We start from the raw sequence: 115343 nt of genomic DNA, 5'->3' as shown, positions 1-115343 counted from the left end.
TCACGGACCGCGGCCTCGTCGGGGACGAAGTGCTTGGGGAGGTACATGGGCAGCCTTTCGCGCTCAGGCGGTGGCCTCGGGGCCGGCCGGGCTGAGGTGGTGCACGGCGGTCCGGGCGGCATGCGGGGCGAGCAGGCCCTGCAACTCCTCCGCCGCGGCCTTGAGGAGACCGCCGTCGCGCGGGGCGTGGAGGGTTTCCAGGACGAAGGCGACGTGCGTGGAGTCCTCGGTGACGCGGGTGCGGTGGGCGTCGCGGTGGTTCCAGTGGCGCGTCAGGACGCCGGTGGCGTCCGCGTAGATGATCTCGCCGGACTTGGGGTGCTCGACGGTGTCGGGTTCGCCCAGCGGGGTGAAGGACTCGGTGCCGTCCGCGTAACGGATGGCGACGTCCCCGGCGACCCGGGACAGGTCGAAGGCGCCGGCGGGCAGGCCGTGCCGGACGGAGACGGCGTTGTAGGAGTCGACCGCCGGGTTGATGCGCGGCAGCGTTCCCTTCTTGGCGAGGCGGCGGCCGAGCGCGTCGACGCTGGGGCGGATACGGCGCGGGTTGGTGCCGAAGGAGCGGTAGGCGGTGTGCCAGGCCTCGATACGCGGGTCCGTCTCGTCGGCGGGCCGCCAGGTGTCGTCGGAGAGCCGCTGCTCCAGTTCCTCCAGGGCGGTGGCGGTGTGCGGCCAGGGTTCACGGCCGCGCAGGCCGGTGGCGGTGACCAGGGCGATGAGGGTGTCGGGGAAGGCCTCCGCCACGGCGGGGGTGAGGTGGAAGGCGGGCACGGCGGGTTTCCGTTTCTCGACTCGGGGCTCAGGGGCGGGGTTGCTCAGAGGCGGGGCTGCTCAGGTCAGGGCCAGGAGGCTGACCGCGACGGCGGCGGTGCCCAGGCCGACGAGCTGGCCGCGGTGGATGCGTTCGGCGAGCACGCCGCGGGCGAGCAGCACCGTACCGGCCGGGTAGAGGGCGGTGATCACGGCGACGACGGCGAGGTCCCCACTGCGGGCGGCCAGCAGGAACAACAGGTTCGCCACGGAGTCCAGCGCACCCGCGGCGGCCGACAGGGCGTACGCGGGCCGCTCGGTGCCCAGCCTGCGGTACATCAGCCCCGCCGCGGCCAGGGTGACGGCCGAGGAAACCGCCCGGCCGATGACCAGCGGGGCGACCCCGCTGTCGGACGGCGCCTGGTGCAGGCACACCAGCTGGAGGGCGATGGCGGCGCCCGCGCCGAAGGCCGGCAGCAGCGCAGTGCGGGACGGACGCGCCGAGCCCGCGCCGTGCCCGGCGCTGACCAGCACGACCGCCACCAGCGCGAGCGGCAGAGCCACCAGCCCCGCGGCGGCCAGGTGCTCGCCCTGCACCAGGCCCACACCGACGGGCAGTGCGGCGGACACCAGGGCCGTCACGGGCGACAGCACGTTCATCGGACCGATCGCCAGCGTGCGGTACAGCAGGGCGAACGCGGCGGCGGAGGCGACCCCGGAGGCGGCACCCCAGCCGAGGGCGCCGGCGCTGAAGGAGGCTCCGAGCACCGGCCACAGCACCAGCTCGACCGCGAGGCTCGCCGGGGCCGCGATCATGACGGTGCGCAGCACATGGGCCTTGCGGGCGCCGAGGCCGCCGAGGAAATCGGCGCATCCGTAGGCGAGCGAGCTGCCCAGGGCCAGCAGCAGAGCGATCACAGCACATCCCTTACCATTCAGTGGAACGACCAGACCGTACAACGGAACGACCGCCCGGTGTCAACCAAACGACCGTCCGGTGCAGTCGAATGTTCCAGCCGGCAAGGATGGTGATCAGGTGGCCGAGACAGCCGCAGCCCTGCGGACGGTCGCGCACAACGTCCGGGCGGCCCGCATCCGCGCGGGCCTCACCCTGGAGGAACTGAGCCGGCGCGCCCAGGTCAGCAAGGGCGCCCTGGTGGGTCTGGAGAAAGCGCAGGGCAACCCCAACCTGGCCACGCTGGTCCGGCTGGCCGACACCCTCGGCATCTCGGTCTCGGCCCTGATGCAGGGATCGCCCGAAGGCCGGGTCCGGGTCGTGTCCGCCGAGGCCGTGGCACCCCTGTGGACCGGAGAGCGGGGCAGCGAGGCCCGGCTGATGCTGACGACGTCGGGGCCGACGCCGGTCGAGATCTGGCGCTGGCGGCTCGAACCGGGCGAGGAGTACCCGAGCCACCCCCACCAGGGCGGCGTCGTGGAAACCGTCAGCGTCACCTCCGGCCGGATGACCCTGGTCGTCGACGGCACCGAGCACCCCGTCGAGGCGGGCCAGACCGCCACGTTCGACGGCGACACCCCGCACACCTACCGCGGCTCGGGCACCGAAGCCTGTCACCTGATCATGACGGTCCACCTGCCGCCCGGCCCGGCCCCGGCGAACTGACCCCCCGGCCGACGCCGGCACCGGCTTCTCTCTGCGGACTCGCGAACCTCATCGGTCACGCCGGTTTCGCGACGTGTGTGACGCGGAGAAGGTCCAGTTTCCCCGCGCCGCTGCTTCCGGCCGCAGCCGTGTAGGTGACCATGCGCAGGTCCGCGCCGGGGACGACGAGGACATCGCAGTCGAGCAGGATGTCGCCGATCTCCGGATGGAGGATGGTCTTGCGGTCGGTCGTGTGCTGGGCGGCGGCCGGCTGCGTGGTCCAGAGACGGGCGAAGGCGTCGGACGTCTCCCGCAGTTCCCGCACGAGACGATCGAGCCGGCCGTCCGCGGGATAGCGGGAGACGGCGTCCTTGAGGTCGACGACGATCGACGCCGCCAGGGCGTCCGGTCCACGCTCGGACCGGACGGGGAGCATCGAGGCGTGAGCGGCACCGTTGCCGAAGAGGGCACGGGCGAGGTTGCGTTCGACGGCCGGGAGGAGGGCGGGGTCACCGTGCAGGGCGCTCCACATCGTGTTCCACCACACCAAGGTCCAGTCGGCGCTGAACACGCCGATCGGGACGTCGCCGAGGCGCGCGGCCAGCCGCTGGATGCCCGCCGGCACATGGGTGCTGACCGTCCCGTCCCGCGGCGGCAGCAGCCCGGCGCTGCGGTACAGCTGGTCGCGCTCGGCACGGGAGAGCTGCAGGGCCCGGGCGAGAGCGCCGACGACCTGGGCCGAGGGGTTCTTCGCGCGTGACTGTTCCAGGCGCAGGACGTAGTCGACGGACAGCCCGGCCAGCTGCGCCAGTTCCTCGCGGCGCAGCCCGGGGGCACGGCGGCCGTCCGTCACGGTGAAGCCGGCGTCGGCCGGGGAGAGACGGTCGCGCCAGGCGCGCAGGAGTTCGGCGAAGCCGGAGCGGGAGGAAGCCATGGGGGTCATTCTCGCCGCGCGGCGCCGGCAACAGCCTGGGTACTGCCAGTCCTAGTGACGGGGACGGCACTGGTCGGCGGCGGCGCACCCGGCGAGCGTGGAGCGAGGTGCCCGAGCCGGGGCGCCCACGGCTGACCGGAGAAGGAGCCTCCCTGTGAAGCACACCATCGTGATGACGGGCGCGAGCCGCGGGATCGGCCGCGTCGCCGCCGGGCACATCCTGCGAAGGTCGCCGGATACGCACCTCTTGGTGGTCGCCCGTGGAACCTCCGGTACACAGCTCGCCGCGGAACTCGCCACGGGCGGGCACGCCGTCTCGCACGTCTCGGCGGACCTCGGCTCGCTGGGCAGTGTCCGCTCGGCCGCCACCGAGATCCGCGGCCGGCTCGACCACGGTGACCTTCCGCCGCTGCGCGGCTTCGTGGGCAACGCGGGCATCCAGTACACGAACGCGCTCACCGAAGGACCGGAGGGATTCGAGTCCACCTTCACGGTCAACGTGCTCGCCCACCACTTGTTCGTCCGCCTGCTCCAGGACCGCTTCGCCGCTCCCGCCCGGATCGTGATCACCGCCAGCGACACGCACTTCGGCGACTTCAGGCACAACCTGGGCATGGTGCCCGGCCCGGCCTGGAAGTCCCCGGACGTCCTCGCCCGCGCGGGCGCCTTCCCCAGGGCGGACACCACGACCGCCGGGCGCACCGCCTACTCGACGAGCAAACTGGCCGCCATCTACCTCGTGCACGAGTACGCACGCCGCCTGCCCGCCGGGATCGACGCCGTCGCCTACAACCCGGGCTTCGTCCCCGGCACCGGCCTCGCCCGCAACGCCGACCCCGTCTCCCGCTTCGCCATGCGGCGCATCCTGCCGCTGATGGCCCTCACCCCGTTCGCCACCGGCCGCAACGCCGCGGGCCGCTGCCTCGCCGACGTCGTCCTGGGCACGACCGGGGCGCCGACCGGCTCCTACGTCGACCGCAACCGTGTGGACCGCTCGTCCGAGGAGTCCTACGACCCACGGCGCGAAGGCGAACTCTGGGATGCCGTCGAACGGTTGACCGCAGTGTGAGGAGCCAGGACGGATGCGCGCGCAGAGTCGCAGCAAGTCTTCCGCCGCGGGTATGGCCCTCGACGGCCGACCGCCCAACACTGTGGGAACGCACGCGAGTCGGGGGAGGGCGCGGCATGGCGACGCGTACGGAGTCACCGCAGGCGGGGTTACCGGAGGGGCGGCGTCCGGAGCTGGACGTGATGCGGATGGTGGTGGTCATCGGGCTGGTCTTCTTCCACTCGGCGCTGGTGTTCGCGACCGAGGGCGACTTCTACGTCAGGAACGCCGAGACCACCGAAGTCATCACGATCATCGCCGGGTTCGGGGTCGTCTGGGCGATGCCCCTGCTGTTCCTGATCTCCGGCCTGAGTGCCCGGCACTCGCTGCAGCGCCGTGGCGCGGGCACCTTCGCCGCAGAGCGCTTGCTTCGGCTGGGAACCCCGCTGCTCCTCGCGACCCTCCTGTTGAACCCCCTCCCGCAGTGGCTGCGGCTGCGCTCGTCCGACCCCGACTACGACGAGTCGTACGTCGAATTCCTGCCCCGCTTCTTCGACGTGCACGTGGAGTTCGACGAACTGCCCTTCCTCGTCCAGGGGGAGCACTTCGAGACCGGTCATCTCTGGTTCGTCGTACTGCTGCTGACGTTCTCCCTGATGCTGGCACCCCTCCACCGCTTCCTGCCCCACGAGCCCCTCCGCCGGCTCGCCGACCGCGTGGCGGCCGTGACCCTGCGCCGGCGCGGCGTCGTACTGCTCCCGGCCCTCGCCTTCGCCGCGATCTGCGCCTTCGCCGGCATGGAGGAGGACTACGCGGGCTGGCACCGCTGGTCGTACCTCCTCTTCTTCGCCGCCGGATTCACCCTCGCCACCGACCCTCGCTTCCGCACCGTCATGCGTCGTGACGCACGCTCCGCGGCCTGTCTCGGCACCCTCCTGTTCATGGCCGCCGCCCCGGGCTTCACCACGGCCGACGACCCCTTCACGGCGACGACCCCCCTGGCCGTCGTCTCCCGGGCCCTGTTCGGGGCGGCCGGCTGGTGCCTGGTGGTCGCCATCCCGGGCCTCCTCGACCGCTCCCGCCGACAGCCACCACAGGGGCCCCTGCCTCCGACGACTCCGACTGCTCCGACGAGGCGTCAGCGCGTGTACGGGTACCTCGCCGCCGCCGTCCTTCCGCTGTATGTCCTCCACCAGCCGATCGTCGTCGCCGTCGCCTACTTCGTGGTGGGCTGGCGGGCGCTGATTCCGGTCGAGTACGTGGTGCTGGTGACGATCTCCCTCGCCCTGACGCTCGCGGCGTACGAGCTGTTGGTGCGCAGGACGCGGGTGACGCGTTTCCTGTTCGGGATGCGGGGCTGAGGAAACCGCCTCGTCAGCCCGTGGCCGCCTTGATCTTGTTGCCGCAGGGCCCGAGCGCACGGACGCACTGCGCGCCAAGTCGGCATCGAGCCCTTCGACATGGTCGTGGCCGAGTCCGCCATGGCCTGACGCCCGTCGGGTCGTCGCCGTGCGCGTCAGGCTGCCGTCCTGACCGGCGAGCCCGTCCGGGCCGGCTGCCGTACGACGTGACGGCGGCGGGCCGGCAGGCCGAGCATCGGGTGGGCGACGCCCCAGACCGCGCCCTTGCAGACCAGTTCCTTGTAGACGGCGGCGAGCCGGCCCGTCAGGGCCGCCCGGACGGAGCGGTCGTCGGCGGTGACGTACTGGATCAGGCCTTCCCCGCGGCCCAGCGAGATGCACTGGTTGAAGTAGCGCAGCGGCGCGTTCGGGAGCTTCCCGCCGGTCAGGCGGGCCGCGATGGCGTCGGCGGCCTGCCACGCCATGGGCGTGCCGGAGGCGCACGACATCCGCAGCGGCTTGTCGCCCGGGCCCATGGCCAGGGCCGCGTCGCCGACGGCGTACACGTCCGGGTGCGAGACCGAGCGCATGGTCCCGTCGACCACGATCCGGCCGGTGTCGGTGACGTCCAGGGTGGTGGCCTGCGCGATCGGGTGGACGGCGAAGCCGGTGGTCCACACGGTGACCGCGGCCGGGATCGTCTCGCCGCCGGCGGTGCTGACCCGGTCGGCCTCGACACCGGTCACCAGGGCGTGCTCGTGGACGGTGATGCCGAGCTTGTCGAAGACCTTCCGCAGGTGCCGGCGGCCCTTGGGGGAGAGCCAGTCGCCGAGCTCGCCGCGGGCGGCGAGGGCGACGTCGAGGTCCGGGCGGGCCTCGGCGATCTCGGTCGCGGCCTCCAGGCCCGTGAGTCCGCCGCCGACCACGACCACGGACTCTCCGGCGTCCAGGCGGGCCAGGCGCTCGCGCAGCCGCAGTGCGCCGGGCCGGCCGGCGATCTGGTGGGCGTGCTCGGCGGCGCCGGGGACGCCCTGGTCGTTCCAGCCGCTGCCGAGGGCGTACACGAGGGTGTCGTACTCCAGCTCCTCGGCCTCCGGCTCGCCGGGGCCGTTCGCGTCGACGACGGCGACGGCCTTGCGGTCGACGTCGACACCGGTGACCTTCGCGATCTTCAGTGCGACGCCGGTGCCCGCGAACATCTCGCCGAGGGGCCGGGGACGGAGGTCCTGGCCGGTCGCGAGCTGGTGCATCCGGACCCGTTCGACGAAGTCGGGCTCGGCGTTGACGAGGGTGATGGCGACGTCTTCACGGTGCAGCCGCCTGGCGAGGCGGCCGGCGGCGATGGCTCCGGCGTAGCCGGCTCCGAGGACGACGATGCGGTGCTGCATTTCCGGACTCCTGTCTTGAGCGGGACTCGCCCCCTGAACCGGGCAGCCCGCCGTTTCCTGACAGGAAGGCGGTGTGAAGCACGTCACATCATGGTCGGCGGGGTCAGAAGACCGTGAGCAGGGGATCGCCGTGGTCGGAGGCCGCCCACCGCCTGGTCGCGCGTTCGAGCTTGTCGGGGTTGACCTGGTTGCGAAACGCGGCGATGCCCTCGGGGGTGATCTCCAGGCACATGACGCCGATGACCCGGCCGTCGAGGACCACGACGAGGGCGGGGTCGCCGTTGGCGGTCGTGGCGTAGACGTCGGGCGAGCCGCCGACCAGGTCGCGCTTGGCCTTGCCGGGCTTGAACAGGCCCCGCATGAACTTCGCGACCGCGAGGGCACCCTCGAACGCCCTGGCGCGGGCCGGGACCTTCCCGCCGCCGTCGCCGACCGCGATGGCGTCCTGGGTGAGCAGCCGCACGAGCGGCTCGGTCCGGCCGCTGGTGGCGGCCGCGAGGAACTCGTCGACGATCCGCCGGGCGGCGGCCTCGTCGACCTCGGTGCGGGCCTTGCCCTCCGCGACGTGCTTCTTGGCGCGGTGGAGGATCTGCTGACTGGCGGCCTCGGTGATGTCGAGGATCTCGGCGATCTCCCGGTGCGGGTAGTCGAACGCCTCCCGCAGGACGTACACCGCCCGCTCGTTGGGGGAGAGGCGCTCCAGCAGGGCGAGGACCGCGTACGAGACCGATTCGCGCTGTTCGGCGGTGTCGGCCGGGCCCAGCATCGGATCCCCGGCGAGCACCGGCTCGGGCAGCCACTGGCCCACGTAGGTCTCGCGGCGCGCGCGGGCCGAGGTGAGCTGGTTGAGGCACAGGTTGGTGAGCACCTTCGTCAGCCAGGCCTCGGGGACCTCGATGCGGTCGACGTCGGTGGCCTGCCAGCGCAGGAAGGTCTCCTGCACGGCGTCTTCGGCCTCGCTCGCGGAACCCAGGAGACGGTAGGCGATGGCCTCCAGGCGGGGCCTGGCTGCCTCGAACCGGTCGACGTCGTTCATGGTCAGGGCCATGACCATGATCCTAGCGTCGCTAACCGTGCAGTTCGCGATAGGCGGCGACCGCCCCTGGATGCAGGGGGACGGCGCCGGTGGAGATCAGGCTGCGGGCGTCGAGGAACTGGGTGCCGAGGGCCGGGGCGGGGACGAGGCGGGTGGCCCGGCGGACCAGGACGCGGGTGAGGGCGGCGGCGACGGGGTCGGGGAGGCCGGGGCGGCACAGCAGCAGGTTGGCGACGCCGATGGTGCGGACCTCGGGGGTCCCCCGGTACGCCCCGGCCGGCACCGTCACCGCCTCCAGACCCGACCCTTCCGGGCCGAGGCCGGCGCGCAGCCGCGGCAGCAGGCCGGACAGGGGCAGCAGACGGATGCCCGGGCGGGTGTCGAGCCCGGACAGCACGGGGAGCGGCACACCCCCCGCGACCAGCAGGGCGTCGATCGCGCCGGCCCGCATCGCACGGGCCGCCTCGGGCATCAGCAGATGCCGGACCTGTACGTCCGTGCCGGGGGTCAGGCCCGCGGCCCGCAGCAGACGGTCGCCGAGCACGGCACCGCCGGACGCGGGCGCCCCCAGCGAGACGGTGCGGCCCGCCAGGTCGGACACGCTGTGGAGGGGCGCCTCGGCGCGCACGGCCAGCTGGACGTAGTTCTCGTAGACCCTGCCGATCGCGCGCAGCGGGACGCGGCGGCCGAACGGCGCGGTGCCGCCGTACGCCGCCCACGCGATGTCCGACAGGGCCAGGGCCACGTCGGCCCGGCGGGCCCGGAGCAGGCGTACGTTGGCCACGCTGCCCTCGCTGTTGACCACCTCGCAGGACAGCCGGGGGTAGGCGGCCGTGACCTGGGCCGCGAGCAGTCGGCCGAAGGCCGCGTAGAACCCGTCGGTCTCGCCGGTCGCGATCCTCAGCACCCCCTCCGGGCCGCTGTCCGCGCGCCGCGCGTCCGCCGCCGCGGAACCTGCGAGCAGGCCGGCGCCGGCCGCGCCGAGGCCGACGCGCAGGACGGTGCGCCGGGCCGGGGGGCGGGCGGGGCCGGTCATGCCGTGGGTCCCTTCGGGAGCACGACCCGGACGCGCAGACCGTGCGGTTCGGCCGCCGTGAACTCCACGTGTCCGGCGTGACCGGCCACCAGGCGCTCGGCGATCGCCAGGCCGAGGCCGCTGCCGCGTACCTCGCGGTGCCGTTCCGAGCGCCAGAAACGGGTGCCCGCGCGGGGGAGTTCGCCGGTGTCCAGGCCCGGTCCGTCGTCCCGCACCTCGCACACCGCGTCCGCGCCCTCGGTGAAGCAGCGTGCCTCCACGCGGGCGCCGCTGCCCGCGTACTTGATCGCGTTGTCGAAGAGGATGTCGGCCACCTGGGCCAGCTCGCCCTCCGGGCAGGCCATGAGGACGGCGGGGCCGGGGACGAACTCCAGGCGCACTCCGGCCTGTTCGGCCACCGGCTGCCACAGCCGGACCTGGGCCGCGGCGACCGCCGTCGCGTCGCAGCACGCTTCCCCTGCGTCCGTGACGGCCAGCTCACCGGCACGGTGCTCGGCGTTCGCCAGGGTGAGCAGGTCGTCGAGGAGGTGCTCCATGCGTTCGAGTTCGGACGTCACGCCGGTGTAGGTGCGGGTGGCGGAGGTGCGCAGATGGGGCTGGAGCGAGTCGATGCGCAGCCGCAGGGCGGCCAGGGGGTTGCGCAGCTGGTGCGAGGTGTCGGCGACCAGCCGGCGCTGCTGTTCCAGCGCGGTGGTGACCGCGTCGGCCATCCGGTTGAAGCCGGTGGCCAGCTGGCGCAGCTCCGGCGGACCGCCGGCCCGCGCGTGCTCGGGCGGCAGGCCGGCGGCCAGGGCGCCGACCGCGCGGTCGAGGCGGTGCAGCGGCCGTACGACCCACTGCGTGGCCCGGCGGGCGAGCAGCACACAGGCCACGGCGAACAGCCCGGCGCCCGCCAGCACGAGCGCCCACCGCAGGGCGATGTCGTCCGCCGCGGCCCGCACCGAGGCCCGCAGCACCACGGCGCCGGACACCCTGGTGCCGGTCCCCACGGGACGGGCGAGCAGCCGGTCGGCCCGTGACCAGGGCCGCAGCGTCCCGCCGGGCGAGACGGGCTGGTTGCGCAGCGCCGCGTCGACGAGCCGGGCGACGGCCGGGTCGGCGGCGCGCAGGCCGCCCGTCTGCACCAGCGGGGCACGGCGGGCGTCGACGACCACGACGGCCTCGCCGTACAGCTCGGTGTAGCGGCGCACGTCGGCCGTGAGCGCGCCGGTGTCGTCGCTCTCGGCGGCCTGCTCGGCCAGCCCGGCGAAACGGTCGAGGTCGGCGGTGCGCGCGGAGACGAGCTGCTGGGTGCGCTGCGCGGCGGTGACGGCCAGCAGCGGGACGGCGAAGCCGGCCACGGCGAGGACCACGAAGGCCAGGACCACGGTGAGGACGCGGGTGCGCATGAACAGGGCCTGCCGTCAGTGACCGGCTCAGTCGCCGAAGCGGTAGCCGAAGCCGCGGATGGTGGTCAGCACCTCGGGGCGGCCGAGCTTGGCCCGCACCTGGGTGAGGTGCACGTCGAGCGAGCGGGACACGGCGAGGAAGGCGTCGCCCCACACCTCGTCCATCAGCTGCTGGCGGCTGACCGCCGTGCCGGCCCGGGCCGCCAGCGCGGCGAGGACCTCGAACTCCTTGGCGGTCAGCCGCACCTCCGCGCCGCCGACCGTCACCCGGCGCGCGTCGAGGTCGACCTCGACGTCGGCGACGCGGACGGTGCGCGGCGCCGGGGCGGCGGGTGCCGTGGCGCGGCGGGTGACGGCCTCGATACGGGCCAGCAGCTCGGCCAGCCGGACCGGTTTGACCAGGTAGTCGTCGGCACCCAGCCGCAGACCTCGCACCACCGACCGCTCGTCCCCCCGCGCGGTGAGCACCACCACCGGCAGGGCGCTGACCGCGCGCAGCTTGCGCAGCACCTCCAGGCCGTCCAGGTCGGGCAGGCCGAGGTCGAGCAGCAGCAGGTCCGCCTGCCGGTGGCGGGCGAGCACGTCCTCACCGCGCCGCACATGGGTCGGCAGGTGACCGTTGTCGTAGAGCGCCTCGGTCAGCGCGCCCGCCACACCGTCGTCGTCCTCGGCCAGCAGTACCCGCACGGTCGCCTCCTTCCCGCCTCGTCAGTCGCGAGACCGGGAAGCGCCCTCGTCCAGCGGCGACGCGTCGGAGGTCTCGCGCATCCGAATGTAGACGAGCAGCGAGATCAGGACACAGGCGGTGACGTAGTAGAAGTACCAGTTCTCGTGTCCGGCGTTCTTGAACCAGAGGGCGACGTACTCGGCGGTCCCGCCGAACACGGCCACGGTCAGCGCGTAGGGCAGGCCGACGCCGAGCGCCCGGATCGAGGTGGGGAACAGCTCGGCCTTCACCACCGCGCTGATCGAGGTGTACAGGGAACTGACGGCCAGCGGCACGACCATCAGCAGGAACGCGTACACGGGGTCGCTGGTGTGCGACAGCAGGGTCAGCGAGGGCACCACCACCACGGTGCCCAGCACCCCGAACGCGATCAGCAGGGGACGCCGCCCCACCCGGTCGGAGAGCAGGCCCATGGCCGGCTGGAGCACGACGAACACGAGCAGCGCGAAGAAGTTGATCCAGGCCGCCGTGGGCTTGGCGATTCCGCTGGTGTTGACCATGAACTTCTGCAGGTAGGTCGTGTACGTGTAGAAGAACAGCGTGCCGCCCATGGTCAGCCCGACGACGACCAGGCACTGCCGCGGGTAGGACAGCAGCAGCCGCAGGCTGCCGCGGGCCGGGCCGCTCTTCTCCTGCTCGCCTTCCGACGCGGCACGCTCAAAGCTCTCGGACTCGTCCATGCCGCGCCGCAGCCACAGCACGATCACCGCCCCCGCGGCGCCGACGACGAACGCGATCCGCCAGCCCCAGGACTCCATCTGCGCGGCGCTGAGCACCTGTTGCAGGACGATCTGCAGGCCGAGCGCCGTCAGCTGGCCGGCGATGAGGGTGACGTACTGGAAGCTGGAGTAGTAGCCGCGGCGGCCGGGCGAGGCCACCTCGGACATATAGGTGGCGGAGGTCGAGTACTCGCCTCCCACCGAGAGACCTTGCAGCAGCCGCGCCATGACCAGGAGGACCGGCGCGGCGACCCCGATCGAGCCGTACGACGGCGTGAGCGCGACGATCAGTGAACCGGCCGCCATGAGCGTCACCGACAGCGTCAGCGCCGCGCGGCGGCCACGGCGGTCGGCGTAGCGGCCGAGGACCCAGCCGCCGATCGGCCGCATCAGGAAGCCGACGGCGAACACCGCGGCGGTGTTCAGGAGCTGGGCGGTCTGGTCGCCGGAGGGGAAGAAGACGGAGGCGAAGTAGACGCTGAAGGCGGTGTACGCGTACCAGTCGTACCACTCGATCAGGTTGCCGATCGATCCGCGCACGATGTTGCTGACGACCCTGCGTTCGTCGCGGCGCGGTGTCCGCGCACGCTCGGCGGTGGACTGTGTGGCCATCGGAACTCCCTTGTCTGCGGCCCGGGAGCACACAGAGTCGACGGCGCGAACAGGCTCACTCAATGCCGGGAACCAAGTCCTTACAGTCCCTTAGGGCTCGGGCACGTCGGGAGTTGAGATCTTGCTATCGTGAACCGCGCGGCCTCGAACGGGGAAGAACAGGACGACCATGACTGATCTGGACATCATCGACAATCCGTCCGATCCGGCGGTGCAGCGGATCATCGACGTCACCAAGCCTTCGCGCTCCCACATAAAGACGACGTTGATCGAGGACGTCGAGCCCCTCACGCACAGCATCGCGGCCGGGGTGGAGTTCATCGAGATCTACGGCAGCGACAGCAGTCCTTTTCCGCCCGAGTTGCTGGATCTGTGCAGGCGGCAGAACATACCGGTCCGCCTCATCGCTTCCTCGATCGTCAACCAGCTGTTCAAGGGGGAGCGGAAGGCCAAGACGTTCGGCATCGCCCGCGTCCCTCGCCCGGCCAGGTTCAGCGATATCGCGAGCCGCAGCGGGGACGTCGTCGTTCTCGACGGGGTGAAGATCGTCGGGAACATCGGCGCGATAGTACGGACGTCGCTCGCGCTCGGAGCGTCGGGGATCATCCTGGTCGACAGTGACATCACCAGCATCGCGGACCGGCGTCTGCAACGGGCCAGCCGGGGTTACGTCTTCTCGCTTCCCGTGGTCCTCTCCGGTCGCGAGGAGGCCATCGACTTCATCCGGGACAGTGGCATGAAGCTGATGACGCTGAAGGCGGACGGCGATATCTCCGTGAAGCAGCTCGGGGACAGCCCCGACCGGCTGGCTCTGTTGTTCGGCAGCGAAAAGGGCGGGCCCTCCGACCTCTTCGAGAAGGCGTCTTCCGCCTCGGTCTCGATCCCCATGATGAGCTCGACCGAGTCGCTCAACGTGTCCGTCTCTCTCGGAATCGCGCTGCACGAGAGGATCGACAGGAATCTCGCGGCCAACCGGTGAGCGTTCGTCAGTGGTGACCACCGCACACGGCGGCGATCACCACTGACGAATCGAGTCACGCCGATTCACCGGCCGGGTCCGCGGCGGACACCTCCTCGAAGGCGCGGCCGACGCCCGCGAAGGACTCGATGGCGCTGACGCCTTCCGCGATCGCCTCGACGGCGAACACGCTCGTGGACGTCGGCGGGTAGCCGATGAGTTCGATCGCCCGGCTCACCGACAGCGGATTCCCCACCTTCGCACCGTCCCAGAGGTACACGGCCCCCCAGTAGCCCCGCTCGGCGTCCGCGAACCAGGTCTTCATCCGCATCCCCTTGAGCGTGGAGAACGCGTCCACCGCGTAGTCGCGAAGGTACTCGCGGAGACTTTCGACCGTGGCGTCCGACTTCTCCAGGTTCCAGATGACGATCTGGATGTACACGCTGCTCATACCTCCCAGGCCGGCAACGCCCAGCGCTTCAGCCGGTACGGTGCCCACCACACACCGCCGCCGATCCGGACGACCAGGTGCTGCTTCTCGAACACCGACATCGCCTGGTCCGGCATGGAGTCCGCGCCGCGGTCGGCCAGCAACGAGTCGATCGCGGAGACAAGGGCGCTGTCCGAGACCGTGAGCCGGCGCAAGCCGGCGTGGCGCCGGTCCCGGATCTGCAGGAATCCGGGTCCCCGGCGGAAGAAGCACCGGCCGACGTGGTACCTCGCCCTCCAGACGGCCAGCACCTCGTCACCGCGCGGACCCTCCAGGACCGACGGGGGGAAGAGGTGGCTGAACACCCACCACACGGGGCCGTCCGACGCCAGGCGAGCCCGCCAGTCCACTTCCACGCCGTAGCTGGTGAGTTCGCGGATGAAGGAGAGCACGGGGATCATGTGCTCGGTCCCGGGCCGCCCACTGAGGTCGACAAGAGGTTCGACCGACACGAACCGCGCGCCGGACTCATGGATCCGGCGCGCCTCGTCCGCGACGTCCCCGCCGAGTACGCGGTCGCCGAGGTGCATGTTCGGCAAGGCCCGTACCCCTGGGGCACCGTGGCGCCACAGGCTGAACCGTACGTCGAACCCGCTACCGGGAATGGTCGTGACATCGTTCATCGTCGGCACGTGCACACTCACCTCTCACACCGCCACGGGCGTCGGAGACGGGCGGTCGGATGCCGACAGCCCCTGGCCCACCTGGATCTGCATGAACCTCTGGTTGCGGTCCTTCGTGACGACGTGGATCATGCGGCCGGCGTCCGTGAAGAGCAGGCCCAGTTCCATGAACCGGTCGATCACGGCGCCGACGTCCGTCTGCCCGAACCGCTTCGCGCACTCGCGCTCCAGGTACTCCATCGACCTCGGCTGGTCGAGGAGCTGGAAGAGCGCCTTCTCGACGTCGGTGGTGAGCTGGACGACGTCCCAGTCGAAGCCCGGCCGGGTGTTGGTGAGCGTGATGCCCTCGTCGGTCTCGAAGTAGGACAGCTGGCTGCGCCAGTGCTGGTTGCGCCACTCGTCCAGCCCGGCGCGCAGCTTGTACGCCATGTCGTTCCCGATGCCCTGGTGCGTCGCGTCGAAGATGTACGCGATGTCGAACAGTTCCTTCTCGGGAAGGTCGTAGGTGAGCGCGTACTGAGAGGCAGCCCACCGCTCCTGGAAGCCGAGTGAGGGGTTCTCGAAGTACGGGGCGAAGCGCTGGACGGCGAGCCGGTCGTCGCCGCCGGCCGGGCCCAGGTGGTGCAGCTTGGGGAACTGCTCGATGATCTTGGCGTAGTCCTCGTCGGTCTCGCCGGGGAATCCGTAGAGGTAGGCCCAGATGACGGTCAGCCCCAGCGACTCGGCGTCCCGCAGCATGCGCACGTTCAGGCAGCCGGAGACGCCCTTGTCCATGAGCTTCAGCACCTTGCTGCTGAGGCTCTCGACACCGGGCTGAATGCAGACCACGCCGCCCTTCGAGATGATCTCGAGCTGCTCGTAGCGCAGGTTGGCCTTGATCTCGTACATCAGGCGCATGTCGATCCCCGCCTCGGCGAGATGAGGCAGGAGCGAGTCCAGGTAGGCCATGTCCAGGATGTTGTCCACGATCATCACGTCGAGGATCCTGTGGCGCTTCGCCAGCGTCACGAGGTCGTCGATGAACTGGTCCGGCCGCTTGCTGCGGAACATCATGCTGGCGCCGTTCAGCCCGCAGAAGGTGCAGTGGTGCTTCTCGCCCCACCAGCAGCCGCGGGAACTCTCGATGACCAGCCTGGGCTCCAGCCAGAACCGGGCGTGCGACTTGGCGAACTGCTCGAAGTACTCGTCGTAGTGGGGCAGGACCATCGCGGCCGGCGGCAGCGGCTTGGTGCTCACCGCGTTGAAGACCGAGGTGCCGCTCTCGTCCCTCCAGCACAGGCCCGGGACGGCGTCGAAGGCCGGTTCCTCGCGCAGTGAGCGCAGCAGACCCGGCCAGGCCAACTCGCCTTCGCCGCGGACCACGTAGTCGATGAAGCCGAAATTGCGGTGCAGCGCCTCGCCCATCGGCCCTTCGCAGTTGGCGCCGCCGAACACCGTCACCGTCCGGGGGGACAGCTCCTTGAGCCGCCGGGCGACCGCCAGGGATGCGGTGAGCGTCTGGAACGTGGTGGTGAAGCCGACGACATCGGGTTCGCCCGCGGCGATGCGCTCGGCGAGTTCGTTGGTGAACTCCTCGACGTGTTCGTGCAGCCACAGCGTGGTCTGCGTCCGGCTTTCCACGGTCGTTCCGTGGGCGAGGTCCTGCCCGGGGTCGGTCGTCGTCTGGGGGCCGAACTTCTCGAGGAACTCCGGTACCTTCCACTTGGGGTCGTGGTAGAGGGCCGAAGAGAAGACCCAGTCGCCGGTGCCGATGTAGCAGCTTTCGAGGTCGTAGTACCTGTAGTCCTCGTAGTTGAAATCGGGGCGGCGCGCGGTGATCCAGTCCACGAAGTCGAGGTTTCCGTACACCACGTCGACCTGGGCGTCGGGAAACTCCTTGAGCGTGAGCCTCTTGAGCAGTCCGAGCGCCAGGGATGGAAACCCGATCGGACTCCACGGCACATTAGCGAGCACAATGTGCATGATTCTCCTCCGTTGAGGTCAATTTCGGCCGGACCATTGCGTAGCTGGAGGCGTGCGGAGCCAGATCCAGACGGATTCCGGTAGTAGAGCTATCGATGCGCGAGTTCCTTGGCGACGGCGTCGAGTCCCGCCGCCAGTTCCTCGGTTGACTTTCCTGCCAGCTCCTCGTTGGCGCGGGCGAGGAGGTAGCAGAGGAGGAACCGCTCAGCCAGGTTGAATCCCAGGGTGTAGAGACAGCTGTACAGCAGGCTCGTCTGAATCCGGTACGCCAGGAAATCCGGGTTCCGGTGCAGGAGGTCCGACATCTCGTGCGACAGTTCCTTCGAGTGGAAGCTGCTGCGCGACAACGCGGCATCGGGGGTTTTGTGCAAGTCGTCGAGCGTGGGCCCGTCGTGGACGATGAGTCCGGCGCGGCATTCGTCGCGCAGGGTGCCGAAGTGCTGCCGGACGACGTCCACCCAGGCGCGAGCCGGCTGGTCGTCGGCGGCGGGCAACGGGGCTGACGCACAGTCGCCGATGAATTCCCGGGCAGCGGAGCCGAATTTCTCGTAGTAGGCGGCACAACGACGCTCAAAGGCATCGGGGTCCTTGGCCTGCGCGGTCTTGGCGCCTTCGTAGTGTGAGCGGTAGCTGAGCATACGGAGGCTGAGCAGTTCGCCGAAGTCGCGGGACGACATCTGCCGCTGCTCGGACTCCAGCAGGGTGGCGCCCGAATTCGCGACCATCAGGCGCAGCGCGAGCAGGTAGGCCTTGGCCGTGTCGCCGCCGATCTCCGACACGCTGCGGGCGAGGACCGGCGCCACGGCGCGGTAGAGCCGCTTCGCCGCGGCGTCGAACCCGTCCCCGCCGATCCCGGAGTTCCACAGCGGGGAGGGGATCTCCTCGAACGGGACCTCCGCCATGGCCGGACGCAAGCCGTGGCGGTCCGCCGCGCGTTGGACCCGGTCGCGAGCCTCGCCCGCAGTGGCCGTATCGGACTCGAGGCTGATCTGCAGACAGTCGCGTCCGGTCGTCTGGTCCCACGTGCGCACGAAGTAGAAGTCACCCGGCCAGGAGGGCTGGGCCGGCCCGAACAGGTCGGTGAAGAAACCGCGGACCACCTGCGGCAGCGTTCTGTCGCCCCCGTCGAGGGGGATTGTCACAAAGACATGCACAATACGTACCTCCGGGTACGGCGCTGCCGCCGGGCGCGCATTCGGTGAATGGCGCCCGGCGACAGCAACTATCCTCGCCGCCTCATCAAGAAGACGACGATGATGTCGCGCAGGCGTTCTTGTCACTGCCGTCGGGCGCGCATTTCGTGAATGGCGCCCGACGACAGCGACTTGAGCCGTCGGGTCAGGACGACGAGGACGACGACGAGCTGGTCGTGCAGCCCGTGGTCGTGCACGAGGCCGCCATGACCTGCGACAGCGTTTCGTCGCTGTAGCTCGAGTCCTCAATCAGATCCGAGATCTCCAGCGCGTTCAGGTCGAGCTGCTCTGCAGCATCCACTTGAAACACCTCCTTTTCTGTTTGGGTACCATTCCATCTTACCGCCATATAGCGGTAGTTGTAGTGACAAGAGCCAAGAAATCCAAACAGTCACGATCGGATTCCTGCGCTCCGGTCAAACCCTGTGCGGCGCCCGCAGTTCGGTCAGAGAACTCCGGATGACATACGCCAGGAATGCCTCCGCAGCCGGAAGAATCCCCAGGCGGTTGTTGGTCGTGTGTATGTAGTTGGCCAGGCAGCCGGCGTACGGGGTTCCTTCGAGCGCGAGCTCCGCAAGGTCACTCCCCGTCGGTTTTTCCTGCACCGAGAGTGTGGAATTCAGCGCAGTGGCATAGATGTCGTGGAAGACGTCGGTGGCTCCGTCGCGCCAGACCGCGCTGCACAGGTTCGTCACCCTGCTCCGCGTCTTCTCGTACACGGCCGCCCATTTCTCCTCGTAACCGGGCGGAACCCACCTGAGCCAGTCCTCCTCATAGGCGCTGAGGAAATCCTGGCTCTGCTCCATGTCCAGCCCGGAGCCTTTGAGGGACATGGCCATGATGCGCATGGCCAGACCCGCCGGCGACGCCTTGAGTTCACGGTCCGACCGGTCGGCGAGGAGATCCAGCACCGCGGCCGAGGTGGAGCGGAAGAGCTCCTCGGCGATGCGGACTCCCGTGGTCCCGCCGTACTTCGCGTACTCGGGCGAGTAGGGGGTGGGCTCGATGGTGCCCGGCGCCCTGACCTCCTCGGGCTTCGCCCCTTCGAGATCTGCCAGGCCCGGCTGGAGGGAGGACTGCTCCTCGTACTCGGAGGCCTGCTCGGCGTTGAGCGTGGGCATCGCCGCGGCCAGCATGCCGCGTACCGACTCGACGGTCTCGTCCGACGCCCGGTGGAGCCTGAGCCGGATGTGCGGACCGCCCTGCCAGTACCTCAAGTACCAGAAGCGGTCCCGCATCCCGGCGTCCCGCACGACTGGATGGATCACGTCCCGCAGGAAGGTGGGCTGGAGGGACATCGGCAGATAGATATGGAGTGGCCGCCACTCGGCGTCAGGTTCAGTCCCTGTAGAGCTCAACGAAAAACTCCTCTGCCGCTGCCGGTCCTGAGCCGCCGTACTCGTCGGTCGCCGGCATGCACTCTCGAATGGACACGTAGACGTCGTCCCGCGTCAGCGCGGTCTTCGCGAAGCTGCGCACCAGATACGGATTGCGGAAGTCGACGTACATGGGCTTGTGGACACTGGCCCTGTGCAGGTGGTTGAAGTCGGTCCAGTCCCGTGGGATCTCCTCGACCAGCCCGGACAGCAGGTTGTACTCGTCCAGGCGCTGAGTCAGCACGAACGCGTGCTGGGGCAGGCCCTGTTCGATGCGCCACTGGTCGAAGCGCAGCAGCGCCGGGTACGAGTCCTTGCTCAGCTCGGACAGTTCGGGGATCTCGCGTGCGGGCACCGTCCAGGTCCTGCGGCTGGCGACGACGTCGCCGACCATCAGCCGGGGGGACGAGCCCGGGTACCCGCGGTGACCCATCGCCCGCCCGATGTCGTCCATCGGCGCGTAGTTGTACCGGATGGTCGGGCTCAGGGCCTCTATGAGGTTGTAGAGGACCGGCACCACGATGGGGAGCAGGAAGTTCATGGGGGTCAGATGGACGCGCTCGTCGAGCTCGGGGTCCCAGAGGAGCAGCCCGCGGTGGGCGTGGTCGATCCGGATCATCAGCTTGTCGAGGCTGTAGGCCTTCATCTCCGGCGAGGTGGGCCAGGTGCCGGGGTAGTTCAGCACCCGGTCGGTGAGCGGCGGGTGCAGGTTGAAGTTGAGCCCGGCGACCATGTTGAGGTCCGTCTGCCCGGGGAATGCCTTCCTGAGGTGTTCCCGGACGGCCGACCGGAGCGTCCAGCCCTCGGCGGCCGAGCCCTCGATGAACGAGCTGAAGCGCGAGAAGTAGACGCCGTATCCCGTCAGGACGCCGTTCACCACGACGTCGGGCGACGGGGCGCCGCCCGCGAGCTGGACCCGGAAGGTGATCGAGTCGGGGTCGACGCAGTCCTCCACGCCTGCGCACGCGTCCTTGAGGGCCTCGGGGGACATCCGGACGACGCCGTCCTCGGGTACGAGCTGCCCGCCGATGTCACGCAGGGCCTGGTCGCGCTGCGCGATGAAGGTCTCCGCCGCCGAGGAGTAACGCCCCCAGAACACCGCGTCCTGCTCGGCGTCCGAGAGCTGTACGAGCTTCTCGAAGAACGTCAGGAAGGGCACGGTCTCGCGGTCGCCGAACGTGTCCGCCGCGAAGGCGTACACCCCCAGCCGCTTCGTGTGGCCGTAGTCGAGCACCGACGACAGCCGCCACAGGCTCTCCAGCGCGGGGACGCTCTTGGCCACGGACTCCCGGTTCCAGGTGGCGGGACGGTCGGGCGTCCAGAGGTCCTCGTACACCGGCGCCCGGGAGATCTCAGTGGGGGGCGCTTCCAGCCCGCAGACCTCGGCGATGCCGGTGAGGGCCTTGTCCGCGGCGCTCAGCAGCGGCCTGCGCTTCTCCGTGGGCGCGTCGGAAAGCGCCGTTTCCAGTTCCACGAGGGTGTCGAGGTGACCGCTCATCGCGACTACGGGCGGGGTCGTCCCGGCGCGCAGGACCCCCGCCAGCTTCTCGGAGTATCCCGGGTCCTGTTCGTCGAAGCCGGGGCTGACGTACAGCAGCTCGAGCCGCAGCATCGCCCGCAGGGCCTTCCTGCTGACCTCCTCTTTGCCGGTCAGCTCGGTCAGTGCCCGGAGCACCTCGGGCACCGACGCCGTGCCCGAGGCCAGGACGGTCAGGATGCAGTTGACGACCCTGTCGCGCTTGAGCCTGACGACCGTCTCCGAGAGGCCTTCGCCGCCGGCGTCGGGGACGAGCCCGATGAACTCGATCGTCTTGTCGTCCGCGCGCAGCGACGAGTTCAGCAGCACCTGGCAGAGGTCGATACCGCCGTCGACCCGTCGCAGTCCGGCGACCAGCCAGTTCACCAGCACCCGGTTCAGTGTCGACGTCGAGTACGTCCGGGGCTCGGACACGGCGTGCCCGGCCTCGGGAAGATCCGTGGGGAAGGCGCCGACCTCGGTGAACCGGCCGAAGGGCGACGGCTTCAGCGCGGCGCGATAGGCGAAGTTCACCAGCGTGGACTCAAGGACGCGCAACCGGCTCGGCTTGACCGTACCCATCTCGCCCGAGGTGTACCGGCGCAGGCTCTCGTAGAGCTGGTCGCCCGAGAGCTGGATGCTCCTCGCCATCGAGTCGTGCTCGAAGAGCCGGGCGAAACCGGCGCGTGCCGACTGCATCCTCGCGTCGAACAGCGACTGCGCCTCGTCCTCGCAGCGCCGCGTCCGCTGAACGAGGTCGAACCACTCCCTCAGCCCGGCGACCGTGTCCTTTTCCAGGTGTGGTTCCACGACATCGATGCGCCGCGCCGCCGGTTCGGCACGCTGGTTGTAGACGTCACGGCGCAGCCGGACGAGATCGGCACGCACCGACTCGTCGACGTGCGGGACGAACCCGGCCAGAGAGTCGGACACCTCTTCCGCACGCCGCGCGCATTCCGCCCGGAGACGGCGGCTCTCCTCGATCCGCGCCCAGGTCTCGTCGAACCGGAGGTCCGCCAGTTCTGCCACCGGCAGCCGACTACGCCGGAAGAGGACGTAGGGGCTGACCCTCGCGGTGGCCTCAGCCGGCGGCTCCGCATGCTCATCCGATCGCACGAAAGGGCTCTCCTTCTCTTACCAGCGGGCTACGCAAAGGGGTGCGGCGGGACGTCCGCCGGGGTCTGGTCGTCGGGCAGCAGGGAGGCATGGGGGAGCCGTCCGCCGTGCAGGCGTGGCAGTCCCTCCATACGCCGTGTGCGGTGCCCGAATGTCATCGGCAGGCATCCGGGGACGAAGCTGCGCGTGCACACCAGCCCGCGCCAGCGCAGCTCCGGCGTGGTGAGATCGGCCGCGTAGACGTGACTGCCGACGGCCTCGATCTGCGTGCGCACGTAGTCGAGGTCCCCCTTGAGGGTGCCGAACACCGGGGCTGCCGCGGCCGCCGCGCTGAGACTGATCTCGGGCCGGTCCGGCGTCGTCAGGAACGCGAACCACTCCCGGGAGGCGGGCAGCGCACCGAGCAGGCTGTGGTCGTCCATGGTGACCAGCGAGTCGTGGTCCTCCGCGAGCCGCTGCCGGTGCTCCGGGTCGTCGTCGTACACGTACCTCATGGAGGCCACGCGCGCGGCCACCTCGAAGATGGCCGACTCGGCCGCCGCCCGCGGATACAGGCTGGCCGCGGTCGACACGAGCGTGCAGGGACCCGAGTCCGCGTCGCGCTGGGCGAGTGCCAGCACGACCGGGACCTCGATGTCCAAGGTCGCCCAGTACAGGCGGACCCGGAATCCGGTGACCACTTCGACGCGCTCCATCAAGTCCCTGATGTCGCTGTCGGCCGGTCCCAGGGTGAGTTCGGGGAGAAGCAGTTTGCGGTACCACGTGAGCAGGAAGGCGTCCCGTTCCACGATCTCGAAGAGCCCGTGCAGGGTCGCTTCCTCGTGACTCTGGCCCAGCGCGAAGCCGTTCGACGTGTCATAGAAGAACGGCTGCCGTGTCTCCGGGCGGCGCACCCACGACAGCGCGACCTCCGGAAGGTACCGGGCGGGTCCTTCGCCGAGCGGCGTGACCGGGACCCATTCCACCGTTTCGGCCGCGTCCAGCGGCGTCCAGGGAAAGTCCTCGCGCGCGTACTGGTCGGCGGAGTGGTAGCCGAGGGTGCGGGGATCGATGGCCCGTGTCCCCAGCTCCGAGAGCGAGGCCTCCACGGTGCCGTCGACCGGCTGGTAGCAGAAGCCTGCGAGACGCTCCAGGCCCTCCAGCACCGCGGTCGTCCGGCTCTTGGCGAAGCTCCGGGAGCGCCCGACCCCGGGCTCCAGCACGCCGTTGCCCAGCGGCAGGCCCACCTGCGCCGTGGGGAGGGGGCCGTCCAGATCGGCGAGCGGTTCCCTGAACAGCGAGTGCGGTCCCATGTAGTCGGACGTGAGTGTCGGCGGCAGCGGGCGGCCGGCCCGGAGCGCACCGTCGGACTTCTCGAGCAGCTCGGGCGCGGAGCCGAAGGCGACCGTGGTCGTGGTCGTCGCCGACTGGCATGCCGGGCATCCCGTCCTCGGCGGTACGAGTCCTTGCCGCACCGCGCCGCCGGCTCGGTCAACCATGGCGAGCGTGCCGGCAGGCGAGTTCTCCCGCAGGAAGAGTGCCGCGGTCCGAGTGACGACTGTGCGCACCGCGGGACCGGCCTGCTGCCAGAGCGCGTAGCTGCGCGCGCCTCCCGCGGAATCGCTGTCGGACGGCTCCTCGAACGGCATGTCGGCTGAGTCCACATGCCTGGTGAGGGACCACGCCAGGCACCGCGGGCATCCGCCGCCACCCTGGTCCGCCAGATCGTAGGCCAGGACGTAGATGCTGCCGCACCAGAACAACACGGCTATGCTCCGCCCCGTCCCGCCTCCGTCGGCGTGTACCCGTGTGGGGTCGGTCAGCGGGCCCAGGAGTACCTCCGCGGGCCCGGGTGCGCCGGCGTCGGCCAACAGAGCGGAGACCAGGTCCGCAGCAGGTGGAACTTGCGTTTCCGTACTCATGCCATCTCCACCAGTCGGACCTGTTGCCGCGCGAAGGGAACCGTTTGCGCGGTCACCTCCGTACACTGCGGCCGTGCGATGTGCCGCCATACCTCAGTCCAGTCACGGAAGTGGGGGTTGAGCGGAACCAGGGCGCTGTCGTCGTTGACGAGCCGGAGCAACGCCATCGACACCGCTTCCGCGTAACAGGCGCCCGCGCCCTGCGTGACCGCTTTTCCGGTGGCGCGCCCCAGGACCCGGTAGATGCCGTTCGGCAGGCGGGTGCCGGACCACTGCAGCGCCTCGCAGCCACCGGTGCGCTCGACACCCCGCTGGATGTACCGGCTGAATGCGGCACACTCGTCGTGCCCCAGGTCGTCGTCGGACAGCGGCACCCACTCGGCGTCGTCGGCCGGCGTCAGCATCGACTGCCTCAGCAGGGCACGGTAGACCGCCTCGTCCAGAGTCCAGCCGGCGCTGAGGTTCGGCCGCGGTCCGTCGTGCTGCGCAGCGAAGAGTTCGAGGCCGTTGAGCGCTGCCTGATACAGGGCCTCCCGGGACGACAACGTAGCGGCGGTGATCTCGTGCGCCTCGGCAGGTCGGACGAGGAGGGTGGCCCGTGCCTGTCCGAACGGGACTTGGGGCAGGTCGCCCCCGTCCAGGTACCGGAAGGGGCCGACGAATTCGTCCGTCCAGCCGGCCAGGACGTCGATGATGTGCCCGTGGTCGTCGTCCAGCCGGCTGTCGTCGTCGGGACTGACGATGTCCCTGCGGACCAGGGCCTCTTCTGCGTCGTCGCGCTGGTCACCGGTGGCGGGTGGTACCACCGCCCGGTGGCAACGGCAGCCCGCTGCCGACCACGCGGGATGCGGTTTCACCGTCGGCAGGCTCGCATCGAGGGGCATGGCCACCGCTGCTGCCGTGTGCTCACCGAGCCCGGCAGTGCGCTGGTAGATCGCGTGGATCACGGCTGCCGCAGTGAAGTCGTCCGGTGCCGGTGACACGGTGCCGGCCGGAGCACCGGGCTGCGCCGTGCGACCGTACTGGCACAGGCAGGCCCAGCAACCGGTCGACTTGTCGTCGGACCAGAGGATCCAGTGGCGCCGGCCCGCCTCGCCCACGATGCCGTGCGGTACGCCGCGGTCGAGCAGTGAGTCCTGCAGTCGCACGGTGCGTTCGTACGGGAGGCTGTCCGCGTCGATGACGACCAGGCCCGCGTCCTCCCACTGCGGTACCGGGTCCTCGTCCGAGACGGTGCGGTACTCGGTCCGCAGCCCGAACAGCGGTGAACTGACCAGCAGTTGGCGCAGGCGCGCGAGCCAGTCGGCGCCGCCGTACAGGTGGAGGGTGGTGGCGAGCACGCGGTCCAGCGCGCGCACCGGTTCATCCGTCAGCTGTGAGAAAAATGGAATCAGCCACTCCGCCGCGGGGCCCTTGACGGTGGCCTGATGGGCGATCGGCGCGTCGAGGACAGTCACGCACCGATGGGCCACCAACGCGTCGAGCACGCGCGACACCGCCGCGCGCGACCCGGCCGGGAACGCACCGACCAGGTCATGACCGGTGCGACTGCCGTCCGACCGGTCCAGCAGCGTCGAGACCACGCCGAAGGCGGCCGCACCCTTGATCGTGAAGGACGCGGAGCCGACACCGATCCATGCTCCGTGCTTCGTCCGCAGCGCGGACACGTCCGGGCGGGCGAGGACGACACCCGCCGCGTGCGACGCACCCTCGTAGGACATCAACTCACTCACTTTCGTCGCGCAGCATGTCGCGTCGCCGGATGACCGTCGACGGGGTGGGGAATCGGCGCGGTTTGACGCCGGTGATCACGGCGCCGGGTGGGCGTAGGTTGCGGCGAGCAGGGGGTGCCGGGTCACACCGTCGCTCTGGATCAGATTCCGGACGGCCGAGCCGATGAACCCGCCGAACATGGTGCCGACGAGATCGTGGGACTGGCATCTCAGGTGGAAGTCGTAGAGGGCCATGGAGGCACGCACCGTGCAGAGACGGTAGCCGTGCGATCCCGCCCACGAGTCCGCGCGGTCGATGTTGGCGTAGACGCTGACGATCCCGCCCGCGTCAGCGAACTCGCGCTGCACGCCGAGGAGTTCGGGATCGCCGAGGACCGAGGCCGGCGCAATGAACGACAACTCCTGCGCGGTGACCCGGTAGACCCCGGCCGGCTTCCCCTCGCTGCGCAGCGCGAAGACGAATGCCTCGAGTGGGCCGGCGTCGTCATCGAGCTTCCAGTCGTCGGCATCACGCCGCAACGCGTTCTGCAGCAGGCTCAGGACCAGGTCCGTGCGCACTGGTGCGTCCGCGTAGTGCAAGGACGACCGGCGTGTCAGGAGGGTGGCGCGCAGATCGCGGGGGTGCCCGGGGGCCGCCTCCTGCTCATCGATGGCGACGGGCGTGGCATCCGGGAACGGCTTCGGTGACCGGTGTGCCGCGAGACCGTCGCCCGTACGGGCACGAGCGGCGAAGCCGTCGAGCAGCGGTTGCATCATGGACGTGTCGGATCGCATCGATTCAGCCCACTTCCATGACTGCGGCGATGGGTTCTTCGGCCGGGGAGAGGCCCAGGTACTCACTCAGCAGGTGGTCGTCCCAATCCGTGACGAGTGAATAGTCCAGGTTCAGGTGGTCGGTGACCCTCCGGGCGGTGGACAGTCCGACGCCCGCGTCGCAGAGTGAGAGCCGGAGCCCGAACGTGCCGTATTTGGCGGCGATCTTCTTGAGGTTGGAGGTGACGACCAGCAGCAGCGGCCGGCCGCCCGGCAGCTCGTCGGTGGTGAGTTGTGCGAGGGAGTGGTCCTGGTCGCGGTACGCGTACCCGCCCACGGGCAGTACGGCCTCGTCACGGCTCACCACATAGGCAGTCGCCGAGCCGATGTTGCCGCCGGCCGCGGTCCATCGTTGTACCCACCCCTCGGTCCGCTCGCGGATGCCGAATGCCATCGCGAGCAGGAGGGAGACATCGGGCCGGCCAAGGTCGGCCCGGTCTCCGACCGGCGCTCCGGCCAACCTCGACACGTCCGCCTCGGGCAGAGCCACCCGCGGGCAGCTGGGCCAGCTCCGGAACTCCCACTGCAGCTTGATGTTGGAGGACTGGAAATGGGCCAGATGCCCTTTGGGATCCAGAAACCTGCGCGGTGGCAACGCCACGGCCGCCTCGTATGTCGCGCTGGATGGCGGCACGGACGCCGTCGTACCCTCGCTGAACGAGCAAGTGGGACACCCGGGGCGGGTCGCGCTGGGGCGGTGTCGCGTCGACAGGGTGTTCAAGTCGATGATGCCCGCGTCGAGCGGCAGGTAGGTCCGGATCGATCGCGAGACGAGCGCGAGCACGTGATGTGCGACGAGGCCGGCGATGAGGTCGTACGCGTGCTGCGGCGGATCATCCGACAGGTCGTCCTCGCCCGACACGCCGCACTCCAGGCACGGGGTGAACGCGGGGTCGACGTACGGTCCCATGACCATCGAGGTGCTGTCGGCCCGGACGCGCAACAGGGACCGCTTCTCCGACCAACATCGGCGCTGCAGTTCGATGAGCTCCGGCTGAGACTGCCGGGTCTCGAAGAAGACGACGAAGGCGTCGCCGGCGACCGGCAGCCGATCGATGTCGTCGACGACCTCGCACACCCCGCTCAGGCAGGTCGTCGTGGCCTCCACCAGGGGGCGGTGCCCGGCGACATGGACGGTGGCGCGATCGAGCCTCGCCGCGGCGTCGGTCCAGGACAGGTTCACTCCGGTGGAGTTGCCGAGCCGTGACAACAGGCAGGCGAGCTCGGGCGGCAACGCCGGGTGTTCGCCGACCCGGGTGCCCTCCTCCAAGGCCCCTGACGCCCACAACAGGGCCAAGGCCTTGTGGACGACCGCCTCGTCGAGTCCCACCGCGGCGGCGAGATCGGCATGCGTGGCGGTACCGTCACAAGCGGCAGCCAGCCGGCCAAGATGGCCGCGCGCGAACTTCCCCGTGAAGACCTGCCGTTTGTCCGCGCCATCGAGCATCACGGCGTCGCCGGACTGGCGCAGCCGAACGCCCTTGCGGAGGGCGGGGCGGACGGGGACAGCGATCTGCTTGTCCCGACGCGCGACCCGTCCGAGGGTATCTGCCCTCAGCTCAACACCCATCGGTTGCACTCCTCCCCCAAAGCGAAAACGTCACGTGAGACCAGCCACCGCGCCGATGCCGGTCCGCCGGTCGCCCCATCGGGCACCGCAACGCTGACAGCGATCCACCGCCACCGTCGACGCGGTCGACAGCGTCCCCGTGACCAGATCGAACTTCCGTACAGTGCCGCCGAGCCCCACTGGGCCCGTGCGCAGCTCGGCCATGGCCAGTGTCAGCAGACCGTGCGCGATCGCGAGGTGCATGCGGCCGAAGCCCTCCGGCAGGCCCCGGGTCGCCTCGCCCACGGGATCGGTCTGGGCGGGATCCCGGTGCTGCTCGGCGCGCCGTAGGTAGCAGTCGTAGCAGGCCGTGGCCCCGGGAATGACGGCCGGACCGCACACGATCCTGGTCGGGTACAGCTCGACCGCCACCGTCGGGACGCCCCGCTCGAAGCCGAACCGGTCGAGCGCGTCACGCAGCTTCTCGTCCTGCCCGGAGTACACCGCCGCGATCATCGCGGCGTGTGACAGCCGGGCGTCGTCGGGAAGTTCACTGCCGGTCACCCGGCTCGATGCCGTCGCCTGGTATGCGTCGGCGTACTGCTCCCCGAACGCGTCCCTCACCAGGTACAGGCATTCCTCTGATTGCTCAGACAGCACGTGCCTTGTCCCCTATCTACGCAGCTCTACGCAGCAGGCTGCGGTTCCGGATTCAGCGACTCCTCGCCGTGGCTCTCGTGTCCCATCGCCGTCGGCGCGGTGTAGAGCCGGTCCGTGCCGAGGTAGCGCTCGCTGTGAATGAACGACAGGGGCACGGCCTCGGGGACCAGCACCTTGACGGCGTGCATGCCGACCTGCCGTGCCTCGTCCGTGGTGACGTCCACCACGAGCACCTCGGCCCCCCGCGCGGCCACCCGGGACACCGCGGTCGCCAGCGGGTCCGGGTCGGCGGACAGGTCGGGCAGCTCGTCGAGGCGTCGTACGTCCCGCTCGCCTTCCAGCAGGTGCCGGAAGGCGTCCCGTCGGTCGGCCGAGGCGTTGAAGGCCGCCGAGCCGATCACGCTGACGGTCCCGTCGTCGGGCCGTCCCGCCGGCCGGCTGTCCACCGCGCCGCGCAACGCCACCCGTACGGCGGCGAGTTCACGGTAGATCTTGGCCACGGCCCGCCGCGGATCGACGTCGCACGTGGCGCCGACGATCTGGGCCAACCGGTCTTCGTGGGGCGAGAGTTGCACGGCATACACCACGGGGATGCCGAAGTCCGTCGTCGCGTCGAAGAGCCGGACGTCGAGGTGACGCGCGGTTCCCGTCGCGTGGTAGGCGCGTTCGAGCGGTTCCAGCAGCTCCGGATCGACCGACAGGTGCGGCAGTCGCAGGCGTTGCAGCCACGCCAGCGAGAGCGCGTCCCGCTCCACGACTTCGAGCAGCCCGCCGAGCACCGCGCTGCGGAGATCGGAGTGGACGGCCGCTCCCGTGGTGATGCCCCTGGTGAAGCGTTCCGACCGTGACTGCGGTGCCATGTGCAGGTACACCGTGATGGCCGGGACGAGGACGGAGCACCGCCGGGTGAGCGACCAGGCCCGGACCCATCTGATCGGAACGGCCGGGTCGTACGGGACCAGACCGCAGTCGTCGCGAGCGAACTCGCTTGCGGAGCACTGGGGCCAGCGCGTCGGCGAGACGAACTCCTCGGTGAGCTCGTCCTCGGCGGCGACGAGGATGTCCTCGTCGTGCCAGGCGCAGACCGAGTACCGCTCGAGAGCCTCAGCGATCGAGACCAGTCTGGCCCGCTCGCCCGCAAGCGCGCTGCCGACACCGTCGACGTTCCCCAGGTCACCGTCGTTGCTCCAGCCCCGCATGCTGTGCAGGACCTTCGACGGATCGCCGATGCCGGCGACGCGGATGGCGAAGTCCGGATCGCCGTCGGCCACCGGCAGAGCCGCGGTGCGGGATACGAGGCCGTACGGCGAGACCAAGGACGCTATTTGCTGTAACGCAGGCGTACTGACGTCCACAGTTCTCCCCCGTTGAGAAACCTAGACACACGGCGGTTGGTCGACCGCCGTGGGTTGATCGTTACCGACGGGACTCAGGCCTGTCAAGCAATCCCCTGTCGGCACATTGGTTGCGGGTTGAAATTCTTGCTGGTCAGAACGCCCTTTCTGTATGTAGGCAGCATGCGTGCCACTGGACGAAATTCGCGGGCTCAGGTGTGATGGTGGCAAGGCACTGGCCGTCCAGGGCGATGTACGGCACGATGTCTGGTCGGCGGAACGGGGAGAAGCGTCGGGACCTGCGGCGATAGGTACGGACCTGCGTGCATGAAGCAGGAGTCCGTGGGGTATGTCCAGGTGTTGGCGCGGCCGAAGGGGCTCAAAAACGCAGCCCAGAAACGGTTTTCGATAGGCCCCGGCCTGCCCGCAACAGAGGCGAGAAGGCGGTCGAAAGGGGAACTCGCGGCGGATTCGTCGCGGATCTGGATTTGCGAACCTAGCCGATGGTGACCCTTTTCTGGCACAGTCGCTGGAACCCCGAACCGAATCCGATGAGCGCGCTGCCCTAGTGCCGCGTGCGGTGTGGGGAGTTCCCCGCGGCGGACAGGTCCAGCCCGATCGGGCACGGGGCGGATTGACAACGGGAGAACGACGTGACCGACGTGACCAAAGAGAACGAGCGGCTCCTCGCACTGTGGCAGGAATACGCTCCCCGCTACGACCGTGACGCCGGGCGTCTCGAAAAGATGCTGCTCGATGACGGGCGTGCCTGGGTGGCCGGCCAGGCAAAGGGGGAAGTCCTCGAAGTCGCCATCGGCACCGGCCTGAATCTGGAGTTCTATCCGGCCGGGGTATCCCTGACCGGACTCGACCTGAGCCCGGCCATGCTGGACCAGGCCCGGGACCGTGCCGCCGCACTGGGCCGGGAGATCGAGCTGCGGGAAGGACAGGCCCACGCGATGCCGTTCGCGGACGACTCGTTCGACACGGTCGTCTGCACGCTCGGGCTGTGCAGCGTGCCCGACGAACGGCCCGTGATCGCCGAGATGTACCGGGTGTTGCGACCTGGGGGGCGGCTGCTGCTGCTCGACCACGTGGGCAGTCACCACCGGTTGGTCTTCTGGTGGCAGCGCATGCTCGAGAAGAACATGCTGCGGCAGTGCGGCGACTACCAGACCCGCCGGCCGCTCCCGCTGGTCCAGCAGGCCGGATTCGTCATCGAGCACCAGGAAAGGCGCAAGTTGGGCGTCGTCGAGCGGGTCACCGCGCGCAAGCCGGCCGCATAGCGGCCGGCTTCACTTCGGTCGACCACCGATTCGACGAGCAGCGGACAATCCGGTGGAAACCCTGGCTGCGGTGGCCGTGTTCGGGGACTTTCTTTTCTGGGCCCAGGGCGAAGCCCTCCGCCGACGCATCCATACCTACGTTCTAGCAAAGGATGACGAAACGTGACATCCATGGCCGACACCTGGGGAATCCACGAGGCGCAGTTCTGGCTACGTGGCCAGGCGCCGGAAGCCCCGGTGGGCTACGACGCTCAGGCCGGAATCTGGTGCGTCTACGGCTATAAGGAAGTCCAGCACGTCCTGGCCAACCCCGCGACGTTCTCCTCGAATACACAGCGCGTCATACCCAAGGACATGCTGGAGGGCCAGGAGGAGTTCAGCGAGGGCAACCTCATTCAGATGGACGCGCTGGAGCACAAGAAGCTCCGCGGGCTGATCAGCCATGCCTTCACGCCAAAGATGGTGGCCGATATGGAGCCCCGCATTGCCGAGCTGACCAATGAGTTGCTCGACGAAGTGGCCGACGGCAACCGGATGGAACTGGTCAACGACCTGGCCTATCCGCTTCCGGTCATCGTTATCGCCGAACTGCTCGGAGTGCCCAGCTCGGACCGGCACAGGTTCCGGGAATGGGGCGACGCCCTGATGGAGAGCACCCAGGAGTTCTCCTTCGCTGACCGGACCGAAGAACAGCGGCAGCGGCTTCAGGACGCGATGCAGAAGGTCCGGAAACTCTCCGACTACCTGCGCGAACACGTGGAGGACCGCAGGAGGAATCCCCGCAACGACCTGATCACCAAGCTGATTCAGGCCGAAGTCGACGGTGAACACCTCACCGACAACGAAGTGGTGAACTTCTCCAACGTCCTGCTGATCGCCGGGCACATCACCACCACGATGCTGCTGGGCAACTCGATCCTGTGCCTGGACACCCACCCGGAGTGGTTCGCCAGGGTGCGCGAGGACCGGAGCATGATCCCCGCGGCGATCGAGGAAGCGCTGCGATACTACAGCCCGTTCGCCGGGACGGCGCGGGCCACCACGACCGAGGTCGAACTCGGCGGCGAGCGCATCCCCGCCGACTCCTTGGTGGTGACGTTCCTCGGCGTGGCGAACCGGGATCCGAAGGTGTTCACCGATCCGCACACCTTCGATCCGATGCGGGACCCGAACCCGCACATGGCGTTCGGCCGTGGGGCACACTTCTGCATCGGCGCGCCGCTGGCGAGGCTGGAAGGCAGAGTGGCGCTGAACATCCTGCTGGACCGCTTCCCGAACCTGCGGAGCGATCCGGACAGCCCGCCGGTGTTCCTTCCCAGCCTGAGCATGACCGGGGTCAAGAAACTGCCGCTGGTGTTCTGAGCTCGACCCCCACAGCCCATCACCGGGGAAACGCCGAGTGGTTCGTACCCCATGGATTGATCACTCGGCGTCCACCGGCCGGCCGGGCTGTCGCCCCACTGTCGTCGGTGTGGGCATCGTGGACCCGGTCGGCCTCGGGGGTGTAGTTGAGGCAGGCGGCGCCGGTGCCTACGGTCGCGAACGCGCGCCGGCTGTGAGGGTGGAACAGGCTCCCGGCGACTTGATCAAGCGTGCCCACGACGCGGGCATCCTGTGGATCCAGCAGGTCATGGACGTCCGGCAGGCAGAGCAGGCCGTAGGTGCGGGCGCGGACGTCATCGTCGCCCTGCGCCGGACCGCCGGCACGTACACGCGCAGCACTCCGAGCTGACCCAGAACCGCGAGGCGCACGAGCCTGTTCGACCTGTCGGACATTGTTCGGAACCTATTGACGCTGCCCTGGGCGTCGGCTGAGACTCTCGCAACACACGTCACCTGTGTAACGGCAGGCTCACGGCAAGGACGTGCCGTCGCCTCGTCGTCTCCGCGTTTTCAGCTCCGCCTTGTCCGTCATCAGCCATGCCTCAGCAGGGACCTCCAAAGACATGACGCACGTCGCACGACTTCGCAGCCGCGCGAGACGTTGGGCGGGCCCTCTCGCCGGACTGACCGCCGCGTCGGTGCTGCTCACCCTCGCCGGACCCGCCGTTTCCGCGCAGGCGGCCCCGGCCGCAGCGGCGGCCGAAGCCGCGGACCTCACTGACGGCCTGGCCCTGTGGTACAAGCTCGACGCAGGCTCCGGCGGCACCGTGACCGACGCCTCCGGCAACGGCCGGAACGGCACGGTCAGCGGCACCGCCGACTGGTCGGCATCCGGTCAGGGGCTCGCCTTCAATGGGTCGGACACCTACATCAAGGTGCCGGACGACGTCATGAAGGGCATGGACTCGATCACCGTCTCCCTGGACGTACTGATCGACTCCGCCCAGAGCACGCCCTACTTCCTCTACGGCTTCGGCAACACGAGCGCCGGCAGCGGCAACGGCTACCTGTTCACCACCGGCAACTCCTTTCGCACCTCCGTCGCGACGGGCAACTGGTCGACCGAGCAGACCACCAAGCCGTCCGACTCCCACAACCTGACCCGCGGCGTGTGGAAGCACATCACCTACGCGCAGACCGGTTCCACGGGCGTGCTCTACGAGGACGGCGTCGAGGCAGGCCGCAACACCTCGGTCACCACCACGCCCGGCGCCATCGGCTCCGGCACCACCAAGGCCAACTACATCGGCAAGTCCGTCTACGACGGCGACAAGCTCTTCAAGGGCCGGATACGCGACTTCCGGGTCTACGACCGGGCACTGGACGGCTCGGAGGTCGAGCAGCTCTCCCTGCCCGTCGCCACGCAGGGCGTCGCCGACGACAAGGAGGCGCTGAGCCTGGGGGACACCAGCGGCGTCACCTCCGACCTGGACCTGCCCACGACCGGCCCGGCCGGCGGCTCCTCCATCAGCTGGGACAGCGACAACCCGTCGGTGGTGTCGGACACCGGCAAGGTGACCCGCCCCGAGGCCGGCTCACCGGACGGCCGCGCCACGCTCACGGCGACCCTGAAGAAGGGCACCGTGACCGGCACCAAGACCTTCGACGTCACCGTCCGGCCCGCTCTCGACGACGACGCCGCCACCCGGCAGGCCGCCGAGGCGCTCACGGTGCACAACCTCGACGACGCACGCGGCAACCTCACCCTGCCCAAGAGCGGCGCCTTCGGCACGACCGTGACCTGGTCCTCCGCGAACCCGGACGTCGTCTCCGCCGACGGCGAGGTCCACCGCCCCGCGCACGGCGACGGCGCCACCACCGTCGACCTGACCGCCACCGTCACCAAGGGCGAGGCCGAAGCGACCCGCGTCATGACGGCCAGGGTGCCCGAACTGCCCGCAGACGCGGCCCTCAAGGGCTACATGTTCAGCTACTTCACCGGCGAGGGCACCTCCGACGGCGAACAGCTCTACGCCGCCCTCAGCAAGGGCAACGACCCGCTGCACTGGCGCGAACTGAACGACGGCAAGCCGGTCCTCACCTCCACGCTCGGCGAGAAGGGCCTGCGCGACCCGTTCATCATCCGCTCCCCGGAGGGCGACAAGTTCTACCAGATCGCCACCGACCTGAGGATCTACGGCAACGGCGACTGGGACGCCTCCCAGCGCACCGGCAGCAAGTCCATCATGGTGTGGGAGTCCACCGACCTGGTGCACTGGACGAACCAGCGCCTGGTCAAGGTCTCACCCGACAGCGCGGGCAACACCTGGGCGCCGGAGGCGTTCTACGACGCCGAGCGCGGCGAGTACGTCGTCTTCTGGGCGTCGAAGCTGTACGACAACGCCGACCACTCCGGCGACACGTACAACCGCATGATGTACGCCACCACCCGCGACTTCTACACCTTCAGCGAGCCCAAGGTCTGGATCGACCGCGGCTACTCGGTCATCGACTCCACGATGATCCGGCACGACGGGACGTACTACCGCCTGTCCAAGGACGAGCGGAACAACTCCTCCTCCACCCCCCAACAGCAAGTTCATCTTCGAGGAGAAGAGCGACTCGATCCTGAACCCGTCCTGGACCGCGGTCGCCGAGGGCATCGGCAAGGGCGCGATGAACGCCGCCGAGGGACCGCTGGTGTTCAAGTCCAACACCGAGGAGAAGTGGTACGCGTTCCTGGACGAGTTCGGCGGCCGCGGCTACATCCCGTTCGAGACGACCGACCTCGACTCCGGCAGCTGGACCCCCTCCACCGGCTACGACCTGCCCGCGAAGCCCCGACACGGCACCGTGCTGCCGGTCACCCAGGCCGAGTACGACCGGCTGCTGCGCGCCTACCAGCCGGACCAGGTCGTGAAGAGCGTCGAGGACGTGTCGGTCACGACGCGGGTAGGCCGGGCCCCGGTCCTGCCGGCCACGGTGATCGCCGAGTACGCCGACGGCGTCAAGCGGCCCGTCGCCGTCACCTGGGAGGACGTACCGGCGTCGAAGTACGCCCAGGTCGGCACCTTCACCGTGGCCGGCAGCCTGCCGGACGGCGCCGCCATCCCGGTCCGGGCCGACGTCACCGTGTCCGACGAGGGGCCGGACGTCCCGGCCGGCCTGCTGCTGCACTACGACTTCGACGAGACCGGCGGCAGCATCGCCCGTGACTCCAGCGGGCACGGCAACCACGGCACCTATGTGCGTACGCCCGAATTCGGATCCGGTGTCGAGGGCGGCTCGTTCAAGATGTCCGGCGACTCCGGCTCGCCGTACGTGAAGATCCCGAACGGTGTGCTGAAGAACGCCGACAGCGTGACGGTGTCGACCTACGCCAAGTGGAAGGGCGGCAGCAGCTTCCAGTGGCTGTTCGGGTTCGGGCCCGACAGCGACAAGTATCTCTTCGCCACTCCGTCCAACGGCGGCTCCAGCCTCTACTCGGCCATCACGAAGGCGAGTTGGTCGGCGGAGTCGAAGCTGACGGCCGGCTCGCAGCTCACGCCCGGCCAGTGGCGGCACGTCACGGTGACGCTGGACGGCGCCACCGGCACGATGGTCCTCTACGCCGACGGCGTCGAAGCGGCCCGCACGACGACCACCATCAAGCCGTCCGAGCTGTACGACGCGGCCAAGGACTACAGCGGCTACATCGGCCGGTCCCTGTACGCGGCCGACCCCTACTTCGGCGGCGAGGTCGACGACTTCCGCATCTACGACCGTGCCCTCACGGGCGCCGAGGTCATGGAACTCAGCGGCAACACGGCGGGCATCGCCAAGGCGACGCACCCGGCGCTCAAGGTCGACGCGCTCATCGACAACGCGGGCGGCACGATCACCCTGCCGATGAAGGAGGGCACCGATCTCACCGCGCTGGCACCTCGGTTCACGCTCGCCGCGGACGCGACGATCAGCCCCGCCTCCGGCAGCGTGCGCGACTTCACCCAGCCGGTGACGTACGAGGTCACCGGGTCGGACGGCAAGAAGCGCACCTGGAAGGTCTCGGCACTGATCATGAAGACACCGGTCCTGCCGGGTCTGAACGCCGACCCGAACATCGTGCGCTTCGGCGACACCTTCTACATCTACCCCACGACCGACGGCTTCGAGGGCTGGAGCGGCACGCAGTTCAAGGCCTACTCCTCCACGGACCTGGTCCACTGGAAGGACCACGGTGTCATCCTCGACCTGGGGCCGGACGTCAGCTGGGCGGACAGCAGGGCCTGGGCGCCGGCGATGACGGAGAAGGACGGGAAGTACTACTTCTACTTCTGCGCCGACGCCAACATCGGCGTCGCGGTGTCCGACTCGCCCACCGGGCCGTTCAAGGACGCCCTGGGCAAGCCGCTGCTCAAGGCCGGTGACTTCCGCGGCCAGATGATCGACCCGGCGGTCTTCACCGACGACGACGGCAAGCGGTACCTCTACTGGGGCAACGGCCGCGCCTACGTCGTCCCGCTCGGCGACGACATGACCTCCATCGACACCTCGAAGGTCACGGACATCACCCCGAGCGGCTACAACGAGGGCACCTTCGTCATCAAGCGCAAGGGCACCTACTACTTCATGTGGTCGGAGAACGACACCCGGGACGAGAACTACCGCGTCGCCTACGCGACCGGCCCCTCGCCCACCGGCCCGTGGACCAAGCAGGGCGTGATCCTGGAGAAGGATCTCTCTCTGGGCATCAAGGGGCCGGGCCATCACTCCGTCGTCCACGTCCCGAACACCGACGACTGGTACATCGCCTACCACCGCTTCGCCCTCCCCGGCGGTGACGGCACCCACCGCGAAACCACCATCGACAAGCTGGAGTTCGGCTCCGACGGCCTGATCAGGAAGGTCGTCCCCACCCTCGGCGGCATCGACCCGGTCACCGTCGTCCACGCCGGCCCGGACGTCATCGGCGCCGAGGGCGAGGCGATCACGCTCGCCGGCACAATCTCCGGGGCCGGCACGCCCCAGTGGGCCGTCCAGGACGGCGCCCCGTGCGCCGTCCAGGACCCCGCGGCGGCCCGGACGACCCTCGTCTGTACCGACGACGGCACCTTCCAGGTCACCCTCACCGGCGGGCGCGGCACCGACACCGCGACCGTCAAGGTCTCCAACGCCGCCCCGACCATCACCTCCGCCAAGGGCCCCGGCTCGCCCCTCCCGGCGGGCAAGGCCGCCGTCGTCACCGTGTCCTTCGACGATCCTGGCTCGGCCGATCGCCATACCTGCACGGTCGACTGGAAGGACGGTGGGCGGCCGGCGACCGGCACGGTCACCGACTCCGCCTGCCGCGCCGCACACGTCTACGACGACGCGGGCATCCACCGCCCGGTCGTCACCGTCACCGACGACGACGAGGGCACGGACCGCACCACGCTCGGCGAGCTGGTCGTCTACGACCGTGCCGCCGGGCCCGCTGCCGGCGCCGGCACGATCATCTCGCCGGCCGGTGCCTACCCGGCCGGGCCGGGGCTGACCGGAAAGGCGGCGTTCACCCTGGGCGCCCAGTACCGGAAGGGAGCCACTGTCCCCACCGGCAAGGCCTCCTTCGTCTTCGGCTCCGCCCGGCTCACCTTCCGCTCGACCGACTCCGACTGGCTCGTGGTGAACGGCTCCCGGGCCGTCTACCAGGGCACCGGCACGGTGGGCGGCATGGGCGGCTACGCCTTCAGAGTCACCGCAACCGACGGCCCGGACACCTTCCGCATCAAGATCTGGAACAAGTCCACCGGCGATGTCCTCTACGACAACAAGGCGGGCGCCAGGACCAAGGGCATCGTCACCATCGGAAACCACCGGCGTTAGGTCCGTCTTCACATTCAACATTTGACGCTTCACTGGAAGTCATTGACTGAGGGATGAATTGCCTTGGTTCAAAAGCGGTAGCCCAATGTCAACTTGCCTCTTCGTGCCGCTCGACCATCCTGGATATGAGGGACACATCACCGTCGGGCGTCGCCGCCCCGGACCGCGACTGCGCGTGGCCCCGACGCGCCGGTGCCGGCCGGCACCGGCGCATCTCCGGTGCTGTCTCGCCCACGAAGGGATGCGTGCCAGCATGGCCACCAGAACCACGAACCCGAAGAAGACCACCTCGAAGAGCCGGCAACCGCAGGCCGCGTCCAAGTCCTCGTCCAGGGCCGCGTCGAAGTCCACTGCGAAGACGGCCTCGGCGAAGAAGGGCTCGCCCTCCGACGAGGAACTCATCTCGTCGCTGCGGCAGTACGTCCGCATCCGGGGCCCGCACCTGCTGGAGGATCCGAACATCACGTCGGTGGGCGTCGGCCGCAAGGTCACAGGCGATCAGCCGGGCGGCGAGGTGGCCCTGCAGTTCACCGTGGCGACCAAGGCCGAGCCGGAGGCGCTGGAGTCCCTGGGCACCTCGCTGATCCCGGCCACCATCACCGTCGACGGCTTCGAGGTGCCCACCGATGTCATCGAGCGCACCTACAAGCCGAGTTTCCACATGGTGGCCGAGGTCGAGAGCCCGACGCGCAAGAGCCGGCTGGATCCCATCCGGCCAGGGGCCAGCGTCGGCGCGGTGACGGTGTCGGCCGGCACCATCGGCTGCATCGTGTTCGACCGGGCCGACGGCACACCGTACGTGCTCAGCAACTGGCATGTGCTGCACGGGCCGTTCGGCGAGCTGGGGATCGAAGTCGTGCAGCCCGGCACACGGGACGACAATCGCATCGACCGCAACAGGATGGGCGTGCTCAAGCGCTCCCACCTGGGCGTGGCGGGGGACTGCGCGGTGGCGACCATCGAGGACCGCGACTTCCAACCGGAGTTCCTCGAACTGGACGTCGCCCCCCGGACCCTGGGGGAGCCCGAGCTCGACGACAAGGTGGTCAAGAGCGGCCGGTCCACCGGGGTCACCCATGGCATCGTCCGCCGCGTCGACACCGTAGCGAAGATCAACTACGGCGGGGTGACGGGCCAGCAGACCATCGGGTGCTTCGAGATCGGCCCTGACCCCGACCATCCGTCGGCGGACGGTGAGGTCAGCAGCGGCGGTGACTCCGGCGCGGTGTGGCTGTTCAAGGAGGGCGACGACCGGGTGAGCACGGTGCTGGCCGGGCTGCACTTCGCCGGAGAGGGCACCGGCGACCCGGACGAGCACGCCCTCGCCTGCCTGTCGACCTCGGTGTTCGAGAAGCTCGACATCACCCTCAGCCAGCCGGCGCCGGAGCAGCTGGAGATCATCGCCGGCTACGACGCCGACTTCCTCGGCGAACGGGTCGAGGCCCCGGAGCTGGACGCCGACCTCGCGCGCGACGCCGCACTCCTGGACGGCTCGCCGGTCATCCCGTACACGCATTTCTCCCTCACCCTGAGCAAGAAGCGGCGCTTCCCGTTCTGGGTGGCCTGGAACGTCGACGGCGGCTCGCTGAAGAAGCTCAGCCGCAGCGGCATCCCCTTCGTCAAGGACCAGCGGCTGCCCGGCACGGCGCAGGTCGGCAACGAGCTGTACCAGGCCAACCGGCTCGACCGGGGACATATCGCCCGCCGCGCCGACCTGCTCTGGGGCAGCCTGCCGGAGGCGCAGAAGGCCAACACCGACTCGTTCTTCTACACCAACATCACCCCGCAGATGGACGACTTCAACCAGAGCGCCAAGAACGGGGTGTGGGGTGCGCTGGAGGACGCCGTCTACGACGACGTCGACGTCGACGACCTGAGGATCAGCGTCTTCGGCGGGCCGGTCTTCCGGGACGACGACCGGGTCTACCGGGGCGTGCGGATATCCCGGGAGTTCTACAAGGTCATCGCCTTCACCGAGAACGGCGAACTGAAGGCCAGGGCGTTTCTGCTCACCCAGAACCTGGACCAGCTCGAAGCGCTGGAACTGGACGAGTTCCGGGTCTTCCAGGTCACCCTCGGCGAGGTCGAGGACCGCACTCGGGTGCGTTTCCCCGCCGCCCTCCACAAGGGCGACACCCTGCAGGTGCCCGAGGCGGCGGCGGACCGCGCGCCGCTGGAGACCACGGCCGACATCCAGTGGGGCTGACCAACCAGCCTCCTCGAAGCCCCGATCACACACCACGAAAGACTGGCGCATCACCATGACCCGACCGGTTCATGAGAACGCACCCGAGTTCCTGCAGAACGCGGCGGAACCGGTACGCGACCACCTGCTCGGTGCGGCTCCCCTGCCCGCCTTCCTGCACGGCGCCGGCCAGTTGTCGCTGGAGGACCGCCGGCTCCTCGTCGACCAGGCCCTGGTCCTGCTGGAGCAGAACTACGTCCATCTGCCGCTGAAGACCGCGATGCACGCCGTCAACCCCGTCCAGCGGCTGCGGCTGCTGCGCCGGCGCATGGAGCGGCAGACACCGCAGACCATGCCGAGGGAGTGGGTGTTCCACGCGGAGATGTCGGAGATCTTCCACTCGGTGCGGGACCTGCACACCAACTACCTGCTGCCCGACCCCTTCAAGGGGAAGATCGCCTTCCTGCCGTTCCTCGTCGAGTCCTGCACGGACCAGGACCGCACCCGGTTCCTGGTCACCCATGTGGCGAGCGGCTTCTCGGCGCCGGGGTTCGAGCCGGGGGTCGAGATCACCCACTGGAGCGGCATCCCCGTCCTGGACGCCGTCGACCTCAACGCGGCCCGGTTCGCCGGCAGCAACACGGCGGCCCGGCGCAGCCGGGGTGTGCAGTCGCTGACCGTCCGGCCGCTCACCATCCATCTCCCGCCGCTGGAGGAGTGGGTGACGGTCAGCTACGTCGACCTCGCCGGAACGGCCCGGGAACTCCGGCAGAGCTGGCAGATCGTGGAGAACCTGCCCTCGTTCGTCTCCGCCGACCGGGGCACGGCCGTGGCCCAGGGCCTGGACCTCGACGGGGACGAGACCCAGCGGGCCAAGGTGCTGCTGTTCGCGCCCCGGGTGGTCGCCCAGGAGCGGGCCGCCGAGGCGGACCAGCCCCTGCCGGACCTGGAGGCGGGCGAGATCGTCACCACCATGCCCAAGGTGTTCCGGGCCCGGCCTGTCACCACGCCGTCCGGAACGTTCGGCCACATCCGCATCTTCACGTTCAACGTCGACAGCCCCGGCAGGTTCGTCGCCGAGTTCGTCCGGCTCATCCGGCAACTGCCGCAGGGCGGTCTCATCGTGGACGTCCGGGACAACGGCGGAGGGCACATCCACGCCGCCGAGTTCACCCTGCAGACGCTGACACCGCGCCGGATCACCCCCGAACCGGTGCAGTTCGTCGACACCCCGCTCAATCTGCGGATCTGCCGGCGCTTCCAGGGTGGCCCGGGACTGGATCTGGGCCCGTGGGTGCCGTCCATGGAACAGGCCCTCGAGACCGGCTCGGTGTACTCCGGAGCCTTCCCGATCAGCCCCGAGAACGGCGCCAACGCCATCGGGCAGCAGTACTTCGGGCCCGTCGTGCTCATCACCAACGCCCGGTGCTACTCGGCCACGGACATCTTCGCGGCCGGCTTCCAGGACCACGGCATCGGCCCCGTGCTCGGCACCGACGAGAACACGGGCGCCGGCGGCGCCAACGTCTGGACGCATGAGCTGCTGTCCGAGTTCCTGGCGGACGACCCGGGCACGCCCTACACGCCCCTGCCGAAGGGCGCCGGGATGCGGGTGTCGATACGCCGCACCCTGCGGGTCGGCCCGAACTCCGGCACACCGGTGGAGGACCTGGGCGTCGTCCCCGACGAGCCGCATCGTATGACCCGCCGCGACCTGCTGGAGGGCAACACCGACCTCCTGGACCACGCGGGCCGGCTCCTGCAGGGTCTGGCTCCGCACGCCGTGACGATCACGGAGGCCGCCCCCGCCGACGGCGCGCTCCATCTGAAGCTCGCGGCGGAGAACGTCGACCGCGTCGACGTCTACCTCGACCAGCGCCCCCGCGCCTCCGTCGACCTCACCGGCGGCCGGGCCGACCTGCTGGTCCAGGGCGCCGCCTCCGCACACACCGCCCACCTGGAGGGGTTCGAGGTCGGCCGTCTGGTCGCGAGCATGACCAGGGACCTGTCGTAGGCGACTCAGAAGAAGCCGGCTACGGCGAGGTGGGCAGGTGCGGGGAGCGGAGCACGAGCAGGGTGATCTCGCTGGGGGCGAAGACGCGGAACGGCGGGCCCCAGAAGCCGGTGCCGCGGCTGGTGTAGAGGAGGGTGCGCGTGCCGTGGTGGCTGAGTCCGGCGAGGGCGGGCTGGTCGATGCGGACCAGGTGGTGGAAGGGCCAGATCTGGCCGCCGTGGGTGTGGCCGGAGAGTTGGAGGTCGATGCCGTCGGCTGCCGCCCGGTCGACGAACTTGGGCTGGTGTGCCAAGAGCAGGACGGGGAGGTCGGGGTCGGCGCCGTCCAAGGCTCCGGCGAGATGGGCGCGGTGGCCTGCCAGGCCGGAGGACTCGGCAGTGACGTCGTCCACACCGGCGACCACGAGGGTGTCGCCTCCGCGTTCGAGCAGCAGATGGCGGTTGCGCAGCGGCTCCCAGCCCAGCTCGCCCATCAGGTCGACCCAGCCCTGGGCCTCGCTGTAGTACTCATGGTTGCCGGTGACGTATACACGGGCCCGGGTGGCCCGCACGGTACCGAGGGGGACGGCCTGGGCGCGGCGGCGTTCGGCCGTGCCGTCCGCGATGTCGCCGGTGTGGCAGACCAGGTCGGCTTCCAGGGTGTTCACCGTCTCGCACACCCGCGCCGACCAGCGAGTGCGATCGAGCGGGCCGTAGTGGGTGTCGGTGATGAGGACGACGCGGGTGCCGTCCAGCCCGGCACCCAGCCGGGGGAGTAGCACGTCGAGCCGGCGCACGCGCGGCACGCGGCGGGCTTCGGCGTACCCCCAGGCGAGCAGTACGGCGGTTGTGCCGAGGATGGCCCACGTGACGATTCGGGCCCGGTCCTGACTCTCGCCGACGCCGGCCACGGTCAGGGCGAGACGCAGCAGGACGCCGAGCAGAACGGACCAGGTGAACAGAACCCAGCTGGCGCCCAGCAGGGTGTCACCGACGATCGCCGCCCGGTCCTGCTGGCGCCGGCCGTGGCCGCGCATCATCGCGAGCGGCATACCGACGAGGCCGAGGGCGAACACGGCGGTGCCGACCAGCGTGACGGGCACCGGCCAGTGCTGGCCGGTGTGCAGGAGCATCCAGCAGGGCACGGTCCACAGCAGGACAGGGGCGATCAGGGGGATGTAGCGCATCAGGCGGAGCAGCCGGCTCTGCCGCGGAGCTTGCGCTTCGCCGTCGGCGGGTCGGGTGTTGCTGGTGTCGGTCACGCTTACCCTCCCTGACCGGGCTGCCGTCTCGCGCACTGTATCCGGTCGCCCTAGGGCCGACCGGACCGTCGTTCACCGAAGCCTGGCTTTGTCGCGTGACCCAGGCGGGCTCGGCCTCCCGCCGAGCCCGCCGTGCCGGCTGCCTACCGGAGCCGGACTCGTGTCACGCCGTCAGCGCCGCAGTGTCAGCAGACCCGGACGGTAGGGCCACTGGCCGTAGTCGCCGCCGGAGTTGGGGTTGCGTCCCTGGTAGAGGAACTGCAGGTTGCAGGGATCGACGGTGAAGGTCTGATCGGCGCTGGTGCGGATCAGTTCGCCATGGCTGATGTCGTTGGTCCAGGTGGCGCCGCTGTTGGCCTTGCCGGCGAAGGGGTTGCTCTCGGTCGCGGCCTGGGGGGTCCATGAGCCGTTCAGACTGGTGGCCGTGAACGAGCGGAAGTAGCGGCCCTGCGAGCCCCTCGCCTCGACGATCATGAGGTAGCGGTTCTGGCCCTGGAGCTTGTAGACCTGCGGGGCTTCGAACAGGTTGTCCGCCGTGTCGCTCATGATCGTTGTGTAGGTCGAGCCGAAACTGCCCGGGAAGTTCCCGATCGGCATGCTGGCCCGGTAGATCTTGCCGTTGTCACCGGCGAAGAACAGGTACATGTTCGTGCCGTCGGCGATGAGCGTCTGGTCGATGGGTCCTGTTCCGGAGCCGGAGATGCTTCCGGAGAAGAGCACCTTCTGTTCTGACCAGCCATTGGGGTTGGTGGGGTCGCTCGACGTCCGGTAGGAGAAAGCGCTCCCACCGCCCCACTGGTAGGCGAGCACCCAGATGTTCTTCGGCGCGAAGTAGAAGAGCGTGGGCGCGACGGTGGAGGCCGACATCGTGTTCTGGCCGGCCGAGGCCATCTCCGGCCAGTTGGTGAACAGGCCGAAGTTCATCGAACCCCATCCCGTTCCCGTTCCCGCGGCGCCGTGCGTCGTCGCATAGACGAGGTGCTTGCCGTTGTAGGGGGCGACGGTGAAGTCCTTGAGCGAGGCCCACCCGGCCTTGGGCTGCGCCAGCGCGCCCGTCGATGTCCAGCGGTATGTCGACGGAAGATCGCACGAGCCGGGATTGTCGCCGCCGACCTTGACGAGCTGCCACTGCTGGTTGGCGCCGCCCCAGTCGTCGTACTGGACGATGTTCGCGTTGTCGGCGGTGGAGGCGCCTTGCACTTCGAGGGCCTTGTTGCTGTGGCGCGAGATGAGCCTCACGTAGCCGTCCGAGCTGTCGGCCAGCCGCCACTGCTGGTTGGCGGCGTTCAGGTCGGCCCACTGGACGATCGAGCCGCCGTTCGCGGTGGACCAGTTGTGGACGTCCAGCACCTTGCCCGAATGGCGGGACTTGATGCGGTAGTAGCCGCCCCCGGAATCGACGAACTGCCACTGCTGCTGGTTCTGATCGTTCCTGGTCCACTGGGTGATGCGGGCGCCGTCGCCGGTCGCCATGTTGTAGACGTCCAGGGCCTTGCCGCTGTTGCGGTTGACCAGCACGTACGAGGCGTTGGGGTCGATGGTCGCCGCCTCGGCGGGCTGGGCACCGAGGAAGGCGGCCACGAGCAGCAGGGGCGCGAGGACGGCGAGTAAGCGTCTCAGACGCATCAGAGGGCACTCCTTTGGGGGCGGGGTGAGGGGAACCCCGAGGGACCATCTCGAAATGTTTCGAAGAATTCCCGGAAGCTTTGACGCCACAAGCTAGGAATGGCGGGCCCTCTGGTCAAGGCCTGTCGCCGATCTGTCCACAAACAGCACTTCGCCCGGCCCCGAATGTTTCGGGCAAGGAATCGAAAGTTCTTCTGCGAGGAGTATTGACGATGCATCGTCAATCCCTCAATCATCCCTGTCTGAGAACCCGGCCTTAGTTCGAGATGTCGAACCGCCGTCGGCCCTGGGCAATCTGTGCACCGGTGAGGTTCGCACCAGCGGACGACGCGTTCCCCTGCGCTTCAGTCCTTCCTTGATTTCTACCTTGGAGGCACAGTCATGGGCTCGTATGCCCTTCCCAGACCCGTTGTCCGCCGGAAGATCCGCGGCCTGCTGTTAGCGCTGGTCGTCGGTGTCCTCGGTGTGGTCACCGCACTGGTCACGCCGCCGACCGCACACGCCGCCGAGAACACGCTCGGCGCCGCGGCGGCGCAGAGCGGCCGCTACTTCGGCACCGCCATCGCCTCGGGCAGGCTGGGCGACTCGGCGTACACGTCGATCGCGGGCCGTGAGTTCAACATGGTGACGGCCGAGAACGAGATGAAGATCGACGCCACCGAACCGCAGCGGGGCCAGTTCAACTTCGCCGCCGGTGACCGCGTCTACAACTGGGCGGTGCAGAACGGCAAGAAGGTGCGCGGCCACACCCTGGCCTGGCACTCCCAGCAGCCCGGCTGGATGCAGAGCCTCAGCGGCAGCACGCTGCGCCAGGCGATGATCAACCACATCAACGGCGTGATGGCCCACTACAAGGGCAAGATCGCCCAGTGGGACGTCGTGAACGAGGCCTTCGAGGACGGCGGTTCGGGAGCCCGCCGCGACTCCAACCTGCAGCGCACCGGCAACGACTGGATCGAGGTCGCCTTCCGCACCGCGCGCGCCGCCGACCCGGCCGCCAAGCTCTGCTACAACGACTACAACGTCGAGAACTGGACCTGGGCCAAAACCCAGGCCATGTACGCCATGGTCCGGGACTTCAAGCAGCGCGGCGTGCCGATCGACTGCGTCGGCTTCCAGTCGCACTTCAACAGCGGCAGCCCCTACAACAGCAACTTCCGCACCACCCTGCAGAACTTCGCCGCCCTCGGCGTCGACGTGGCCATCACCGAACTCGACATCCAGGGCGCCCCGGCCACGACCTACGCCAACGTGACCAACGACTGCCTGGCCGTCCCGCGCTGCCTCGGCATCACCGTCTGGGGTGTGCGCGACACCGACTCCTGGCGGGCGGAGCAGACGCCGCTGCTGTTCAACGGCAACGGCAGCAAGAAGCCCGCCTACACCGCCGTCCTCGACGCACTCAACGGCGGCACCTCCACGCCCCCTTCGGATTCCGGACAGATCAAGGGCGTCGGGTCGGGCCGCTGCCTGGACGTGCCCAGCAGCAGCACCACCGACGGCACCCAGCTCCAGCTGTGGGACTGCAACAACGGCACCAACCAGCAGTGGACGTACACCGCCGCCGGCGAGCTCAGGGTCTACGGCAACAAGTGCCTGGACGCCGCCGGCACCGGCAACGGCACCAAAGTCCAGATCTACAGCTGCTGGGGCGGCGACAACCAGAAATGGCGCCTCAACTCCGACGGATCCATCGTCGGCGTCCAGTCCGGCCTCTGCCTCGACGCCGTCGCAGCCGGCACCGCCAACGGCACCCTGATCCAGCTCTACTCCTGCTCGAACGGCAGCAACCAGCGCTGGACCCGCACCTGATGGGACCTGCCACAGACGAAAGGGTGAGTCGATGAAGACCCACGGTGCGGATTCCCCCGCCCCTCCCCGCAGACATCGCTGGTGGTCCCGGGTCGCCGCCGTGGTGGCGGCGACCCTCGCGATCGGCACGCTCGCCGCGGTGAAACCGGCGCCCGCCGAGGCGGCGACGGTGGACACCAATGCCTGGTACGTCCTGGTCAATCGCAACAGCGGCAAGGCGCTGGACGTCTCTGACACGTCCACCGCCGACGGCGCGCGGATCGGCCAGTGGACGCGCAACGACGGAGCCAACCAGCAGTGGCAGTTCGTGGACTCCGGCGGCGGCTTCTACCGCCTCAAGGCACGGCATTCGGGCAAGGTCCTCGACGTGGCCGGCGCCTCGACCGCGGACGGTGCCGCGATCCAGCAGTGGGCCGACCACAACGGGGCCAACCAGCAGTTCCGCCTGGCCGATTCCGACGCGGGCCACGTCCGGCTGATCAACCGCACCAGCGGCAAGGCGGTGGAGGTGCAGGGCGCTTCCACCGCCGACGGCGGCAACGTCGTCCAGTACTCCGACTGGGGCGGCGCCAACCAGCAATGGCAGATGGTCAAGCTGTCGTCCGGTGGCGGTGGCGGATGCGGCAGCGCCCCGACTCTGACGAGCGGTACGCACACGATTCAGAGCGGCGGCAAGAGCCGCAGCTTCATCCTCAGGGTTCCCGCCAACTACGACAACAGCCACCGCTACCGGCTGATCTTCGCGTTCCACTGGCGGGGCGGAACCGCCGGCGAGGTCGCCTCGGGCGGCACGAGCGGGAACGCCTGGTCCTACTACGGCCAACAGGAACAGTCGAACAACAGCGCGATCCTCGTCGCCCCCCAGGGCCTCGGCAACGGCTGGGCCAATTCCGGCGGTGAGGACATCACCTTCGTCGACGACATGATCCGGCGCATCGAGGGCGGCCTCTGTGTCAACCCGGCCCAGCGCTTCGCCACGGGATTCAGCTGGGGCGGCGGTATGAGCTACGCGCTCGCATGCAGCCGGGCGAACGTCTTCAGGGCCGTCGCGGTCATGTCCGGCGCCCAGATCAGCGGGTGCAGCGGCGGCAGCCAGCCCATCGCCTACTTCGGAATCCACGGCGTCAGCGACAACGTCCTCGGCATCGCGCAAGGACGGTCCCTGCGCGACAAGTTCGTCGCCAACAACGGCTGCACCGCCCAAAGCCCGCGCGAGCCCGCCCCGGGCAGCCGGACGCACATCACCACCACCTACTCGGGCTGCCGTGCCGGATACCCGGTCCAGTGGGCCGCGTTCGACGGAGGCCACATGCCCGGTCCGGTCGACGGCTCCTCCGGCGAAAGCGGCGTCACCACCTGGACCAAAGCAGAGATCTGGAGGTTCTTCGCACAGTTCCAGTGACACGACCGCACCACTGAGTGGAGCCAGGATGATCCTGGCTCCACTCTGGTCCTGGCTTCACGCTCTAGAAGAAGCCGAGCTTCTTCGGTGCGTAGCTCACCAGCAGGTTCTTCGTCTGCTGGTAGTGGTCGAGCATCATCTTGTGCGTCTCGCGGCCGATGCCGGACTTCTTGTAGCCGCCGAACGCGGCATGGGCCGGGTAGGCGTGGTAACAGTTGGTCCACACCCGGCCCGCCTTGATCTCGCGGCCCAGGCGGTAGGCCGTGTTGCCGTCGCGGGTCCAGACGCCCGCGCCGAGGCCGTACAGCGTGTCGTTGGCGATCTTCAGGGCGTCGTCGACGGAGTCGTACGTCGTCACCGAGACCACCGGGCCGAAGATCTCCTCCTGGAAGATCCGCATGTCGTTGGTGCCGCGGAAGATCGTCGGCTCGATGTAGTAGCCGCCCTCCAGGCCCGGGACCGCACGGGGGTTGCCGCCCGTGACCAGTTCGGCGCCCTCCTTCCTGCCGATGTCGAGGTAGGAGAGGATCTTCTCGTACTGGTCGTTGCTCGCCTGCGCGCCGATCATGGTGTCCGGGTCCAGCGGATCGCCGCCGCGAATGGCCCGGGTGCGCTCGACGCAGCGGGCCATGAACTCGTCGTAGATCGATGAGGGGATCAGGGCCCGGGACGGGCATGTGCACACCTCGCCCTGGTTGAGGGCGAACATCACGAAGCCCTCTATCGCCTTGTCCAGGAAGTCGTCGTCGGCGGCCATGACGTCGGGCAGGAAGATGTTCGGGCTCTTGCCGCCCAGTTCCAGCGTGACGGGGATGATGTTCTCGCTCGCGTACTGCATGATCAGGCGGCCGGTGGTGGTCTCGCCGGTGAACGCCACCTTCGCCACGCGCGGGCTGGAGGCCAGGGGCTTGCCCGCCTCCACGCCGAAGCCGTTGACCACGTTGACCACGCCCGGCGGGAGCAGGTCGGCGATCAGCTCCATGACGTAGAGGAGGCTGGCCGGGGTCTGCTCGGCCGGCTTGATGACCACGCAGTTGCCGGCGGCCAGCGCGGGGGCCAGTTTCCACGTGGCCATGAGGATCGGGAAGTTCCACGGAATGATCTGGCCGACCACGCCCAGCGGTTCGTGGAAGTGGTACGCGACGGTGTCGGCGTCGATCTCCGCGATGCTGCCCTCCTGCGCGCGGACGACGCCGGCGAAGTACCGGAAGTGGTCCACGGCCAGCGGGATGTCGGCGGCCAGCGTCTCGCGGACCGGCTTGCCGTTCTCCCAGGTCTCGGCGACCGCGATCTTCTCCAGGTTCTCCTCGATGCGGTCCGCGATCCTGTTGAGCACGCGCGCGCGTTCCGCGGTGGACGTGCGGCCCCACTGATCGGCCGCCCGGTGCGCGGCGTCCAGGGCCAGGTCGACGTCGGCCGCGGAGGAGCGGGCGACCTCGCAGAAGACCTTGCCCGTCACGGGGGTCGGGTTCTCGAAGTAGCGGCCCTCGACCGGGGCGACCCAGTCGCCGTCGATGAAGTTGTCGTAGCGGCGGGCGAGGGCGACGATGCTGCCGTCCGTTCCGGGCTGCGCGTACACCATGGCGGCTCTCCTCGGTGAGATGACGGGCGGGTCACGGCTCACGCCGTCGTGACGATCCCACTGTGCTCCCGGGAGGTTGGCGCGAGGTTGGCGCCGTGACCGTCGTGTTCACCGTGACATGCGGTCAGTCGCGCCGGGCCGTGGTCAGGCGGCCCCGCGCGATCGCGCGGCGGGTGTCGTCCGGGCCGAGCAGGTGCAGCGCGTGTTCGTGGATCTCCGCGTCGTACGGGGCCCGTTCGCCGTAGCGCAGGGCGTCTTCCGGGCGGGTGCTCGCCAGGACGGCCTCACGTACGGCCACTTCGAGGCGGGTGCGCCACTCCTCGATGCCGGGGGCCTCGGAGCGGGGCAGCAGCGGACCGCCGTAGAGGCGCAGCGCGGTGTCGGTGTCGCCCTGCTCCAGCGCGCGCAAGACGTCGGCGGCGTCGCAGGAGACCGGGATCGTCAGGGTGTAGCGGCGGGGCGGGATGCCGCCGCCGAGGGCGCGGCGCAGGTGGGAGATCTCCGCCTTGAAGGTGGACGCGGTGACCGGCCGGTCGCCGTACAGGGCGGCGCGCAGCCGCTCGGGGGAGAAGCCGTCGGGTTCGAGCGCGAGCAGGGTGAGGATCTCCACCTGGCGCGGGCGCAGGTGGAGGGGTCGCCCCTGCCGTACGGCCGGCACGGGTTGCTCCGTGCCGAGGCAGGTGAGCCGCAGTTGTCCCGGGCGGGGCTGTTCCGTGGTGAGGCGGGCCTCGATGGTGGACACCAGCGTGCGTACGGTGGACATGGCCAGGGGATGCGAACGGTCCCAGGTGGTCGACAGGTCCAGTACGCCGAGGACGCGCCCGTCCGGGCCGTGCACCGGGGCGCAGTAGCAGACCCAGCCGTGCAGGGCCGACACCAGGTGCTCGGCCGAGAAGACGGAACTGGGACGGCCGGTGCGCAGGGCGAGGGACAGGGCGTTGGTGCCCATGGCCTGCTCGTCCCATCGGCCGCCCGGCGCGAAGTTGACCCGCTCGGCCCGGCGGCGCATGGTCGGGCCGCCGCAGGTCCACAGGATGGTGCCGGACTCGTCGGTGACCGCCGTGACGAACCCGGCGTCCTCGGCGATGCTGTGCAGTTCCCCGGCGAGGCCCGAGACCGGCCGGTACAGCGGTGACGACGTCCAGCGCTGGTGCACCGGGCCGCCGTCGGTGACCGGGGCGCTGTCCCGCCCGGGATCCACGCTGCTCAGTGAACGCGCCCAGGACTCGGTCACCTCGTGGCGCAACGCCGCGCTGCCACCGGGCCGCGCGCCCGCGACGCTCAGCCGCGGCACCCAGCGGGACCACTCGTGCTCCAGCACGGCCCTGCGCTGCCGGAGGTCAGGGCGCTGTGACATGGCCTCTCCCTGCCGTCGTACGTCGTACCGGGAGGACCGGGCCCGGGCGCGGTGCCGGCCCGGTCCTCGGTCTGAGGTCAGTGTTACCGGATGCGTAGGGCCGGGGTCGAGGAGACCGCCGGAAAGGGAAGGGACCGCACCGGAGGCGTTCGTCGGGGACGACCCCGTCCTGAACGGGCGACCGCCTCACTGGATGTTTGTCCGGTGCCCGCGTGCCGCCGTACGGGTGACGGGTTCACTCGACCCGACGGACGGGGCCCGGCCCGCGTGCCACCCGTGCGTCGCGTCGCGTTGCCCGGGCATGGACAGTACTGAGACGGCGCGGCGGCTCACCGGGAACGGCGCCGCTCCCCGGTCGTTCGCCGAACTCACCAGCGGATACGGGGGTCATCCGCCCATCTACGCGGCGCTCGTCGCCGAATGGCAGGCCAGGGGCCACGCCGTCCCGGAGCACCGTGACGGTCAGTGGGTCTCGTTCGCGGCGCCGTCCGCGAGCGAGACCTGGGCCGCCGTCACCACATGGACCGCCGGCCGGCACCCGGGGACGGTCGTCCCCGACGGCACGCGCCTCACCAGCAGTCGGCCACCGCGTGCTCCGCGCTGACCGGGGCCAGTACGGCGAGGGTCTCGGTGGCCTCCCGCAGGGCCGACTCCAGCCTTCCGGGGGCGTGCAGACTGCCCGTGCCGTCCGGCGGGACGAGCCATTCCAGGCGCCCGGCGGGCCGGTACGGCGGCGGCACGGCGACCCAGGAGCCCCGGCCGACGTGCCGGACACCGGAACCGACCCACTCGCTGACGGGGTCGGGCGGCAGGAAGAAGCCCACTCTGCGTGCCGCGCTGTCCACCAGGGTGGGGCCGGGCACCTTCAAGGGGTCGCGCCACAGATAGTCCAGGGCGAGCAGGCCGAGCCGGTCGGGGACGCTGAGCACGTCCCAGTACCGCCCGGCCTCCACGAGCACCGTCCCCGTGCCGTAGTCCCATTCCCGCTTGCACTCCTGGGGGTCCCTGGCGGCCGCGGCGAGCCACTCGACGGCTTGCTTCCACATCACGCTCTGCATGGCCACCCCAGGCACAGTCGGCCGACGCCCCGACGGGCGCACGCTGGACACGGGCCGGTGACCCGCGGGGCCTCGGGCGCCGCGTGCCGGTCCGGCACTGGCCATGCTCGTAGATATTTCTACGCCCTGGAAGGGGTGGCGCGGCCTGGCGTTTGCGTCGGGCATGTCCCGGTCGAAAGGGGGCACTCGGAGGTGGATCCCGTAAGGCATCGATCAACTCCGTGCGCGTCCATGCCGCCCCGCTGAAACCGGCCATCGAGAGATGGGCGACTGGGGGAGGGGCCGGGGAGCGCGCCGGGCGGATGAGACGCCGGTGCCGGAAATGCGGGGTCTTGCAGGCATGCCGTCGGCCCGGCGATCACCACTGCTGTGCAGGAGGTGTGGACCAGTCCACGAGGGCGCGCGGGCGGGATGTGCGGATCGCGGAATTTTGCCTTCACAGAACCTCCCTGTGTGCTGGCCAGAACGCGTCTTGTTCGGTCAACTTCGCACGCAGCAAGGTGGATTGAGCACTTGAGCATCAGGAGTCACAAGCGCGCTGCTTGACCCGTGCGGCCGAACCGCGCGGGTACTGACGGGGGAACTGATGAGGTGCGCGCGTGTCCACCGCCGACGGGCGGGGACCGAGTCCTCGCGCACGGCCGCAACGTCCCTCCCCCACCTCTCTTGGTGCCTTCATCCGGTGCCCGAGACAGGGATAGGAGGGGGAATGCCGATGAGTGCAGTGAGCGCCGCCAAGCCGACGTATCCCGGCGTCTACGTCGAAGAGCTTCCCAGCAGCACCCGCACCATCTCGACCCTGACCACTTCGGTGACCGCCTTCGTGGGCCACACCCGTCGCGGTCCGCTGAACGAGCCGGTCCGCGTCACCAGCTTCACCGAGTTCGAGCGCCGCTTCGGGGGATTGAGCGCCCAGAGCGCCGTCGGCTACGCCGTTCACCAGTTCTTCGGCAACGGCGGCACCGTCGCCGTGATCGTCCGGGTCGCCCGCGCCGGCAGCGGCCAGGCCGCCGGCGTCACGCTGGAGTCCACCGAGGGCCACAGCGAGTGCGACGTCCTCAAGGTGCACGCCAAGGAACCCGGCGTGTGGGGCAACGGCCTGCGCGTCGCCGTCGACTACGACACACCCCGCCCCGACGAGACCTTCAACCTGCGCGTCCACGACGCCAAGGGCGAGGCCCGCGAGAGCTACACAGGCCTGTCCACCGACCCGTCCCACGGCCGGTATGTGCAGACCGTCGTCAACGCCGGCTCCCGGCTGATCCGCGTCGAGGTCGTCGGCGAGGGCCGCCCCGACCCGTCCGGCACCGTCTCCAAGCCCTTCGGGCACGAACTGCCCGACCTCGCCGTGGACCTCACCGTCAAGATCGGCGACGTCGAGCGGGAGTTCACGCTCCACGACCCCGACTGCGACGGCGAGGCCCCGACTTCCGTCGCCGAGCTGGCGCTGCTGCTGGAGCGCAAGCTGCGCGCCCTGCCCGACGCGCCCGGCAAGCACGCCTTCGCGGGCGCCGAGGTCACCGCCTTCGGCCGGCGGATCCAGGTCGTCGCGGGCTCCACCGACCCCGAGGACGTCGTCCGCTTCCTCGGCGAGTGCGCCAACGACCTGGGCCTGGAGGCCTCGGTCAACCCGCCCGTCTTCCCGCTGGAGGGCGGCGAGGACGGCGAGGCGCCCGGACCGCGCGACCTCATCGGCTCCGAGGCCGACAAGTCCGGCATCCAGGCACTGCGCGGCGTCGCCGACGTCAACCTCCTCGTACTGCCCGAACTCGCGGGCTACGAGAAGACGGAGGACGCCGTCACCGTCGTCTCGGCCGCCCAGCGGCTGTGCCAGGAGAGGCGGATCTTCCTCCTGGTCGACGCGCCGAGCACCTGGGTCAGCGTCGACACGGCCCGGGCCGGGCTCGCCGCCTTCGACGCCGTGCGCGGCAACCACGCCGGCCTGTACTTCCCGCACCTCCAGCTCACCGACCCCCTCACGGGCCGGCTGCGCTCCTTCCCGCCGTCCGGCGCGGTCGCGGGCGTCATCGCCCGTACGGACTCCGAGCGCGGCGTGTGGAAGGCCCCGGCCGGCACCGAGGCCCGGCTCGCCGGCGTGCACTCGCTCACGGTGAACCTGACCGACCGCGAGACCGGCCTGCTCAACCCGCTGGGCGTCAACTGCCTGCGCACCTTCCCCGTGACCGGCCCGGTGGTCTGGGGAGCGCGCACGCTGGAGGGCTCCGACGCGCTCGACAGCGAGTGGAAGTACGTGCCGGTGCGGCGGCTCGCCCTGCACGTCGAGGAGAGCCTCCAGCGCGGCCTCCAGTGGGTGGTGTTCGAGCCCAACGACGAGAACCTGTGGCAGCAGATCCGGCTCGCCGCCTCCTCGTACCTGCACACCCTCTTCCGCCAGGGCGCCTTCAAGGGCGGCACGCCCCGCGACGCCTACTTCGTCAAGTGCGACAGCGACACCACGACCGCCGAGGACATCGAGAACGGCATCGTCAACGTCCTGGTCGGCATCGCGCCGGTCCGCCCGGCCGAGTTCGTGGTCGTCAAGATCCAGCAGACGTCCGGGCAGTTCGCGCTCTGAGGAACGCTCCTAGGAATCCCTGAGGACATTTTCGATGGCAGAGTTCACGGTCAACGCCCATCGTTTCGACCCGTACAAGAACTTCAAGTTCCTGGTCCTGTGGGACGGTCGGACGGTCGCGGGTATCAGCAAGATCAGTCCGCTGAAGCGGACGACGGAGGTCGTCAAGCACCGCCACGGCGGCGACCCGTCCTCCCCGCGCAAGTCGCCGGGCCGCTCCGAGTTCGAGGGCATCACCCTGGAGCGCGGCGTCACGCACGACCCCGAGTTCGACCGCTGGGCCAACAAGGTCTGGCAGGTCGGCGCGGGCCTCGGCTCCGAGGTGTCCCTCGCGGACTTCCGCAAGGACATCGTGATCCAGGTCCTCAACGAGGCCGGCCAGGTCGCCGTCTCGCACAAGCTGTACCGGACCTGGCCGAGTGAGTACCAGGTCCTCGGCGAACTGGACGCCAACGCCAACGCGGTGGCCATCCAGTCGCTGAAGCTCGAGTGCGAGGGCTGGGAGCGGGACTACGAGGTGCCCGAGCCGGAGGAGCCCTCCTTCCTGAACCCGGCGTAAGCGCTCCGCAGGCACAGCCGCGACGGGCCGCCGGTCGTCTGCCGGCTCGTCGCGGCCGGTCGCGCCCACGCGGCGGTAGCCGCACGGTCAACGCAGCCCCGCGCCCCTTCGGGGCACAGTGCCGCACCGCACAGGACTTCATCGAACCCGCTCAGACACAGGCAAGGGGGGAGCCATGGCCATCACACAGGCGGCCGAGTTCCTGGCCACCTGGGAGACCGGGCTGGACCGGGCCCCGGCCGGGCGGGCCCTGCTGCTGCACGGGGCCGCCCGGCCGGACCTGGGCGGCGACCCGGAGGCCCTGCTGTCGCTGCCGGTGGGGGAGCGCGAGGCGGATCTGTTCGCCCTGCGCCGGGCCCTGTTCGGCGAGCGCATGCAGGTGCGCCTGGAGTGCGCGGCGTGCGGCGCGGACATGGAGTTCGAGCTGGACGCCGGGGAGTTCGCCCGCACCCTGGCCGACCGGGGCGATCCGCTGGTGCGGGTCGCCGAGGGCGGCTGGGAGGTCGAGTTCCGGGTGCCCGCCGTCGCCGACCTGACGGCGGCGGCCCGGGACGCCGACCCGCGCCGGGCCCTGCTCGCCCGGTGCGTGGTCACCGCCGTACGCGACGGGCGGCCCGTCTCCGCGGACACGCTGCCCGTCGCCGTACAGCGCCGGATCGCCGAGGCGGCCCGGGCCGCGGACCCGGGCGGCGACGTCACGCTCAACGTCGCCTGCCCCGAATGCGGCGAGGCCACCCGGGCCGAGCTGGACATCGCCTCCTACCTGTGGACCGAACTGGACGCCTGGGCCCGCGACCTCCTGCTCGACGTCCATCTGCTCGCCACCGCGTACGGCTGGAGCGAGCCGGAGATCCTGGCGCTCAGCCCGCTGCGGCGCCGCTACTACCTGGAGCTGTGTGCGGATGTCTGAGTCCACCGGGGACGATCGCCCGGAGCCCGACTTCCTCGACCGGCTGCTCGCCCGGCACGCGGCGCCCGCCGCGGGGCGCCCCGGCGTCGTGCGCGTACGGCCCCGGCTGGCCGGACCGTTCGAACGGATCGAGGCGGTACGGGGCGGCGCGCCGGACCCGGACGGCACCGAGCCGCTGTGGCCCGTCGCCGCGCCGGCCGCCGCCGCCCGGCCGGACCTGGCCCGCCCGGCGGCCCGCGAGGTCGTCCGCACCGAACGGGAGCGGACGGTCGTACGGAGTGAGCAGGCACCCGCACCGGCCGAGACCGGGATGCGCCCGGCCCGGCCGGCCGGGCCCGAAGGACCGCTGCTGCGCCCCGCCACACCGACGGGCCCCGCGCCGCGGCCGGTCCCCGACACCGCGCGTCGCGCGGCGGGCCGGGGCCGTACCGAGCGGACGGCCCCCACGAACGCGGCGTCCGTGCCAACCCCCCCTGGTGCGGACGCCGCTTCCCCCGCCGCCGTGTCCGCCGCACTGCTCCCCAGCGCGGCGGACACGGCGGCCGCACGGGACGCCGTCCGGCAGGCGGCGGCCCGGCGGCCCGGGCGCCAGGCCGAGCAGGTGGTGCAGGTGCAGATCGGGCGGCTGGAGGTCACCGCCGGCGGCGCGCCCCAGGGCGGTGGCGGCAGGCCCCGGCCACGGGACGCGGAGCGTCCGCGGGCCGCCGTCAGCCTCGCGGACTACCTGGCCAGGGGGCGCGAGTGAGGACGACGGGAGCGACCTGCGGGACGAGCAGGACCAGAGGGACCGGCAGGACGAGCAGGACTAGAGGGACCGAGGAACCGACGCCATGAGTAACGCACTTGCCATCGCCCACGTCACCCAGGCCCTCGCCCTGCTCATCGAGACCAACCTGCCCCCGGACATCGACATCGCGGTCAAGGTCGAGCCGCGCAAGCCCCCGGCCGACCCGCCGACCGAGCCCACCATCACCGTGTTCCTGTACCAGGTCACGCCCAACACCTCACAGCGCAACACCGACCTGCCCACCCGTGCCGCCGACGGCACGCTGGTCCGGCGTGCGGCCGCGCCGCTCGACCTGCACTACCTCATCAGCGCCTACGGCGAGGAGGCCGAGCTGGTCGGGCAGCGGCTCATCGGATCGGTCGTGCGCACGCTGCACGAGATCCCCGTCCTGCCGAAGGACATCATCGAACTGGCCGGCGAACGCGCCCACTTGTCGGGGAGCAACCTGGCCGAGGCGGCGCAGCGGGTGCGGTTCACACCCACCGTGATGGACATCGACGAGACGTCGAAGCTGTGGGGGATGCTCCACCAGACGCCGTACACGCTGTCGGTCGTCTACCAGGCCGCCCTGGTGTTCATCGACGGCCGCGAGGTCCCGGTGCCGGGCAAGCCGGTGGAGCGGCCCGAGGTACGGGTGCTGCCGTTCGGCGCGCCCGGCGCGCCGGTGCCGCCCCGTGTTCCCGAGGGGGGAGACCAGCCGAGCGCGCAGTCCGGGGCCGGGGAGCCCGAGCCCGCGCGGGAGGCGGGCACGCCCCCTGCGAAGGCCGCTCCTGCCAAGGCGCCCGCGAAGGCGCCGGTGAAGGCCGCCGCGAAGCCTCCGGCGCGTGCCCGCAGGACCGCGAAGAAGACCGCCAAGTCCCCTGCCGAGGAGACGAGGAACACCAAGTCCGGCGGCGAGAACGCGGAGAGCTGAGGCGGCACATGGCAGCGACGGGGGCAGGAGACGACATGGGAGCGCACGGTTCGCACGAGGTGCGGGAGCCGCGGGCGGCCGCCGCACACGCCGGCGGACCGACGCTGACCGCCGAGATCCGGCGCGTCCTGGCCCGCGTCGACGCCCACGCGGAGCGGGCCGGGGCCGGTGGGGACGGGGCGTCTCGAGCAGCTTCCGCGGCTGGGGCGACTTCCGTCTCGGGGTCGGCTCCGGCGTCTGGGGCCGCTGCGGCCGCGGGGTCGGCTCCGGGCCCTGGGGCGGCTTCGGCCTCCGGTCCGCCTTCGGCATCCCCAGCCGGGGACAGCGGTGGCGCGTCCGGGGACACCTCGGTCGCGGCAGTCGCTGACGGCACCGCCGGTCAAGGAGCCGCCCCGGTCGCCGCCGCCGGCCCCGGGACCGCCGCCCTCGACGCGCTCGTCACCTGCTTCGGGCTCACCCCCTTCGAGCGCGACCTCGTCGTACTCACCGCCGCTCAGGAACTCGAACCCACGACCGCCGCCCGCTGCGCCGCCGCGAGCGCCGACCCCGAGCGGGCCCACCCGACCTTCTCGCTCGCCCTGGCCGCCCTGGCCGAACCCCACTGGAGCGCCCTCACCCCGGTGTCGCCGCTGCGCCGCTGGCGGATCGTCGAACTGGAGGACGAGACACGGCTGACGACCTCCCGGCTCCGGCTCGACGAGCGCATCCTGCACTTCCTGCTCGGCTCGCCCTACCTGGACACCCGGCTGCACGGCCAGGCGCGCCGCACCCCCGTGCCGGACCGGTTGCCGCCGTCGTACGACGTGGCCGCGAGCCGGGTCGCGGCGGGCTGGGCGGACGGCGCCCGGCCGGACGCCCCGCTGCTCGTCGAGCTGGTCGGCGGCGACCTGCGCAGCCGTGCCGACATCGCCGCCGCGGGTGCCGCACGCGCCGGACTCGGCCTGTACACCATGAGCGCCGAGGACATCCCCACCGACGCCGCCGAGCGCGACCGGTTCGCCCGGCTGTGGCAGCGCGAGGCGATCCTGCTGCCCGCCGCGCTGCTGGTCGAGGCCGGCGAGCTGGACCGGGACCAGCAGGCGGCGACCGAGGCGTTCCTGGCCGGGGCCGCCGTACCCGTCGTTGTGTCCAGCGCCGACCCGCGCCGCAGCGACCGCCCGCACGGCACCCGCGTGTCCGTGCCGCCCCTGGACGACGACGAGCAGTTCGCCCTGTGGGCCGACGCCTTCCGGGACGTGGCCGACCTCGACGACGGCGAGCTGTGGTCGCTGGTGTCACAGTTCCAGCTGCCCCCGCACGTCGTGCGCTCCGCCGCCGCCACCGTACGGCGCGAACTGCCCTACGAGGACGAGCTGGACGCCGTACAGCTCGCCTGGCGGGCCGGTCTGGACGAGGCCCGTATGGGCATGGACGAGCTGGGCCGCCGTATCGAACCGCGGGCCGGCTGGGACGACCTGGTGCTGCACGAGCGGCAGACGAACGTCCTGCGGGAGATCGTCGCGCATGTACGGCAGCGCGCCACCGTCCACCAGGAGTGGGGATTCGCGCAGACCCTGCGCCGCGGCCTCGGCGTCACCGCGCTGTTCGCGGGCGGCTCCGGCACCGGCAAGACGCTCGCCGCCGAGGTGATGGCGAAGGAACTCGGCCTCGACCTGTTCGTCATCGACCTCTCCCAGGTCGTCAGCAAGTACATCGGCGAGACCGAGAAGAACCTCCGCCGGGTCTTCGACGCCGCCGAGGCGGGCGGCGCGCTGCTGCTGTTTGACGAGGCCGACGCCCTGTTCGGCAAGCGCAGCGAGGTCAAGGACAGCCACGACCGGTACGCCAACCTCGAAGTCAGCTATCTGCTCATGCGGATGGAGGCCTACCGCGGGCTCGCCATCCTCACCACCAACATGAAGAAGGCCCTGGACAACGCCTTCCTGCGGCGCATCCGCTTCGTCGTCGACTTCCCCTTCCCGGCCGAGCACGAACGCGCCGAGATCTGGCGCCGCGTGCTGCCGCCGCAGGCACCGGTCAAGGATCTCGACCCGCGGCTGCTCGCCCAGCTCACCGTGGCGGGCGGCTCGATCCGCAACATCGCCCTGTCCGGGGCGTTCCTGGCCGCAGAGGAGGGCGAGGCGCTGCAGATGCGGCACATGGCCGCGGCGGCCCGGACCGAATACCTGAAGCTGGAGCGCTCCTTGACGCCGACGGAGGTGCGCGGATGGGTGTGAGCCGGGACGGCAGCAGCCGGAACGCGGGCAGAGACCGGGAGCAACAGGGGAACCGCACGCCGAGCGCGATCCGGGTGGACATCGGCGAACTCGTCCTCGACGGCTTCCGCGTGGACCCGGACCGGGTCTCCGCCGCCTTCGAGCACGAACTCGACCGGCTGGTCCGTGAACACGGCGTACCGATGGCGGCCGACGGCCCCCTGACCCTGGACACGCTGAGCGGACTGCCGCCGCTGCCCGCCGGGCTCTCCTCGCGCCGGCTCGGCCAGGAACTGGCGCGCGCCGTGCACTCCGGGCTCTCCGGCCGCGGGGAGGTGACGCGATGAGCGCGTCGCCGACCCAGGACTCCCGTTCCGGACAGTCCGCCGAGCAGCGCCGCCGCAAGCGCCGGGAGAAGGCGGCCAAGGCACGCAGCCCGGAGCCCAAGAACATCGTCAGCGGCGCCGGGCAGCCCCTGGACGCGGGTGTACGGCGGGACCTGGAGGAGCAGCTCGGGCACGACCTGAGCCGCGTACGACTGCACACCGGACCGGAGGCCGGGCAGCTGACGGAGCTGCTCGGCGCGGACGCGGTCGCCGTCGGCCAGGACGTCTTCTTCCGCGAGGGTGCCTACCGCCCCGGCACTACGGAGGGCCAACGGCTGCTCGCCCACGAGCTGTTGCACACCGTGCAGAACCCGCACGGCCTGGGCGCGCTGCGGGCCGGGCGCGAGCTCGGCGCGGTCAGCCTGCCGCAGCAGGCCATCGAGCAGGAGGCCGAGTCCGTCGCGAAGGACCTCGCGCGCCCGGAGGCCGCGGGCAACGAGCAGTCCGCCCCGGACGCCCCGGAGCTGGAGGCGGGGCAGGCGACGCCGGGCTGGCTGCGGTACGCCACCGTGGACGCGGACCGGAACCGGCTGGAGCAGATCGACCCGGCGACCATGCTGGACCGCCTGGCGAACTCCGTCGTACGGTCGCTGCGCGCCGACCCGGAAGACCTGTCGAAGCGCACGCGTCAGCAACTGGTGCGGCTTCCCGAGGAGTTGCTCGACCGGGTCCTGGAGCGCCTGGAGGACAGGCTGCTCGGCTCGGAGCAGGACAAAATACTGGACCTCGTCGAGGAGATCGAGGCCGACGCGGCACTCGGCGGTGACGTGGAGCGTCCGCCGCTGGACGCCCCGGCCGTCGAGCCCGACGCGGCGGAGGAACTGCGGCAGGAGCGGGAGAGCGAGCAGCGCTCCGTCGAGGAGGAGCAGGCCCGGGCGCAGCGTCCGGCCCTGGCACCCGGACCGGAGAAGGACCGTGCCGAGGGGGAGGACGCCCCTGGCAGCACCCCGCAGAACGGCGGGACGGTGGAGAGCGGGAGTACGCCGCAGGGCGGGGGAGCGCCGCGGGGGCGGCAGGAGCCCGAAGCGGCCGGGGGCCAGAAGCCCGGAGCGGCCGGGCGTCAGGAGGGTGCGTCGTCGTCCGCGTCGCAGGAGCAGCCGGGGCAGGCCGAGGGCCGGCGGGCTGCCACGAGCGAGCCGGCCGGCGCCTCCGCCGGGGCCGCCGGGCAGGCCCGGGAGCAGAAGTCCGAGAGTCCCGGTGCAGGTGCCCGGGAGGGCAAGCAGGCCGGCGGCCAGGACAAGCAGGGCGCGGAGGGTGAGGAGGAGACCAGCCGGCAGGGCGCTGCCGCCGCGAGCAGGGAGGAGTCCGCGGCCAGGAACCGCCCCGGAGCGGCCGAGCAGTTCACGGCGGGTCAGAAGCCGAAGCAGGAGGACAAGGGCGGCAAGGACAAGCCCGCCGGTTCGGCCACGTCGGCGGGCAAGGACACCGAGCTGCCCGGCAGGACGAGCCGGCTCGACGGCGTGCGCAACCAGGATCTCGAAGGGCCCGAGGAGACCGCGCAGGACGACCCGTTCGGCTCGGGCAGCGAGTCCGAGGTGGACGTCGGCGGCGCCGAGGAGAGCGCCTGGGACGTCAAGCTCCAGCCGGAGGACTTCCTGCCGGAGCAGGACCTGGACGTGTCCCGCGTGCCGACCGTGGACCAGCTCGACCCGTCCTCCGCCGGCGGGCAGTCCGTCCCGTCGTTCCCGGCTCCCCCCGTGACCAAGGCCGACAAGGTGCAGGCCGAACGTGACGCGGAGGACGCCGAGGACGAGGCGGCCGAGCTGGAGCCGGAGGAGGACGACGCCGCGGCGCCCACGGGGCCCGACCCGTCGGTGGAGACCGAGGGCGGCCCGGGAGACGGCCTCCTGGGCAGCTTGAGGGCCGAGCGGGACGCCGAGTCCCGGCCCGGCCCCGGCGCACCGTCGAAGGACCCGAAGAGCGGAGACGACCCGAAGGCGGGGCCCGTCGCCGCGCAGAAGACGGTCCAGGAAGCCCCCGGCGACTCCGAGGGCGGCGGTGCGGAGAAGGAGACCGCCGCCAAGGAGGAGCAGAACACCCGGGCCGCGGGCGACAAGGACCAGGGCGCGCAGGAGAAGCAGTCCCAGAAGGCGGCGGGCGGTACGGCGGCGGCGCCGGAGACCGCGGGCAAGGGCGAGCAGAAGCAGCCGGACACGGCGACCAAGGGCAGCGCCACCACCGGCCGGGCGCAGGAGGGTGCCGGCGGCCCGGCGAGCGGCGGGGAACCGTCGGCGGACGCGAAGTCCCCGTCTCCCGCACGGGATACGCATGTCACGGGCGGTTCCAACGCGGACACCCCGGGCGGCGCGAGCAACGAGGCGGCCGGCCGGACGCAGAGCGGATCGCCCGACGCGGGGCCGACGAGGAGCGAGGACTCGGCGCCGGCGGCCGCGTCACCCACGAAGGCGCCGGAGGCTCCGGCTCCCGCCGCACCTGCTTCGGCACCGGCGCCGAAGGAAGCCCCCGACGAAGCCCCCAGAAACGCTCCGAAGGCCTCGAAGGAGGCACCGGAGCCCAAGGCCGCGCCCGCGCCCAGGGCACCGCGGGGCGGAGGCGCCGGCAGTGCTGCCGGTGGTGGCGGTGGTGCCAAGGGCTCCGCGTCCGGCAAGGGCAAGAAGAAGGACTCGGCACCGGCGCCGAACCTCTCCCAGGTCTCCCCGGAGGCCGGCCTGTCCACCGCCTCCAAGCTCAAGCCGCACAAGGCGCTTCAGGCGATGGGCGGCGTCGGCGGCGCGGTGGACCGCACGGTCGGCGACGAGCACCAGCAGCTCGCCGCCGCGCCCCCCTCGATGCAGCGCCCGGCGGGCGCGCCGCAGACCCTGGAGGGCAAGCCGAAGGCCGGCGCACCCGCGCAGTACTCGCAGGACCCGGCGCAGAAGTCCGAGGCACCCAAGGACGAGAAGGCCGAGGTCAAGGGTGAGAAGAAGCCCGAGGGCCAGATCGAGGCGGAGAAGGCCGAGGAGCCCGGCGGCTGGGACACCTTCAAGATGGCCCTGGGCTTCGTCGGCGCGAAGATCGTCAACGGGGTCACCAGCTTCTTCGGCGCCGACGAACCGGTGGTGGACCCGCAGGAGCTGGCGGCCAAGTTCGCCGGGCTGCCCACCAAGGACGAAGCCCTGAAGCAGGCCCAGGCCGGCAACGCGCCGGGCGTGCAGATGCAGGGCGCCGCCGAGCAGACGGCCGGCGAGCAGGGCGCCGCGGTCGACAGCAAGGGCCAGGAGACCGTCGCGACGGGCAAGGACGACGCCGCCCGCCCGATGGGCGAGAACCAGGTCTACCCCAACGCTCCCAAGGAGCAGTTGAAGGGGAAGGTCCCGGGGCAGCAGGGCGGCAAGGGCGGTGTGTCCGGGGGCGAGGGCGCGGGGACCGGCGCCGTGCCGGCCGAGGCGGCGTCCGAGGTGGCGGAGCACGACCGCGGCCCGGAGTTCCAACGGGCGTTCACTCAGGGCCAGAAGGGCATGTCCGAGGGCCGCCAGGCCAAGGACCGGGACTTCCGCGACGCGCAGCACAAGCACAGGCAGAAGGTCGACAGCGAGGTCGGCAAGAACACCGCCGCGCAGACGAGCGAGCGCGGGAAGGCCCTCGACGAGGTCACGTCGCAGCGTGCCGACTGGCGCACCGAGCAGGACGAGGAGCTCAAGAAGCTCGGTACGAAGAAGTCCGAGAAGCACGAGAAGGTGCGCAAGGACGTCAAGGAGCGGGAGAAGAAGACCGACGACGACGTCGAGCAGGAGAAGAAGGACAGCGACACAAAGATCCAGGAGAAGGCCACCGCGGCGGAGTCGGACGCGAAGAACAAGACCGACACGGCCGCCAAGGAGTCCGGCAACTGGGTCACCAAGGCCTTCGAATGGCTCAAAGAGAAGGTCATCGAGATCAAGAACGCGATCGTCCGGATCATCCGGGCGGCGCGTGACGCGGTCGTCAACTTCATCAAGAACTTCAAGGAGAACGCCGAACGCTGGATCAACGAGGCCCGCAGGTTCATCGTCGACACGGTCAAGAACCTGATCAACGACCTGATCGAGTTCGCCAAGGCGATGGTCCGGGCCGTCATCGAACTGGCCCGCCGCATCAGGAAGTTCATCACCGACCTCATCGCGGCGGCGATCGCGTTCGTCACGAAGCTCGCGGCGCAGCTGAAGCAGATCATCTCCGATCTGCTGGACGCCATCGCGAAACTGCTGAGCGACATCCTGAACATCCTCAAGAAGATGCTCATGGACGTCGTCAAGGCGGTCGTGGACGCGGTCAGGACGGTGCTCGACTACGCCTCGAAACTCCTGGCCGGGCTCGGCGAGTTCATGATGATCGCCGTCGACTTCCTCTCCGACCCGGGCGGCTGGCTGAGCGGCGCGAAGAACTCGGCCGTGGACGGTGCGAAGAACCACCTCTTCCGCGAGGTCCAGGCGGCGGTCAAGTCGTGGTTCCAGTCCAAGATCGAAGAGATCATCGGCATCCCGAGGGCGATCCTCGACAAGCTGATCAAGGGTGGCTTCACCCTGGAGAAGATCGTGAAGGAGACGTGGGACGCCATCGTCCCGCAGCTCCCCTTCATCATCGGCGAGATCGTCATCACCAAGGTCATCGCCAAGCTGATCCCCGGCGCCGGCTGGGTCATGGCGGTCATCGACGCGATCCGCACGGCCATCGGCGCCCTCGGCGAGATCCTGCGCGCCATGGGCGCGGTCCTCGACTGGCTGAAGGCGGTCCGCCAGGGCGGCGCGGGCGTCCTGTTCGCCAAGGCGGTCGCGGCGGGCATCGTCGCGCTCCTCGAACTGGCCTACGAGGCGCTTCTGAGCGGCATCGGCAAGTACGTCGCGAAGGTCGGCCGCCGCCTGAAGGGCGTGGCGGCGAAGCTCGGCAAGCCGGACAAGGCCGGCGACAAGCCGAAACCCGCCCGGGGCGACGACCCGAAGCCGGCCCGTCCCGCTTCCACCGACACCCTGCCGAAGCCGGGCAGGGCCACGGGCCCCGGCACGAAGCCGAACGCGAAGCCGGAGCCGAAGGCGGACCCGAACAGGCCGACGACGAAGACACCGGCCAAGGACCAGGACACGACTCCGGGCAAGCCCAGGTCGGACAAGCCCGTCGACCCGAGGAAACCCACGGCCCCGGACACGCCGGCCCGCCAGAAGACGGACAAGGCCCCCGACTCCAGGCCGGACACGCGCCCGACGCCGGCGCCGAAGCCGAAGCCTGAACCCAAGCCGAGGCCGAAGCCCGAGCCGGACACGAAGCCGAAGCCGAAGGACGACACCCCGGGCAAGCCGAGAGACGGCAAGGACACGACCAAGCCGAAAGACGACTCGCCCGACAAGCCGAAGGACCAGGACGCTCCGGCCAAGCCTAAGGAAAGTGACGTATCCGGAAAGCCCAAGGGCCAGGACACTCCGGGCAAGCCGAAGAACCAAGAGCCTCCCGGCAAAGCAAACGACAAGACCGGCACGGACAAACCGAAGGACAAGGCCGACAAGGACGGCCCGAGCAAGCCACGCGACCTCAAGCCGACCAACAAGGGTCCCGGCAAACCGAAGCCCAGGCCCGACAAGGCCGGTCCGGGGAGGCCCAAGCCCAAGACGGAAAAACAGAAACAGAGGGAACAGGAGAACTCCCAGGACGACCTGGGAAAGAGGCTAGCCTTGATCATCGCGCGTATACGCGCCAGGATGCTTCCGCAGCTGGACGAGGACGGCATGTGGGAGGCCGCCTTCAACCCGCAGCTCATCGCGATGAAGAATTGGTACCGGCTCACCAGTCTGCGGGCTGTGGGCGACTCGGACGTGAACGTCGTGGCCAGACTCAACCCGGCTGGCGTGGCGCTGAGGGCCAAGCGCTGGCGTGACCCACAACTACGGCAGCCGAAAATCGCCCTCAAGCAGCTACGCGAGGACGGGCTGCCCAAACCGGATCTGCCGGCCTTCAATGGAAACCAGGCGAACTCCGTCGAGGCGCGGTTCCTCAGTCGCTCCGTTCGGAACACCGGTGAAACCCCGGGTTCCCACAGCAACCCGCCCGGCTGGGATTACATAACGTCGAACGGGCTCTCCGCGGATTCTGCCTGGGTGCGCATGCACCTCCTCCCGGAAAAACTCGGAGGCATGGCATCGAACAACAACCTCGTTCCAGCTCCTGGCTACTCCGTGAACACCCCGATGAACAACCAGCTCGAGAACCTTGCCTACGTGGACATCGCCGGCGAGAGGCAGATGATCTGGTACAAGTCTGTTGTTGATTTTCACCCTCTCCAGAAAGACAGCGCGGGAGTGCTCCTCAAAGGGTTCCCGCAACGGATCACTTCCAGTTATGGCGAATACGACCACATAAAGGGTACGGGGAAGTATCGAGGCGACTGGAAGCCGCATACCAAAGCCAAGCGAACGACGTCCATCGGAAATATACGGCTCCCGTCACCGGACGAGCGCAGGCAACTCTTCATCAACTCCGCAGGAGCCAAGACCATCTTCAATCACCTCGGCGGAAACTCGGATCTCACCCGCCCCTGGGGGCAGATTTCCCGATACATCGCTGGGCTGAGCACGAGTGGCGAGAAGAGAACCACCGTAAAGTACGGCCACGAAGTGCCGGACGGTCATCCGCACTACTACTCGGTTTCCGATGTTAAACGTTATCTGGACACCAGGAAGGCAAGCATGTCGGACGAGGTGCGACGGCTGGTCAATCCCGCTCTCGCGAAGCTCAAGCAGCTCGCCAGGGCAGGGTTCATCGACTGGAAGAACTAGCCAGGAGGAACAGATGCCCACTACATTCCAAACGCGCGCCCGCGAGGCCTTCGAAGAGGTACTGTCCACAGCTGAGTTCGTCGTGGAGAAGTCCGAGATCGAGAGCGAAGGGAATCGCCCTCTCACTGCAAAGGATGCGGAACTCGTCAGCCTTTACATGGGGCCTGATGCTGTTGACCAGGTGGCGGACCATCTACTCGACGCCGAGCAGATCCACCTCTCCTGGCACACTCCCGATCACGGGGTGTACGGAGAGTTCGTGTTCAAGGATCTGAGGACCTGCCTGTCGGGTCTTTACATGCCCTATACCGACGAACGGCTTGCCCCTGCGGAGCAGTTGGTGATGGACGAGATCAAAACGTTGGAGGAATCACCAGGTTCTGGCCGCCTCACAGCACTGCGTGTTTCCATGGACATGACGCCGTGTCGCGAACTCTGGTTTTACGACATGAATCAACAGCGGTTTGAGCTACTGGACCTCAATTACTCGTCGTATGCGGACACAATGCTCCTCACGAAAGGGATTCCTGGCTGGCAGTATTTGTACACCGATGTGCGATTGGATGGAGGCGAATTTCGTCACCTCGCCAGCCAGTTGGAACGTTCCCTGGACGCGCTTGAAGCAGTATTTCCCGCCCACGACTACAGCGTCCTCCGGGAACGCATGGAGGCGCGCCGATGACCCGCTACGCAGACATCCCCAAACCCATCCGCTCCGGCATAGTCCTCGTGGACCCCGAACGCGGTACCCCCCAACGCATCATCGTCCTCCAGTTCAACCCCGACACCCTGGAACGCAGCCTCTCGCCCCAGTCCGCCGGCGGCAGCGGTGATTCGGGCGGAGGAGGCAGCGGGAACGGGGACCGGAACGAGGCCCTCCGCCTGAAGGGCCCCGCTCAGGAGACCTGGAAGTTCACCGCCGAGATCGACGCCACCGACCAGTTCGAGATCGCCGCGCCCGACGGTATCCACCCCCAGCTCGCCGTGCTCGAAATGCTCGTGCAGCCGACCTCCGCGCAGCTCAGGGAAGCGAGCCGGCTGTCCAAGAAGGGGACCATCGAGATCAGCCCGATCGAGATGCCGCTGACCCTGTTCACCTGGGGCAGCAAGCGCGTCATGCCCGTACGGCTGACGGAGCTGTCCATCAACGAGTCCGCCTTCGACGTCAACCTCAACCCCATCCGGGCCTCCCTGAGCATCGGCCTCAAGGTGCTGACCGTCAGTGATCTGCCGCTCGGCCACCCCGGCGCCGAGCTGTACTACGCGCACCTCGCACAGAAGGAACGCCTCGCCGGCGCGGCACGCACCGCGGGGCTCGGATCGCTGGGGCTCAGGCCCGGTGACATCACGGTGGGAAGGGGCTGAGCACCGGACATGGCCGGCATCGAACCGTACGAGAGCGCGCTCGACGCGATACCGGGGGCACACCCGTACCCGCGTACCAGCCGGTATCACGACGCCGAGATCGGGGTGCACCGGCAGCCCGACGGTACCGAAGTGCGTTACACCAAGCGCCGGTTGCTCCCGCCTGTCGACGAGAGCGAGGACACGCAGGTGCACACCGTGCGTACCGGTGAGCGTCCCGATCTCCTCGCCCAGCGCTACTTCGGCGACCCCGGCCAGTGGTGGCAGATCGCCGACGCCAACCCCGTACTGGACCCGCGTGAGCTGACCGCCGAACCGGGCAGCGAGGTCGACATCCCGCTCGCCGGGCACTTCCCGCGGGGAGACCGGCGTGGCTGAACTGCCCGTGGGCCGCGGCCCCGTTCACATCACGCTGCACATGGGACCGCAGCTGGTGCGCCCCGTCCCCGCCGAGGTGACCGAGGCCCTGCTGTCCGCCCAGATCACCGCCACCGCCGGGGAGCGCAGCGGTTTCCAGCTGGCCTTCGACCTCACCAAGAACGGCCTCATCAACCGCACCCTCCTGCCCGAGGGCTTCTTCGACCCCAAGACGCGCCTCGTCGTGACGGTCACCGTCCGCGGCACGCCCGAGGTGCTGTTCGACGGGCTGATCGTGCGCCAGGAGGTCGGGGCCAGCAACCAGCCGGGCCACTCCACCCTCACCGTCACCGGCGAGGACCTGGCCCTCGTCATGGACCTGGAGGAGCGCACGGACCGGTATCCCAACATGCCGCCGTCGCAGCGGGTCCTCACCCTCCTGCGCCGCTACTCCGACTACGGCATCCGGCCCGACGTGTACACCGAGAAGGTCACCCAGCCCCCGCACCAGGACCTGCGCGTCCACTACCAGACGGGCACCGACCTCCAGTACATCAACGAGCTCGCCCGGGCGAACGGATACACCTTCTACCTGGAGCCCGGACCGGCGCCCGGACAGTCCAGCGCACGCTGGGGGCCCGAGGTCCGCCTGGGCATCCGCCAGCACGCCCTCAACGTCAACATGGACGCCCACTCCACCGTCGACCAGCTGACCTTCGCCTACGACGGGACGGCGCGGGAGGAGCCGCAGGCCCGCTGGCAGGACCCGGGGACCCGGCAGTCGACCCTGCTGCCGCAACCGCCGATCAGTCCGCTGCGGCCGCCCCTCGGGAAGCGGCCCACCCCCGCCCTGAAACGCAAGACGCTCTCCGGCACCGCCAAACAGCAGCGGGAGCAGGCCGAGGCCGAACTGCTCGCCCGGGCCGCCGTGTCCGCCGACGTCATCTCCGGTTCCGGCTCGCTCGACGTGAACCGGCACGGCTACATCCTCCAGCCGCGCCAACTGGTCGGCGTGCGCGGCTCGGGCCGTACGTACGACGGCGACTACTTCGTCAAGTCCGTCACGCACACCCTGCGCCCGGGCTCCTTCCGGCAGAACTTCACGCTCTCCCGAGAGGGCCTCGAAGCACGCAGCGCCTACGTCAGGCCCTGACCCGACCTCGAACCGAACATCACGACCAGGAGCAGTTCACATGGCGGCACCCAGCAATCGCTACCTCGGCAAGTTCCGCGGCCGGGTCGTGGACAACGACGATCCGCTGCACATCGGCCGCATCACCGTCGAGGTCCCGGACGTCCTGGGCGACGAACCGTCGACCTGGGCGCTGCCCTGCCTGCCGTTCACGGGCCCGCAGGCCGGGCAGTTCGTGGTGCCGTCGCCCGGGGCCGGTGTGTGGGTCGAGTTCGAGCAGGGCGACCCCAGCTTCCCGGTGTGGACGGGGTGCTGGTACGGGGAGCAGGCCGAGCTGCCGCCCGACGCCCGCCGGCTCGTCCAGCCGGCGTCCCAGGCCAAGCCCGTCGTGGTCCAGACACCCGAGGCGCACAAGATCGTGATGAGCGATCCGCCCGGCACCGACCAGGGGATCCTGCTCCAGGCGCAGGGCGGGGCGTACATCCGCATCACCAAGGAAGCCATCGTCATCTCCAACGGCCTGGGCGCGGAAATCACCCTGCGCGGCGACCAGGTGGACGTGAACGAGGGCCAGTTGACCGTCGCGTCCAAGCGATAGGAACGGGGGAACGAAGAACGTGTCCGGAACATCCGGGAGTCTGCTGGACAGCGCCGCCGTGATCGGCTGCCCGCACGGCGGGCGCGTCACCGCGGCCACCCCACCGGCCGGCGGCGTACGCGTCGCGGGCGCCGCCGTCGCCACCACCGCGCACACCTACGTGGTCACCGGCTGCCCGCACACCGTCGACCGGCTGCCCATGCCGTGCGTCACGGTCCGCTGGACCGCGGGCGGCAGCGGCATCACCGTCGACGGCGCGCCCGTGCTGCTCGACATCTCCGCCGCCCAGTGCTTCACCGCGGCCTTCGTCCCGCAGGGACCGCCCGTCGTCCAGGGCACGCAGCGAAAGGTCACCGTCCGATGAGTCCCACGAGCCGCGGCACCCGCCCCCGCAGCGACATCGCCTTCCCGTTCCGCGCGGACCGCCGCGGACGCACCGCGCACGCCACCCACGGCGAGCATGTCCACGACCTGATCGAGCAGTTGCTGTTCACCAGCCCCGGCGAGCGCGTGATGCGCCCCGACTTCGGCTGCGGGCTCCTCGACCTGGTGTTCACCCCCAACAGCCCCGAACTGATCAGCACGCTCGAACTCTCCGTACAGGCCTCGCTCCAGAGCTGGCTCGGCGACCTCATCGACGTCGAGGCCCTCGACGTCGTCAGCGACGACCACGTCGTGCGCGTGTACCTGTCGTACGCCCTGCGCGCCACCGGCACCCGGCACGAGGACGTCTTCGAAGGGAGGGCGGCATGACCACCGGAACCGCGTCCCGCCGAGCCCGTGTACGGGCCGCCCAGCTCAACGGAGTCGATACCGTCGAGGCCGGCGACGACGGCCTGCTGCTCACCGTCACCTTCCTCGGCAAGGCCCCGCACGGCCTCGGCCCCGAGAACGTCCGCGTCGACGGCGGCCGGCGCATCACCGGCATCACCGCCGTCGACGTCAGCGTCGAACGGGAGGAGGACCCCGAACTCGACGACCGGCTCTACGTCACCCTCGACAAGGCCGGTGACACCTCCCGCTACCGGCTCTCCCTCGTCGAGACCGACCCGTACGGACGGCCCGGCACCGAGCCGTACCGCGGCTTCGACCAGCGCTACCACAGCGCCACGTTCACGTTCCGGCCCGACTGCCCCACCCCCTTCGACTGCAAGGAGCAGGAGCAGCCGGAGCCGGACTTCCCCGCCGCGCCCGTCATCGACTACACGGCCCGCGACTACGACACCATCCGCAAGCTGCTCCTGGACCGGCTCGCCCTCACCACCCCCGACTGGGTGGAGCGCAACCCCGCCGACCTCGGCACGACCCTCGTCGAACTCCTCGCGTACACCGGCGACCAGATCAGCTACCAGCAGGACGCGGTCGCCACCGAGGCCTACCTCGACACCGCCCGCCGCCGCGTCTCCGTACGCCGCCACGTGAAGCTCATCGACTACGCGATGCACGACGGCTGCAACGCCCGCGCCTACGTCACCGTCCGCACAGCGGACGACCGGACGCTCGCCCCGGGCACCTTCCGCTTCGCCTCCGTCGACGTGCGCAGCCTCGACCCGCACGACCGCCCCGAACCGGGCACCGTCATCGACGAGAGCGAGCTCGGTGACCTCGACGAGCGCGGCTCGGTGGAGGTCTTCGAACCCGTCGTCGCCACCGACCCGCTGGAGCTGAGGGTCGCGCACAACGCGATCCGGCTGTGGACGTGGGGCGGCGAGGTGTGCACCCTGCCGAAGGGCGCCACCGCCGCCACCCTGCGGGACGCCTGGGTGGACCCCGAGACCTGCCGCGAGCGCCGGCTCGACCTCGAGCCCGGCGACGTCATCGTCCTGGAGGAGGTCAAGGGCCCGCGCACCGGCACCCCCGGCGACGCCGACCCCGCCCACCGCCAGGCCGTGCGCCTCACCTCCGTCACGCCCGGCCTCGACCGGATCGAGGACCAGCCGGTCCTGGAGGTCACCTGGGCCGCCGAGGACGCGCTGCGCTTCCCGCTCTGCCTCACCACCCGCGGCGGACGCGACTGCCTGCCCGTCGAGGACGTCACGCTCGCCCGCGGCAACGTCGTCCTCGTCGACCACGGCCGGACCCTGACCGGGCTGCCCGAGACGGTCACCGTGCCGCCCGTACCCGCCGTGACCGCCCCCTGCGACCCTCCCGCGTTCGGCTGCCGGGACACCGAGGAGGGCAACGCGCCCGCGCGGCTGATCAACGCCCTGACGGAACGGACGCAGTCGGGCCGGGCGCTCGTCCCCGACGACGTCCGCGAACTCTTCGAGGTCGTCGGCGAGCGCGCCACCGCACGCGCCGGCCTCGGCCTGGAGAGCGCCGGGCAGCGGCACGAACAGGTCGTGCCCGGCACGGCGTACGCCCAGACCGCCGCGCTGCGCACCCTGCTCGCCCAGTCCGTCTACCCGGGCATCGCGCCCCGCTTCCGCCCCGTCCTCGGCCGTACGCCCGTCACTCAGGCGGTGCCCTACCCCGACCCAGGCACCGTCGCCGCCGGGCAGGCCGAGCGGATCGCGGCCATCCCGGGCCGGATCCGGCAGCGGCTCGTCGAGCTGTGGCGCAGCGCCCGCGACCGGGACGGGCTCGGCGAGCGGGAGATCGCCGAACTCGCCGTGGTCTACGGCCTGAACGTGCTGGAACGCCTCGAACTGCGCCGCCACCCGGTCCGCGCCCTGCGCGAACTGCTGTACCGCAGCGACCAGTTGCTCGACACTAAGCTGCGCCGCGTCGAGGTCCTCGCCGCCCGGGCCCGCGCGGGCACGGTCCTCGACGGGCACATCGCCTGGGAGATCGCGCACAGCTGGGGCCCGGCCTACGCGGCCGGCCTCCACCCCGAGGAGACGGTGCTGCGCGGCTCGGCGACCTCCGCACTCGCCCAGGACCCGCGCCGGGCACTGCCCGCCGTACGCGTCCACGGCGACGACGAGACCTGGGAGCCGCGCCGCGACCTGCTCGGCAGCGGTCCGCGCGAGCGGCACTTCGTGGGCGAACCGGAGGACGACGGCCGTCTGGCCCTGCGCTTCGGCGACGGCCGGCACGGCGCCAGGCCCACGCCCGGTTCCCGTCTCACACTGCGCTACCGGCTCGGCGGCGGCACCGCCGGCAACGTCGGAGCCGAGGCCATCAACCACCTCGTCGTGCAGAGCGATTGCGAAGCCCCGGCCGTCGTCGTGCGCAACCCCCTGCCCGCGGCCGGCGGGACCCAGCCCGAACCGGTGGAGCAGGTACGCCAGCTGGCCCCGCTCGACCTGCGCCGCACCCGGCTGCGCGCCGTCACCGCCGAGGACTACGCGGCCCTCGCGGGTGAACTGCCGGGCGTGCAGCGCGCGGCGGCCGAACTCCGCTGGACGGGCAGCGTCCAGGAGGCGCACATCGCCGTCGACGCGTACGGCACCGCCGCCCCGTCGCCGGAGTTGCTCGACTCGGTCGCCCAGGCGCTGGAGACGTACCGGCGCATCGGACACGACCTCGTCGTGGGCCCCGCCCGCCTGGTGCCGCTCGACATCGCCCTGACCGTGTGCGCCCGGCCGGGCCACCAGCACGGGCAGATCCTGGCCGAGCTGTACCGCGTGCTGGGCAGCGGGCGGCTGCCGGGCGGACGGCTCGGCTTCTTCCACCCCGACGCGCTCACCTTCGGCGAACCGGTCCGGCTCAGCCGCCTGGTCGCCGTCGCCGCGGCCGTGCCCGGAGTGGAGAGCGTCGAGGTCACCCGGCTGCGGCGGCTGTACGGACAGGACCGAGGAGAGAGGGAGGACGGCGTGCTGCGGCTCGGCCCGCTGGAGATCGCCACCTGCGACAACGACCCGGACCGGCCGGAGAACGGCCTGCTGGCGATATCCCTGGGAGGAGCCCGATGACCGACCCGCACCCGGTCAACGCGACCGACGCGTGCGGCTGCGGCGGCGCCTGCCGCGGCGGCCACGACGAGCGCCTCGCGCCGGCCCCCCTGCACAACCCGCCCGGCCGCACCGCGCTGGACTACCGCGTCGGCGAGTACGGCTCCTTCCTGGCCGCCCTGCTCGACCGGCTCGCCTCACCCGCCTACCCGGCACTGAACCGGCTCACCGTCCGCACCCCGGACGACCCGGCGATCGGCCTGCTCGACGCCACCGCCGTTCTCGGCGACCTGCTCACCTTCCACTCCGAGCGCATCGCCGACGAGGCCTACATCCGCACCGCGAACGAGCACCGCTCCCTGGTGCTGCTCGGCCGGCTCGTCGGACACCGGCCGCGCCCCGGCGTCGCCGCCGCCACGCACCTGGCGTACACCCTCGAACGCGACCCGCGCGCCGAGGCCCAGAACGTGCTGATCCCGCGCGGGGCGCGCAGCCACAGCGTGCCCGCGTCCGCAGGCGAGGAGTCGCTGACCTTCGAGACCAGCCGGGATCTGACGGCCCGCTGGGACTTCAACGAGCTGAAGGTCCGCCGCCGCCGTCCCTCGCTCGTCACCCCGCAGGATCTGGAGAAGCGCTCCGAGCTCTTCGTCGAGGGCACCGCGCATTCCCTGCGGACCGGCGACCAGTTGCTGTTCGTCTTCGGGGAAGGCGCCGGCGGCGAGCGCAAGCTGGTGCCGGTGGCGGACACGCGCGTCGACCGGGACGACGGCGTCACGGCGATCTCCCTGCCGAGGTCGGCGCCGCCGAGCCTGAAGGAACTCGTCGACGAGGTGCGGCGCTGGACGGCGCTGCCCGTGGCTCCGGGCGAGCCCGGTGAGGAGCCTCCCACGCCGGAGGTGCCCAACCCGCGACCGGTCAGCCGGCTCATCGAGGACTTCGAGGACCAGGTCCTGGAGCCCTTGCGTGATGACCTGGACGGCGTGAAGACGCCCGAGCGGCTCGCGGCCCGTCTCGCGGAACCTCTCGCCCGGCTCGGTGAGGCGCAGGTGCTCGCCGAGCCGTATGAGGACGTGGCGGAGTGGTTCGAGCGGTTGGAGGCGGTGTTGGCTGAACTAGCCGAGCGCGCACGGGAGTTGGCACCTGCGCTGACGGATGAGGTGGGTGCCTCGATGAGTGGTCGGCCGTCCGCGGCGCCGTTGGGGCTGGTCGCGCAGTTCCCCGCGCCCCTTCAGGGCGACTCGCGCGCCGCCGCTCTGGAAGCCCTGGGCGCCATACTCCCCGCCCTGCGCGTCACCGCCCCGCGGGGCGCCACCACCGCCCGCCAGCTCCCGGGCACCGACACCGCCCGGCTGCTGTCCGCCCTCAACCCCGGCCTCGGCAGCCTCTACCCGGCCTGGCGCACGGCTGCCGCCCCCGGTGCCCCGCGGCTCCTGCGCGAACTGCTCGCCCTGCGCGTCACCGCGGCCCCCTTCGGCGCCACGGCCCCGCTCAAGCCGGTCCAGGACGATCGCGGCCGGGTCATCCGCACCGCCGACTGGCCGCTGACCGGAGCGGTGCTGGCCACCATGCGCGTCGTGTACGACACGGCGGGCAAGACCCCGGTCCGGGCCGAGTTCCAGTACGTCGAGGGCAGCAGCTCCGACCAGCGCGCCGAGAACCTGCCCGTCACCCAGCCGGTCACCTTCACGCTCGGGCCCGGCCAGGTCGAGCTGTCCGTGCGCTCCGGCCAGGACCACGATCTGAGCTGGCTGAACCGGCGGCCCGCCGACTCCCAGGAACCCGGCGTCACCGCCCGCCTCCACTCCGGCCTGCCCGAGCGCACGCTGTTCGTGTCCCGGCCCGACGACGAGGGACTGATCCACGTCGGCGTCCACAACGGCACGTCCGAGCAGATCGCCCTCCGGCCGGGCGCCAGTGAGCAGTTCACGCACGGCGAGCACGAGGTCAGCCTCAAGTACACGGTGGGCAGCGCCGAACCCAACGTCGAGATCGTCATCGCCACCAAGCCGGAGCCCGTCAACCGCCGCACGCTCCAGCTGGACACCGTGCACGAGGGCATCACCGTCGGCAGCTGGGTGGCCGTCCAGCGGCCGGCCAAGGGCTCCGACCACGGCGTCCCCGGCGATCCGAAGCTGGCGTTCGTCACCACCCAGGTGGTGGCCGTGCGCACGGCCGCGTACACCAACTACGGGATCACCGGCCGCGGCACCGAGCTCACCCTCGCCGACCCCTGGCTGGACGAGTTCGACGTGCTCCTGTCGCACATCCGCGACACCACCGTGCACGCGGCGGGCGAGCAGCTGCGCCTCGCCGACGAACCGCTCGGCGAGGACGTGCACGGCAACGAGATCGAACTCGCCGAGCTGTACGACGGGTTGCGCCCCGGCCGCACGCTCCTCGTCGAGGGCGAACGCAGCGACATCCCCGGCACGGCCGGAGTACGGGCCACCGAGGTCGTCACGATCGCCGCCGCCGACCCCGCCGCGGACCGCCGGATCCCCGGCGACCACGTCCACACCCGGCTCACCCTCACCGCCGACCTGGCCCACCGCTACCGCCGTGAGACGGTCCGCATCCTCGGCAACGTCGTCGAGGCGACCCACGGCGAGAGCCGCGAGGAGGCCATCGGCAGCGGCGACTCGGACCGCGTCAACCAGACCTTCGCGCTCTGGCAGTCCCCGCTGACCTGGCTCGCCGACGACAACCCCCTCGGCGCCACGCCGGTGCTGGAGATCCGGGTCGACGGTGTGCTGTGGCACGAGGTCGACAGCCTCGCCGGACGCGGCCCGACCGAGCGGGTCTACATCACCGGCTCCACCGCCGACGGCCGGACCACGGTGACCTTCGGCGACGGTGTGCACGGCGCCCGGCTGCCCTCCGGACACGAGAACGTCCGCGCCCGCTACCGCTTCGGCACCGGCAAGGCCGCCAACGTTCCGGCGGACCGCGTCACCCAGCCGCTCACCCGGCCCCTCGGCGTCACCGCGGTCACCAACCCGCGCCCGGCCACCGGTGGTGCGGACGCCGACGGCCCGGGCCTGACCCGCCGTACGGTCCCGCTGGCCGTCTCGGCCCTGGACCGGCTGGTCTCCGAGTCCGACTACGAGGACTTCGCCCGCTCCCGGGCCGGCATCGGCCGGGCCGCCGCGCGTGAACTCTTCGACGGACGGCGGCGTGTGCTGCACGTGACGGTCGCCGGCACCGACGACGTGCCCATCGCGCCCGACTCGGACACCCTGCGCGCCCTGCGCGGCGCCCTCACCGAGTACGGCGACGCGAACCTCCCGGTCCGCGTGGACGGCCGGGAACTGGTCCTGCTGCTGATCGCCGCCAAGGTCAAGGTCGCCCCCGACCACGCCTGGCGGACCGTCGAGCCGCGACTGCGGCAGGCCCTGCTGCACCGGCTCGGTTTCGAGGGCCGGGAGCTGGGCCGGCCCGCCCGCCTCTCCGAGGTTCTGGCCGCCGCCCACACCGTGCCCGGCGTCGACTACGTGGACGTCGACGTCTTCACCGGCGTGCCCGCCTCCGCCACCCCGGACGAGCTCACCGAGCTGCTCACCCGGCCCGGCCCGCCCCGGGCGACCGTCCCGGCGCACCCGGCGACGTACGACGAGAAGACCCACACCGTCCGCGCCGCCAACGGCGAGACGTTGTCGGAGATCTGCGCCCGCTACGGCGTCCCGCTCGCCGAACTCCTGCGCCTCAACCCCGACATCACCGACACCCGGCGCCTGCCCAAGGGCCGGTCGGTGTACGTCTTCCGCGGCATCCGCCCGGCCCAGCTCGCGCTGCTGTCGCCCCGGGCCGCGGACACCCTGATTCTGACGGAGGTCAAGTGATGTCCCCGGACACCCAGTCGGAGACGCCGGCCCACGGCGTGCCCAGGGAGCCGGACGGGCTCGCCGAACTGCTGCCCCGCTGGCACCTGCTGCGCGACGCCGAGGAGGGCGAGCCGCTGCGCGCCCTGCTCGCGGTGATCGCCGAGCAGCTCGACCGCGTCCGCGACGGCGTCCAGCAGGGCTATGAGGACCTGTTCGTGGAGACGGCGGCCCCCTGGGTGCTGCCGTACCTCGGCGACCTGGTCGGTTACCGCACCCTGCCCGGTTACGAGCGCGTCCTGACCACCGGCCTGCACGACGGCGGCCGGGCGGCCCTGGCCGAGGCGGTCGCCCCGCGCCGGGACGTGGCCGCCACGGTCGCGAACCGCCGCCGCAAGGGCACCCTGCACCTCCTGGAGGAGCTGTCCGAGCACGTGGCGGGCTGGCCCGCGCGGGCCGTCGAACTGTCCCGGCAGGTCGCCCACACCCAGCCGGTGAAGCTGTACGGCACCGGCACCGGCACCGGCACGCACCGCGGCGAGCGCGGCCGGCTGGTCGACCTGCGCGACGGCGCCGAACTCGCCTTCGACGGCGGCCCGTTCGCGAACAGCGCCCGTACGGTCGACGTCCGCCGCGCCGAGTCACGGCACCGGCAGGGCGGCTGGAGCCCGGCCGGCGTCGCGCTCTTCGTGTGGCGGCTGAAGGCGTACGCGCTGACCCGGACCCCGGCCTACTGCATCGACCGGGCCCGCAACCTCTACACCTTCTCGATCCTCGGCAACGACACCCCGCTGGTCACCAAGCCGTTCCCGGAGCCCTCGCCGGCGCACATCGCCGCCGTCGACAACGTGCCGGCGTTCGTCACCCGCCGTCTCCTGCACGACCGGCTGCTCGACTACTACGGCCCCGGCAAGAGCTTCGTGATCCGCCTCGACGGCGAGGACAACCCCGTACCGCCCTCGGACATCGTGATCGCCGACCTGTCCGACTGGCGCTACCGGCCGAGGCGCGGCCAGGTGGCCGTCGACCCGGAGCTGGGCCGGATCGCGTTCGGCTCGCGCTCCGCGCCCCGGCAGGGCGTGTGGGTGGACTACCACTACGCGTTCGCCGCCGACATGGGCGGCGGCGAGTACGAGCGCGACCGCGCACCCCGTCCCGACGCCGAGGTGTACCGCGTCGGACCCGGACAGCCCCACCGGCAGATCATGGACGCCTACCGGGCCTGGCAGCACGACCGCCGGGCCGACCGCACCGGCCCCGCCGGCATCATCGAGATCACGCACAGCGGCGCCTACCAGGAGCAGCTCGACTTCGACCTCGACCCGGGCGACCGGCTCGAACTGCGCGCCGCCGAGGGCACGCGCCCGGTCATCCGCCTGCTGGACTGGTACAGCAACCGCCCCGACGCCCTCAACATCCGCGCGGTCTCCGACGACTGCGCCCCGCACGAGCGGCCGCGGGTCGTCCTCGACGGGCTGCTCGTCGCCGGACGCGGCATCAACGTGGCGGGGGCGGTGGGCGCCGTCGTCGTACGGCACAGCACGCTCGTGCCCGGCTGGTCCCTGGAGCCCGAGTGCGAGCCGCACTCGCCCGAGGAGCCGAGCATCGTCCTGGACCGCACCACCGCATGCCTCCAGGTCGAGCACAGCATCCTCGGCACCATCGAGGTCATCGGCGACGAGGTGGGCGAGGACCCCCTCGACATCCACATCCGCGACAGCATCCTCGACGCCACCGCCGACGACCGCGAGGCCCTGTCCGCCCCGGACTGCCGCCAGGCCCACGCCGTGCTGCACCTGCACCGCACCACCGTCATCGGCGAGATCCACACGCACGCGGTGAAGATCGCCGAGAACAGCGTCGTCACGGGCCGGCTCCACGTGGCCCGGCGCGGCATCGGCTGCCTGCGCTATTCCTACGTCCCCACCGGCTCGCGCACCCCGCGCCGGCACCGTTGCCCGGACAGCAAGCCGTTGTTCACCTCCCAGCGCTACGGCACGCCCTGGTACGGGCTGCTCGCCGACCCCAGCCCCGAGGGGATCCGGCGCGGTGCGGACGACGGCGCCGAGCTGGGTGCCTTCCACGACCTGTACCGGCCGCAGCGCGAGGACGGCCTGCGGGCCCGGCTCGCCGAGTACACGCCCGCGGGCACCGACGCCGGGATCTTCTTCGTGACGTGAGCCGCACCGCCACCGACTTCGTGAATACGCACTTCTGAACCAGGGGGGACACCCTTCATGCACGCAGACCTCTCCCGCTCCACGTTCCGCCCGGAGCGGCACTACTCCGCGGTCGTCGCCCAGCAGGGCCGCGTCCAGCTCGACGCCGACCTCAACGAACAGACCGCGATCCAGCTCCACCAGGCCCGCAGCCTCGCCGCCGACCTGATCGGACCGCACGGCGGGCCGCGCGACGCCGCCGGCTTCCGCATCGAGTACGTCGGCGGCAAGCACGAGATCGACACTCTCCTCATCCACGGCGGCCGTTACTACGTCGACGGCATCCTGTGCGACGCCGGCCGCCCGGCCGCCGGAGTGCCCGTCACCGACGAGGACAGCGAGGAGCCGGCGCCGGAGCCGCCCGCGCACTGGACCTACTGGGACCAGCCCGACGGCTTCCGCGACCCGGAGAAGCCCGGTGACCGGCTGCCCTCGCCCGCCCAGTCGCCGTTCGTCGTCTACCTGAACGTGTGGGAGCGCTCGGTCACCGCGGCCGAGGACCCCGCCCTGCGCGAGGTCGCCCTCGGCGCCGCCATGCCCGACACCGCCGCCCGTGTGAAGGTCGTCTGGCAGGTGCTGCCCCTGTCCCTCGCCGCGCTGGAGATCGAGGAGACCGATCCTTCCAAGGAGGTCGTCCGCGCCGCGTTCACCCGCTGGGCGCAGCGGCAGTCCGCCCCCTCGGCCCGGCTCGCCGCCCGCAGCGAGCGGCCCGACCACGCCGACGAGGACCCGTGCCTGGTCAAGCCGGACGCGCACTACCGCGGCCCGGAGAACCAGCTGTACCGCGTGGAGGTCCACGAGGGCGGCGAGGCGAAGGACGCCACCTTCAAGTGGTCCCGCGAGAACGGCTCCGTCGTCTTCGCCGTCGACGAACTCGACGGCACCTGGGTGCAGTTGGCGTCCCTCGGCCACGACGACAAGCTGGACCTGGACGTCGGCGACCACGTGGAGTTCGTCGACACCGCCTACGCCTCCCGCCTGGAGCCCCTGCCGCTGCTGCGGGTCGAGGAACTGGACCTGCCCGGCCGGCGCGTCCGCCTGTCCGCCGAACCCGCCCCGGGCGTCGGACGGCTCGCGCACCTGAACCCGTACCTGCGCCGCTGGGACCACCACGGCGGTCCGAAGCGCAAGGGCCGCACCACCGCCCTGCGCGGCGGCGCGGTCCCCGTCACGGAGGGGGAGTGGCTGCCTTTGGAGGACGGCGTCGAGGTGTACTTCGCCAAGGGCGGCACCTACCGCACCGGTGACCACTGGATCGTGCCCGCCCGCACCGCCACCGGCAGCGTCGAATGGCCCGTCGACCCGGCCCGCCGTCCCCTCCTCCAGGGTCCGGCCGGCATCGCCCGGCACTTCGCCCCGCTGGCCCTGATCAAGGGCGAGGGCAGCGCCGTCGACCTGCGCCTGGCGTTCGGCCCGCTGGCGAGCAGCATGCCGCCCGCGGACGAGGCGACGCTCGCCGCCGAGGAGCAGGCCCACCGCGAGGAACTGGCCGCCGAGGACCCTTCCCACGGGCGGTCCCACACCACCGCCGAGGCGGAAGCCGCCGTGGAAGGAGACAATTGATGGCCAAGCCGCTGAGCGCGTCCAAGCTGGTGGAGATTCTCCGGGCCGAGGGCCTGACCGTCCACGAGGTCCGCAGTTGGCGCACCCACAACCGCAACAGCAAGGGCCCCTGGGGCCCGGTCAACGGCGTGATGATCCACCACACCGTCACCTCCGGCACCGCCGCCTCCGTCGACATCTGCTACGACGGCTACTCCAGCCTGCCCGGGCCGCTCTGCCACGGCGTCATCGACAAGAAGGGCCACGTCCACCTGGTCGGCAACGGCCGCGCCAACCACGCCGGCCTCGGCGACAGCGACGTCCTGCGCGCCGTGATCAACGAGTCGAAGCTGCCGCACGACAACGAGGCCGACACCGACGGCAACCGGCATTTCTACGGCTTCGAGTGCATCAACCTCGGCAACGGCAAGGACCCCTGGCCCGAGGTGCAGAAGGAGGCCATCGAGAAGGTGGCCGCGGCGATCTGCCGCCACCACGGCTGGTCCGAACGCTCCGTCATCGGCCACAAGGAGTGGCAGCCGGGCAAGGTGGACCCGCGCGGTTTCACCATGGACGGCATGCGCAAGCGCATAGCCGAGCGACTCAAGGGCGCCGGAGGCGGAAGCAAGCCGGCCCCCGACCCGAAGCCGGCGCCCAAGCCGTCCTACGAGCCGTTCCCGGGCGCCGCGTTCTTCCACGTCGGGCAGCGCTCCCCGCTCATCACGGCGATGGGCCGCCGCCTGGTCGCCGAGGGGTGCAGCCGCTACGAGGAGGGTCCGAGCCCCGACTGGAGCGAGGCCGACCGCCGGTCCTACGCGCTCTGGCAGCAGAAGCAGGGCTTCTCCGGCAAGGACGCCGACGGCATCCCCGGCAAGCTCACCTGGGACCGGCTGAAGGTGCCGAAGTCCAAGTGACCGGGTGCGCCCCTCCAACGGGAGGGGCGCCCGCCCGTCACCAGCGGGGGAGCCGCAGCTCGTACTCCGGCTGGATCCGCCGCATGTAGCCGGTGTCGTCCCTGCCGCGCATGCCTGAGTCGACGTACCGCCGGTGCAGCTGCTCCAGCTTGTCGTGGTCGAGCTCGACCCCCAGCCCCGGCCCGGTCGGCACCCGCACCTCCCCGTCGCGCAGCTCCAGCACACCGGGGACGATCACGTCGTCCGCCGAGTTCCACGGGTAGTGCGTGTCGCAGGAGTGGTCGAGGTTGGGGATGGCCGCGGCGACATGGGTCATCGCGGCGAGGCTGATGCCCAGGTGCGAGTTGGAGTGCATCGACAGGGCGATCCCGAACGCCTCGCACACGGCGGCCAGTTCCCGCGTGCGGCGCAGCCCGCCCCAGTAGTGGTGGTCGGTGAGCAGGACCTGGACCGCGTTCTGTTCGACGGCCGGTTTCAGATGCTCCCAGGCGATCACGCACATGTTGGTCGCGAGCGGCATGGGCGACTCCTTCGCCACCTCCGCCATTCCGGGGATGCCCTTGGTCGGGTCCTCCAAGTACTCCAGTACGCCGTCGAGTTCACGGGCGACGTATGTCGACGTCTCCACCGTCCACGCCACGTTCGGGTCCAGCCGCAGCGGCTGCCCTGGGAAGGCCTCCGCCAGCGCCCGGATCGCGGCGATCTCCTCGTCCGGCGGGAACACACCGCCCTTGAGCTTGAACGACCGGAAGCCGTACCGCTCCTGCATCAGCCGGGCCTGCTCGACGATCCCTGCCGGGTCGAGGGCCTCGCCCCAGTCGTCGGTGATCGCCGGACGGCCGTCGAGCGCGGGGTGTTCGGCCCACTTGTAGAAGAGGTACGCGGCGAACGGCACCGCGTCGCGGACCCTGCCGCCCAGCAGGTCGCTGACCGGGCGGCCGAGCAGCTTGCCCTGCGCGTCGAGGCAGGCCACCTCGACCGCCGAGGTGGTCCAGCCGCGCTCGTGCGAGCTGGGCACGGTCGGCAGCAGGGCCGCGTCGATCGCGGCGGAGACGGCGGTGGTGTCGAAGACGTCCATTCCGGCGACCACCTTCGCCGCGGCCTGGAGCCGCTCCAGCCGGGCGGTGCCTCCTGGGGACTCGCCGAGCCCCACCGTGCCGTCCTCCAGCACGAGTTGGAGGATGATCCGCAGCGCGAGCGGCTCGTGCACACCGTTGGAGTTGAGCAGCGGCGGGTCACCGAAGGCGATCGGCGTGATGATCAGCTCACGGATACGCGTGGAGCTCATGCGGCGGCCACCTCCAGTCCGTGGTCGAGGAGTTTCGCCAGCCGGGCGAGGTGCTCCGGTGTCGGATCCAGCAGCGGAGCCCGTACGCCGCCGACGTCGAGGCCGCGCAGCGTCACCCCCGCCTTGACGAGCGACACGGCGTACCCGGGGACCTCGTCGCGCAGGGCGACCAGCGGGCCGTAGAACTCGTCGAGGAGCCGGGAGACCCGTGCCTCGTCGTCCTCGGCCAGGGCCCGGTGGAAGGCCAGGGCGATCTCCGGGGCGAAGGCGAACACCGCGGAGGAGTACAGCCCGACGCCGATGCCCTGGTAGGCGGGCGCGGTCATCTCGGCGGTGGGCAGGCCGTTGAAGAACTGGAAGTCCTCCGTGCCCGGCACGGCACGCACCGCGCGGACGATGCGGTGCATCCGCTCGATGTCCCCGATGCCGTCCTTGAGCCCGACGACCCCGGGCAGGGCGGCGATCTCGGCGGCCGTTTCCGCGGTGAGCCGGGCGGTGCCCCGCTGGTAGAAGACGACGGGCAGCCCGGTGGCCGCGGTGACCTCCCGGACGTAGCGCACCAGGCCCTGCTGCGGGGCGCCGACCAGATAGGGCGGCAGCAGCAGGATGCCGTCGGCGCCGGCGCGTTCGACCCGGGCGGCCTGGTCCCGGGCGACCGGTGCGGGACCGCCGGCGGCGGCGAGGACCGGGACGCGCCCGGCAGTCGTCCGTACCGCGACCCGGGTCGCCCGCTCGATCTCCTCGGCCGACAGGGCGTGGAACTCGCCGGTGCCGCAGGCGACGAACACACCTCCCGCGCCCGCGGCGACACCCGACTCGATGTGCTGGGCCAGCCGTTCCTCGTCCAGTGAACCGTCCGCCGCGAACGGCGTGACCGGGAAGAACAGCACTCCGTGGAACTTCATGTCTCCCTCAAACGTGGGGGTGGGTGGTCAGCCCTTGGTGGCACCGGCGGCGATGCCGGTGACCAGCGAGCGCTGGAGGAGCAGATAGACGATCAGGCTGGGGACGAGGGCGATGACCGCACCGGCCAGCACCACTCCCGAGCCGACCTCGGGGTCGGTGCGCAGGATGGACAGGGCGACGGTGACCGTGTAGTCGGTGGGGTCCTTGGCGGCGATCAGGGGCAGCAGGTACTGGTCCCAGATCATGATGAAGCCGAGCACCCCGGCCACACCGAGCGCGGGCTTGCACAGCGGCAGGATGACCTGCCACAGCATCCGCAGCTCACCGACGCCGTCGATCCGGGCGGCCTCCTCGATCTCGGCGGGGATGTCCTTCATGAACTCGGTGAGCACCATCACCGAGAAGCCCCAGGCGCCGAGCGGCAGGATGACGCCCCAGACGGTGCCCTTCAGATCGAGCCCGACCACGGGCACATGGCCGAGGACCAGGGACAGCGGGATGGCGATGACCTCCTCGGGAAGCATCATCGTCAGCATGAACAGGGTCAGGATCAGCGCCTGCCCGCGGAACCTGTGCCGGGCCAGGGCGTACGCGGCGAGCGTGCAGACGACGAGCTGGAGCAGCAGTCCGCCGCCCGCGATGACCAGCGAGTTGCCGAAGTAGTCCCAGATGCCGCGCTCGCCCGCCACCCGGAAGTTCAGCAGGGTCGGGTGGTGGGGGAGGAACGACAGGGTCGAACCGCTGGCCTTCTCGCTGAACGAACCGGAGAAGACCGTCACGAACGGCGCGGCGAAGACGCCCAGGGCGAGTACGCAGAGCAGGACGCGCAGCGCCCAGGCGAGGCCCGGCCGGTCGCTCCAGCCGAGGGCGGTGTCGAAACGGGCGGGGGTGGTGCGCTGCTTCCCGGCGGACTTCCCCGTCGGAGAGGCGGTCACCGGGGTCCGGACGGGGTCGATGGCGGGCGCGCTCATCTCACGTCTCCCCTCTTGCGGAAGTAGTTGACCGTGACGGTGAGCAGCAGCGTCACGCAGAGCAGGAGCACGGAGGCGGCCGAGGCGCCGCCGATGTCGTTGCGGGAGAAGCCGAGGGTGTAGGCGCGGGTCATCCACACGTCGGTCGACCCGGCCGGACCGCCGCCGGTGAGGACGTACACCTCGGTGAAGACGCGCAGTCCGCGGATGGCGGCGAGGGTCAGGACGATGCCGAGGGCCGGGCGGATCGCGGGCAGGGTGATGTGCCGCAGCCGCTGCCACAGCGACACCCCGTCCATCGCGGCGGCCTCGTACAGCGAGCGGTCCACGCCCGCCAGTCCGGCGAGGATGATCACCATGTTGTACGGGGCGAGCATCCAGATGCCCATGGCCATGGTCGCCCACAGTGCCGTGTCGGGGTTGTCGAGGTAGGGCACGGGCCCCAGACCGAGGAGCCCGAGACCGCTGTTGATCAGGCCGTCGGAGGTCGGGTAGTACATCAGCCGCCACATCTCGCCGACCACCGCGGTGGCGGTGACGACGGGCAGGAAGACGGCGGTACGGATGATCTTCAGCGAGCGGGCCTGGCCTTCGAGCAGCAGAGCCAGGAGGACACCGGCGACGATGCCGCCGAGGGACATGCCGATGCCCAGGACCAGCGTGTGGCTGATCGCGTCCTGGAACCGGTGGTCGGTCAGGACCCGGGTGTAGTTGTCGAGGCCGACCCACTTGTCGCCGAGGAAGGGCCGCACGTCGAAGAAGCTGAGCCAGACGCCCTTGCCCATGGGGAGGAACTTGAAGACCAGGGCGAGCAGCAGACCCGGGGCGAGGAACAGCCAGGGCAGGACGGCCTTCTTGCTGAGGAACCGGGCTCTGCGCGGCCCGGGTGTCGTCACGGTCGCGGTCATTTCAACAGGTCCTGGTCCTTGAGGTCACCGGCGAGGGTGTCGTTGAGTTCCTTCAGGCCCGAGCGGACGTCGCTGCCGCAGTACGTGAAGATCGCGTTGAGTGCGTCGGCGGTGTCCTGCTTGACCGGTGCGAAGTCGGGCGCGTTGGGGAACTGCACGGAAGCCGTCTCGTATGCCTTCTGCACCACGCTCCAGCGCGGGTCGTGGCGCACCTTCGCCGCGTCCAGCGTGGAGTTGACGGGAATGCGCACGACGGGCTGGTGGTCGCCGGTCATGGCGAGCGTCTGGCCCTCGGGGGAGATCAGGAAGGCCGCCAGCGTCCGCTCCAGCCCGGCCTTCCCGGTCTTCGCGCCGAAGTAGACGTTCTCGCCGTCGGCCAGCACGTCGTTCCCGGCCGGACCCGCGGGGGCGGGCAGGACCTCGTACTTGTCCTTGCCGAGCGCCTTGTCGAACGTGGAGATGTTGTACGGGCCGGTGAGGTACATCCCGGCGTTGCCGTCCTGGAAGTTGGTGGTGTTCGCGGTGACGGAGGTGAGGGCGCTGGGCTGGATGACACCGTTGTCACCGCAGAAGAGGTTCTTCTTCATCCAGGTGACGGTGCGCAGGGCGGCCGCCGAGTCCATGGCGGGCCGGTAGCCCGTGCCCTCCTTCTCGAGGATCCGGACCCCGCCCTGCCACAGGTAGCTGGCGCCCCACCAGGCGACATAGCCGTTCTGCGCGCTGCCGGGCACGACCATGCCGTACGTGTCCTTCTTGCCGTCGCCGTCCGGGTCGCGGGTGGCGAAGGCCTTGGCGAGGGCGAGCGTGTCCTGCCAGGTCTTGGGCTGCGGCAGGCCGAGCTTCTCGCGCCAGTCCTTGCGGACGAACAGCGTCATGGCCTGACGGGAGTACGGGATGCCGTAGTGCCTGCCGTCGCGGCCCACGGTGGACGACCAGGACCGGGCGGTGATCTCGTCGTGTCCGGCGATCGAGGCCGGGGTGATGGGCTTGAGCAGGCCCTGGGCCTGGTAACTGCCCATCAGCGCCGTGTCGTTGATCATGACGTCCGGCAGGTCCCTGGTGGACGCGCGGCTCTGCAACTGCTGGTCGAAGTTCATGACCGGCTGGTAGTCGATCTTGATGCCGGTCTTCTTGGTGAAGGCGGCGAACACCCTCTTGTAGGTCTGCGCGGAGTCCGGATCGCTCCGGGTCCACACCTCCAGCGTGTTCGGATCGCCGGCCCGGGCGCTGCCGGAACCGGAGCCGCAGGCGGCCGTTCCGAACAGGAGACCCGAGACGGCGAGCGCGGCGGCCAGGCGTCGGCGATCCCGCATGGATGGTTCTCCGTTCATATCCGTGAACCAACTTCACGAATCTAAATGATCGGCCAAGCTAGGATCGTTTCATCACCATGTCAATACATGGCTGAAACATTTCACCGAGGTCACACGAGGCCACACGAAGCCGTGCGCGGGCCCGGAGAACGACAGCGGCCCCAACCGGATGGACCGGTTGGGGCCGTGTGAGAGAAGGTCCGAGGTCAGCCGCTGTGCTCGGCGCGCTCGGCGTTCTTCTTCTTGAGCCGGGCCGCCTCCTTGCGGACCTCCGCCTGGGTGGTGCGCTCCCGCTGCAGCCACTCGGGGTTGTCCTGCTTCAGCGTCTCGATCTGTTCGGTGGTGAGGGGCTCGGTGACACCGCCGCGGGCGAGACCCGCGATGGAGACGCCGAGCTTCGCAGCTACCACCGGGCGGGGGTGCGGGCCGTTGCCCCGCAGGTCCTGAAGCCACTGCGGCGGGTTCGCCTGGAGCTCGTTCAGCTCGGCGCGCGAGACGACGCCCTCCCGGAACTCGGCGGGTGTGGCCTCGAGGTACACACCCAGCTTCTTCGCCGCGGTCGCGGGCTTCATGGTCTGGGTGCTCTGGTGCGACGTCATGCCGTCCAGCGTATCGAGCGTGTGCGCGACCGCTGACCACGGCAGCTCACCACGGCCGGTAACCTGGCCGGGTGACAGGCTCGGATGAATCTCCCTCGTTCCGGCTCGTGTACGTCCCCGGGGTGATGCCCGACAAGTGGGTGCGCATCTGGAACGAGCGGCAGCCCGATGTCCCGCTGGCCCTGACGCAGGTGCCCCCCGGGGCGGCGGCCGGGCGGCTGCTGGACGGGGACGCCGACGCGGGTCTCGTACGCCTTCCCGTCGACCGGACGGTCTTCAGCGCGATCCCCCTCTACACCGAGCAGACGGTCGTCGTCGTACCCCAGGATCACCTGGTCACGGCGGTCGACGAGGTGTCCCCGGAGGACCTGTCCGACGACATCGTGCTGCACCCCCTCGACGACGTCCTCGACTGGGAGAACCTCCCCGGGCGGCCCGCCCTCGAACGCCCCGCCACCACGGCCGACGCCGTCGAACTGGTCGCGGCGGGGATCGGCGTGCTCGTCGTCCCCCTGTCGCTCGCCCGCCTCCACCACCGCAAGGACCTCACCCACCGTCCCCTCAAGGACGCCCCCGAGTCGAGCGTGGCCCTGGCCTGGCCCGAGGAGGCGACGACGGACCTGGTGGAGGACTTCATCGGCATCGTCCGCGGCCGCACGGCCAACAGCACCCGGGGCCGCAAGCAGCCTGCGGCGCAGGAGAAGCCCATGCGCACGGACAAGGACGGAGCCCGGCGGAAGCCGACGGCGGCCAAGCAGCAGGGCGCGAACCGGCGCGCGGGCGGCGCCGGCGCCACCCCGAAGGGCGGAAAGCGGGGCAGGCCCCGCCGCCGGGCGTAGCTCGCGACGGGCGCGGGCTCGCCCCGGCGCAGGTGGGCCGGCCGGCGGCGGGGACGCTCACCCGGCCTCGGCGCCGGCCGGCGCCCCTGGCATTCCGGCCGGCGCCGGCCTCGGCCGGAACCCGGCGCCCGCGCTCACCCCGCCGACGGAGACGGTGCCCCGAAGGACGGATTCGGAGCGACCGTCTGCAGGTCCTTCAGGTCTTCGGGGATCGGCAGCACCCGGACCGGCGCACCCGCCTGCGGAGGCGGCGGCGTCGTCTGGTCCTGGGGCAGCTTGGGAGGGGAGGTGATCTGGAAGCTGACCTGCTCGTGATTGATCAGACCGGTCTTCTCCAGGACCGTGATGTGGTCGAGCACGGTGTCGTTGGTCTGGTCGGCCAGCTGGCGCACCAGGCTGTTCCGGGTGGTCGCCCGGATCTTGGCGATCGTCGGGAAGATTCCCCCGTGCGCGACGCGCATGATGGTCACGGCCGTGGAGTCGAACTCCTTGCCGGTAGCGCCCTCCGCCGTCGCCACGAACTGCTGCTGCTGCGGCGACGCCTCGTTCGGCAGGGTGATGCCCAGGTCAGTGGAGACCTTGCGGCAGGACGCGTCGAGCCGGCCGTGCCCCACGAGCAGATGCTGGGCAACCTCCTTCATCGCCGGCGTCGTGCCCCGCTCCATCGCCATCTGCCCCAGCGGGTACTCCCACAAGCCGGCCGCGCGAACACGGACCACGAAGTCGCGGTCCGCCTCGGTCAGCGGACCCCACTGGGTGTTGGCGATGATGCGGTCCTGGCCGGAAGCCGTGTTCTGCACGCCCAGCATGCTCGGATAGGCGAGCGCGGTGAGCGTCAGGATCATCGCACCGCCCACGAACGCGGTTCCTGCCGTGCTGCGCGAGATGCGCATCGTGCCTCCTGGGATATGAACGGCCCAACGCCAGAAGGTACGTATGCCAGAGCCAAAACAATCACCGCTGCCGCAAAAAAAATTCGGCGGTCCGACCGGGCCCGGTGCCGAGGGCGACACGGCACCGGACCGGGGCGGAAAGGCTCAGGGCCGGTATGAGGCCGCGCCCGCCGTGCTCACCACCTTGTCGCCGTCCGCTCGGCTCAGCAGCCCGGCCGACACCCACGCGTCCACCGTGGACCGCACCCGCGCCACCAGCGCCCCCTTGTTCCGGAACGGCGCCCCGGCCCAGACCTCGTCCAGCAGCGTGGAGCCGTCGGCCTTCGCCGGGTTGGCGACGCCCGAGTCCCGCCCGCCGAAGACGACCTTCGGCTCCGAGCGCCGGAAGTAGGCGTGCGTCGGATCCTCCGTCCCCTCGAAGAACGGCGCCCACTCCGTGCCGTCCAGCGTGAAGTGCAGCGGCTTGCCCGCGACCGGCGTGAGGGAGTGCGACAGATCGCCGGACAGCCCGGCATCGCCGTACAGTCCGACTTTGAGGTACTCCGTGGCGGCGTCGCGGGCGACCAGGTTGACCGGGCCGTGGAACAGGGTCTGCAATGACGGGTCGTCGAGGGCCCTCTCCACCCGCGTCCGGAACGGCATGGCGATGCGGACGGTGTCGCCGGCCCGCCAGGTCCGGGACACGTCGAAGTAGCTCCCGGGCTTCGGAGTCCCGGACACCGCACGCCCGTTGACGGTCACCCGGAACCCGGCCGTCGCCCACGACGGGACCCGCAGCCGCAGCGTGAAGGAGGCCCGGCGGCCCCCGAAGGTCAGCGTGCTGCCCTGCTCCCGCGGAAAGCGGGTGGTCTGCGTGACCGTGACGCCCTTCTCGGCCCAGGTCAGCGTGGACGGGCTGTACAGGTTGACGTACAGGGCACTGCCGTCGGCCTTCGCGAAGTACACCGAGTCCTGGTACTTCGTGGCGCTCTCCATGCCGGTGCCCTCGCAGCAGGTCGTGCCCTGCTTGGGCGTGTAGTCCCGGACATGACCGGGCGTCAGCCCGATGAAGTACGTGACGAGCGGCTTCTCCGCGTCCGGCTTGTCCTGCTTCGAACCGAGTACCTGGTTGTACAGGGCCCGCTCGTAGTAGTCCATGTACGTCGGGTCCTGCTCGTGGAAGAACAGGGTCCGGCTCAGCTTGAGCATGTTGTACGCGCAGCAGGTCTCCGCGGTGGTCGCGCTGATGGTGCCCGCGATCACGTCCCGGGCCTTGAAGAACTCCTGGGTGCTGGTCCCGCCGATGCCGTACATGCGGTGCGGTACGACCATGTCCCAGAAGTTCTTCGCCGCTGTGAGGTAGCGCTCCTCGCCCGTCTCGTCGTACAGCCGCACATAGCCGGTGAAGATCGGGATGTGCTGGTTGGCGTGCAGTCCGTCGATGATGTCGGTGTCAGCCGCGCACGCGTCGATCAGCCGGTCGAGGTCGAACAGCTTGGCCAGCGCGAGGTGTTCGGCCTTGCCGGTGATCGTGTGCAGGTCGCAGATCGCCTCGACGATGCCGCCGAACTCGCCGCTGGAGAAGATCCCCCACATGCGCTGGAGTGTGGACTCGGGCAGCCTGGACAGCCGGGAGTGCATCCAGTCGCACATGCCGGACGCGAGGTCCAGGGCCCGGTCGTCGTCCGTTGCGGTGTACGCGTCGAGCAGCCCCCTGAGGATCTTGTGCGCGGTGTAGTACGGCGCCCACACCTTGGTGTAGTCGGAGCTGGTCCTCGACTCCAGGTCGATGAACTGCGTCTCCGGGTACGCCGCGAGGAACCCGGGGTGGCTGGGCCCGCCCCAGGTGCGGCGCAGGGTGGCGGCCAGGCCACGGCCGGAGGCGTCCGCGAACGTCCCGCCGGTCGTCTCGTCGAAGGCGTACGACGCCAGGTCGCCCCGGCTCGTCGAGGCGTCGGCGGCCCGGCGGCTCTGCAACTCGGTGATCTCGGCGGCGGTCAGGGCCCGTGAGAAGACGTTGAACTCCTCGTAGGCGCCCGCGAAGACCGGGTCGGCGGAGTAGTTGGAGCGGCCGAGCCAGTTGTTCTTCAGCGTGCCGAGGGCCGCCGGGGTGAGGCTCATCGCGGTGTTCCGCGCCACGGCCGTGCCGTTGACGTAGAGCGTGCCGGTGCCGCCCGCGATCGTCACCGCCAGGTGGCTCCACTGGTCCAGCGGCAGCGGGGCCGTGCCGTTGATGGCCTGCTCGCCGCCGGCGCCCGACGTGGTGATGGCGAAGCGCGGCACTCCGGCCTGGTTGCGGGCGGCCAGATACATATAACGGGTGGTGTCGTCACCGAAGTCGAAGACGCGGGTCCAGTTGGCGTCGTGCGTGGGCCGCACCCAGACGGAGAGGGTGATCGCCGAAGCCCCGCCGAGCACGGTCACCGGCAGATCCACGTACTGGTACGAACCCCGCACCTGATCCGCGCCGGTCCCGAACTTCCCGGGCACGCTCAGCACCGCCGGGTCCCGCCGCAGCGCCGCGCGCACCTCGGTCAATGCCCCGACCATGGTGCCGATCCGGTCGGCGAACACCCGCTCCTTCGTACCGCGGTACGCCTGCGCCAGCATGGTCAGGAAGTGGCCGGTGTAGTGACCCCGCAGGTTGCCGTTGGCCTCACCGTCCAGCCCTTCCCAGCCGCCGGGGGCGACCGCGCCGCCGGTGGAGAGACCGGCGTTGGCGCGGAACACCTGGAGCAGCCGGTTCACGTCGTAGCCGCGGGCGTGGTCCAGCATCAGCTGCCGCTTGTCGGCGAAGATGCCCCGGCCGAGGGTGACGTCCTCCAGGGCGAAGGGACGTACGGTCCAGGCGGACGGGGTGCCGGCGGCGACCGCCGCGGTCACGGCGGACGCGGCAGCCTGCCTTGTGCTGACCTCGGATATCGCCGGGTACGGCCGCGGCGAGGGCCGCGGCCTGGAGAAGGGTTCGTCTGGAGAGGGGCCGTGCCATGTGTGCTCCTCCACGGGGCCATGGGTCCAGGGTTCACGGGTTAGCGGTACGCGGTCTGGTCGAAATGTCGAACACTGTGCGGATGATCGACCAGACCCTAGGGAGGGGACGGGGGAGCGTCAACGGGGCGGGAGGGGTGAAGTTCAGGAAACGCCGGGCGAGTTCCGGAGCCAGTCGTACGCGGCTTGTGCCGTGAACTCCTCCTGGCCGCCCCGCAGGAGCAGACCCGCGGTGGCGAACTCCGGGGCGTCCGCCTGTGCCGGGACGTACGGGATCGCGATGCACCGCATCCCCGCCGCGTGCGCGGCGGCGGCGCCCGGGGCGGCGTCCTCCAGCACCACGCAGGCCGCCGGGTCCGCCCCGAGCCGGCGGGCAGCCTCCAGGAAGACGTCGGGGGCCGGCTTGCCGTGCGCGACCTCGTCGGCCGAGACGACGGTCCGCAGACGGGCGTCCAGGCCCGTGCCCGCCAGGACCGCCTCGATGGCCTCGGGCGAGGACCCCGAGGCCACGGCCATGGGCACGTCCTCGGCCGCGAGCAGCTCGACGAACGTGCGCATCTCGGGGTACGCGCGCGTGGAACCGCGCGCCAGTTCCAGATAGCGGCGGTTCTTGGCGGTGAACAGTTCCTCGGCGGAGGCCCGCAGACCGTACCGCTCGATCCAGTCCGCGACCGTCTCCTGCGTGCTGATGCCGACGTACCGCTCGTGGTCCGTCCAGCTGAAGTCGGCGACGCCGTGCTCGGCGAGGGTTTGCCGGCCCGCCTCGTAGTAGTTCGGCTCGCTGTCCACGAGCGTTCCGTCGAGATCGAAGATGACCGATATGCCGCCGAGATTGCTCATGATTCCAGCATGTCAAAGACCATGATCCGCAGACCGCCAGGGGGTCAGGACCGGGCCGCGCGGCCGATCGACTCCACCAGCGGCAGCAGCCGGTGGGGGACCCGCTCACGCAGGGCGATCTCGGTGCGGGTGCGGACGACCCCGGGCAGACTGATCAGCTTCTGGACGACGTCCTCCAGATGGGCGTTGTCCCGCGCCACGACCCGGGTGAGCAGATCCCCGCCGCCCGTGATGGAGAACGCCTCGACGATCTCGGGCACCGCCGCCAGCGCGTCGCCCACCTCGTCGAGATGCCCCTGGGTGACCTCGATGTGCACGAACGCGAGCACCGGATGCCCGAGCGCGGCGGGGGAGAGGGCCGGTGCCGTGCCGGTGATCACGCCGTCGCGCTCCAGACGGTCGAGCCGGGCCTGCAACGTGCCCCGGGCGACACCGAGGATCCGGGCGTACTCGCGCACGCTCGTGCGCGGCTGCTCCAGCAGCAGCCGCAGGATGCGGGTGTCGAGCTCGTCCACGGCCATGCCACGCTCTCCTCGTCCGTTGGCCCTGCCACGGCCGCTCCCCGGCCGCCCCGGATGTACCAATGGCACAGTCTAGAAAGAGCCTGTTGAGCCAGTGGCGTCCGGGATGCTGATATGGACGCGTCGATGGCGCTGCGGACCCCGCGGCGCCTTTTTCATGCTTTCTCATCCGGCGTTCCGATCCGGTGTTTCGAAGGAGGCGGTAAGCGGTGCTGAAGAGGGTGTTCGTGGCTCCGGATCCGGGGCGGACGCGGTTGCGGTTCGCCACGCGCGCCGTGCTCGGCATCGCGCTCGCGGTCGCCGTGTGCGGCCTCGCCGGACACTCCCTCACCGGGGCCGTCACCGGCGGTCTCGCCGCCCTGCTCGCCCTGTTCACCGTCACCGACGCCACGGTCCGCGGGCAGGCGGTCACCACCGCGCTGCTGCCCGCCGTCGGACTGCCCGTGCTCACCGCCGCGGCCGGACTGCACGACCACCCGGTGGCCCGCGACCTCACCTTCCTCGGCGTGGTCGGCGCGGGCGTGTACGCGCGCCGCTGGGGGCCGCGCGGGCACAGCCTCGGCGTGTTCGCGTTCATGACCTTCTTCGTGGCGCAGTTCCTGCACGCCACCCCGGGCCAGCTGCCCGAGGTGTACGCCGCGGTCCTGCTCTCCGTCCTCGCCGCCGCCGTGGTGCGCTTCGGGCTGTGGTGCTACGAACGCCGCCTGCCCCCGCCCGCCGTGCCCGCACCGCCGGGCGGGACCGGCCTGGCCCGGGTGACCACCCGCCAGGCGGTCCAGGCGACCGCCGGCGCGGGGTTCGCCCTGCTCGTGGGCCAGCTGGTGTCCGGGCAGCGCTGGTACTGGGCCGTCGGCGCCACCTGGTGGATCTTCGTCAACACCACCTCGCGCGGCGAGACCCTGGTCCGCGGCTTCCGCCGGCTCCTCGGCACGGTCATCGGCATCGCCGCCGGCCTGCTCGTCGCCCTGCCCGTGCACGGCGACCCGACCGTCACGGCGGTCCTCGCCGCCGCGTGCGTCTTCGGCATCTTCTACACGGCCGCCGTGTCCTACACCTGGATGATGCTCTGGGTGACCCTCCTCGCCGGGCTCCTCTACGGCCTCCTCGGCGTGCTCGGCCCCGGCCTGCTCGCCCTGCGGCTAGCCGAGACCGGCGTCGGCGCGCTCGGCGCCGCACTGGCCGTGATCCTCGTCCTGCCCGTCACCACCCACAGCATCACCGACGCCTGGATCCAGCGGGCCCTGCGCTGTGTCCACACCTGCACCGCCGAGGCCGCCCGGCGCCTGGCGGGCGCGGCCGACGCCGACCCGGCCCCGCGGGCGGCCGAACTGGAGCAGCTGCTCGCCCGGGTACGGCTCTCCGTCGCCCCGCTGGTGCATCCGCTGAACCCGATGCTCGGCCGCAAGCGACGCGCCCGGCACGTACTCGCTCTCCTCGACGACTGCGCCCGGGAGATCCGGGGCCTGGTCGCCGTCGCCGCCGACCCCGAGGCCTCCCACGACGCCCGTCTGGCCGCCGCCTGTCATCGCGTACAGGCCGCGGTCGAGGCGCTCACCGACGGCGGAGACGTCTCGGTCCAGGCGGACACCCCCGCCACGACGGAACCCGCTCTGGCCCACCTCCACGGCCTGGAGCGGGCCCTGTCGGAACTCGCCCGACCGCTGCGCACCTCGTCGGGTTCGCCGTGGGTCGGGGCATGAGGGCTGCACGGCGCAGCGCTGAGGGGGCCTGCCCGGGTTTGCCCGGCGGTCGGGTCCGCCGCTGAACGGGGTTGAGCGCGGCACGGCCTCGGAGCGGTTCTGGGCCGGACTCGCCCGGCCGCTCCACGCATCCTCGGGTTCGCCCTCGGCCGGTGCGTGAGCGGTGCGTGCGCCTGAGCGGGGGCGGCTCAGTCCTTGACCGTTTGGTCTAGACCGCGCATGATCGGCACGCGGCATTCCCGACGGCGGCGCGGGCATTCCCGACAGCGGCGCGGGCATTCCGGACGGTTGCGTGACAGTGCGGACGAGAGGGGACAGCCGTGGCTGACGAGGGCGGGCGGCGGGCGTACATCGGGTCGTTCACGGCGGCCGGCGGCCCGGGGATCGTGACGGCGGCCGTCGATGCCGACAGCGGCGCGCTGACCGTCCTGAGCAGCGTCGACGCCGTCCCCGACCCCGCCTACCTGGCCCTGTCCCCCGACGCGGACGTCCTGTACGCGGTCAGTGAGACGGCCGAGGGCGCGGTGGCCGCGTACCGAGTGGACGGGGACAAGCCCGAGCCGGCCGGGCGGCCCGTGCCGGTCGACGGGGACGGGCCGACCCACCTCAGCCTGTTCGCCGGACACGTCCTGACCGCCAACTACGGCTCCGGCAGCGTCACCGCGATCCCCGTCCGCCCCGACGGCACCCTCGCCCGGTCCGCCGCCCACGTGCTCCAGCACACCGGCGCCGGCCCGCACACCCCCCGCCAGCACGGGCCGCACGCCCATCACGTGCAGCCCGACCCGAGCGGCCGCTGGGCCGTGAGCGTGGACCTCGGCACCGACTCCGTGCGGATCTGCACGCTGACGGACGGCACCCTCGCCCTGCACCGGGAGACCGCCCTGCGGCCCGGCTCGGGCCCGCGGCACCTCGCCTTCCACCCGGACGGGTCGTACGCGTACGTCGTCAACGAACTCACCCCCTCCGTCACCGTCTGCCGCTGGGACGCGGCCGGGGGCGTGCTGACGCCGCTGACCGAAACCCCTGTCCTGCCCGGCGCACCGGCGCGCGACGCCTACCCCTCGGGCATCGTCACCTCACCCGACGGCCGCTTCGTGTGGACCGCCACCCGCGGCGAGGACGTCCTGTCCGTGCTCGCCGTCGAGGGCGAGGAACTGCGGCTGATCGCCACGGTGCCCTGCGGCGGCCACTGGCCACGCGCCCTCGCCGCCTCCGACGGCTTCCTCTACGTCGCCAACGAACGCTCCGGCGACGTGGCCTGGTTCGCCACCGACCCGCGCACGGGCATCCCGCGACGCGCCGGCTCGATCAGGGTGCCGGCGGCGTCGTGCGTCATCCTCGGCTGACAGGGGTGTGCGGGGGCGCCCCGCCCTGACGACCAAGGACCGTCCCGACGACGAAGGCCACCCGTACGACCGAGAAGGCCCGCCCCGGTCCGGGGCGGGCCTTCTCGGTCGTACGGGGCGACGTCAGCGAACCGGCGTGCCCTGAGCCTGCTGCGGCGTGATTCCCAACGCCGTCGTGTACTTGGCCAGCGCCAGCTTCCCGATCGCCGGGTACGGCCCGAGCGACTCGGCGGCGGAGCACTCCGCCTCCTTCGCGGCCTCCTCGACCAGCCCCGGCTCGATCTCCGGCCCGATCAGATACGGCGCGAGGGCCAGCTGCTGCGAACCCGAGGAGCGCAGCTGCTCGGCGACGGACGCGATGGAGCCCTCCTGGTCCAGGGCCGCCGCCATCACCGGCACCGCGAGGCGCGCGGCGAGCAGCATGCCGGTGATCCCGGCCGCCTGCACGGCCTCGTCACCGCCCACGGACGCCAGGATGATGCCGTCGGCGGCGGTGGCCACGGTGAACAGCCGGGCCCGGTCCGCCCGGGCCAGACCGGCCTCCGAGAGCCGCACGTGCAGCGCCTCGGCGAGCAGCGGGTGCGGGCCGAGGACATCGGTCAGCTCGGCGGCGATCCGGCTCTCCATGACGGCCTGGCGGACCCGGCGCAGCAGCGCGCTGTCCGGGCCGGCGAGCAGCGGCACGACGACGGCGACGGGCCCGTCGGGCTCCCTGACGTCCATGCCGGCGGCACGCGCCTGCTCGAAGCGGGCGGTGCGCTCCTCGGCGGTGTACGTGAGCACGGCCTGAAGCGTGGGGAACTCCGCGTTGTCCCCGTCGAGGTACCCGATGCGGGCGTCGATGCCGGGCAGCTCGGAGCGGGCGATGCTCACGACCTCTTCGGCGAGGCTGCGGGTGGCGCTACTGGGCGTGCCCGGCACGGCGAGGACGAGCGCGGGCGCGCCCTCGGGAGCCACCAGCGGCTCCGGACGGCGGTGCCGTCCGGGCTGGCGGGGTCGCGGCATTCGTACTGGGAGGCCGGACTCGGGTCCAGTGGGGGAACTCATGGCGCCGCATGTTACTGGTTTCCTGGGCTCCCCTGTTCGGGGAGGGTGCAGGTGAGCGGTATCCGTCCGGTTTTGTCTGATGAGTTACGTACAGATGGAATGACGTGCGGATGGTGCGCGACCGGATCAGTCACCCGAGAGGGTTGTCACGCTCAGCATGGCCTCGTCACCCGGCAGAGTGAGCGGACCGGCGCTCAGCTCGGCCGCCATGCGCACCGAGCCGTGCAGCGGATCGCCCTCGGCCGGCACCCGCCGCGCGTGCGGGAGCCGCCGCGCCAGTTCCTCGTCGAGGGGCACGAGGAGCGGGTCGCCCATCTTGAACAGGCCGCCGGTGACGGCGAGGCGCGGCTCGCCGCCGGACGGGCACACGGCCGCCGCGGAGTCGGCCATGTGCCGGGCGGCCGCGCGCAGGATGCCCGCCGCCACCGGGTCCCCGTCCGCGCAGGCGGCCACCCGGGGCGCGAACGAGGCGAGGACGGCGGGCCGGTCCGGACGCGGATACAGCGCGCCGGGCAACCCCGCCACGGGCCCGAACACCTCCTCGACGCAGGCCAGCAGCCGGGACGAGCCGCCCGCCCGCCCGTCGTGGGCCCGCAGCGCCGCCTCCAGTCCGGCCCGCCCGATCCAGGCACCGCCGCCGCAGTCGCCGAGCAGATGCCCCCAGCCGTCCGCCCGACGCCAGCCCGCCAGGTCGGTGCCGATCGCGATCAGTCCCGTACCGCCGGCGATCACGGCGCCCGGCCGGGGCCCCAGGGCACCGACGTACGCGGTCACGGCGTCGGCGGCCAGCGCGACCCTCCGCACGCCGAACTCCCGGGCCAGGGCACCCGGCAGTTCCGCGCGCAGCCCGTCACCGAGCGAGGCGAGCCCGGCCGCGCCGACGACGGCGGCGGTCAGCCGCACGGGACCCGCCTCGGCGGTCAGGGCACGCACCAGGGGCACCAGCCGCGCCATGAAATGCTCGGGGTCGATGCCTCGGTCACCCGTGCGCACCGGCTCGTCGGACGCCCGCCGGGCGAGCGGTCCGCGCTCGGCGGTTCCCACGGCCACCCGGAGTCCGGACCCGCCGGAGTCCACGGCGAGAAAGCCGGAGCCTTGCGGCGCCGAGATTTCCGACGCCGGGCCTTCCGAGGCCCCGGTCACGGCAGGCGCCAGTCCACCGGTTGGCCGCCCTGGCGGATCAGGAGGTCGTTGGCCCGGCTGAACGGGCGGGAGCCGAAGAAGCCCCGGTCCGCCGACATGGGGGAGGGGTGGGCGGACTCCACGGAGGGCAGGTCGCCGAGCAGCGGGCGCAGATTGCGGGCGTCACGGCCCCACAGGACGGACACCAGCGGCTTGCCGCGCGCCGCCAGGGCCCGGATCGCCTGCTCGGTGACCTCCTCCCAGCCCTTGCCCCGGTGGGCGCCGGGCTTGCGCGGGGCGGTGGTGAGTGCCCTGTTGAGCAGCAGCACGCCCTGCCGCGTCCACGGCGTGAGGTCGCCGCTGGACGGCTGCGGCAGGCCCAGATCGGTGTTCAGCTCCCGGAAGATGTTGATGAGGCTGCCGGGCAGCGGCCTCACCTCGGGCGCGACCGAGAACGACAGCCCCACCGCGTGCCCCGGGGTCGGATACGGGTCCTGACCGACGATCAGCACCCGTACGTCGTCGAAAGGTTGCTGGAAGGCCCGCAACACGTTCGGCCCGGCCGGGAGGTAGGTGCGTCCCGCGGCGATCTCCGCGCGGAGGAAGTCCCCCATGGCGGCGACGCGTTCGGCCACCGGTTCCAGGGCCTTCGCCCAGCCCGCTTCGACGATTTCATGCAAGGGTCGTGGTGCCACGGGCGTCACCCTACTGCCGTACGGGCAGCCGGGATCAACCGGTGGCCAAGGCCCGCTCGTAAGCTCATTCCTCGCCCCGCCCCCGGCCTGGCCCTCCGCCTCGTCCTCCCCTCAGCCGACGACCGCGGCCCGCACGCACAGCACGTCCGGCAGATGCGAGGCGAGCTGCTGCCAGCTGTCGCCGTCGTCCGCCGAGGCGAAGACCTCGCCGTTGCGGTTGCCGAAGTAGACGCCCGCCGGATCCGCGTCGTCCGTGCACATCGCGTCGCGCAGCACCGTGCCGTAGTGGTCCTCCTGCGGCAGCCCCGCCGAGAGCGGCTCCCAGCTCTTGCCCGCGTCCGCCGTCCGGTAGACCCGGCAGCGGTGGTCCGCCGGGACCCGGTCGGCGTCGGCGTTGATCGGGAACACGTACGCGGTGTCGCCTCTGTGCGGATGCGCGGCCGCCGCGAAGCCGAACGTGGACGGCAGGCCCTCGCCGATGTCCGTCCAGTGAGCGCCCGCGTCGTCGCTGCGGTAGACACCCCAGTGGTTCTGGAGGTAGAGCCGGTCCGGGGTCGCCGAGTCCCGGGCGACCTTGTGCACGCACTGGCCGAACTCCGGGTTCGGGTCGGGCAGGAACACCGCGGAGACGCCCGAGTTGGCGGGCGCCCAGGTCGCGCCGCCGTCCAGCGTGCGGAACACGCCGGCGGTCGAGACGGCGACCGTCACCGCCCTGGGATCGCGCGCGTCGGTGAGCACGGTGTGCAGGCCCTCACCCCCGCCGCCCGGCACCCACTTCGACCGCGTGGGGTGCTCCCACAGGGGCCGGACGAGCTCGAACGTCTCCCCGCGGTCCTCCGAGCGGTACAGCGCGGCCGGTTCCGTGCCCGCGTACACCACGCCCGGCTCGGCCGCCGCCGGGTGCAGCTGCCACACCCGCTCCAGGGACGCCCCCGTGTCCTGGGGGAACTTGACGGCCGGCCGGGCCGGTTCCGTCCACGTCCGGCCCAGGTCGTCGGAGTGGAACACGGACGGGCCCCAGTGCGCGCTGTCGCCGCCGGCCAGCAGCCGCGGGGTCGCGGTGCGGGTGTCGATGGCGACCGAGTACACGGCCTGCGCGTTGAAGTAGGGGCTCTCGTCGAACTGCCAAGCGCCACCGCCTCGCCGGCGCCCGATGAACAGGCCTTTGCGCGTGCCCACGGCGAGCAGTACCTCGGTCATGCCGATCACCTCCGCGGCGTCGTCGTCGACGCCCTCGTCTCAGACACGGGCCAGTCTGCACCCCACCACTGACAGTCACCCCCGCAGCGGACTCCAGTGCAGGTCAGGGCCGTGTCGACGCGATGTGCGGGCGTCCGTCGCTCTCGCCTGCGAAGGCGCCGCCGTCGACCGCGGCGCCCTCCCGGGGTACGTGCAGTGAGCATCCAGCGGCCCTCTTCCGTATGGGGAGGGCGGCGGGATGGTCATGCGCTCGTGAGGAGGATGCCTTCGATGGCGTTACGTGGTCCGAAGGTGTGGCTGTGGCGCTGGCGGCGCAATCCGCTCAAGCGGCGCGCCGACAGGGTGGAGGCCTGGGTCGTGCTGGGCGTGTGGACGCTCACCGTGTTCGTCGGGGTGCTCGCCGGCCTGACGGTGGGCCGGTCCGTCGAGGACGGCCTGGCCCGCGAGCGCGTCGAGTGGCGCCCCCTCGTGGCCCGGCTCGCCGAGCGGGCTCCCGGGACGGCCTCCGAGAACGGCGATGTCTCCCGTGCCGAGCACGTGTGGGCGGAGGCACGGTGGACCGCCGCGGACGGTTCCTCGCACTCAGGGCAGGTGCGGGTCCTGGCGGGCAGCCAGGCCGGTTCGCCGATCACCGTGTGGACGGACCGCGAGGGCCGTCAGGTGACCCGCCCCGTCACCGAGGCCCAGGCCCGCGTACGCGCTTCCCTGATCGGCGGCGCGGCGGGCGTCTGCGCGGCGACCGCGCCACTCGCCGCCGGCCGCGCGGTACGCCGCCGCCTGGAACGCCGCCGCGTGGACCAGTGGGACGCCGAGTGGTCCCGCTTCGGCCCGCTGTGGGGGCGCACGACGGGGTGAGCGGGTGGGGCGGTCCCGTCCGGACGGGCCCCGACGAGGACGGGCCGGTCCCGCCCGACGAGGCCGGGCCCCTCCCAGCCCGGCCGCCCTACCCGCCTCCCTCCCGGGCCGGCACCACCCGGCACACCCGCAGCAACCCCTCGTCCTCATGGATGTCGTGGCTGTCGTAGCCGCCGGAGTCGCTCCGATGCCGTCGGGGGGACATCAGCTCCGCTCGCAGCAGGTCGTGCAGGGGCGCTCCCCCGGGACCCAGCGCCGCCACGCACCCGGCGATCGTCGTACGGGTGCGCGGGTGCTCGACCCACGCGGCGCGGAGGACGGGAAGAACCTGCTCCGGCTCCCCGGCGATGCGCCACACCGCGCACGCCGCCGCGGCCCGTTCCGAGGCTTCGCCGGAGCCGGTCATCCGGCGCAGCGCGGGCAGGGCCGTACGGGCCGCCGGCCCCAGCCGTCCGAGCACGTCCGCGGCATCAGCGGGGCGGTACCGGCCGCTCCCGGGCTCCGTCAGCTTCCGGAGCAGCACGGGCACGACGGCATCCGCCTCACCCGTGAGGGACCACAGCGCGTCCGCGGCCGCGACGGCGCAGCCGGTCTTCAGCAGCCCGCGCAGATCCGGTATCGCCTCGCGCGCGGCGCCGCCGAACACCCCGAGCGCGCGGACCGCCGCCCCCGTGACGGCGTCGCGCAGCCGCAGCCCGTCCGGCATGCCACGCAGCAGACGCAGCACCGACGGCACGGACTCGGCGTCGCCCAGTGCCGCGAGCGCCGACAGGAGGGGAACGGCCCGCTCGTGCGTGTCGGGGCCGTCGAGCCGAACGCGGGCGAGGCGTCGCCGCAGGGCCGGCGCGAGCGGCGCGGCCGCGCGGCCCAGGTGGGGTATCACCAGCCCCAGGTCGTGCGGTACGACCGGGCCCGCCAGCACCTCGGCCAGCACCGGCGTGGCCCGCGCGTCACCCGCCCTGGCCAGCGCCTTGAGCGGGCCGCCCAGTGTCGGGGCTCCCCGCTCCCGGTGACGTATCCGGAACTCGGGACGGCAGCTCACCAGCGCGTGGAGGTGGTCCGCCGCGGGCAGGGCCAGTTCGAAGAGTTCCACCAGGACGGCGACCGCCGCGTCGTGCAACCGTGCCTCCTCGGCGCCCAGTTGGGCACCTATGAGCGCGACCGGCTCCGCCACACCGGCACGCCACTCGCGGAACAGCCCGGCCGACATCCACACGGCGTTGCACCGGTCCAGGGCATCCGGGCTGGTCAACTGCCCGCACAGCAGGGCGACCCGGTCGGCCACCCTTCCGTCGAGCGCGGAGTGCAGCGTGCGCAGCAGCCGGGAGCCCTCCTCGTCCGAGGGGCGCAGCCGCCGCAGCCGCCCGGCGAGCGTGTCCACACCGGGCCCGTGCGGCGCGGGCCTCCCGTGGACGCGCTGCCCGGACCTGTCCCGGAGCAGCCGGACCACGGTCGGCACGAGATCCGCGGGAAGCAACTCCGGTGCGCATCGCGCCAGCTGCCCGAGCGCGGCCAGCCGCAGCGCGGGTCCGTGAGGCGGCCCGCTGAGTGCCGCCAGCAGGTACACCGCCTCGGCGGCGTGGGCGTCGCCGGTCGGCAGGTGCCGCCGTGCGAACAGGCCGAGGCCCTCGGCCAGGGCGAGCAGGACCCGGTCGTCCCGCTCCACGGTGATCCGCTCCCGTATCAGGGCGAGCACCCGCGCCGGCCGGTCGAGGAACCGCACGAGGGCCACCGGAGCCGCCCGGCGCACTCCGGCGTCCGCGTCTCCCGCCAGCCGGACGAAGACATCGGCACCCGCCCGCAAGGCGGCACCGGCCCTCGCAGCGAGATCACCCGATCCGTCCCCGCCTCCGCCCGATCCGTCCCCGCCCTCGTCGCGCCCACCTCCGCCCTCCTCGGGCCCACCGATGCTGACGAGGAGCTCCACGATCCCCGCCCGGTCCCGCACCTCCTCACGGACGGCGAGCGCGAGGAGAAACGGAACACAGGCGAGCGTCGAGTCGTACACGTCGCCCTGGTGGTGCACGGCGCCGTACATCCGGTCGAGCGCGGTCTCCCGCTCGGCCGGGTCGGCGGAGGCCAGTCCCCGCAGCAGCCCGGGCACGTCCTCCGCGCTGCCGTCGGCATGCCGCAGCGAGGCCCAGTCGACCTCGTCGATCCCCCTGAACACGTTGTCCTCCCCAGGCGAAGTGCCAACTGACGGGGAGTCTGCACCACGGCACTGACAACGAAGCGGAATCGGGCGATGACGGTGCGCGAACTGTGCGCCCGTTGGCCGACGGCGACTCTCTCGCCCCGGGCAGGGGCGGTTCAGTTCCCGCCCGGCAGCGCTCGCTCCACGATCGCGCCGAGGTCCGCCCCCTCCGGCAGCGTCCCGAAGGCGTACCCCCAGTCGCCCCCGAGCCGCGTCGCGCAGAACGCGTCGGCGACCGCCGGCGGGGCGTACCGTACGAGGAGGGAGGCCTGGAGCGTCAGGGCCATGTCCTCCACGAGACGGCGGGCCGTCGTCTGTGACGCCCCGGACAGCCGGTTCTTCAGCCGCGTCACGGCCGCGTCCAGCCGGGCGTCCGCCCCCCGGGCCAGAGCGAACTCGCTGAACAGGGCCTCGGCGGTGCCCGGTTCGCGGCTCAGCGCCCGCAGCACGTCGAGGGCGTTGACGTTCCCCGAGCCCTCCCAGATCGACAGCAGGGGAGCCTCGCGGTAGTGCCGGGGCATGCCCGAGTCCTCGACGTAGCCGTTGCCGCCGAGGCACTCCAGGGCTTCCGCCGTGAAGGCCGGGCCTCGTTTGGTCACCCAGTACTTGCCGACGGCTGTGGCGATCCGGCGGAACGCGGTCTCCCGGTCGTCCCCGCGGATCGCCCGGTCGGCCGCGCCGGCCAGCCGCAGGGTGAGCGTCGTGGCCGCCTCGGACTCCAGCGCGAGATCGGCCAGAACGTTGCGCATCAGCGGCTGGTCCACCAGCCGTGCGCCGAACGCGCTGCGGTGCCGCGCGTGGTGCCCGGCCTCGATGAGGGAGGTGCGCATCAGCGCGGCCGACATCATCACGCAGTCCAGCCGTGTGCAGTTGACCATCTCGATGATGGTCTTGACGCCCTGCCCCTCGGGCCCCACCAGCCAGGCGACGGTCCCGTCGAACTCGGGCTCGGAGGAGGCGTTGGAGCGGTTGCCCAGCTTGTCCTTCAGCCGCTGGATGCGGAAGGTGTTGCGGGTGCCGTCGGGCAGCACGCGCGGCACCAGGAAGCAGGACAGGCCGCCCGGGGCCTGCGCCAGCACCAGGAACACGTCGCACATCGGCGCCGACGTGAACCACTTGTGCCCGCGCAGGGTGTACACCCCCGGTTCGGACGAGGGCGTGGCCGTCGTGGTGTTCGTCCGGACGTCGGAACCGCCCTGCTTCTCGGTCATCCCCATGCCCGCCAGCAGCCCGCGCTTCTGCGTCGGCACCCGGAGCCCGGGCTCGTACTCCCGGCTGGTCAGCAGCGGCTCGTAGACCTTCGCCAGCTCCGGCTGCCTGCGCAGCGCGGGGACGGCCGCGTACGTCATCGACGTCGGGCAGCCGTGCCCCGCCTCGGTGTGCCCCCACACCAGTCCGCCGGCGGTCCGGGCGACATGGGCGCCGGGCCGGTCGTCCGCCCAGGGCGACGCGGCCAGTCCCGCGGCGATCGCGGCGCCCATCAGGTGGTGCCAGCTCGGGTGGAACTCGACCTCGTCGACGCGGTTGCCGTACCGGTCGTGGGTCCGCAGCTGCGGCTCGTGGCGGTTGGCCAGGTCGGCCCACTCCCGCGCCTGGACACTGCCGGCCTGCCTGCCGAGCCGCCGCAGGTCCTCCTCGGCCCACCCGGCGCCCTCCCGCCGCAGCCCCTCCAGCAGGGCCGTGTCCTCGGAGGCGTCGTACGGGGCGAGTGGCGGGGCCTGGTTCGTGACGTCGTGCGTGGCGGACCCGCCGTACGCCTGCTGTGCGCCGAGTGTCGAGACCATACGTCGAGTGTTGCACTTGGTCTACGGCCGCAGCAATCCTGCAACACGAAATGGTGCCGCGTACAGTACGTGACCATGCCGAAGAACGTCCCGGCGCGGCCCGGCGCGCTCGATCTGCGGCCGCTGTCCGCGCGGTCGGTCGTGCTGAGCCTGCTGCTCGGCACGCATCCCCCCGAACTTCCGGTCAGGGAGCTCGTGCGGCTCACGGAGGGCTTCGACGTCGGCGGCTCCACACTGCGGGCGGCGCTCAGCCGGATGGTGGCCGCCGGTGATCTGCGGCGCACCGGCACCGGCTACCGCCTCAGCGACCGGCTGCTGGAACGCCAGCGCCGCCAGGACGACGCCGTGCGCCCGCGCACACGCGCGTGGAACGGCGACTGGGAGATGGTCGTGATCACCGCGACGGGACGCGGCCCCGCCGAACGTGCCCACCTGCGCGCCCGGCTGACCGCCCTCCGGCTCGCCGAACTCCGCGAGGGCGTCTGGCTCCGCCCCGCCAACCTGGCCCGCGCCCTGCCCGACGACCTGGACCCGGTGGCCCAGCACTACACGGCCCGCCCCGGCCGGCCGGCTCGCGAGCTGGCCCGGAGCCTGTGGCCGCTGGACGCCTGGTCCGCCACGTCCCGGGCGCTGCTCGCCCACATCGCCGAGGCGCCTCGCCCCGCCGACCGTCTGACCGCCTTCGCCGCCGTCGTGCGGCACCTGCTGGCCGACCCTGTCCTGCCGCCCGGACTCCTGCCCGCCGACTGGCCGGGAGCGGGGCTGCGCGCCGCCTACACCGACTATCAGAGGGAGCTGATGGGGGAGGTACGCGCGCGTGGGTGGGGCGCATGACGCGAGCGGCCGTGCGCAGCGCCCGCCGGGACGCTTCGCACGGCCGCCTTCACCGTGGGGGGTTGCGGTTGCCCGAGGGGCTACTTGTAGGTGATGTCCGAGGTGGAGTAGAGGCAGTTCTTGCTGTCGGGTCCGGATCCGACGGCGGTGTTGTTGTTGTACTTCTGGCAGGGGACGACCTTGCGGCCGGAGTCGTTGCGGATCGTGATGTTCCGCAGCGTCGCCACGTCGTTGCGGTTGACGTTGATACTGGCGAGCCGGGCGGTGGTGCCCGTGCCGGTCACGTCGATGGTGTTGAGGTTGACCTTGCGGGTGTATTGCGTGGAGCAGTCGCCGCAGGAGCGGTAGAGCGTCTTGAACTCCTGCACCGCGAAGTTGGAGATGGTCAGCGTGCCGCCGCCGTTGTGCTGGAAGACCTTGTCGGCCGCCTTCTTCGCGCCGCCGCCGATCACCTGGTAGGTGGCTCCGTTGCCACCGCGGAAGGTGGCGGCGTCCTCGCCGACGTCCTCCCACCAGACGTTCTGGAGCGTGCAGCTGCCCTCGCAGTGGATGCCGTCGGCGGCGGGGGCGCCGAGGATGACGTTCTTCAGCACCGCGCCGTCCGCGAGCTTGAAGATCGGGTCCTGGCCCTCCTCCTGGCCGTCACCGGCCAGGCTTCCGGTGCCGTAGAACCGCTTCATCCCGTAGTCCTTGGTGCCGGACACGGAGATGGTGGAAGAGGTCCCCTGGCTGCCGTTCGGAGTCGGCCAGGTGGCGGCGCTCGCCGTCGGCGCATTGGTAGTCATGATCATGCCAACCGAGAGCCCGAGGGTGGCCAGTGCGCCGGTCAGCGCGCGCCTGCGGGCGCGCGGACGTGTCGCAGAAGTCATGTCCCGATTCCTTCTGTCGTGTTGAGCGTATGGGGGGTGTCCGAGCGGACGGGGTGTCAGAGCTTTCCGGCGCCCGCACCCGACGTCACCGAGGCGACGACGGACGAGGCCGGCTCCGCCGTGTAGGCGTACGGCGGGCTGGTGAAGCTGCCGACCCGCGAGACCTCGGTGGCGGCTCCACCGAGATCGTTGCCGCGCAGGTTGGCGTATCCGTCGACGTCGCTGCTGCGGTTCGTGGTGACCGCGACCTTCGTCGAACGGAAGACGTTGTTCTCGACCAGCATCTGGGCGCCCATGCGCGAGTGACAGGCGGTGTCGGCGCCCTCGACGTAGTTGTTGTAGAAGTGCCCGGTGCCGAAGCGCAGGCTCGGGATGCGCGAGTACACGTTGGCGAAGTGGTTGTGGTGGTACGTCACCTTCAGGTGCCCGGTGTCCTGGCTCGCGTTGTTGTCGCTGTGGCCGACGAGCGAACCCTTGAAGTGGTTCTTGAAGGTGTTCCAGGACACCGTGACGTTGTCCGCGCCGTGGTTGACGTCCAGCAGACCGTCGTAGTGGTCCTTGTCGTGATCGCGGTCGGCCGAGAAGGAGTTGTGGTCGATCCAGACCTTGCTCGACGCCTCGACGGTGATGCCGTCGGCCGGCGCCAGCGGCTTGCTGATGTCGAGGTTGCGGATGACGACGTTCGAGACCTTCTTCAGCCGGAGTCCGCCGCCGGTGAACCCGGAAGCCGAACCCACGCCCAGGACGGTCGTGTTGGACCCGACGTCGACCTGACCGCTCAGCGAGATCAGGCCGTTGACCCGGACGACCTTGGCCGAGTTGCCGGTCACCGCCGACTTGAAGGCGCTCAGTGTGGAGACGGTGACCGCCGAGGCGCTGCCGCCGCCGGTCGTTCCCGCGCCGAACCCGACGGGCGAGGTCTCGGCGGCCCCGGCCGGCTGGGGAACGGCCAGGACCGCCACGGTCGCCAGTGCGGATGCGGCGGCGAGCGCCAGGGTGGATCTGCGGACACGTGTACGTGGGGGATGAGTACGCATGTGGGGGGCGTCCCTTCGTGGTGCCTTCATGGTGCCAGGTCGGTCATGTATATGAATGAGGTTCGCCATGTTGTTCACCGCGCGCGCTGTGTGCGGCCGGTCCGGAGGCCCCGCCATGCCTCAGGGGTGCACTTCCCCGGGCCGCGCAGGCCCCGGCGGGCGCCCTGGCGGAGGCGCTCCCGGGTCACACTGCTGAACGGAACGTAGGGGGCAAGCGCTTTCTAGTCAACGCCTCGCGCAGAACACATTCGGTCGGACCTGGTCGGAGCGGCGGCGCTGCGGGAAGCGCCGTGGGAGCGCTTCCATGAGAGCCATGTCCATGTCACTATGCGGATCGGACGCTTCCCTTCACGAGAGGGCGGGTCGATGAGGACTCCGCGCATGCGTACGTTCGTCAACGGGCTGGTGTTCACGCTGCTGGCCGTCGGTGTGCCGGCCCTGGGCCCGGGACCGGCGGTCGCGGACACGCCGCGGCCGGGCCGCGCGGGCTCCCTGCCGGGGTCGTTCGCCTGGTCCTCGAGCGGCCCGTTGATCAGCCCGAAACCGGACGCCGGCCACCCGATCCTGTCGGTCAAGGATCCGACGGTGTTCCGGTATCAGGACCGCTGGCACGTCTACTTCACGACCGCCGACACCGCCGGGCGCTGGAGTCTCGGGCACACGAGCTTCGCCCGGTGGTCCGAGGCCGCCTCGGCTCCCCAGACGTTCCTCGACGCCAACCCGGACATCGGCGATCGGTACGCCGCGGCGCCCCAGGTCTTCTACTTCGCGCCCCAGCGGACCTGGTACATGGTCTACCAGACCGGACCGCCGTCCTACTCGACCACCAAGGACCCCTCGGACCCGCTCAGTTGGAGTGCCCCGCGGAACTTCTTCGACGGTGAGCCGACCGTCGTGACCGAGAACAAGGGCGACGGAGCCTGGCTGGACTTCTGGACCATCTGCGACCGGACGGACTGCTACCTGTTCTTCTCGGACGGCAACGGCCACCAGTACCGCTCGCGCACCACCCTCGCCGAGTTCCCGAACGGCTTCCGCGACACCGCCGTCGTGCTGTCCGAACCCAACCGCTTCGACCTCTTCGAGGCGGGCAACGTCTACCGGCTCGGCGACGGCGACGGCTACCTCATGCTGGTCGAGGCCCTCGCGACCGGATCCGACTGGCGGCGCTACTTCCGGGCCTGGACCGCCGACAGCCTGGGCGGCGCTTGGAAACCGCTTGCCGACACCGAGGCCAACCCCTTCGCCCGCTCGTCCAACGTCGCCTTCGAGGCCGGACAGCCCGCCTGGACCAGGGACTTCAGCCACGGCGAGATGATCCGCGCCGGCGTCGACCAGACCCTCACGATCGACCCGTGCCGCCTCCAGTTCCTCTACCAGGGGATGGACCCCGCCGCGAGCGGCGAGTACTACCGGCTGCCCTGGCGGCCGGCCCTGCTGACCCAGACGAACTCCACCTGCTGAACCACCGCACGACGTCCTGCGAGCCGCGCCTGACAACCGAAGGGACCCGGACGTGCCTGCCACCCCCCAGCCCATGACGAGGAGACCGCTGCGGTCGATGCTCCTCGCGCTCCTCGCCGCGCTGCTGCCGTTGCTCGCGGCCACCGCGCTCACCGCACCCTCGGCCGCTGCCCGCGAACCCGCACGCGAGTCCGCCCGTGCGAAGGCCGTACCCACCGCGACCCTCACCGAGGTCACGGACTTCGGCACGAACCCCAGCAACCTGCGGATGTACCTGTACGTGCCGGAGAGCGTCAGACCGAACCCGGCGGTCGTGGTCGCCGTGCACTGGTGCACCGGCTCGGGCCCGGACATGTACAACGGCACCGAGTACGACACCCTGGCCGACCAGTACGGGTTCATCGTGCTCTACCCGTCCGTCACGCGCAGCAGCAAGTGCTTCGACGTCTCCTCGCCCCAGGCACTGCGCCGCGGCGGCGGCAGCGACCCGGTCGGCATCAAGTCGATGATCGACTGGGTGACCCGCACCTACGACGCCGACACCGGCCGGGTGTTCGCCACGGGCATCTCCTCCGGCGCGATGATGACGAACGTCCTGCTCGGCGACTACCCCGACGTGTTCGCGGCGGGCGCCGCCTTCTCCGGCGTGCCGTTCGCCTGCTTCGCCACCACCGACGGCTCCGAGTGGAACAGCAACTGCTCGGGCGGCACGATCACCCACACCCCGAAGGAGTGGGGCGACCTGGTCCGGAACGCGTACCCCGGCTACAGCGGCCCCCGTCCGCGCATGCAGATCTGGCACGGCACCGAGGACGACGTCCTGCGCTACCCCAACTTCGGGGAGCAGATCAAACAGTGGACGAACGTGCAGGGCGTGAGCCAGACGCCGGCCGCCACCGACACGCCCCAGTCCGGCTGGACCCGCACCCGCTACGGCGGCACGGGTGACCAGGCCCCCGTGGAGGCCGTCAGCCTCCAGGGCGTCGGCCACAACCTGTACGCCCACGGCATGGCGTCCCGCGTGCTCACCTTCTTCGGCCTCGACAAGTCCGGCCCGGCGCCCCAGCCCCAGCCCGGCGCCTGCAAGGTGACGGCCGCGGTGAACGCCTGGAACACCGGCCTGACCGCCTCCGTGACCATCACCAACACCGGTACGACGACGGTCAACGGCTGGAAACTGGGCTTCACGCTCCCGGCCGGGCAGACGGTCACGGGCGGCTGGGGCGCCACCTACACGCCCTCGTCCGGGTCGGTGACCGCGACCAACGTGTCCTACAACGGCACCATCGCGCCGGGCGCGAGTGTGAGCATCGGCTATCAGGCCAGTCACGGCGGCAACAGCGCCGGACCGGCCGCGTACACCCTCAACGGGACGGCGTGCGCGACCGGTTGACACGCGAGCGGTGTGCCTCGGGGTTCGGGTGCCGGCTCAGACCGACCGGTGGTACTGGTCCGGCACCCGCACCTCGGCGCCGAGTGCCCGTGCCGCCTGCCGGGCCCACGAAGGGTTGCGCAGCAACTCGCGGCCCAGGAGGACCGCGTCGGCCTCGCCGTTGGCCAGGATCTTCTCGGCCTGCTCGACCTCGGTGATCAGCCCCACGGCGGCGACCGGGAGCGTCGTCTCCTGCTTCACCCGGGCCGCGAACGGCACCTGGTAGCCGGGGCCGGTGGGGATGCGGACGCCGGAGGCGTTGCCGCCGGTGGAGACGTCCAGCAGGTCGACGCCGTGGGCCCGCAGATCGGCGGCGAAGCGGACGGTGTCGTCCGCGGTCCAGCCGCCCTCGTCGAGCCATTCGGTCGCCGAGATCCGGAAGAACAGCGGCTTGTCCTGCGGCCACACCGCCCGTACGGCGTCGACGACTTCGAGCGCGAAGCGGGTGCGGTTCTCGTACGAGCCGCCGTAGGCGTCGGTGCGGTGGTTGGAGTGCGGGGAGAGGAACTCGTTGATCAGGTAGCCGTGGGCGCCGTGGATCTCGGCGATCTCGAACCCGGCGGCGAGCGCGCGACGGGCCGCGGCCGCGAACTGCCCGACGATGTCCCTGATCTGCTCGACGGTCAGTTCGGCCGGGACGGGGTGCCGGTCGTCGAAGGCGACCGGGCTCGGCGCGACGGACGCCCAGCCGTGGGCGTCCGGGCCGACCGGGGCGCCGCCCTTCCAGGGGCGGTCGGTCGAAGCCTTGCGGCCGGCGTGGGCCAGTTGGATCGCGGGCACGGTGCCCTGCGCGGCGAGGAAGCGGGTGATCCGGCGGAACGCCTCCACCTGCGTGTCGTTCCAGATGCCGAGGTCGTACGGCGAGATGCGCCCCTCCGGGGACACCGCCGTGGCCTCGACGATGATCAGGCCCGTGCCGCCGGTGGCGCGGGCGGCGTAGTGCGCGAAGTGCCAGTCGCCGGGGACGCCGGTCTCCGGGCCCTCCGGTGCGGCCGAGTACTGGCACATCGGGGGCATCCACACGCGGTTCGGGATCGTCACATCGCGCAGGGTGCAGGGCTCGAAGAGCGCGGTCACGGCGGACTCCATTCGTCACGGGGCCGATGTCGACTCGTACGATAGGCATCGTAGTACGGCGGATGTCAAACTACGAGGGTTCTCGTACTATGGAATCCCCGAAGGAAAGTGGAGCCCCCGTGACCTCTCCCGCCGTCAGCAGTCGCGACCTGCCGCATCCCGCGTGTGACGAGATCCGGCTGGAGGGGGTGTTGCATGCGCTCTCCGACCCGATGCGGTTGCGGATCGTGCGGGAGCTTGCCGGGGTCGCCGGGGAGTTGTCCTGTTCGCACTTCGACCTGCCGGTCACGAAGTCCACGACCACGCATCACTTCCGGGTGTTGCGGGAGAGTGGGGTGATTCGGCAGGTGTACCGGGGGACCGCCAAGATGAACGGGCTGCGGCGGGGGGATCTGGATGAGCTGTTTCCGGGGTTGCTGGATGCGATTCTGGATGCCGCGGCTCGGCGGGCTGTTCGTGGTGGCTGAGTTCTTTTGATCGCTGCGGGTCCGCTGTGGCTTGTCGCGCAGTTCCCCGCGCCCCTAAAGGCTGCTGCCCTGCGCGGCGTTCATCAGGGACTGCCAGTCCGGGAGTTTGACCACCCCGCGACCCAGTGATGCGCCCAGCTCCGCTTCCGCTCGCTCGATCGACTGCCAGCCCCGCCACTCGACCGGGGCGGCGCCCTCCGCGCGCAGGGCCGTGAGCGGGTCGTCGGTGACGGTCCTGGCCAGGAGGAGGGACGCGTCCTCGAGGAGCGACGTCGCCGTCTCCTTCGCGCAGGGGCGGTTCGTGCCGATGACGCCTGTCGGGCCCCGCTTGATCCAGCCGGCCACGTACTCGCCCGGCGTGACGACGCCCTCGCGCAGGACGCGCCCGGCCAGATTCGGCACCGTGCCGCTGTCCGCGTCGAACGGCAGCCCCTCCAGCGGCACCCCGCGATAGCCCACCGAGCGCAGCACCAACTGGGTCTCGATGTCCTCGAACCGGCCCGTGCCCGTCACGCCGCCGTGTCCGTCCGGGACCGTCCGCTCGAACCGCACCGCGCCCACATGGCCCTGCTCGGCGAGCAGCTCGACCGGGCGGAGGAAGAAGCGCGGCCGGATCCGGCGCGGGGCGCCGCTCGGCGGTGTCTCGGACCAGCCGCGCAGCACCTCCACGTTGCGGCGCTGCGCGGCGGGCAGGGCGGTCGGGTCGGTGTATCCGGGGTCAAGGGCCAGCTCGGCCGGGTCCACGGCGATGTCCGTCTCCGGCAGGGTGCCCAGCTCGCGCAGCTCCTTCGTGGT

At 71.0% G+C, this 115343-nt stretch carries 87 protein-coding genes and 2 pseudogenes (2 of these 89 only partly in view); 41 read left to right on the top strand and 48 right to left on the bottom strand.

Features of this window, described 5'->3' with window-relative positions; translation table 11 throughout:
- The 3 genes in view from QF034_RS04855 to QF034_RS04845 are tightly spaced (at most 60 nt apart) and all read right to left on the bottom strand, a layout consistent with a single transcriptional unit that may run on beyond the window.
- Positions 1-47, bottom strand: the 5' portion of a protein-coding gene (locus QF034_RS04855; RefSeq protein WP_307173747.1) for an FMN-binding negative transcriptional regulator. Its footprint begins 613 nt before the window's first position; only the first 47 of its 660 coding nucleotides appear in the window; the start codon lies at positions 45-47; the stop codon falls past the left edge of the window.
- A gap of 16 nt (positions 48-63) precedes the next feature.
- On the bottom strand, positions 64-771 hold the full coding sequence (locus QF034_RS04850) for a B3/B4 domain-containing protein (protein ID WP_307173746.1): 708 nt from the start codon (positions 769-771) through the stop codon (positions 64-66).
- Positions 772-831: 60 nt separating this feature from the next.
- Complete coding sequence (locus tag QF034_RS04845) at positions 832-1668, bottom strand: EamA family transporter (RefSeq protein WP_307173745.1); 837 nt, start codon at positions 1666-1668, stop codon at positions 832-834.
- A gap of 118 nt (positions 1669-1786) precedes the next feature.
- On the opposite strand from QF034_RS04845, the gene QF034_RS04840 reads away from it, so the two are divergent.
- Positions 1787-2371: a helix-turn-helix domain-containing protein gene (locus tag QF034_RS04840; RefSeq protein WP_307173744.1), complete on the top strand. Its 585-nt coding sequence runs from the start codon at positions 1787-1789 to the stop codon at positions 2369-2371.
- A gap of 55 nt (positions 2372-2426) precedes the next feature.
- Here QF034_RS04840 and QF034_RS04835 read toward each other — a convergent pair whose 3' ends face one another.
- Complete coding sequence (locus QF034_RS04835; RefSeq protein ID WP_307173743.1) at positions 2427-3284, bottom strand: helix-turn-helix transcriptional regulator; 858 nt, start codon at positions 3282-3284, stop codon at positions 2427-2429.
- Between the two features lie 154 nt (positions 3285-3438).
- Between QF034_RS04835 and QF034_RS04830 the strand changes: the two genes are divergently transcribed.
- Positions 3439-4353 carry an SDR family NAD(P)-dependent oxidoreductase gene (locus QF034_RS04830; protein ID WP_307173742.1) on the top strand — a complete coding sequence of 305 codons (915 nt, stop codon included), beginning with the start codon at positions 3439-3441 and terminating at the stop codon, positions 4351-4353.
- Between the two features lie 116 nt (positions 4354-4469).
- Complete coding sequence (locus QF034_RS04825) at positions 4470-5693, top strand: acyltransferase family protein (RefSeq protein WP_307173741.1); 1224 nt, start codon at positions 4470-4472, stop codon at positions 5691-5693.
- Between the two features lie 155 nt (positions 5694-5848).
- Here the strand turns inward: QF034_RS04825 and QF034_RS04820 are convergent, their stop codons facing one another.
- The 6 genes from QF034_RS04820 to QF034_RS04795 form a co-directional block, all read right to left on the bottom strand.
- Entirely contained in the window at positions 5849-7060 is a 1212-nt protein-coding gene (locus tag QF034_RS04820) for an NAD(P)/FAD-dependent oxidoreductase (protein ID WP_307173740.1), read from the bottom strand.
- Positions 7061-7163: 103 nt separating this feature from the next.
- Complete coding sequence (locus QF034_RS04815; protein ID WP_307173739.1) at positions 7164-8108, bottom strand: RNA polymerase sigma-70 factor; 945 nt, start codon at positions 8106-8108, stop codon at positions 7164-7166.
- A gap of 19 nt (positions 8109-8127) precedes the next feature.
- Complete coding sequence (locus QF034_RS04810) at positions 8128-9132, bottom strand: TAXI family TRAP transporter solute-binding subunit (protein ID WP_307173738.1); 1005 nt, start codon at positions 9130-9132, stop codon at positions 8128-8130.
- Positions 9129-10520, bottom strand: coding sequence for a sensor histidine kinase (locus tag QF034_RS04805; protein ID WP_307173737.1), 1392 nt, complete (start codon positions 10518-10520; stop codon positions 9129-9131). The genes QF034_RS04810 and QF034_RS04805 overlap by 4 nt, the downstream gene beginning before the upstream one ends.
- A gap of 27 nt (positions 10521-10547) precedes the next feature.
- Entirely contained in the window at positions 10548-11207 is a 660-nt protein-coding gene (locus QF034_RS04800; RefSeq protein ID WP_307173736.1) for a response regulator transcription factor, read from the bottom strand.
- A gap of 21 nt (positions 11208-11228) precedes the next feature.
- Positions 11229-12578: an MFS transporter gene (locus QF034_RS04795; protein ID WP_307173735.1), complete on the bottom strand. Its 1350-nt coding sequence runs from the start codon at positions 12576-12578 to the stop codon at positions 11229-11231.
- A 169-nt stretch (positions 12579-12747) separates the two neighbouring features.
- On the opposite strand from QF034_RS04795, the gene nshR reads away from it, so the two are divergent.
- A complete protein-coding gene (gene nshR, locus QF034_RS04790) occupies positions 12748-13557 on the top strand; it encodes an NshR/TsnR family 23S rRNA methyltransferase (protein ID WP_307173734.1) in 810 nt (269 codons plus the stop codon).
- A gap of 55 nt (positions 13558-13612) precedes the next feature.
- Here the strand turns inward: nshR and QF034_RS04785 are convergent, their stop codons facing one another.
- The 13 genes from QF034_RS04785 to QF034_RS04725 all read right to left on the bottom strand — a co-directional run bounded on the left by QF034_RS04785 (position 13613) and on the right by QF034_RS04725 (position 29784).
- Entirely contained in the window at positions 13613-13987 is a 375-nt protein-coding gene (locus QF034_RS04785; RefSeq protein WP_307173733.1) for a hypothetical protein, read from the bottom strand.
- Complete coding sequence (locus QF034_RS04780; protein WP_307179801.1) at positions 13984-14556, bottom strand: DUF5825 family protein; 573 nt, start codon at positions 14554-14556, stop codon at positions 13984-13986. Before QF034_RS04780 ends, QF034_RS04785 begins: the two co-directional genes overlap by 4 nt.
- Before the next feature lie 117 nt (positions 14557-14673).
- Positions 14674-16611, bottom strand: a complete 1938-nt coding sequence (locus tag QF034_RS04775) for a RiPP maturation radical SAM C-methyltransferase (RefSeq protein WP_307173732.1) — start codon at positions 16609-16611, stop codon at positions 14674-14676.
- A gap of 89 nt (positions 16612-16700) precedes the next feature.
- A complete protein-coding gene (locus tag QF034_RS04770; RefSeq protein WP_307173731.1) occupies positions 16701-17753 on the bottom strand; it encodes a hypothetical protein in 1053 nt (350 codons plus the stop codon).
- A 196-nt stretch (positions 17754-17949) separates the two neighbouring features.
- Complete coding sequence (locus QF034_RS04765) at positions 17950-18105, bottom strand: thiocillin/thiostrepton family thiazolyl peptide (protein ID WP_086844216.1); 156 nt, start codon at positions 18103-18105, stop codon at positions 17950-17952.
- A gap of 115 nt (positions 18106-18220) precedes the next feature.
- On the bottom strand, positions 18221-19162 hold the full coding sequence (locus tag QF034_RS04760; protein WP_307173730.1) for a thiopeptide-type bacteriocin biosynthesis protein: 942 nt from the start codon (positions 19160-19162) through the stop codon (positions 18221-18223).
- Entirely contained in the window at positions 19143-21812 is a 2670-nt protein-coding gene (locus tag QF034_RS04755; protein WP_307173729.1) for a lantibiotic dehydratase, read from the bottom strand. The genes QF034_RS04760 and QF034_RS04755 overlap by 20 nt, the downstream gene beginning before the upstream one ends.
- A gap of 29 nt (positions 21813-21841) precedes the next feature.
- Positions 21842-23713, bottom strand: coding sequence for a YcaO-like family protein (locus QF034_RS04750; protein ID WP_307173728.1), 1872 nt, complete (start codon positions 23711-23713; stop codon positions 21842-21844).
- Positions 23710-25434, bottom strand: a complete 1725-nt coding sequence (locus QF034_RS04745; protein WP_307173727.1) for a hypothetical protein — start codon at positions 25432-25434, stop codon at positions 23710-23712. The genes QF034_RS04750 and QF034_RS04745 overlap by 4 nt, the downstream gene beginning before the upstream one ends.
- Before the next feature lie 87 nt (positions 25435-25521).
- A complete protein-coding gene (locus QF034_RS04740) occupies positions 25522-26220 on the bottom strand; it encodes a nitroreductase family protein (RefSeq protein WP_307173726.1) in 699 nt (232 codons plus the stop codon).
- A gap of 4 nt (positions 26221-26224) precedes the next feature.
- Complete coding sequence (locus tag QF034_RS04735) at positions 26225-27829, bottom strand: tpaE (protein WP_307173725.1); 1605 nt, start codon at positions 27827-27829, stop codon at positions 26225-26227.
- Between the two features lie 30 nt (positions 27830-27859).
- Complete coding sequence (locus QF034_RS04730) at positions 27860-28432, bottom strand: TOMM precursor leader peptide-binding protein (protein ID WP_307173724.1); 573 nt, start codon at positions 28430-28432, stop codon at positions 27860-27862.
- Between the two features lie 62 nt (positions 28433-28494).
- A complete protein-coding gene (locus QF034_RS04725) occupies positions 28495-29784 on the bottom strand; it encodes a YcaO-like family protein (protein ID WP_307173723.1) in 1290 nt (429 codons plus the stop codon).
- Between the two features lie 671 nt (positions 29785-30455).
- On the opposite strand from QF034_RS04725, the gene QF034_RS04720 reads away from it, so the two are divergent.
- The 6 genes and pseudogenes from QF034_RS04720 (at position 30456) to QF034_RS04695 (ending at position 42451) form a co-directional block, all read left to right on the top strand.
- Positions 30456-31088 (top strand): class I SAM-dependent methyltransferase, encoded by a 633-nt coding sequence (locus QF034_RS04720; protein WP_193504090.1) that lies wholly within the window; start codon positions 30456-30458, stop codon positions 31086-31088.
- Between the two features lie 171 nt (positions 31089-31259).
- The gene (locus tag QF034_RS04715) at positions 31260-32450 is read left to right on the top strand and encodes a cytochrome P450 (protein ID WP_307173722.1); all 1191 of its coding nucleotides are present in this window, start codon (positions 31260-31262) and stop codon (positions 32448-32450) included.
- A gap of 199 nt (positions 32451-32649) precedes the next feature.
- Positions 32650-32820, top strand: a complete 171-nt coding sequence (locus tag QF034_RS04710; protein WP_307173721.1) for a hypothetical protein — start codon at positions 32650-32652, stop codon at positions 32818-32820.
- 214 nt (positions 32821-33034) lie between these two features.
- Positions 33035-38252 (top strand): annotated as a pseudogene (locus tag QF034_RS04705) (family 43 glycosylhydrolase).
- 253 nt (positions 38253-38505) lie between these two features.
- Positions 38506-40458, top strand: a complete 1953-nt coding sequence (locus tag QF034_RS04700; protein ID WP_307173720.1) for a DNA/RNA non-specific endonuclease — start codon at positions 38506-38508, stop codon at positions 40456-40458.
- Positions 40459-40513: 55 nt separating this feature from the next.
- Positions 40514-42451, top strand: coding sequence for a S41 family peptidase (locus tag QF034_RS04695; protein ID WP_307173719.1), 1938 nt, complete (start codon positions 40514-40516; stop codon positions 42449-42451).
- A 19-nt stretch (positions 42452-42470) separates the two neighbouring features.
- Here the strand turns inward: QF034_RS04695 and QF034_RS04690 are convergent, their stop codons facing one another.
- Positions 42471-43691 (bottom strand): metallophosphoesterase, encoded by a 1221-nt coding sequence (locus tag QF034_RS04690; protein WP_307173718.1) that lies wholly within the window; start codon positions 43689-43691, stop codon positions 42471-42473.
- 171 nt (positions 43692-43862) lie between these two features.
- Entirely contained in the window at positions 43863-45317 is a 1455-nt protein-coding gene (locus tag QF034_RS04685) for a non-reducing end alpha-L-arabinofuranosidase family hydrolase (protein WP_307173717.1), read from the bottom strand.
- A gap of 381 nt (positions 45318-45698) precedes the next feature.
- On the opposite strand from QF034_RS04685, the gene QF034_RS04680 reads away from it, so the two are divergent.
- Positions 45699-47129, top strand: a complete 1431-nt coding sequence (locus QF034_RS04680; RefSeq protein ID WP_307173715.1) for an endo-1,4-beta-xylanase — start codon at positions 45699-45701, stop codon at positions 47127-47129.
- A gap of 31 nt (positions 47130-47160) precedes the next feature.
- A complete protein-coding gene (locus QF034_RS04675; protein WP_370880769.1) occupies positions 47161-48531 on the top strand; it encodes an RICIN domain-containing protein in 1371 nt (456 codons plus the stop codon).
- A gap of 64 nt (positions 48532-48595) precedes the next feature.
- Here the strand turns inward: QF034_RS04675 and adh are convergent, their stop codons facing one another.
- Positions 48596-50113, bottom strand: coding sequence for an aldehyde dehydrogenase (gene adh, locus QF034_RS04670; protein ID WP_307173714.1), 1518 nt, complete (start codon positions 50111-50113; stop codon positions 48596-48598).
- A gap of 124 nt (positions 50114-50237) precedes the next feature.
- Entirely contained in the window at positions 50238-51470 is a 1233-nt protein-coding gene (locus tag QF034_RS04665) for a sigma-54-dependent transcriptional regulator family protein (RefSeq protein ID WP_307173713.1), read from the bottom strand.
- Positions 51471-51771: 301 nt separating this feature from the next.
- On the opposite strand from QF034_RS04665, the gene QF034_RS04660 reads away from it, so the two are divergent.
- The gene (locus QF034_RS04660; protein WP_307173712.1) at positions 51772-52074 is read left to right on the top strand and encodes a hypothetical protein; all 303 of its coding nucleotides are present in this window, start codon (positions 51772-51774) and stop codon (positions 52072-52074) included.
- On the opposite strand, the gene QF034_RS04655 is transcribed toward QF034_RS04660, so the two are convergent.
- Positions 52040-52528 (bottom strand): hypothetical protein, encoded by a 489-nt coding sequence (locus QF034_RS04655; RefSeq protein ID WP_307179799.1) that lies wholly within the window; start codon positions 52526-52528, stop codon positions 52040-52042. The two genes, QF034_RS04660 and QF034_RS04655, sit on opposite strands and share 35 nt — an antisense overlap.
- A gap of 709 nt (positions 52529-53237) precedes the next feature.
- Here QF034_RS04655 and QF034_RS04650 point away from each other — a divergent pair.
- The 20 genes from QF034_RS04650 to QF034_RS04555 all read left to right on the top strand — a co-directional run bounded on the left by QF034_RS04650 (position 53238) and on the right by QF034_RS04555 (position 83377).
- Entirely contained in the window at positions 53238-55103 is a 1866-nt protein-coding gene (locus QF034_RS04650) for a phage tail sheath subtilisin-like domain-containing protein (protein WP_307173711.1), read from the top strand.
- Between the two features lie 34 nt (positions 55104-55137).
- Positions 55138-55662 carry a phage tail protein gene (locus QF034_RS04645; RefSeq protein ID WP_004003113.1) on the top strand — a complete coding sequence of 175 codons (525 nt, stop codon included), beginning with the start codon at positions 55138-55140 and terminating at the stop codon, positions 55660-55662.
- A 175-nt stretch (positions 55663-55837) separates the two neighbouring features.
- The gene (locus QF034_RS04640; RefSeq protein WP_307173710.1) at positions 55838-56572 is read left to right on the top strand and encodes a T4 family baseplate hub assembly chaperone; all 735 of its coding nucleotides are present in this window, start codon (positions 55838-55840) and stop codon (positions 56570-56572) included.
- Complete coding sequence (locus QF034_RS04635; protein ID WP_307173709.1) at positions 56565-57317, top strand: hypothetical protein; 753 nt, start codon at positions 56565-56567, stop codon at positions 57315-57317. Before QF034_RS04640 ends, QF034_RS04635 begins: the two co-directional genes overlap by 8 nt.
- An 85-nt stretch (positions 57318-57402) precedes the next feature.
- Positions 57403-58272, top strand: a complete 870-nt coding sequence (locus QF034_RS04630) for a Pvc16 family protein (protein ID WP_307173708.1) — start codon at positions 57403-57405, stop codon at positions 58270-58272.
- A 35-nt stretch (positions 58273-58307) separates the two neighbouring features.
- Positions 58308-60488 carry an ATP-binding protein gene (locus tag QF034_RS04625; protein WP_307173707.1) on the top strand — a complete coding sequence of 727 codons (2181 nt, stop codon included), beginning with the start codon at positions 58308-58310 and terminating at the stop codon, positions 60486-60488.
- Positions 60479-60814: a hypothetical protein gene (locus QF034_RS04620; RefSeq protein ID WP_307173706.1), complete on the top strand. Its 336-nt coding sequence runs from the start codon at positions 60479-60481 to the stop codon at positions 60812-60814. Before QF034_RS04625 ends, QF034_RS04620 begins: the two co-directional genes overlap by 10 nt.
- Positions 60811-67596 carry an eCIS core domain-containing protein gene (locus QF034_RS04615; protein ID WP_307173705.1) on the top strand — a complete coding sequence of 2262 codons (6786 nt, stop codon included), beginning with the start codon at positions 60811-60813 and terminating at the stop codon, positions 67594-67596. The genes QF034_RS04620 and QF034_RS04615 overlap by 4 nt, the downstream gene beginning before the upstream one ends.
- Before the next feature lie 13 nt (positions 67597-67609).
- On the top strand, positions 67610-68278 hold the full coding sequence (locus QF034_RS04610) for a hypothetical protein (protein WP_307173704.1): 669 nt from the start codon (positions 67610-67612) through the stop codon (positions 68276-68278).
- The gene (locus tag QF034_RS04605; protein WP_307173703.1) at positions 68275-68961 is read left to right on the top strand and encodes a hypothetical protein; all 687 of its coding nucleotides are present in this window, start codon (positions 68275-68277) and stop codon (positions 68959-68961) included. Before QF034_RS04610 ends, QF034_RS04605 begins: the two co-directional genes overlap by 4 nt.
- A 9-nt stretch (positions 68962-68970) precedes the next feature.
- A complete protein-coding gene (locus tag QF034_RS04600) occupies positions 68971-69339 on the top strand; it encodes a LysM peptidoglycan-binding domain-containing protein (protein WP_307173702.1) in 369 nt (122 codons plus the stop codon).
- Positions 69332-70471 carry a hypothetical protein gene (locus tag QF034_RS04595; RefSeq protein ID WP_307173701.1) on the top strand — a complete coding sequence of 380 codons (1140 nt, stop codon included), beginning with the start codon at positions 69332-69334 and terminating at the stop codon, positions 70469-70471. The genes QF034_RS04600 and QF034_RS04595 overlap by 8 nt, the downstream gene beginning before the upstream one ends.
- Before the next feature lie 40 nt (positions 70472-70511).
- Entirely contained in the window at positions 70512-71048 is a 537-nt protein-coding gene (locus QF034_RS04590) for a phage baseplate assembly protein V (RefSeq protein ID WP_306969243.1), read from the top strand.
- 19 nt (positions 71049-71067) lie between these two features.
- On the top strand, positions 71068-71412 hold the full coding sequence (locus QF034_RS04585; RefSeq protein ID WP_307173700.1) for a hypothetical protein: 345 nt from the start codon (positions 71068-71070) through the stop codon (positions 71410-71412).
- Entirely contained in the window at positions 71409-71801 is a 393-nt protein-coding gene (locus tag QF034_RS04580; protein ID WP_010037478.1) for a GPW/gp25 family protein, read from the top strand. The genes QF034_RS04585 and QF034_RS04580 overlap by 4 nt, the downstream gene beginning before the upstream one ends.
- Positions 71798-74905 (top strand): putative baseplate assembly protein, encoded by a 3108-nt coding sequence (locus tag QF034_RS04575; protein WP_307173699.1) that lies wholly within the window; start codon positions 71798-71800, stop codon positions 74903-74905. Before QF034_RS04580 ends, QF034_RS04575 begins: the two co-directional genes overlap by 4 nt.
- Entirely contained in the window at positions 74902-78723 is a 3822-nt protein-coding gene (locus QF034_RS04570; RefSeq protein ID WP_307173698.1) for a putative baseplate assembly protein, read from the top strand. The genes QF034_RS04575 and QF034_RS04570 overlap by 4 nt, the downstream gene beginning before the upstream one ends.
- Entirely contained in the window at positions 78723-80882 is a 2160-nt protein-coding gene (locus QF034_RS04565; RefSeq protein WP_307173697.1) for a hypothetical protein, read from the top strand. The genes QF034_RS04570 and QF034_RS04565 overlap by 1 nt, the downstream gene beginning before the upstream one ends.
- A gap of 57 nt (positions 80883-80939) precedes the next feature.
- Positions 80940-82484: a DUF6519 domain-containing protein gene (locus QF034_RS04560; RefSeq protein WP_307173695.1), complete on the top strand. Its 1545-nt coding sequence runs from the start codon at positions 80940-80942 to the stop codon at positions 82482-82484.
- Positions 82484-83377: a peptidoglycan-binding protein gene (locus QF034_RS04555; RefSeq protein ID WP_307173694.1), complete on the top strand. Its 894-nt coding sequence runs from the start codon at positions 82484-82486 to the stop codon at positions 83375-83377. Before QF034_RS04560 ends, QF034_RS04555 begins: the two co-directional genes overlap by 1 nt.
- Positions 83378-83414: 37 nt before the next feature.
- Here QF034_RS04555 and QF034_RS04550 read toward each other — a convergent pair whose 3' ends face one another.
- The 6 genes from QF034_RS04550 to QF034_RS04525 form a co-directional block, all read right to left on the bottom strand.
- Positions 83415-84665 carry a glucarate dehydratase family protein gene (locus QF034_RS04550; RefSeq protein ID WP_307173693.1) on the bottom strand — a complete coding sequence of 417 codons (1251 nt, stop codon included), beginning with the start codon at positions 84663-84665 and terminating at the stop codon, positions 83415-83417.
- Positions 84662-85570, bottom strand: coding sequence for a 5-dehydro-4-deoxyglucarate dehydratase (locus tag QF034_RS04545; RefSeq protein ID WP_307173692.1), 909 nt, complete (start codon positions 85568-85570; stop codon positions 84662-84664). Before QF034_RS04545 ends, QF034_RS04550 begins: the two co-directional genes overlap by 4 nt.
- A 27-nt stretch (positions 85571-85597) precedes the next feature.
- Positions 85598-86542, bottom strand: a complete 945-nt coding sequence (locus tag QF034_RS04540) for a carbohydrate ABC transporter permease (RefSeq protein ID WP_307173691.1) — start codon at positions 86540-86542, stop codon at positions 85598-85600.
- Positions 86539-87450: a carbohydrate ABC transporter permease gene (locus QF034_RS04535; protein ID WP_307173690.1), complete on the bottom strand. Its 912-nt coding sequence runs from the start codon at positions 87448-87450 to the stop codon at positions 86539-86541. Before QF034_RS04535 ends, QF034_RS04540 begins: the two co-directional genes overlap by 4 nt.
- Complete coding sequence (locus QF034_RS04530; RefSeq protein WP_307173689.1) at positions 87447-88763, bottom strand: sugar ABC transporter substrate-binding protein; 1317 nt, start codon at positions 88761-88763, stop codon at positions 87447-87449. The genes QF034_RS04535 and QF034_RS04530 overlap by 4 nt, the downstream gene beginning before the upstream one ends.
- Positions 88764-88969: 206 nt before the next feature.
- Positions 88970-89362, bottom strand: a complete 393-nt coding sequence (locus tag QF034_RS04525; RefSeq protein WP_307173688.1) for a DUF5997 family protein — start codon at positions 89360-89362, stop codon at positions 88970-88972.
- 71 nt (positions 89363-89433) lie between these two features.
- Here QF034_RS04525 and QF034_RS04520 point away from each other — a divergent pair, with 71 nt between their 5' ends.
- Positions 89434-90201 (top strand): LysR family transcriptional regulator substrate-binding protein, encoded by a 768-nt coding sequence (locus QF034_RS04520; protein ID WP_307173687.1) that lies wholly within the window; start codon positions 89434-89436, stop codon positions 90199-90201.
- Positions 90202-90335: 134 nt separating this feature from the next.
- Here the strand turns inward: QF034_RS04520 and QF034_RS04515 are convergent, their stop codons facing one another.
- From QF034_RS04515 to QF034_RS04500, 4 genes and pseudogenes are all read right to left on the bottom strand, one after another.
- Entirely contained in the window at positions 90336-91094 is a 759-nt protein-coding gene (locus tag QF034_RS04515) for a DUF4142 domain-containing protein (RefSeq protein ID WP_307173686.1), read from the bottom strand.
- 144 nt (positions 91095-91238) lie between these two features.
- Positions 91239-94062: pseudogene (locus tag QF034_RS04510) on the bottom strand (beta-L-arabinofuranosidase domain-containing protein).
- A gap of 143 nt (positions 94063-94205) precedes the next feature.
- Positions 94206-94901 carry an HAD family hydrolase gene (locus tag QF034_RS04505; protein WP_307173685.1) on the bottom strand — a complete coding sequence of 232 codons (696 nt, stop codon included), beginning with the start codon at positions 94899-94901 and terminating at the stop codon, positions 94206-94208.
- 44 nt (positions 94902-94945) lie between these two features.
- Positions 94946-95422, bottom strand: a complete 477-nt coding sequence (locus QF034_RS04500) for an Lrp/AsnC family transcriptional regulator (RefSeq protein ID WP_020276158.1) — start codon at positions 95420-95422, stop codon at positions 94946-94948.
- Between the two features lie 209 nt (positions 95423-95631).
- Between QF034_RS04500 and QF034_RS04495 the strand changes: the two genes are divergently transcribed.
- Together QF034_RS04495 and QF034_RS04490 are read left to right on the top strand one after the other, a co-directional pair.
- Positions 95632-97122 (top strand): FUSC family protein, encoded by a 1491-nt coding sequence (locus QF034_RS04495; protein WP_307173684.1) that lies wholly within the window; start codon positions 95632-95634, stop codon positions 97120-97122.
- Between the two features lie 320 nt (positions 97123-97442).
- Positions 97443-98471, top strand: coding sequence for a lactonase family protein (locus tag QF034_RS04490; RefSeq protein WP_307173683.1), 1029 nt, complete (start codon positions 97443-97445; stop codon positions 98469-98471).
- A 123-nt stretch (positions 98472-98594) separates the two neighbouring features.
- Here the strand turns inward: QF034_RS04490 and QF034_RS04485 are convergent, their stop codons facing one another.
- The 4 genes from QF034_RS04485 to QF034_RS04470 form a co-directional block, all read right to left on the bottom strand.
- Positions 98595-99518, bottom strand: coding sequence for a sirohydrochlorin chelatase (locus QF034_RS04485; RefSeq protein ID WP_307173682.1), 924 nt, complete (start codon positions 99516-99518; stop codon positions 98595-98597).
- Positions 99519-99644: 126 nt separating this feature from the next.
- Positions 99645-100568 (bottom strand): N-acetylglucosamine kinase, encoded by a 924-nt coding sequence (locus QF034_RS04480; RefSeq protein WP_370880768.1) that lies wholly within the window; start codon positions 100566-100568, stop codon positions 99645-99647.
- 89 nt (positions 100569-100657) lie between these two features.
- On the bottom strand, positions 100658-101335 hold the full coding sequence (locus QF034_RS04475) for a uracil-DNA glycosylase (protein ID WP_307173681.1): 678 nt from the start codon (positions 101333-101335) through the stop codon (positions 100658-100660).
- A gap of 111 nt (positions 101336-101446) precedes the next feature.
- Positions 101447-102544: a WD40/YVTN/BNR-like repeat-containing protein gene (locus QF034_RS04470; protein WP_307173680.1), complete on the bottom strand. Its 1098-nt coding sequence runs from the start codon at positions 102542-102544 to the stop codon at positions 101447-101449.
- A 261-nt stretch (positions 102545-102805) separates the two neighbouring features.
- Here QF034_RS04470 and QF034_RS04465 point away from each other — a divergent pair, with 261 nt between their 5' ends.
- Complete coding sequence (locus tag QF034_RS04465; protein ID WP_307173679.1) at positions 102806-103390, top strand: Rv1733c family protein; 585 nt, start codon at positions 102806-102808, stop codon at positions 103388-103390.
- Positions 103391-103478: 88 nt separating this feature from the next.
- On the opposite strand, the gene QF034_RS04460 is transcribed toward QF034_RS04465, so the two are convergent.
- Together QF034_RS04460 and QF034_RS04455 are read right to left on the bottom strand one after the other, a co-directional pair.
- Positions 103479-105560 (bottom strand): HEAT repeat domain-containing protein, encoded by a 2082-nt coding sequence (locus tag QF034_RS04460; RefSeq protein WP_307173678.1) that lies wholly within the window; start codon positions 105558-105560, stop codon positions 103479-103481.
- Positions 105561-105700: 140 nt separating this feature from the next.
- A complete protein-coding gene (locus QF034_RS04455; protein ID WP_307173677.1) occupies positions 105701-107368 on the bottom strand; it encodes an acyl-CoA dehydrogenase family protein in 1668 nt (555 codons plus the stop codon).
- A gap of 75 nt (positions 107369-107443) precedes the next feature.
- On the opposite strand from QF034_RS04455, the gene QF034_RS04450 reads away from it, so the two are divergent.
- A complete protein-coding gene (locus QF034_RS04450; RefSeq protein WP_307173676.1) occupies positions 107444-108202 on the top strand; it encodes a PaaX family transcriptional regulator C-terminal domain-containing protein in 759 nt (252 codons plus the stop codon).
- Between the two features lie 80 nt (positions 108203-108282).
- Here the strand turns inward: QF034_RS04450 and QF034_RS04445 are convergent, their stop codons facing one another.
- Together QF034_RS04445 and QF034_RS04440 are read right to left on the bottom strand one after the other, a co-directional pair.
- The gene (locus tag QF034_RS04445) at positions 108283-109071 is read right to left on the bottom strand and encodes a pectate lyase (RefSeq protein ID WP_307173675.1); all 789 of its coding nucleotides are present in this window, start codon (positions 109069-109071) and stop codon (positions 108283-108285) included.
- A 56-nt stretch (positions 109072-109127) separates the two neighbouring features.
- The gene (locus tag QF034_RS04440; RefSeq protein ID WP_307173674.1) at positions 109128-110108 is read right to left on the bottom strand and encodes a pectate lyase family protein; all 981 of its coding nucleotides are present in this window, start codon (positions 110106-110108) and stop codon (positions 109128-109130) included.
- Between the two features lie 381 nt (positions 110109-110489).
- On the opposite strand from QF034_RS04440, the gene QF034_RS04435 reads away from it, so the two are divergent.
- Both QF034_RS04435 and QF034_RS04430 read left to right on the top strand, forming a co-directional pair.
- Positions 110490-111572: a glycoside hydrolase family 62 protein gene (locus tag QF034_RS04435; protein WP_307173673.1), complete on the top strand. Its 1083-nt coding sequence runs from the start codon at positions 110490-110492 to the stop codon at positions 111570-111572.
- Positions 111573-111645: 73 nt separating this feature from the next.
- The gene (locus QF034_RS04430) at positions 111646-112965 is read left to right on the top strand and encodes an extracellular catalytic domain type 1 short-chain-length polyhydroxyalkanoate depolymerase (RefSeq protein WP_307173672.1); all 1320 of its coding nucleotides are present in this window, start codon (positions 111646-111648) and stop codon (positions 112963-112965) included.
- A 36-nt stretch (positions 112966-113001) separates the two neighbouring features.
- Here QF034_RS04430 and QF034_RS04425 read toward each other — a convergent pair whose 3' ends face one another.
- Positions 113002-114081, bottom strand: a complete 1080-nt coding sequence (locus QF034_RS04425) for an NADH:flavin oxidoreductase/NADH oxidase (protein ID WP_307173671.1) — start codon at positions 114079-114081, stop codon at positions 113002-113004.
- A 119-nt stretch (positions 114082-114200) separates the two neighbouring features.
- Between QF034_RS04425 and QF034_RS04420 the strand changes: the two genes are divergently transcribed.
- Positions 114201-114548, top strand: coding sequence for an ArsR/SmtB family transcription factor (locus QF034_RS04420; protein WP_307173670.1), 348 nt, complete (start codon positions 114201-114203; stop codon positions 114546-114548).
- A 54-nt stretch (positions 114549-114602) separates the two neighbouring features.
- Here the strand turns inward: QF034_RS04420 and QF034_RS04415 are convergent, their stop codons facing one another.
- Positions 114603-115343: the 3' portion of an FAD-dependent oxidoreductase gene (locus QF034_RS04415; RefSeq protein ID WP_307173669.1), read on the bottom strand. It continues 603 nt past the right edge of the window; only the last 741 of its 1344 coding nucleotides appear in the window; its start codon lies off the right edge, out of view — the gene reads right to left on this strand; its stop codon occupies positions 114603-114605.

This window comes from Streptomyces africanus (assembly GCF_030816955.1).
GTDB lineage: Bacteria > Actinomycetota > Actinomycetes > Streptomycetales > Streptomycetaceae > Streptomyces > Streptomyces africanus.
This window is presented reverse-complemented; position numbering and strand designations above follow the sequence as displayed.

What these genes read in the sequence shown, in the direction of transcription:
- QF034_RS04525 (WP_307173688.1), bottom strand. Translation starts at nt 89,362, where the DNA reads ATGACGTCGCACCAGAGCACCCAGACCATGAAGCCCGCGACCGCGGCG.
- QF034_RS04465 (WP_307173679.1), top strand. Translation starts at nt 102,806, where the DNA reads ATGGCGTTACGTGGTCCGAAGGTGTGGCTGTGGCGCTGGCGGCGCAAT.
- QF034_RS04805 (WP_307173737.1), bottom strand. Translation starts at nt 10,520, where the DNA reads ATGCGCACCCGCGTCCTCACCGTGGTCCTGGCCTTCGTGGTCCTCGCC.
- QF034_RS04555 (WP_307173694.1), top strand. Translation starts at nt 82,484, where the DNA reads ATGGCCAAGCCGCTGAGCGCGTCCAAGCTGGTGGAGATTCTCCGGGCC.
- QF034_RS04455 (WP_307173677.1), bottom strand. Translation starts at nt 107,368, where the DNA reads ATGGTCTCGACACTCGGCGCACAGCAGGCGTACGGCGGGTCCGCCACG.
- adh (WP_307173714.1), bottom strand. Translation starts at nt 50,113, where the DNA reads ATGGTGTACGCGCAGCCCGGAACGGACGGCAGCATCGTCGCCCTCGCC.
- QF034_RS04795 (WP_307173735.1), bottom strand. Translation starts at nt 12,578, where the DNA reads ATGGCCACACAGTCCACCGCCGAGCGTGCGCGGACACCGCGCCGCGAC.
- QF034_RS04630 (WP_307173708.1), top strand. Translation starts at nt 57,403, where the DNA reads ATGAGTAACGCACTTGCCATCGCCCACGTCACCCAGGCCCTCGCCCTG.
- QF034_RS04570 (WP_307173698.1), top strand. Translation starts at nt 74,902, where the DNA reads ATGACCGACCCGCACCCGGTCAACGCGACCGACGCGTGCGGCTGCGGC.
- QF034_RS04650 (WP_307173711.1), top strand. Translation starts at nt 53,238, where the DNA reads ATGCCGATGAGTGCAGTGAGCGCCGCCAAGCCGACGTATCCCGGCGTC.
- QF034_RS04780 (WP_307179801.1), bottom strand. Translation starts at nt 14,556, where the DNA reads ATGCACCTCGGCGACCGCGTACTCGGCGGGGACGTCGCGGACGAGGCG.
- QF034_RS04640 (WP_307173710.1), top strand. Translation starts at nt 55,838, where the DNA reads ATGGCCATCACACAGGCGGCCGAGTTCCTGGCCACCTGGGAGACCGGG.
- QF034_RS04445 (WP_307173675.1), bottom strand. Translation starts at nt 109,071, where the DNA reads ATGACTTCTGCGACACGTCCGCGCGCCCGCAGGCGCGCGCTGACCGGC.
- QF034_RS04535 (WP_307173690.1), bottom strand. Translation starts at nt 87,450, where the DNA reads ATGACCGCGACCGTGACGACACCCGGGCCGCGCAGAGCCCGGTTCCTC.
- QF034_RS04575 (WP_307173699.1), top strand. Translation starts at nt 71,798, where the DNA reads ATGACCACCGGAACCGCGTCCCGCCGAGCCCGTGTACGGGCCGCCCAG.
- QF034_RS04700 (WP_307173720.1), top strand. Translation starts at nt 38,506, where the DNA reads ATGGCCACCAGAACCACGAACCCGAAGAAGACCACCTCGAAGAGCCGG.
- QF034_RS04500 (WP_020276158.1), bottom strand. Translation starts at nt 95,422, where the DNA reads ATGGCCGTGGACGAGCTCGACACCCGCATCCTGCGGCTGCTGCTGGAG.
- QF034_RS04440 (WP_307173674.1), bottom strand. Translation starts at nt 110,108, where the DNA reads ATGCGTACTCATCCCCCACGTACACGTGTCCGCAGATCCACCCTGGCG.
- QF034_RS04825 (WP_307173741.1), top strand. Translation starts at nt 4,470, where the DNA reads ATGGCGACGCGTACGGAGTCACCGCAGGCGGGGTTACCGGAGGGGCGG.
- QF034_RS04685 (WP_307173717.1), bottom strand. Translation starts at nt 45,317, where the DNA reads ATGCGTCTGAGACGCTTACTCGCCGTCCTCGCGCCCCTGCTGCTCGTG.
- QF034_RS04485 (WP_307173682.1), bottom strand. Translation starts at nt 99,518, where the DNA reads ATGAGTTCCCCCACTGGACCCGAGTCCGGCCTCCCAGTACGAATGCCG.
- QF034_RS04565 (WP_307173697.1), top strand. Translation starts at nt 78,723, where the DNA reads ATGTCCCCGGACACCCAGTCGGAGACGCCGGCCCACGGCGTGCCCAGG.
- QF034_RS04450 (WP_307173676.1), top strand. Translation starts at nt 107,444, where the DNA reads ATGCCGAAGAACGTCCCGGCGCGGCCCGGCGCGCTCGATCTGCGGCCG.
- QF034_RS04590 (WP_306969243.1), top strand. Translation starts at nt 70,512, where the DNA reads ATGGCGGCACCCAGCAATCGCTACCTCGGCAAGTTCCGCGGCCGGGTC.
- QF034_RS04750 (WP_307173728.1), bottom strand. Translation starts at nt 23,713, where the DNA reads ATGAGTACGGAAACGCAAGTTCCACCTGCTGCGGACCTGGTCTCCGCT.
- QF034_RS04820 (WP_307173740.1), bottom strand. Translation starts at nt 7,060, where the DNA reads ATGCAGCACCGCATCGTCGTCCTCGGAGCCGGCTACGCCGGAGCCATC.
- QF034_RS04610 (WP_307173704.1), top strand. Translation starts at nt 67,610, where the DNA reads ATGCCCACTACATTCCAAACGCGCGCCCGCGAGGCCTTCGAAGAGGTA.
- QF034_RS04660 (WP_307173712.1), top strand. Translation starts at nt 51,772, where the DNA reads ATGGACAGTACTGAGACGGCGCGGCGGCTCACCGGGAACGGCGCCGCT.
- QF034_RS04815 (WP_307173739.1), bottom strand. Translation starts at nt 8,108, where the DNA reads ATGGCCCTGACCATGAACGACGTCGACCGGTTCGAGGCAGCCAGGCCC.
- QF034_RS04775 (WP_307173732.1), bottom strand. Translation starts at nt 16,611, where the DNA reads ATGCACATTGTGCTCGCTAATGTGCCGTGGAGTCCGATCGGGTTTCCA.
- QF034_RS04515 (WP_307173686.1), bottom strand. Translation starts at nt 91,094, where the DNA reads ATGCGCATCTCGCGCAGCACGGCAGGAACCGCGTTCGTGGGCGGTGCG.
- QF034_RS04735 (WP_307173725.1), bottom strand. Translation starts at nt 27,829, where the DNA reads ATGGGTGTTGAGCTGAGGGCAGATACCCTCGGACGGGTCGCGCGTCGG.
- QF034_RS04740 (WP_307173726.1), bottom strand. Translation starts at nt 26,220, where the DNA reads ATGCGATCCGACACGTCCATGATGCAACCGCTGCTCGACGGCTTCGCC.
- QF034_RS04605 (WP_307173703.1), top strand. Translation starts at nt 68,275, where the DNA reads ATGACCCGCTACGCAGACATCCCCAAACCCATCCGCTCCGGCATAGTC.
- QF034_RS04430 (WP_307173672.1), top strand. Translation starts at nt 111,646, where the DNA reads ATGACGAGGAGACCGCTGCGGTCGATGCTCCTCGCGCTCCTCGCCGCG.
- QF034_RS04625 (WP_307173707.1), top strand. Translation starts at nt 58,308, where the DNA reads ATGGGAGCGCACGGTTCGCACGAGGTGCGGGAGCCGCGGGCGGCCGCC.
- nshR (WP_307173734.1), top strand. Translation starts at nt 12,748, where the DNA reads ATGACTGATCTGGACATCATCGACAATCCGTCCGATCCGGCGGTGCAG.
- QF034_RS04835 (WP_307173743.1), bottom strand. Translation starts at nt 3,284, where the DNA reads ATGGCTTCCTCCCGCTCCGGCTTCGCCGAACTCCTGCGCGCCTGGCGC.
- QF034_RS04505 (WP_307173685.1), bottom strand. Translation starts at nt 94,901, where the DNA reads ATGAGCAATCTCGGCGGCATATCGGTCATCTTCGATCTCGACGGAACG.
- QF034_RS04550 (WP_307173693.1), bottom strand. Translation starts at nt 84,665, where the DNA reads ATGAGCTCCACGCGTATCCGTGAGCTGATCATCACGCCGATCGCCTTC.
- QF034_RS04680 (WP_307173715.1), top strand. Translation starts at nt 45,699, where the DNA reads ATGGGCTCGTATGCCCTTCCCAGACCCGTTGTCCGCCGGAAGATCCGC.
- QF034_RS04695 (WP_307173719.1), top strand. Translation starts at nt 40,514, where the DNA reads ATGACCCGACCGGTTCATGAGAACGCACCCGAGTTCCTGCAGAACGCG.
- QF034_RS04435 (WP_307173673.1), top strand. Translation starts at nt 110,490, where the DNA reads ATGCGTACGTTCGTCAACGGGCTGGTGTTCACGCTGCTGGCCGTCGGT.
- QF034_RS04810 (WP_307173738.1), bottom strand. Translation starts at nt 9,132, where the DNA reads ATGACCGGCCCCGCCCGCCCCCCGGCCCGGCGCACCGTCCTGCGCGTC.
- QF034_RS04540 (WP_307173691.1), bottom strand. Translation starts at nt 86,542, where the DNA reads ATGAGCGCGCCCGCCATCGACCCCGTCCGGACCCCGGTGACCGCCTCT.
- QF034_RS04785 (WP_307173733.1), bottom strand. Translation starts at nt 13,987, where the DNA reads ATGAGCAGCGTGTACATCCAGATCGTCATCTGGAACCTGGAGAAGTCG.
- QF034_RS04665 (WP_307173713.1), bottom strand. Translation starts at nt 51,470, where the DNA reads ATGTCACAGCGCCCTGACCTCCGGCAGCGCAGGGCCGTGCTGGAGCAC.
- QF034_RS04615 (WP_307173705.1), top strand. Translation starts at nt 60,811, where the DNA reads ATGAGCGCGTCGCCGACCCAGGACTCCCGTTCCGGACAGTCCGCCGAG.
- QF034_RS04635 (WP_307173709.1), top strand. Translation starts at nt 56,565, where the DNA reads ATGTCTGAGTCCACCGGGGACGATCGCCCGGAGCCCGACTTCCTCGAC.
- QF034_RS04645 (WP_004003113.1), top strand. Translation starts at nt 55,138, where the DNA reads ATGGCAGAGTTCACGGTCAACGCCCATCGTTTCGACCCGTACAAGAAC.
- QF034_RS04620 (WP_307173706.1), top strand. Translation starts at nt 60,479, where the DNA reads ATGGGTGTGAGCCGGGACGGCAGCAGCCGGAACGCGGGCAGAGACCGG.
- QF034_RS04715 (WP_307173722.1), top strand. Translation starts at nt 31,260, where the DNA reads ATGGCCGACACCTGGGGAATCCACGAGGCGCAGTTCTGGCTACGTGGC.
- QF034_RS04745 (WP_307173727.1), bottom strand. Translation starts at nt 25,434, where the DNA reads ATGTCCTACGAGGGTGCGTCGCACGCGGCGGGTGTCGTCCTCGCCCGC.
- QF034_RS04675 (WP_370880769.1), top strand. Translation starts at nt 47,161, where the DNA reads ATGAAGACCCACGGTGCGGATTCCCCCGCCCCTCCCCGCAGACATCGC.
- QF034_RS04600 (WP_307173702.1), top strand. Translation starts at nt 68,971, where the DNA reads ATGGCCGGCATCGAACCGTACGAGAGCGCGCTCGACGCGATACCGGGG.
- QF034_RS04560 (WP_307173695.1), top strand. Translation starts at nt 80,940, where the DNA reads ATGCACGCAGACCTCTCCCGCTCCACGTTCCGCCCGGAGCGGCACTAC.
- QF034_RS04580 (WP_010037478.1), top strand. Translation starts at nt 71,409, where the DNA reads ATGAGTCCCACGAGCCGCGGCACCCGCCCCCGCAGCGACATCGCCTTC.
- QF034_RS04655 (WP_307179799.1), bottom strand. Translation starts at nt 52,528, where the DNA reads ATGCAGAGCGTGATGTGGAAGCAAGCCGTCGAGTGGCTCGCCGCGGCC.
- QF034_RS04545 (WP_307173692.1), bottom strand. Translation starts at nt 85,570, where the DNA reads ATGAAGTTCCACGGAGTGCTGTTCTTCCCGGTCACGCCGTTCGCGGCG.
- QF034_RS04530 (WP_307173689.1), bottom strand. Translation starts at nt 88,763, where the DNA reads ATGCGGGATCGCCGACGCCTGGCCGCCGCGCTCGCCGTCTCGGGTCTC.